Below are 115,343 nucleotides of genomic sequence, written 5' to 3'. Positions count from 1 at the left end.
GTGCTCGCCAACGCCTACCACCTGTACCTGCAGCCGGGGCCCGACATCGTCGACGAGGCCGGCGGGCTCGGGAAGTTCATGAACTGGGACGGCCCCACGTTCACCGACAGCGGCGGCTTCCAGGTGATGTCCCTGGGCGTCGGGTTCAAGAAGGTGCTGGCGATGGAGGCTGTCGGTGTGCAGTCCGACGACGTCATCGCGGCCGGCAAGGAGCGTCTGGCGCACGTCGACGACGACGGGGTGACGTTCAAGTCGCACCTGGACGGCTCGGCGCATCGGTTCACCCCCGAGGTGTCGATGCAGATCCAGCACCAGCTGGGCGCCGACATCATGTTCGCGTTCGACGAGCTGACGACGCTGCTGAACACCCGCGGCTACCAGGAACAGTCCGTCGAGCGTACGCAGGCGTGGGCGGTGCGGTGCATCGCCGAGCACGAGAAGCTCACCGCGGAGCGCGCGCACCGGCCCTACCAGGCGCTGTTCGGTGTGGTGCAGGGCGCGCAGTACGAGGACCTGCGCCGTCAGGCGGCCCGCGGGCTCGAATCGATCACCGGCGTGAGCGGCCGCGGGTTCGACGGCTACGGCATCGGCGGCGCGCTCGAGAAGCAGAATCTCGGCACCATCGTGCGCTGGGTCAACGAGGAGCTGCCCGAGCACAAGCCGCGGCACATGCTCGGCATCAGCGAGCCCGACGACATGTTCGTCGCGATCGAGAACGGCGCCGACACGTTCGACTGCGTCAACCCGTCCCGCGTCGCCCGCAACGCCGCGATCTACCACTCTGACGGCCGCTTCAACATCAACACGGCGCGGTTCCGTCGGGACTTCACTCCGATCGACGACGAGTGCGACTGCTACACGTGCGCCAACTACACCCGCGCATACATCCACCACCTGTTCAAGGCGAAGGAGATGCTGGCCTCGACGCTCTGCACCATCCACAACGAGCGGTTCACCGTGCGTCTGGTGGACCGGATCCGGGAGAGCATCGAGGGCGGCTACTTCGAGGAGTACAAGCGCGAGATGTTGGGCCGGTTCTACGGCAGCAAGCCGTCCTCCACCGGCGCGTAGGTCGGTTCGCGCTTCTTCACGAACGCGATCACCCGGTACGTCACGGGCATCACGACGATCTCGACGAGGGTCTTCCACACGAAGCCGACGATCACGTAGTTGATGAAGTCGTCCCACGTGGAGATGCCGATCGCGCCCGCCGCGATGGAGCAGAAGATGACGGTGTCGGCGAACTCGCCGACGACCGTCGAGCCGATCAGCCGGGCCCACAGGTGCTTCTCCCGGGTGCGTTCCTTGATCAGCACGAGGACCGCGGAGTTGAGCAACTGGCCGACCAGGTAGCCGGCGAGTCCGGCGATCAGCAGTCGCGGCACCACGCCGACGACGGCGTCGAATGCGGCCTGGTTCTCGTAGAAGTCGGCCGGCGGTAGCTGCTGGGTGATCCAGAAGCTCAGCGCCGCCAGCAGCAGGGCGCCGAAGCCCATGTAGATCGCGCGGCGGGTGGCCTTGAAGCCGTACACCTCGCTGAGGACGTCGCCGAGGACGTACGCGAGCGGGAACAGGAAGAAGCCGCCGTCGGTGATGATCGGCAGGACCTGGAACGGGCCGAACGTGACGTCCTGATCGACGAAGAACGCGACCCCCTTGGTCGCGCAGATATTGGAGATCAACAGAGTCATCGTGAACAACGCCACGATGGTGGCGTAGTAACCGCGGCTGACGTGCGCGAATGCCGCTGGTTCGGAAACGGTGGATCGGGACTGCACTGGCTCTGTCACCGCGCCATCCAAACATTAGGTGCGGTGTGACGGCGATCCGCACCCCGTGTCCGCCCGTTTTGCGCACTTACCGCTGCCGCCCGGGTCGGGCGACAGCGGTAAGTGCGGTGCGCGTGGAGCTACCGGGCTACGGGGCCACCGGGCCACGGACTGTGACGCGGTACGCGTACGTGGAGGCGATGATCGTGACGGGGACGGTCACGAGGAGGCCGACCAGGCACAGCAGTGCGCCCAGGACGTTCAGGAAGAACAGCGTGATCGCCAGCAGCAGCACCGGGCCCCAGTTCGACGAGATCGCCCGGAAGCTGGACTTGATCGCGGTGATCGCGTCCTGCTCCTGATCGATGACGAACTCGAGCGTCCACCACGACAGGAACGCGAGGATCAGGCCGGGAATGACCAGCAGGACCAGACCGAGGCTGGTCATCAGGCCGACGAGGAAGCTCGCGATGATGATCGCGCCGATGTTCTTGAACTCGAAGAACGATCCGAACGCCGGGGGACGGCCGTCGACCTCGTGCAGCGCGCCGCGGATGAGGGCGGCCGAGATCAGGTAGCCGACGATCGCGGTGACGATGTTGCCGATGATCTGCCACACGCTGAACGACGACGACGCCAGGTCGCTGAAGTTGTCGAACTCACGATCGCCACCGAAACTGAACGGCAGCGACACGAGGATCGAGATCACGAACGCGACGACCAGGATCCCGATCCACACGCCGGGATTGGCCTTGAACTTGTTCCAGCCGTACGAGAGCGCCGCACCGACACTCACTTCGCTGGGCGGCGGTCCCGCCGGGCGCTGTCCGTAGCCGGAGTCGAACGCCGGGGGCGGCGGGGGATAGCTGCCGGGCGGCGGCGGATACCCACCGCCGGGACCGGGCGGTGGCGGGTAGCCGCCCTGGGGCGGCGGGTAGTTCCCGGGCGGCGGTGGGTAGCCACCGCCGGGACCCGGCGGGGGCGGGTAGCTGCCGGGAGGAGGCGGGTAGCTGCCGGGCGGCGGGGGAGGCGTGGCACCGGGCGGGGGCGGGTAGTTCCCCGGAGGCGGCGGCGTGCCACCCTGCTGCGGCTCGTTGTTGCCGCCCTCCGGGTTCTGATTCGGGTCCTGTCCACCACTGGTCATGTGTGCACCTGGTTCTCGTCGTCGGGGTACTGCTCACGGCGAAGATGAATTTTCTCGTCCGTGACCCTACGTCGCGAGTGGTCGGTTTGGGTGGTGCGTCGGCGGAGATTCACATGCCGTAAACCCAGGGATCGAGCGGAAGGGACTTCGGATCCCACCGATCGAGAAGCTGTTGCAGGGTCACCGACTCATCGTCGTCGGCCATTCCCAACGACCGGGCGAGCATGCCGAGCACGTCCTGCGGGGTGTGCCCGAGGGCCGCCTGGTCGGCGAGGGTGACGGCGCCGTCCCGCTTGGCCAGCCGCTTTCCCTCCGCGTTCAGCGCCAGCGGCACGTGGGCGTACTCGGGTGTCGGCAGGCCCAACAGACCCGCGAGGTACGCCTGGCGCGGCGCCGACGACAGCAGGTCGTCGCCGCGCACCACCTGGTCGATGCCTTGTGCGGCGTCGTCGACCACGACCGCGAGGTTGTAGGCCGGGATGCCGTCGCCGCGCCGCAGGACGAGGTCGTCGACCGTCCCGGTGTAGGGGCCGCGGAGGACGTCCTGCACCGTGAACGATTCGGTGCCCGCCCGCAGCCGCAGCGCGGGCGGTCGTCCGGTCGCCCGCCGCTCGTCGCGTTCGGCCGCGCCCAGCTCGCGGCAGGTTCCCGGGTAGGCGCCGGCGGGCGCGTGCGGCGCCGAGGCTGCCTTCAGGATCTCCTTGCGCGTGCAGAAACACTCGTAGGTGAGTCCGGCGCGCTGCAGTCGAGCGATCGCGGCGTCGTACAGCGGCAGGCGGGAGGACTGGTGGACGACGGTGCCGTCCCAGTCCAGGCCCAGCGCCGCGAGATCGGCGAGTTGGCGTTCCTCGGCACCGGGCCGCACCCGGTCCAGGTCCTCGACCCGGACGAGGAAGCGCCGCTCCGACGCCCGAGCGAACAGCCAGGACAGCACCGCGGTGCGCAGGTTGCCCAGATGCAGGTCGCCGGAGGGGGAGGGGGCGAATCGTCCCGCATGTGCTGATCCGTCGACCTCGTTCGGCATTGCTGCAGCTTATCGAGGTGGGTGGGGCCGTTCGGGACGCGGTCCGGGGCCACCGGGATCCGTAGCCAAGCGCGGACGGAAGGCGTAGCGTCCACAGTGCTGAGCTTGTGCCGGTTGCCGCCTGCCAATCAGATGTCGAGCAGACCGCGACCGGTCACGCTTCGACGAGGAGTGCGCCTCGATTGCGGGGCCCGCGGTCAGGAGGAGCGGTGGCAACCGTCGCGTCGAAACCTGTTGCCGTCAGGCCGTATCCGGCCAGGTTCGCCCGCAAGGGTTCGATCATCTATCGCGTGATCACCACGACGGACCCCAAGGTGCTCGGGATCATGTACCTGATCACGTCGTTCGCGTTCTTCATGTTCGGTGGGCTGCTGGCACTGCTGATGCGTGCCGAGCTCGCCGTGCCGGGACTGCAGTTCCTGTCGAACGAGCAGTACAACCAGCTGTTCACGATGCACGGCACGATCATGCTGTTGCTGTACGCGACACCGATCGTGTTCGGGTTCGCGAACTACATTCTGCCGCTGCAGATCGGTGCGCCCGACGTCGCGTTCCCGCGGCTCAACGCGTTCAGTTACTGGGCGTACCTGTTCGGCGGGATCATCGCGTCGGCCGGGTTCATCACCCCCGGCGGCGCGGCCGATTTCGGCTGGACCGCCTACACGCCGCTGAGCGATGTCCTCCATTCGCCGGGGCTGGGCGGCAACCTGTGGATCATGGGCCTGGCCCTCAGCGGCCTGGGCACGATCCTCGGTGCGGTCAACATGATCACCACGGTGATCTGTCTGCGTGCCCCCGGCATGACGATGTTCCGGATGCCGATCTTCACGTGGAACATCTTCATCACCAGCATCCTCATCCTGGTGGCGTTCCCGATCCTCACCTCGGCACTGATGGGACTGTTCGCCGATCGCGTCGTGGGAGCCAACGTCTACGACCCCGGGACCGGCGGAGTTCTGTTGTGGCAGCATCTGTTCTGGTTCTTCGGCCACCCCGAGGTGTACATCGTGGCGCTGCCGTTCTTCGGCATCGTCTCGGAGATCTTCCCGGTGTTCTCCCGTAAACCGATCTTCGGATACACGGGCCTGGTGTACGCGACGATCGCGATCTCGGCGCTGTCGATCGCGGTGTGGGCGCACCACATGTACGCCACGGGAGCTGTTCTGCTGCCGTTCTTCTCGTTCATGACGTTCCTCATCGCGGTGCCGACGGGCGTGAAGTTCTTCAACTGGATCGGCACGATGTGGCGGGGGCAGTTGACGTTCGAGACGCCGATGCTGTTCTCGCTCGGGTTCCTCGTCACGTTCCTCTTCGGTGGGTTGTCCGGTGTGCTGCTGGCCAGCCCGCCGATCGACTTCCACGTCACCGACACGTACTTCGTGGTCGCGCACTTCCACTACGTGCTGTTCGGCACCATCGTGTTCGCGACCTACGCGGGCATCTACTTCTGGTTCCCGAAGATGACCGGACGTTTCCTCGACGAGCGGCTCGGGAAGTGGCACTTCTGGTTGACGTTCATCGGTTTCCACTCCACGTTCCTCGTGCAGCACTGGCTCGGTGCCGAGGGCATGCCGCGCCGGTACGCCGATTATCTGCCGTCCGACGGCTTCACGGTGCTGAACTCCGTGTCGACGGTCGGCTCGTTCATCCTGGGTGCATCGACCCTGCCGTTCCTGTGGAACGTCTTCAAGAGTTTCCGGTACGGCACCGTCGTCACGGCCGACGACCCGTGGGGCTACGGCAACTCCCTGGAGTGGGCCACGACGTGCCCGCCGCCGCGGCACAACTTCACCGAACTGCCCCGGATCCGTTCGGAGCGACCCGCATTCGAGTTGCATTACCCGCACATGGTGGAACGGCTCCGGGCCGAGGCGCACGTGGGTCCGGGCAGTGCCGGGCGTGCGGTCACGGCGGTGATCGAGAGCAGCGACCGGGAGGCGGACTCCGATCGCGAGCCGCCGCCGGAGGAGGAACGGCACGGCCCCGGCCGGCACCGCGACGACGCATGACGCCGCGGTGCCGGACGGTGCGTTCAGGCCCTGCGCCCCAGGGTCGCGAGGGTGCGGGTCTGCCGATCCGCGTCGGCGGACACCTCGACGGCCGGGCCGCACACGCCGTCCATCCGGAGCGATTCGCCGAGTTGCGCGACGACGGCGTCCACCATGTCGAGGTCCCGCGCCGGAATCGTCGCGTCCAACCCTGCCGCGCGGGCGATGTCCCAGCCGTGGACGACGAGGTCGAAGCAGTAGAAGGTGCGGATCGTCGAGGCCAGATCGGTGCGCCCGAAATGACCGTCGTACTCGAGCGCCGCTTTCGCGGGATCGTCGAGGATCGCCTGAACCGCGTCCCGGGTGTGCTGCCAGGCGCCGACGGGATCGGTGGTGGCGGAGGGGCCCGGCGGGACGGACAGTCCCACCACGCCCATCATCTGCGCCTGTGTCCCGACGACGTGGTCGACCACATCCCGGGCGGTCCAACCGTCGCACGGGGAGGGGCTGTCCCAGCGGTCGCCGGGCACCGCGTCGATCCGCTGGGTGAGTGCGGCGGCGAGACGCCGGTACAGGTCGGGTGTGGTTTCGGTGATTGTCATGCGGCAAATTCTCCGTTCTCGCGGACGGTGCGGTCTTGCACCGATCGGACATCGAGGACCGACGCCTCGCCGTGCCAGTCGGGGGCCTCGCCGGCGAGTAGACCGGTGGGCGTGAGCGACGCGATGCGCCGGCACTCGCGCGACAGGTGTGCCTGGTCGCTGTATCCGGATTCGGTCGCGAGCGTTGCCAGTCCCCGCCGACGATCGGCCCGGGCCAACGCCATGAACCGTTGCAGCCGGAGGATCGACCGCAGCGTCGACGGTCCGTATCCGAAGGCCGCGTTGCAGCGGCGGTGCAGTTGGCGGCTCGTCATCGACGACGCGTCCGCCAGCGCCTCCACACTCCACGAGTGGGTGGCGAGCGCGGACGTGATCCGGGCCGCGAGGGGGTCGGGCTCCGGCTGCGCCGCGAGCCATCGCCGACCGGCGTCCTGCAGGATCGTCAGCCGCTCGGTGGTCTCGCCCGCGTGCTCGAGTCGATCGACGAGCACGCGTTCGGATGCCGACCCGAGCACGTCTTCGAGCGAGACCCGGATGTCGCGGATGTGTGCGGCGGAGGTGCGCAGCACGTGTGGGGCCGTGCCCGGCCGGAATCGGATTCCGAACGACGTGCTGCCCGGCGGCAACGTGAACGACCACGCCGATGTCTCAGGCCCGCACACCCGGATGCCGACTCCGGCGATCCACAGCACGTCGATGCAGCCGTCCGGCACCAGCAGGTGTTGTCCCTCGGCGCGCGCGGACCATGCGCACACCAGCGCGTCGGCCAGGTCCGGTGCCACGGGCGCCGGTGTGTACCACCCCATGTCGCCCAGCCTAGGAGCGGCCACCGACATCCCGCGCCCGGAACGGGTCGGGCCGAACAACAGAAGAGGAGTTTCGGCATGAGAAGAGCCCTGCTGATCTCACTCGCCGCGGTGGCGGCGGGCGCGACGTTGGTCGGCTGCTCCGACAACGACGATTCCGGCCCGACACCCGGCACGACCCCGATGCCGACGACGGTGCCCGCGGCGGGCCCGACGCTGTCGACGGGCGAGTCGAGCATCGGTCAGATCGTGGTGAACGTCGACGACATGACCGTGTACGCGTACGACCGCGACGAGCCGGGCACCAACGCCAGCGCGTGCGACGCGGTCTGTCTGCAGATGTGGCCGCCCGTGACCAGCGATACCCCCAAACCCGAGGTGGTGGGCGTCGCCGGCGTCATCGGCACCATCCCCGGGCCGGAGGGCGGCAACCAGGTCACCGTCGACGGCATGCCGCTGTACCTGTTCGCGGGCGACCCGCGGCCCGGCTCGGTGGCCGGTCAGGGCATGGACAACCTGTGGTGGGCGCTCAACCCCGCGGGCGAGAAGATCACCGACGCGCCGGGTGGGTGAGCGTCACTCGCCGGGCGGAAGCGCCTGGCCGGCGCCGAACACCTCGACGTTCACCCGGGCGCCGACCGCCGGTGTGCGGGTGCTCGCCTGCCGGACCCGGATCTCGGTGCCGGCGTCGAGCGTGATGTCGAGCATCGACGGCGCGCCGAGGAACTCGGTGCGGGTCACCGTGCCGGCCCCGACCCGGGAGCTGTCCGTCGGCTCCGTCGCCACGATCTGCTCGGGCCGCAGCATGAGACGCGCAGGACCGTGGACGCCCTTGTCGCGCACCGGTATCCGTCCCAGGGCGCACGACGCGACACCGTCGGCGACCTCCGCGGGTAGCAGCACACACTCGCCCAGGAATCGGGCGGTGAAGTCGTCGACGGGGGAGTGGTAGAGCTGCTCGGGCGTGCCGACCTGGGTGAAGCGTCCGGTCCGCATCACCGCGACCTGGCCGGCGAAGGTCAGTGCCTCCTCTTGGTCGTGGGTGACGAGCAGGGTCGTCACGCCGGCCGCCCCGAGGGTGGCCGCCACCGATTTGCGGGTCGTCACGCGCAGGCCGGCGTCGAGGGCGCTGAACGGCTCGTCGAGCAGCATCACCGCCGGATCGCGGGCCAGCGCCCGCGCCAGGGCGACACGCTGCTGCTGGCCACCGGACAGCTCGTGTGGGCGCCGTCGCCCGTACGACTCGTCCAGCGAGACCATCTCGAGCAGTTCGGCGACGCGACGACCGGATGCCCGGCGGTTCCCGAGCCGGGAGCCGGGGATCCCGTACGCGATGTTTCCGGCGACGGTCAGGTGAGGGAACAGCGCACCGTCCTGCGCGACGTATCCGACGCGTCGGCGGTGCGCGGGCACCATCTGCTCGCGGCCGGCGACGACGGAACCGCCGATCGACACCGTCCCGTCGTCGGGGCGCTCGAATCCGGCGATGATCCGGAGCAGGGTGGTCTTGCCGCAACCCGACGACCCGACGACCGCCGTGATCGAGCCGTGCTCCACGCCCAGGCTCACGCCGCGCAGCACGTCCGTCGGTCCGAACGACTTCGACACCTGGTCGATCACGATTTCGCTCATGCGCCGGCCGCCTTCCGGGATTGACTGAACAACAGGTAGGTCATCGGCAACGCGAGGGCGATCATCAGCAGCGCGTACGGCGCCGCGGCCGCGTAGTCGAGTTCGCTGGTGAGCGACCAGAATCGGGTTGACAGCGTGCGGGTGCCGTTGGGGGCCAGCAGCAGGGTCGCGGTCAGTTCGGTCGCGACCGCCATGAACACCAACGCGGCGCCGACTGCGGCGGACGGCGCGGTGAGCCGCAGTGTCACGCGCGTGAACGTCTGCCACGGCGGCTTGCCGAGGGTCGCCGACGCCTCCTCCAGCCCCACCGGTACCTGTGCGAGACCGGCGCGCAGCGACACGAGCGCGCGCGGCAGGAACATCAGCACGTACGCGACGATCACCATGATCGTGGTCTGGTACAGCGGATTCGCGTACCGGATGGTGACGGTGATCAGCGCCAGCGCGGTGACGATGCCCGGCAGCGAACTCGTCACGTAGTTGGTGCCTTCGACGATCTTGCTGAACACGCCGGGCCAGCGGATCGCCAGCCACGCGACGGGGAACGCGAGTGCCGTCGCGGCCAGTGCGCCGATCAGACCGAACGTGAGGGTCTGAGACAGCGCCGGCCACAGCGCCGCCGACTGCCACACCTCGCTGCCGCCGATCCGCAGCCACCGCACGATGGTCCACAGCGGGACGCCCAGCGCCAGGATCGTCAACGCGACGAGTGCCAGCGTCGCGGGCACGGCGCTCCACCGGAGTCGGACCCGGGGTGCGCTCCGCGGTGCGCCGGAGCCGATGCGTGCGTAGCGGGCGGATCCGCGGGCCGCGGCCTCCGAGACGAGCAGCACCAGACAGCACACCACCAGCACGCTGGCGAGCATGCTGCCGGCGACACCGTTGAACGTGGACTGGAACTGCTCGAGGATCGCGGTGGTGAACGTGTCGAACCGCAGCATCGCGAAGGCACCGTACTCGGCGAGCAGATGCAGTCCGATCAGCAGCGCCCCACCGAGAATGGGCAGCCGCAGCTGTGGCACGACCACCCGGAAGAACACTGCCCAGGGGCTGGACCCGAGCGCGCGGGCCGATTCTTCGACCGCGGGGTCGAGTCGGCGCAGCGTCGCAGCCACGGGCAGCGCGACCAGCGGAAAGTAGGAGAGGGAGGCGACGAGGACACCCGACCACAGACCGTGCAGCGACGGAATCACCGTCACCCACGCGTAGCTGTTGACGAAAGCAGGGACGGCCAGTGGGGCGGCGAGAACCGGACCCCACCAACGGAATCCGAACACCGTGGTGCGTTCGACGAGCCAGGCTGCGCCGACACCCAGCACGACACAGGTCGGGACGGTGACGACCACGAGGGAGACCGTGTTGACCAGTAGTTCGCCGACGCGGGGGCGGAAGATCAGGGCGGACGCCGTTTCCCACCCGGTCGAGATGGTGGTGGTGACGACGTACCCGAGGGGAATCAGGGTGACGGCCACGAGGGCCGCCACGATCAGAACGAGAACCAGCGGGGGGCGGGGCCGTGCCCGCCCCCCGATCCGGTCAGAGAAGTCCGGCATCCGTCATCAGCTGGGTTACCTTCTCGCTGTTGAGCTTCGAGGGATCCACGGCGGGTGCCTGCAGGTCGGCAAGCGGCACCAGCTTCGGGCTGGCGGCGACATCGCTGCCCACCGGGTACTCGAACGAGGTACCGGTCTGCAGGATCTCCTGGCCCGCCTTGCCGGTGATGTACTTCAGGAAGGCCTGCGCGGCGTCGGTGTTCTTGCTGGACTCCAGCACGCCGCCACCCGAGATGCTGACGAACGCGCCCGGATCCTCGTTCTTGAAGTAGTGCAACTCGGTGTTCTTGCTGTTTTCACCGGTCTTCGCCTGGTCGCCGAACCAGTAGTACTGGTAGATGATGCCGCCGTCGATCTCACCGGCGTTGACGGCCTTCATCACCGTGGAGTTGCCCTTGTAGGGAACCGAGTTCTCCTTCATCCCGGCCAGCCACTGCTTGGTGACGTCCTCGCCCTTCAGCTCGAGTAGGGCGCTGACGATGGCCTGGAAGTCGGCGCCGGACGGCGACGCGCCCCAGCGACCCTTCCACTCCGGGTTCTGCAGGTCGAGCAGCGACTTGGGCAGCTGATCGGCAGCGAGCTTGTCCTTGTTGTAGACGAACACCGTCGAGCGGGCGGCGATGCCGGTCCACTTGCCGGTGGACGGCCGGAACTGCGCAGGAACCTGCTCGACGGTGGCCGCGTCGATGTCGGCGAACTGTCCGGCGTTCTCGACGAGCGCCATCGCCGGTGAGTTCTCGGTGAGGAACACGTCCGCCGGCGACGCCGAACCCTCGGCGACGATCTGGTTGGCGAGCTCGGTGTCCTTGCCGTTGCGGAGGGTGACCTTGACGCCGGTCTCCGCGGTGAATCCGTCGACCCACTCCTGGGTGAGCGACTCGTGCTGCGCGTTGTAGACGGTGATCTCGCCGGACGGCGCGCCGGAGGCGGCGGTGTTCGAGCTGTTCGAGGTGCCCGAGTCCGAGTCGTTCGAGCATGCGGTGATTCCCACCAGTGTCGATGCGAGGAACGCCGCACCCACGATCCGCTTCCACGTTCTTGCCATGTCGAACCTCTCGTTGCTCTCACCGGCGCCTCCGATGAGGTATGGCTAAGCAACTTACACCGCAGGTGGTGGCAGTCACACCCGCCGCCGGCCGGCCGGGACGGAGCGCCCTGCATGCGGTCGTCGCCGTGGGGCGAGGGGTGGGGCGAGGTGATGAGAAAAGCCCCCGGCGACTGAGTCACCGGGGGCTTCCCGTGGCGGAGGATAGGGGATTTGAACCCCTGAGGGCGTTAACCCAACCCGCGTTCCAGGCGAGCGCCATAGGCCACTAGGCGAATCCTCCGTTGGGGAGCATACCGGTTCGAGGGGCCGGAATGCCAAACGGCCCCGGGAGGAGGGGTCCGTCACTACGCGATCGGTGGATCTGGTTACACTCGTAGACGGATCCCGCGCGGCGCGCATCCTGTGAACTCCCCCAGGGCCGGAAGGCAGCAAGGGTCAACGGGCTCTGCCGGGTGCGCGGGGTCCCCTATCTCTTCCCGTCCCCGACCGGTCGTGTCGGTGAAAGGCCGCCCAGATGCCTGTGCAAACCCAAATCGGGTTGATGAGCCATGAGGAACTTCGCGCCGAACTCGAGCGTCAGAACGCGAAGTACGAGCAGCTCAAGGCGGAGAAGCTGAAGCTCGACCTCACGCGCGGCAAGCCTGCACCGGAACAGCTGGACCTGTCGGAGCGTCTGCTCTCCCTGCCGGGTGACGGTGATTTTCGCGACGGTGACGGCACCGATTGCCGCAATTACGGCGGCCTGACGGGCCTGCCGCAGCTGCGTGCGATCTTCGGCGACCTGCTCGGCATCCCGACGGCGAACCTCATCGCCGGCAACAATGCGAGCCTCGAGATCATGCACGACACGATCGTGTTCTCGCTGCTGCACGGCACCCCCGATTCCCCGCGGCCGTGGTCGCAGGAGTCGGTGGTCAAGTTCCTGTGTCCCGCACCGGGTTACGACCGCCACTTCGCGATCACCGAGTCGTACGGCATCGAGATGATCGCGATCCCGATGCGCGACGACGGCCCCGATGTGGCGAAGGTCACCGAACTGGTGGCCGCCGACCCGCAGATCAAGGGCATCTGGTGCGTTCCCACGTACTCCAACCCGACCGGCACGGTGTACTCCGAGGACGTGGCCCGTGCGCTGGCGTCGATGCCGGCCGCGGCCCCCGACTTCCGCATCTACTGGGACAACGCGTACGCCGTGCACCCGCTGGTCGAGGAATGCGCCCCGGCGCTCGACATCCTCGGCATGGCGGCCGCTGCCGGTCACCCGAACCGTCCGCTCGTGTTCGCGTCCACGTCGAAGATCACCTTCGCCGGTGCGGGTGTGAGCTTCTTCGGTGGCTCCGACGCCAACCTGGCCTGGTACCAGCAGCACCTGGGCAGGAAGAGCATCGGCCCGGACAAGATCAACCAGCTGCGCCACCTGCGTTTCTTCGGCGATGCCGACGGCGTCCGCGCGCACATGGACAAGCACCGCGAGATCCTGGCCCCGAAGTTCGCGAAGGTCCTCGAGATTCTCGAGGACCGGTTGGGGGCGTCGAAGGTCGCGTCGTGGACCGAGCCCAAGGGCGGCTACTTCATCAGCCTCGACGTCGTCGACGGCACCGCGAAGCGGGTCATCGCGCTCGCGAAGGAGGCCGGCATCGCGCTCACCGCGGCCGGTTCCGCCTTCCCGTACAAGCAGGACCCCGAGGACAAGAACATCCGCCTGGCCCCGAGCTTCCCGTCGATGGACGAGCTCGCGAAGGCGATGGACGGGGTCGCGACCTGCGTTCTGCTGGCGGCCGCGGAGCACGCGCTCACCAAGCAGTAATCCCTCGAACACGACAGTGGCCGGGCACCTCCGATGGTGCCCGGCCACTGCTGTTCCCAGGCCCTTGAACTCCCGTTCAGGGGTTCGCAGGGCTAGGAGAGCGCGGCGACGATCCGGTCGACGACGTTGTTGGCGCTGTAGTAGTCCAGACGGAAGCTGTCGTAGTCGAGGGGGTAGACGGCGCCGCGCTGCACCGACGGGACGGCGGCGAGTGTCGGGTCGGCCTTCAGCTTGTCGGCGCCCGGCTGCTGCGCATTGATGATGAACGTCGTCGCCCCGGTCAGTGCGCGCGGCAGGTTCTCCATGTTGACGCTGACGATGTCGGACCGGCCGGCCGTGGCGCCTTCGCCCGCGATCTCGGCGGGCAGCTCGGCGATCGTCAGGCCGAGTCGCGTCGCGAGGCGGCCCTGCGCCGATTCGGCGGTGAAGATCTTGGAATCCTCCGGCGAGTTGTAGGTGAGAATGTTCACCGGCGCGGCGCCGCTCTGCAATGCCGGCGCGATGGTGCTCTTCGCCGCGTCGACCTTGGCGTCGAACTCGGCGAGCAGTTCCTTCGCCCGGTCCTCCTTGCCGACGGCGGCGGCCAGTTGGGTGGTGAGCTCCTGCCACGACTTGTCGGAGTAGTCGAACAGCAGGGTAGGTGCGATCTTGGACAGCGTCTCCACCTGCTGTGCGGCCGAGTCGGCGCCACTGGTGGAGACCACGATGAGGTCGGGCGCCGCGGCGGTGATCCTCTCGGCGTTGGGCTGGCCCTGATAGAGCACCTCGACGTCACGTTCAGCCGCGACGTCGGCCCACTGCGTGAACAGGCCCTGATCGTTGGTGACGGTGCTCTTGGGCTGCGCGCCGGTGCCGATCAGTGGCGCGTCGAGCGCCAGCAGCGATCCGGTGAGGGTGACGCTCGTGGACACGATCCGTTGCGGCTGGGCGTCGAGCGTGACAGCGCCCGCGGCGGTATCGACGGTGCGGGGCCACTGCCCGGACTGTGAGCTGGTGGGCGCGGCGGCGGCGGTCGAATCGTCGTCGGACGAGCACGCGGCGGTGGTGACACCGATCGCGAGGGCACCGAGGGCGACCGCGATCCGGGTGCCGACGGACCGACGGCGCAACGTGGTTGCGGACAAGGGTTCCTCCTGAGGGGTGGGTACCATGAGACCCTACTTTTAGGCCAGCATCACCTAACTAAGGGGTACCTATGTCGGACGTCACATCCGCCGACGTCCTGGAGCGGCGACTGCGGTCCGAGGGCGGGCCGCTGATCGACCCCGGTCCGCCGGGGCGTGTGACGGCCACGTTCGTCTGGCGGGCGCCGATCGGGTCGCCGGTCACGCACGTCTACCTCGAGGCCAACGGCATCACGGACCGGCGGCAGCCCGAATGCAATGCGCTCCGGCGGATTCCGGGGAGCGACCTGTGGGTGCACTCGCTCGAGGTTCCCGAGGCGTGGCGCGGCGGCTACGGATTCCTGCCCCGGGAGGAGTCGATCACCGGCCCCGCCGACGGGCAGACGGAATGGCAGTGGTGGCGTGGCGTGCTCGCCGGGCTCGTCACCGACGGTGAGAATCCACTCCCGCCGGTCTCCTCGATGGGGCTGTCGGCGCGGTCGGAGGCGGTGATGCCGAACGCCCCCGGGCAACGCTGGTGGACGTCCGACGTGCCCGCGAGTGGCGCCATGACGGAGGAGTCGAGGGTCCTCGCCGGGGTGCGTCGCAGCATCTGGATCTACGAGCCCCCGGGGATCGACGACCGCGACCGGCCGGTGCTGGTGCTGTTCGACGGCCGGGTGACCGCCGTGGAAATTCCGATCGCCCCCGCCCTCGACCGAATGGGGGAGCGCGGCTACCGGGTGCCGTTGGTGGTGATGATCGACAGCGTCGAGCCCGGACTGCGATCCGAGGAACTCCCTTGCAGCACAAAATTTCTCGATGCTCTCACCGGCGATCTGCTACCGTACCTGCGCGAGCGGTGGCGGGCGACGGGTGATCCCGAGTCGGTGTTGGTCGGCGGTTCGAGCTACGGCGGACTGGCGGCCACGTTCGCGACGCTGAACGCTCCGGACCATTTCGGTGGCGCGATCAGCCTGTCCGGGTCGTTCTGGTGGCCGCGACCGGATATGCCGGGACGCTCGGTGCAGGCGCAACTCGCGGATCTGAGTGTGGGCAAGTCGCGGTTCTGGATGGCGGCCGGAGTGCTCGAGCCCCGACTGATCGACGAGAATCGCGAGGTTCGGGACCTGCTGCAGGACAAAGGATTCGAGGTGGACTACCGGGAGTTCTGCGGCGGTCACGACTACATCCAGTGGCGGGACCTGCTGGTGGCGGGGGCGGCGGCGCTGCTCGGCCCCGCCACCCCCTGACCGTCACCCGCCGACGCGTCCGCCGGCGTGTGCCGATCCCAGCCACGTGTGCGGGTTGCCGTTCCAGCACCAGCCCAGCTTCGGTTTGCGGTCGCTGATCCACAGCGCCGGAACCCGCTTGTCGCCGCAGCGCGACGCCAGCAGCGAGAAGCACTTGTTCTTCCGCAGCATGTCGGGGCGCGCGGTGACGAGTGCGATGCCCTCGTCGATGGTGAGCGGGCTGCGCCCGTCGGCGGTGATCTTCGCCAGCGCGTCCTGCGGTGTGACGTCGAGGAACTCGGTTCCGGTGTCGATGTCGAACAGCAGGTAACCGGGTCCGTCGGGCACCTCGACGCCCTCGATCGGACGGAACGTGGTGAGCTCACCGGCCTCGAGGACGGTGAATCCCTGCTGCTTGCCGAGCGCGGTGCGGGCCATCGTCTCCTCACGGGGAAGCCCGGTCGGGACGAGCACGAACGGGATGTGGTCCTCGCCGCGCTCGACGTCGGCATCGGGGCGGGTGGCGACGACGTCGCGCAGCGGGGCGAACCCGTCCCGGAAGGACGCCTCGGACGTTCCGGCGAGCGCGGGGTAACCGAGGGAAACGAGGTGGTCGAGTTGACGGTCGAACTCGGTGAGGGCGTCGGACATGGGCGGATCCTTTCGACGACGACGGAGGGTTCAACGCGGCTGCAGCGTGCATGGTTCCCCGTCGGCAGGAAAGCTGCCATACTCCGGCCAGGGTCGCCGCGCCGGACGCGGCGGGTTCGAAAGTGGTGAGTGTGATGGCCGCGCCGGCTGCAATCGACGGACTCGGATCACCGGCGGCATCGCCGCCGCGGACCGGGGTCCTCGACATCTTCCTTCTGGCCCTGAACATTCCGGGCCTCCTGGACATTTCGGTTGCCGACTCGGCCCGTGATCCTGGCCCGCGCGGCACGTTCGCACCCTTCCTGCCCGCATCGGATCCCACGTCGGGCGACACCCTGCCGGTGGTGCCGGCCGCGACCCGGATGACGGCCGACCGCACCGGCGGCGGGGTAGCGCTCGCGACGGGTTCGACGGCGATCCACGTCGGTGACCCGGCCACCTGCCTCTCGCTGTGGATCGTCCCCGGCCACGGGGCGGTGCTCGCATGCGAGGCGCTGACGGCCGGTCCCGGCGGGGACTTCGTCGACTGGCGTGCCGGTGAGATCGACCAGGTCCTCGCGCGGTTCCTGGCGCCGTCCGGACTCGCCGTCGACGACCGGCTGCGCGACATCTTCCCGGACCTCGACACCGGCCTGCCGAACCTCCCACTGGCCGATGTCATTGCGGCCGACGGCCACGAGCGGGCGTCGGCTGCCCTGGCGATCGAGGTGCCCGGCGACGGCGGTGACCGGGTCCGCCGCCGGGTCGACGGCCGCGGCACCGACGCGGCGGGGTGGAGCTGGGAGCGGATCGCCCTGGTGGAGCGCCCGGTGCGGGCCGACGCGGCCATCGCCGTCCGCGAGGACGCCGGGGCGATCCTGTTCGACCTGGGGGCGACCGCCGACGACCACGATCACGACGTGTTCGGCGTGAGCGAGATGGTCCGCGCCCTCGTCCCGTGGGTCGCCGTCCGGGCCCGGCACGCCGCGGACTACCGGCTGGTGCTCGACCATCTGCGTGACCATGACGAACTCGAGGACGGTCGGTTGCTGGCCGCGCTCGACGACCTCGCCGCGGTGCAGGCGCGGCGCATGGAACGCGTCCTGCTGGCGACCGAGGCGCGGCACGACGGCGCGTCGCTGCCCCGGATGTCGCCCGCGCAGTTGCGGACGATGCTGGTGCGACGGCTGTCGGCGGAGATGGCGGCGCTCGACGCCGAACTCGGTGAAGCGACCCGGGTGATCGAGCGAGCGTTGTTGCGCAGCGCCGAGCGTCGGGGGAGCCGACATTCGCGGATCGCGCAGGCCTGGTCCGTCGCCGCCGGTGCCATCGCGGTGGTTGCGGTGTTCGCCGCGCTGGCCGCGGTGCCCGCGGTGGACCAGCCGACGCTGTTCGGGCACTGGCTCGAGGCACTGGCGGCGACGATCGCGATCACGGCCGGCGTCGTCGCGATCGCGATCCTGTGGCGGCGCCCGTCGTGACCGGTCCCGGCAGACGGCTCGTACGGCGCTCGGCCGGATGGCAGGATCGGGGGCATGGCACTCACGCTGAATCTCGTCGGTGACCCCGAGGCGGACGCGCTGCTGGCGTCGGATCCGCTCGCGCTGCTGATCGGCATGCTGCTCGACCAGCAGGTGCCGATGGAGACGGCGTTCGCCGGACCGAAGAAGCTCGACGACCGACTCGGCGGCCTGGACGTGCACAGGATCGCGGAGATGAACCCGGACGACTTCATCGCGGTGTGCGCGCAGCCGCCCGCGGTGCACCGGTTCCCGAAGTCGATGGGCGAGCGTATCCAGTCGCTGTGCGGCTACATCGTCGAACACTACGACGGTGACACCGCCGCGATCTGGACGTCGGGCGACCCGGACGGCAAGGAAGTGCTGAAGCGGCTCAAGGCGCTGCCCGGGTACGGCGACCAGAAGGCGCGAATCTTCCTGGCGCTGCTCGGCAAGCAGCTCGGTGTCGAGCCCAAGGGTTGGCGGGAGGCGGCCGGCGCCTACGGTGACGACGGAGCCCGCCGCTCGATCGCCGACGTCGTCGACCGGCAGACGCTCCTCGAGGTGCGCGAGTTCAAGCAGGCCGCCAAGGCCGCGGCGAAAGCGGCGAAGGAGAAGTAGGCCGGTCAGCCGGGCGACGCGGGGAACGGTCGCCCATGACGTGGGCGGTACTTTCTCTGCGCCTTGACCTGCGGTGATGGCAGTGGCGGGGGCGAAAATGGGTGCGTCTGGACGCCGGTCGTGTGGTACATACCGGGGACCGTGAACCGTTGAGAGGACCCGCCATGCACATCGCCGACGCCATCGCCGCCAACCGTGCGAACTGGAACGAGCGGGCGGACGTCCACGCCCGCTCGCAGATGTACGACGTCGAAGGTTTCCTCGCCGATCCGGACACCATCTCGACGGTTGTCCGCAACGACCTATCGGTTCTCGAACCGCATCTGTCAGAGGCCGGCATTCGCGGCCGCAGTCTCCTTCACCTGCAGTGTCACATCGGGACCGACACAATCTCGTGGGCACGACTCGGAGCGGTGGACGTGCACGGCGTCGATCTGTCGCCGAACTCGTTGAGACACGCGAGCCGGATCGCAAGCGCGGACGGACGCGAAATTCGTTGGGTGGAAGGCGATGTGCGCTTCGCGTCGACGCTCGTCGACCGGCGCTTCGATGTCGTCGTCACGAGTGCGGGCACGATCGTGTGGCTGCCGGAGCTCGGCGAGTGGGCACAGTCGATCCACGATCTCCTCGTACCGGGCGGGGTGTTCATGATCCGCGACGACCACCCGATCCTGGGGGCGATGGCTCATGAACCCTGGTCGATCAGCGACGACTATCTCGGGGGCGACGGGTACCGCAGCTATGACGATTCAGGCTCGTACACCGAGAACTCGGCCGGTCAGATCAGTCAGGTCAGGAACTACGAATGGCGGCACGACCTCGGCGAGGTCGTCGGTGCCCTGCTCGATGCCGGTCTCGTGCTCGAGGCTCTGTCCGAGCTGCCGTACATGGACTGGCCGGCGTTCGACGATCTTGTGCCCTGTCGGCAAGGCTGGGCGCTGGGGCCGGGTGCGCCCCGGATTCCGCTCAACTTCGCTGTCGTCGCGAGACGTCCGTCAGCGTGAGTGCATCACTTCACCCAGGCCCCGGATCGGCAAGAATGGATGCCATGGCACACGTGCAACGTTTCGACCACGTCGGCATCACCGTCGTGGACCTCGACGCGGCAACCGCGTTCTTCATCGGGCTGGGGCTCGAGCTGGAGGGCACCGGATCCGTGGAGGGTGAGTTCGTGGAGACCGTGTGCGGCATCCCGGGCGCGCACTGCAACATCGTGATGCTGCGGCCGCCCGGAGGCGGGTCCCGGCTGGAACTCTCGGCCTTCGTCAGGCCCGATCACGTGCCCGGATCGCCGACAGCGATGGCCAACGAGCTCGGGCTGCGCAACGTGTCCTTCGAGGTCGGCGACCTCCAGGCGGCCGTCGACGCGGTCGCTGCGGACGGGTACGGGCTGGTCGGCGGCATCGGCGAGTACGAGAACAGCGTGCGGATGGCCTACGTGCGTGGGCCCGAAGGGATCATCGTGTCCCTGTTCGAGCAGCTCGGCTGACCCTGTTGCGGTGACCGTCGTGTGTTGCCGCATCGTCGACGCCCCAACGGTTTTGCCGTCTCAGGTACCGTCGCGGCGTGACGGGCATGACCGAGGCCGCCGAGGCCGAGAAGGCCGTGCGGTTCGGGCGGGGCAGGCCCGGTGGTGTCCCGGAGGAGTATCCGACGTCCGGGGGAACGCCGCGCCCGTTGTTGCCGTTACTGCGTGCGCGTTTCCGGCTGGCGGGAACAATGAACGATCTTGCGTGGATTTTCCCGTCAGCCGCACGGGTGGGCTCGGTGCGCATCAGGCGTGACAACGGTTCAGCCGGGCGGTGCGAAGAACTCGAGCGCGATGTTGTCGGGGTCGCGGAAGGACAACCCGGAGCCGTAGGCGGCGGTCTTGATTCCGCCGTGCGCGATGCCGAGTTCGTCGAGACGGTCGCGCCAGAACCCGAGTTCGTCGGTGGTACAGGCGAATGCGACGTGGTCGAGGCCGATACGCCGTTCGTCGAATCTCGCGTCCGGTGTCGAACCGGTGTGGGTGTGCAGGCCGAACATCGTGCCGCCGCCGAGCACGAAGACGGCGTGGTGAAAAGCTCCTGATTCTTCGTCCTCGTCGAGCACCGGCGGCGACCCGAACAGTCGCGTGTACCACTCGGTGCTGACGGCCATGTCGGACACCGTGACCGCGATGTGGGTGAGAGCTGGGAACGGCGCCACGGCGGACCTCTTCCTCCGGATGCACTGACGCCGCCAAGCCTATCGCCGCCGGGCGTGTGCCGGGGCGGTGTTTCGCATCCACCAACCCTCGAGTTAGGTTAGCGTCAGTTAACCTCCTGGGAAGGTCTTTGTTGTGACTGTTCGTCGGCGTTCGCTCGCGCTCTCCCTCGTCGCCCTGGCCGGGACGTTCTCCCTGGCCGCCTGCAGTTCGGACGCTGCGACCGATGACGGTGCCGCATCCTCGGCGGACGGGGCCTTCCCGGTGACGATCGAGCATGCCTACGGATCGACGACCGTCGAGAATGCACCGTCCCGGATCGTCACGGTCGGCTTCAACGATCTCGACTTCGTCCTGGCGCTCGGCGAGACCCCGGTCGCGACCCGCGCCTACTCGGGTTACGCCTACAAGGACCGGCCGTGGGCGACGCAGTACGCACACGACATCCCCGAGGTCGGCGAGATGGAGCTGCAGTACGAGAAGATTGCGGAGGCGAATCCGGATCTCATCGTCGGCACCTACTCGCTGACCGAGAAGTCGGGCTACGACACCCTGGCGGCGCTCGCGCCGACGATCGGCGACCTGAAGGGTGCGAACGGTGGTTCCGGCTCGTGGGAGGACCAGCTCCAAACGATCGGCCGGGCGCTCGGCAAGGAGGGGGAGGCACGCGAACTGCGCCAGTCCGTCGAGTCGGAGTTCGCGGACGCGAAGAGTTCGAACCCACAGTTCCAGGGGCGCACCGCCGCGGTCGCGATGTACATGGACGGCGACTTCTACATCTTCGAGGCCGGCGATCCGCGCGGCGACTTCTTCACCAACCTCGGGTTCACGACGCCGGCGCAGACGGGCGCGATCAGCGCGGAACAGCTGAGCCTGCTCGACCAGGACAATCTGATCGTGCTGGGCGCGACCGAGGAACAGCTCGCGTCGAACCCGGTCTTCGCACAGCTCGGCGTCGTAAAGGAGGACCGCACCGTCTACCTCGGCGAGTTCGGTTCAGACGTGCCCGCGGCGCTGGGCTTCGCCAGCCCGCTGAGCCTGCCGTACCTGATCGACGCCACGGTGCCGGCCCTCGCGGCGGCATCCGACGACGACCCGGCAACCGCTGTTCCGGCCGTCGGCTAGATTCGGCGACGTGTCCGTCGTCTCCACCGTTGCCGCCCTGGAAGAGGTCTACGGCGAGCAGCCGCCCCTCACCCTCGCGAAGTCGATCGCGGTGCTCGACGAGCACTGCGACGCCTTCCTGACGCATGCGCCGTTCGCGGTGCTCGGGGTGCAGGGGCGTTCGGGCGCTCAGCACTCGATCGTCGTCGGGGGTGCCCTCGGTGTCCTGTCGGGAGAGGACGCGACGACGCTGCGAATCCGGGTCGCCGCCGCCACCGTGCCCGCGGACGTCGAGGACGGTGCGCCGGCCGGCCTGGTGGTGCTGGTGCCCGGCTACGGCGAGACGCTCCGGATCAACGGCCGGCTGCGGCTCGGGCGGGGGCCGGGAGTGGCACTCGACGTCGAGGAGGCGTACCTGCACTGCGCGCGGTGCATCGTGCGCTCGAAGCTGTGGCGGGACCACGAGCCGTCCGATATGCCGTCGATCACGTTGTCGGACAGCGATTTCGACCATCCGTCCGTGCGGGCGTTCCTGGCCCGGTCGCCGTTTCTCACACTGTCGACGACGGACGGTGGCGGCTTCGGTGACATCAGCCCGAAGGGCGACGACGCCGGCTTCCTCCTGCCGTTGGGTGCGCGCCGGATCGCGCTGCCGGACCGCCCCGGGAACCGTCGGACCGACAGCCTCCGCAATGTCCTCGAGAATCCCGCCGTGTCGGTGCTCGCGATGGTTCCCGGAGACGAACGCGTTCTCGAGGTTCGCGGCACCGCGCACCTGAGCGCCGATCCAGACCTCCGTGCCGTGCTGCGGGGCGGGGGCGCGGTCCCGGATCTCGCGCTGGTGATCGACGCCGAGCGCGTCGACCTGCGATACGACCTCGCGCTGCAGGAGTCGGGCCTGTGGCGTCCGGACCGTCGGATCGCCAAGGGCGCGTTGCCGACCGCCGGCCAGATCTGGTCGGATCATGTGGGCGCCCCCTGACAAACGGTCATTGACTACAGGTCAGGTTCTCTGTCCGTCTTCGAGTAGTTCGAGCCACAACGTCAGCGCGCGATCCTGAAACTCCTTCATCTGTTCGATCAGTTCGACGAGCGGCGTCACGGGCGCGAGTTCCTCCGGCAGCAGCGGATCATGCACGATGGTGCTGATTACTGCGCTGCCGAGCAGGAGCGATGTGCGGGCGTTCTCTGCAATCGTCCGACGCTCGCTGGTGCGGGCCGCGTCCGCGAGTGCTCGCGACGCTTCCTGCAGGTGTTGTGTCCGCGATGCGGTGTCCCACAGGCGACGAATGGACTCAGCGTCTTCAGCGTTCAACTCGTCGATTCGGTACACGTGGCACTCGGGAGCGGCGCCGAGTCTGGACAAGGTGGTGCGAAGCCCGTCGGTTCCGTGATCGAGATTGTTCGGGCGTAGTGCTACCGCGGGAGTCCACTCGGCCATCCCGGCCAGCGACAGCGCGTTGTTGTGTGCGCGTAGTGCCGCGCGGTCGCTGCGTTTGACGCGGGAGTGCTCGACGGCATTCCACGTGCCGTCCCACGGCACCATGCGCTCGATTCGGGTTCTCCAGCTGCTGACCTCGGTGTAGGCGGGCAGCGCTTCGGCACGAAGTGTGTATGAGCCGCGTGTGGTGCGGGTGATCCGTCCCTCTGCGCACATCCTGGCCGCAGACACTCTCATGTTCGCCGCGGTCAATCCCATGATCTCGCCGGCGAGGGTGAGCATGTCCAGTCCGAACTCGACCTCCGGACTTGCCGTCAGGAGGTCGAGGATGACCCGGGCGGCAGTGGGTCGACTATCGACTTGAAACACAATTTAATCCTACTCTGTTCAAAGTTGTTACAAGCGGCTACGCTCGGCGCAACCGCCAACCGACCGTAAGGAGGCCGGCCGTGTCATCCAACTCTTCCCCCCCTTCCCCTGAACAGACTGCGGCAGATGTTCTCGTCGAGCGTGACGGTGGTGTCACCACCATCGTGCTCAATCGACCCGATCGGCGTAATGCCGTCGACGGGCCGATGGCGGCACAGCTACGTGAGGCGTTCGAGCAGTTCGAAGCCGACGACACCCAGCGTGTGGCCATCCTGTGGGGGGCCGGCGGAACATTTTGCGCCGGTGCAGACCTCACCGCGGTAGGAGACCCCGCACGTCGCCACGAGCTCGATCCCCACGGCGGCGGTACCGGGCCGATGGGGCCGAGTCGGATGGCGCTCGGCAAGCCTCTGATCGCCGCGGTGAGCGGATATGCCGTGGCAGGCGGACTCGAACTTGCGCTTCTTGCTGACCTGCGGGTTTGTGAGCGGGATTCAACCTTCGGAGTCTTCTGTCGTCGATGGGGGGTGCCCCTCATCGATGGCGGGACCGTGCGGCTTCCACGCATCGTCGGCCAGGGGCGCGCGCTGGACATGATCCTCACCGGCCGCCCAGTCGGGGCCGACGAGGCGCTTTCCTTCGGGCTGGTGAATCGAGTGGTCGAGACGGGCACCTCGTTGGAAGCGGCGCGAGAGATTGCGAACCAGCTGTTGCAGTTCCCGCAGGAGTGCATGTTGGTCGACCGGACCTCCATGTACCGGTCTTTCGATCTGACACTCGATGCCGCGCTCCGGGCCGAAGGAGCCGACGGCACACCGATCGTCGACCGCGAGGGCGTCGCTGGTGCCGCACGATTCGCATCCGGAGCCGGGCGTCACGGCAGCTTTACGAACATTCGAACCAACTGAGACACAAGAGATTCCGAGACACGCAGAAGGATCCTTCATCATGAGCCCATTGACCCGAGACCTGATCGTTCGCGGCGCCCTCCAGCACAGCGAGCGGACGGCAGTGATCTGCGGAGACCGACGGATGACGTTCCGTGAGGTCGACGAACTCAGCAGTCGGCTGGCACATGCCATGCTTCAGCAAGGATGCGAACACCGCGCACGTGTCGCACTGCTGGTCAACAACAGCATCTACACCGTCCCGACGGACTTCGCATGCGTCAAGGCCGGCATCAACCGCGTTCCACTCAATTCCAGGCTCTCCGTCGAAGAGCATGGCCGGATGATCGCCGAGACCGGCTGTACCGTCCTGTTCTACGGCCCGGACCTGGCCGATCGAGCGCAACAACTGGCAGAGCGGTTCCCGGAGCTGCGATGTGTGGGCCTCGCGTCGTCGTTCGACAACACCCGCCCCCTCTTCGATCTCGCGGCCGCCATGCCCACCACGCTCCCCGACATCGCGGTCGAGCCGGACGACGTGATCTTGACTCTCTTCACCTCCGGTACCACGGGTGTCCTCAAGGCCGCGCAGCACACCCAGCGCACGTACGCGGGGATCGCACGCAACGTGCTCCTGAACCTCCTGCCGGTTGCGCCCGACGACGTGATGGCGCATTCGGCGTCGCTGATCCACGCCAGTGGGGTGTTCGTCCTCCCGTTCTGGTTGCGCGGTGCCACCACCCTGGTTCTTCCCGGATTCGATCCCGACACCTTCGTCGAACAGATCGCCACACACCGGGTCACCGCGACCATCCTGGTTCCGACGATGGTCCAGATGCTGTTGCAGCGCGCCAGTTTCGACCCCGAGCTCGTCTCGTCGATGCGATACCTGATCTATGGTGCGTCGCCCATGCCGCTCGTCACGATCAAGGAAGCGATGGCCGCCCTGCCCCGCGTGCAGTTCCTGCAGTACTACGGGCAGACCGAGGCGCCCTTGTGCCTGACGGTCCTACGTCACGAGGATCACCAGGGCGAACGCCTTCACTCCTGCGGGCAGCCCGCCCTGGATGTCGAGATCAGGATCCTCGACGAACACGGAAACGACGTCGAGCCAGGAACACCCGGCGAGATCGTGGTGCGCTCACCGTCCGCAGTCGCCGGCTATTTCAACGCGCCTGAGCTCAACGAGGCCACTTTCACCGAAGGTGGTTGGGTACACACCCGCGACGTAGGCGTCTTCGACGATCACGGCTTCCTCTACCTCAAAGACCGGCTCTCCGACATGATCGTCTCCGGTGGATACAACGTCTATCCCCGGGAGGTCGAGGAGCGACTGCTCGCGCACCCGGCTGTCGCCGAAACGATAGTCGTCGGAGCACCCGACCCGGTCTGGGTCGAGGCCGTGACGGCCGTTGTCGTGCTTGCTCCCGGCTACGACGAATCCGAACAGCTCCGCAGCGAACTGGTCGCCTTCGTCGTGGAAGGCCTTGCTTCCTACAAGAAGCCCCGCAATCTCGTGTTCCGCTCGTCCGTTCCCAAGACGGCAGTCGGCAAGCTCGACAGGAAGTCCGTCCGTCAGGAGCTGCGGGACCAGAGCGAAACGACTGCCTGACCGATCCGGACAGGGGCGTAACGCCTCGACCCGGCGCCGAGGAACGTCAGCGTCTCCCGCGGACTCGGGATGGTCCGTATGGCCGTCCCGAGACCGCACCCTGTACGCGGCGCGTGCGCCCGACACGAGCGTAGTCTCACGCGGGTGCCGCGTCCTGCACGAACGGATATTTCGACATGAGTTCCAACACAACCGATCCCGCACAGATCTCGAGTCCCCCCGGGATCGACCTCGACAAACTTCGAGCGTGGCTGTCCGAGGCGACGCCGGTCGACGGCACCCTCCACGCCGAACTGATCGCCGGTGGTCGATCGAATCTGACTTACCGTGTCCGAGACTCGAATTCGACGTGGATCGTCAGGCGGCCCCCGTTGGGGCACGTGCTGTCCACTGCGCACGACATGGGCCGCGAGGTCACCGTCATGCGGGCTCTCGCGAACACCGACGTGCCGGTGCCGGCAATCGTCGCCGACTGCCGCGACGATTCCGTGCTCGGCGCACCGTTCTACGTCATGAGTGAAGTCACCGGCACGCCCTACCGGACGGCTGCGGAACTCGCCGCATTGGGCCCCGACCGCACCGCCGCGATCAGCGCCAGGATGGTCCGGACACTGGCGGCACTGCATCAGGTGGACCACACCGCGGTGGGACTGGGGGACTTCGGCCGATCCGAAGGATTCCTCGACCGGCAGGTACGCCGGTGGACCCGGCAGCTCGAGGCCTCCCGCTCACGTGAACTCGACGGAGTCGACGACCTGATTCGGATGCTCACCGAAACCGAAGCTCCCGAGTCGGTTTCGGGAATCGTGCACGGCGACTACCGTCTCGACAACCTGCTCGTCGATGATGACGACGAGATCCGCGCAGTGATCGACTGGGAGATGTCCACGCTCGGTGACCCCATCACCGACGTGGCGTTGCTGTTGGTCTACAACAGACTCGCCGAGATCACCGACTCCGAGGTCGTCGCCGACGCCTCCAACGCGGCAGGCTTCCTCGACCGCCACGACACCCTCGAACTGTATGTCGGCTCCGGTGGGCACGAACCGCCGAACGGATTCGGATTCCATCTCGGTCTCGCCTACTTCAAGCTCGCGGTCATCCTCGAAGGCATCCACTACAGGTTCGTCAACGGGCACACCGTAGGAGACGGCTACGCCGCAATCGGCGACGTGGTCGAACCCCTCGTCCGTGCAGGCATCGACGAGATGACCGATTACCTCGGGTTCCGATAGCACTGCCCTGGCCCCATCCCTGCCACCCTCCCGTCAGGAGCTTGTCATGTCCTTGTTCGCCTTGTCCGACCACGCCCTGCAGTTGCAGAACGAGCTGCGGGACTTCATGGACTCACACGTCTACCCGGCTGAGGCCGTGTACGACGAACAGATGCGGAAAGCCGGCGACCCGCACTTCCACCCGCCGATACTCGAGGATCTGAAGGCCGAGGCGAAGCGGCGTGGCCTGTGGAATCTCTTCCACCCACATCCCGGTACGGGCGCCGGACTGACCAACCTCGAATACGCGCCGCTCGCGGAGATCATGGGCCGCAGCCACCTCGCGCCGGAAGCCTGCAACTGCAGTGCCCCCGATACCGGCAACATGGAGGTACTCGAGCTTTTCGGCACCGACGAGCACCGGGAGAAGTACCTCGAACCGCTACTGGACGGCACGATGCGGTCAGCGTTCGCGATGACTGAGCCTGCCGTGGCCAGCTCCGACGCCACCAACGTGGAGCTGTCGATGGTGGAGGACGGCGACGGCTACGTGCTCAATGGGCGTAAGTGGTTTGTGTCCAACGCTCTTCACCGGAACTGCAAGGTGCTGATCGTGATGGGAAAGACAGATCCGAGTGCGCCGACTCATCGACAGCAATCGATGATGGTGGTCCCGATCGACGCGCCCGGCGTCACCGTCATGCGCAACCTCCCGGTATTCGGCTACCACGACCGCGAGGGTCACGGCGAAGTCGACTTCGAGAACGTGCGGGTTCCGGCGAAGGACGTCCTCAAGGGCGAGGGAGAGGGCTTCGCCATCAGTCAAGCCCGGCTCGGTCCTGGCCGCATCCACCACTGCATGCGCGCTATCGGTATGGCCGAGCGTGCCCTGGAACTGATGTGCCGGCGTGCGCAGTCGCGGGCCACATTCGGCAAGCCGATCGCCGACAACGCCAACATCCAGGACTGGATCGCGGAGGCGCGCATCGACATCGAAATGATCCGCCTCCTCACCCTCGAGGCTGCATCCCTGATGGATACAGTCGGCAACAAGGAAGCGCAGACGGAGATCGCGGCGATCAAGGTCGCAGCCCCGACAATCGCGTTGAAGATCGTCGACCGCGCCATCCAGGTGCACGGCGGGGCCGGCGTCACCGACGACTTCCCACTCGCGCTGGCCTACGCGCACCTGCGCTCGATGCGTCTGGCCGACGGGCCCGACGAGGTCCACAAGCGTGCCATCGCCCGACGCGAACTGCGTCGGTACCGTGATCTACGACCGGAGGGTCTCTGACCACCTTCATTCCGGGCTGACGATCCGGCCGTCGGCAGTGGCCCCGGGGTTCGACCTATGGGATTCGAGTAGGCGAATCATCGAGTCCCGCAAGGCGAGGCGACTTATCGGATCGCCCGGTCGGGCGATCTCGTGCAACGTGAAACCGTCTATCAGGGCGACGAACTGGCGAGCGGGTATCCGGGGATTCTCGACGCCGAACATCTCCAGGGCGCGTTCGGTGGCTTCCTCGATCACGCCCATGATGCGATGTACCGGCGCGGCGAGCTCGGGTCGCCGCCGCGCCGCGAGGTATGCCTCGAACTGTGCGACGGAGTCGTCGTTGTCCTGCCCGGTGACGAGATCCGCCAGGGCTTCGGTCAGTTCGTCCAGTCCAACCGTGTCGGACCGTGCTTCGGCGAGAAGCTTGCCGACTTTGTCGGTGACCGTGTCTGCAATCTGTGTGATGGCCGCATCGATCACATCGGGGACCGAGTTGAAGAAGTAGCTGGTCGTGGAGGCGGGAAATCCCGCGCGATCGGCGACAGCTCGGAAGGTGACCCGCTCGAGTCCCTTCTCGGCGATCACGGCGATGGCTGCCGCGACGAGTTCTGTGCGTCGTTCGCGCCCGCGTGCGTTGTGCGACCGACTTGAGGCTTTCATGGGTCGAGAATACCGATCGTCAAAGTCTGGCCATTTGGCCAAACTGTGTTCTATCGTGTCTCTGCGCGACCGTCGGTCGGTGAGGGCATCGGTCCTGGTCCGGCCCCGGTGGGCGTGGCGGCGGGGTCGTGCGCCGAGGATTCGCGCACAGATCAATTCACAGCTGAGGACCGGGGGAATGACCGTGGTATCGAAGGCCGATGTGATCGTTGTCGGCGCAGGGTTGGCGGGGCTGACGGCGGCCCGCCGACTCGTGGACGCAGGACTGACCGTGCAGGTAGTCGAAGCTCGTGACCGGGTCGGTGGTCGCACGCTCAATCACGACCTGGGGGACGGCCGGATCGTCGACTCCGGCGGCCAGTTCGTCGGCCCGACGCAGGACCGGGTCCTGGCCCTGGCCAAGGAACTCGGGGTCGAGACCTTCTCGACCTACGATCAGGGGCTGAGTACCTACGTCAAGAACGGCAGTGCCAGGACGTTCTCCGGTGACGTCCCGCCGGACGTGGCTGCGCTGGCCGACGTGGGTGCAGTGATGCTGCGGGCGAACCGGACGGCCAGGTCGATCCCGGTCGACGAGCCCTGGAATGCGGCCGGTGCCAGGGCTCTCGACTCTCAGTCGTTGACGACGTGGGTTCGGCGCGGAGCGGTCACCGATGGGGGGCTGGATCTTCTCAACATCTTGCTGGGCTCGGCATTCGGTGGTTCCGCGACAGACGTGTCCGCGCTCTTCGGCCTGTGGTACATCGCGGGTGCGGGCAACGAGTACACCACCGGCACCGTCGACCGGATGATCGGAGTACGTGGGGGCGCGCAGGATTCGAGATTCCACGGTGGCGCCCAGATGCTCTCGTTGCGGCTCGCCGAAGAGCTCGCAGATGCGGTGGCGCTCGGTGAACCGGTGCGAAGAATCGAACAGGACGACCACGGCGTGCGCGTCATCAGCGACAACGCGCAGTGGAACGCGAAGCGCGTCATCGTTGCCGTCCCGCCGGCCCTCGCCTGCAGAATCTCGTGGGATCCGCTGCTCCCGGCCCAGCAGGACGCGCTCTTCTCCCGCATGGCACTCGGCACGCTCTGCAAGATCGAGGCCGTCTATCCGGAACCGTTCTGGCGCAAGGAAGGACTGTCCGGGCAGGGTGTCTTTCGCGATCCGACCTCGCCGGTGTGCTCGATGTTCGACAACTCCCCACCGGACGGTGGCCCCGGCATTCTGATGGGCTTCGTCGGTGGTGCTCAATGGCGGCGGTGGGTTTCGTTGCCTGCCAGTCAGCGCCGTGGCGCGGTGCTCCGGGCGTTCGCCACGGTCGTCGGGAAGGGGGCGCTCGCACCCGTCGACTGGATCGAACAGGACTGGACGAAGGAAGAGTGGACGCGCGGCGGCCCGACGTCGGTGCTCGCTCCCGGTGTCGTCACCGAACTGGGGATGTGGCGCGACGTGCCCTTCCATCGAGTGCACTGGGCCGGTGCGGAGCACTCGCCGTACTGGAACGGGTACCTCGACGGTGCCGTCCGCTCCGGTGAATCAGCTGCAGCCGAAGTTATTGCAGCCGAAGGAAAGATGTGATCATGTCCAACCGATTTGTGATCAGAGCGCAGCGCAATCTCGCCGTCACGCTCGACGAGGTGTGGGAACTGACGTCGGACACCGGTCGCTACGGCGACTGGGTGGTGAGCGTCCGGGAGGTAACCGAACACCACGGCCCCGCGACCGTCGGCAAGTCGTACCGTGAGCGGGTCACGTCGGTCGGTCCGCTGACGTCGCGAGCCGAGTGGACCGTCCGGACCCTCGAGCCCAAGAGGCGGCGAATCGACTCCGGGGTCGGCCTCGCACCGCTGCGCGATGTCGTCAACGTCTTCCGGTTCGAGCCGATCGGCGACGCCGCTACCTCGATGACCTACGAGTTCCACTTCACGCTGGGGCCGGCCCCGCTCGGCGCGCTCGTCCACAAGATCCTCGGTTCCTCGATGGCCGCTGCGTTCGACGAGTCGATGCACACACTCGAGACGGTCATCCTGTCCGAACGTCCGACACGGCAGGAGCTACGGGAAGGGGACGAAGTCCGATGACAGCAACGAAGACGGCAGATTCCGTGCAGGCGATGATGTTGGGCGTACATGTGCTCGACACACTGGTGCGCCCGGTGGAGAGCATTCCCGAGGGACAGGACGGTGCCCTCGTCGAACAGATCGCCATCTCGCCGGCCGGAACGGCGGGTGGGACGGGCCTGGTCCTGTCGCGTCTGGGGGCGCAGGTGCGCGCCGCGGGCGCGATCGGGGACGACGTGGTGGGCGAAATGCTCACCCTGCTGCTCGAACGCGAGGGTGTCGACACGTCGCTGCTGCACAAGATTGCCGGTGCCCAGACGTCCGCCTCGGTTCTTCCCATCCGCCCGGACGGCTCGCGGCCGGCACTGCACGTGGTCGGCGCGAATCAGTTCCTCGGCGAGCATGTTCCGTGGGACGAGCTGGCGGGTGCCGACGTCGTGCACCTGGGGGCGGTGGAGTTCTACGGCGGCGACCTCGGTGCGCAGATCCTCGAGCGGGCACACGAGCACGGTGCGATCACCTCGGCGGACAGCCTGGCGCAGGGCCTGCCCGGAGTGCTCGACTACATCCGAGCGGCGCTGCCGCACATCGACTACCTCCTGCCCAACGACGAGCAGGTGATCGGGTGGACCGCGGCGTCGTCTTTGCGTGAGGGCTGCGAGCGCCTGCTGGAACTGGGCGCGCGGTGCGTGGTCGCCACCGCGGGAGCGGAGCCGACGGTGGTCGCCACCGCGGGCGGCATCACGGAGGTGCCGGCTTTCCCGGTCGACGTCGTCGACACCAGCGGTTGCGGCGACGCGTTCTCGGCCGGATTCCTGCGGGGCATCAGCCTCGGACTCGACGTCGTCGGTGCCGCCGAGTTCGGCAACGCCACTGCCGCGCAGACCGCGCAGGGGCTCGGCAGCGCCTACGGGACGTACGACGCCGACACGGTGCGCGCGTTCATCGCGGCACGTCGCCCAGCGCAGGATCTCGTGTGACGAGCGCCGGTGCGTTGACCGAACTGCGCGCGTCGGTCGCCGAGACCGCCCGTCAGGTCGGCGCGCGGGGGTTGGTGCTCGGGAGCGCCGGCAACGTCAGCGCCCGCGACGGCGACGCGGTCGCGGTCACCGCGAGCGGCGTGCACCTGATCGACGCGACCGTCGACGACATCACCGTGGTGGACCTGGACGGCCGGCGGATCGAGGGCGCGTTGCGCCCGACCACCGAGCTCCAGATGCACCTCGGCATCTACCGGTCGACCGCGAACAGCAGTGTGGTCCATGCTCACTCGACGTCGACCGTCGCGCTGTCGTTGGTGGCCGACGAGCTACCTCCGGTGCACTATCAGCAGCTTCTGCTCGGTGGTGCCATTCCGGTGGTCCCGTTCGCGGCGTTCGGGAGCGAGCAACTCGCCACGTCGACGGTCGACGCCCTGGCACACCGCAACGCGGCGATCCTCGCGCATCACGGCTCCGTGGCGGTGGGCCACTCGTCGACCGAAGCGCTCGACCGGATCGTGCTGTTGGAGTGGCTGTGCGAGGTCTATCTCCGCGCCGCGGCGGTGCAGCAACCGCGCGCGCTCACGCCGGCCGACCTGCAGTCGGTGATCGAGATGGCGATCGCGACGCAGTACGGGGAGAAGCGCCGCATGTGAACGCTGGGGCGGTTCCTGACGCCGGTCAGACCGCGTCGGACTCCGGCTCCGGACGCTGCCGCGGCCGCTCGTGCTCCCGGGCGAACGGTCCGGTGGGCGCGCCGTGCGCGAGGACGGCGTGCTCGTAGGCCGACTCGGCGTGCAGCGCGAGGTCGATGCCCGACGTCTCCTGTTCGGCGGTGACGCGGAAGCCGACGAGTCGGTCGATCAGCTTGCCGAGGCCGTACGTGACACCGAACGCGTAGAGGCCGACGACGGCGACCGCGAGCACCTGCTTGCCGAGCTGGGCGAACCCGCCGCCGTAGAAGAGGCCCTCGACGCCGCCGGTCATGACCTCCGAGGCGAGCAGGCCGATGAGCACGGTGCCGACGAGGCCGCCGACCAGGTGGACGCCGACGACGTCGAGGGAGTCGTCGTAGCCGAGGCGGAACTTCCAGCCGACCGCGAACGAGCAGACGGCACCGGCCACGACACCGATGATCGCGGCGCCGACCATGCCGACCCAGCCGCACGACGGGGTGATCGCGACGAGTCCGGCGACGACGCCCGACGCGGCACCGAACGTGGTGGGGTGGCCGTCGCGCTTCTGCTCGACGAACAGCCAGCCCAGCAGGCCGGTGCAGCCGGCGACGAGGGTGTTGAGGAACACCGCGGCGGCGGTGCCGTCGGCGGCCATCGCGGAACCGGCGTTGAAGCCGAACCAGCCGAACCACAGCAGGCCGACGCCGAGCAGGACCATCGGCAGGTTGTGCGGGCGCATCGGCTCGTTGCGGAACCCGAGACGCGGGCCGAGCACCAGCGCCAGGGCCAGGGCGGACGCGCCGGAGACGATCTCGACGACCAGTCCGCCCGCGTAGTCGAGCACACCGAGCTTCGAGATCCAGCCGTCCGGTCCCCACACCCAGTGCGCGACGGGCACGTAGACCAGCAGTGCCCACACCGGGACGAAGACCATCCACGACGAGAACTTGGCCCGGTCGGCGATCGCGCCGCTGATCAGAGCCGCGGTGAGGATCGCGAACGTCAGCTGGAACGTCGCGAACAGGAACTCGGGCACGCCGGACCGCGCGGTGTCCGGGGTGATGCCGGCCATGCCGAAGTGTTCGAGCCCGCCGATCAGTCCGCCGCCGACGTCGTCGCCGAACGCCAGGCTGTAGCCGGCGACCAGCCACACCACCGTGACCAGCGCGATCGAGATGAAACTCATCATGATCATGTTGAGGACGCCCTTGGAGCGGACCATGCCGCCGTAGAAGAGGGCGAGGCCGGGCGTCATCAGCAGAACCAGCGCGGTGCTGATCAGCAGCCACGCGGTCGTCGCGGGATCGATCGTCTCGGGCATGTGAACTTCTCCTCACCGGCGGGGTGTCACCGCACGCGAGAATCGACGATCGCGTCCTGCAGTTTCGGCGGAGGGGCGGGCGTGTTGCTTCTGTGTTTCGGAAATCTCTCCGTGTCCGGTGTGCGGGATTCGGGTGGGGTGTCACTCCTGCGCCGCACTGTCGGCGATCGCCGGTACTCTTTCGCCGTGGCCCTGTACCGGAAATATCGACCAGCTTCGTTCGCGGAGGTGGTGGGTCAGGAGCACGTCACCGAGCCCCTGAGCACCGCACTCGACGCCGGACGCATCAACCACGCCTACCTGTTCTCGGGTCCGCGCGGCTGCGGTAAGACGTCGTCGGCCCGGATCCTGGCGCGCTCGCTCAACTGCGTGCAGGGGCCCACGTCCACGCCGTGCGGCGAGTGCTCGTCGTGCATCGCGCTCGGCCCCGGTGGGCCCGGCAATCTCGACGTCATCGAGCTCGACGCCGCCAGCCACGGCGGTGTGGAGGACACCCGAGAGCTGCGCGACCGCGCGTTCTACGCGCCCGCCGAGTCGCGGTACCGGGTGTTCATCGTCGACGAGGCCCACATGGTCACCACTGCGGGCTTCAACGCGCTGCTCAAGATCGTCGAGGAGCCGCCGGAGCACCTCATCTTCATCTTTGCGACCACCGAGCCGGAGAAGGTGCTGCCGACCATCCGGTCCCGCACGCACCACTACCCGTTCCGGCTGCTCGCGCCGTCCACGATGCGCGGACTGCTCGAGAAGATCTGCGCGCAGGAGCACGTTCCGGTCGAGGACGCGGTGTACCCGCTCGTCATCCGCGCCGGCGGCGGCTCGCCCCGTGACTCGCTCAGCGTGCTCGACCAGCTGCTCGCCGGCGCCGGCGACGAGGGCGTCCGGTATTCGCGGGCGCTCGCACTGCTCGGTGTCACCGATGTCGCGCTCATCGACGAGGCCGTCGACGCGCTGGCCGCGAACGACGGCGCGGCTCTGTTCGGCACCGTCGACAAGGTGATGGACGCCGGGCACGACCCGCGCCGTTTCGCCGTCGACCTGCTCGAACGGCTGCGGGACCTCATCCTCATGCGGGCCGTGCCCGACGCCGCCGAACGCGGGCTCGTCGATGCCCCCGGCGACGTACTCGACCGGATGCGCGAGGAGGCCGAGCGGATCGGCCCCGCCACCCTGGCCCGCTACGCGGAGTTGGTGCACGACGGGCTCGGCGAGATGCGCGGTGCGACGGCGCCGCGTCTGCTGCTCGAGGTGATGTGCGCCCGGATGCTGTTGCCGTCCGCCACGGACGCAGAATCGGCTGTGCTGCAACGTCTCGAGCGGATCGAACAGGGTGTGGCGATCCCCGCCGCCGGTGCCGCCGCGGCACCCGCCCCGGCTGCCGCGCCGCGCCCGGCCGCTGTCGAGCCGCCGCCGTCGGGCCCGGTCTACCAGCGTCCGTCGCAGCGCCGTGAGGCCGAGGCCGCGCCGGCCCCCGAGCCGCAGCGCCCGCCCGAGCCCGTCCGTCAGCCCGAGCCCGTCCGTGAGCCCGAGCCTGCGCGACAGCCCGAGCCTGCGCGACAGCAGGCGCCCGTTCGGCCGCCGGAACCCGCGCCCGTGCCTGCTCCCGCACCGGAAGCTCTACCTACGCCGGAACCCGTTCGTGCGCAGGAACCCCCGCGTCGGCCCGAACCGGCCGCCGCACCCGTGGCTGCCGTCGCGCCCGCCCCGGAGCCCGTTGTGGCCGTCCCGGAGCCCGAGTCGGCCCCGCAACCTGCTCCGGCTCGAGCGGGGGCGTCCGGTCGACCGGACGCCGCCGCAGTCCGAGCGGTGTGGTCCGAGGTGCGGGCCAAGGTGCGCGACCGCAGCCGCACCGTCGAGGTGATGCTGTCCGGCGCCACCGTCCGGTCGGTGGACGGTCCGCGCCTGGTCCTCACGCACGACTCGGCTCCGCTGGCCAAGCGCCTCGTCGAACCCCGCAACACCGACGTGATCGGTGCCGCGATGAGTGATGTATTCGGCGGCGACTGGGAGGTCACGTGCGAGCACGGCACCGCTCCGGCGCCGCAGACGGCCCCCGCCAGGTCTGCGCAACAAGCGAAAGCTCCTGCCGCTCCGCGCTTCTCCCGGCCCAGCCAGGGCCGGGCGGCCGTGGCGCCCCCGCCGTCGGCGCCCCGGTCGTCCTCGTCGGACCTCGACGACATCCCACCGCCCGAGGCCCCGGACTACCCGGACGATCCCGGGCCACCGCCCGTCGACTACGAGGCCACCCCTCCTCCCACCACCCCGGAGGACGAGGAGGAGATGATGGCCGAGGCGGCCGTGCCGGTGGACCAGGCGAGCCGCCGCGACCCGGACGACGTCGCCGAGGAGTTCCTCGGCGAGATTCTCGGCGCGCGCAGGATCGACGGCTAGTCGCCGGATTCCCGGTCGCCTCCGCCGGAGATCCGGCTAGGCGGGTGCGGCCGACGGGCGCCGGATCGGGTCCGTCGGTACCGACGACTCCTCCAGTGTGAAGTCGACTGTGGCGCGGTTGATTCCGCCGATTCCGGGACGGGGATCGATGACGGACGTCGCCGGGGCGTCGTGCCGGATCCAGTCGTCGCGCTGGAAGTACAGGCGGGTAGTCACGGTGCGCCTACCCGGCGCCTTGACCGTGACGTGCAGGTGAGCCGGCCGCCAGGGGTTCCAGCCCTCGTTCGCGATGAACCAACCGGTCGGGCCGTCGGTCGGAATCTGATAGGGCGCCGGCGTGATCGTCGCGACGGTGAAACACCCGTCGCTGTCGGTCGTGGCCGTGTCCGTCGGCGTGCCCGAGTGGACCGTTCCGGCGTTGGTGCTGCGGCGGACCTGGATGGAGGCGCCGCGCACGGCCCGACCCGAGCCGTCGTGGATACGCCCCGTCAGCACCAGTGGGCCGCCGACTGGATGCCGTGAAGGTGCGAGGGCGGTGGTGTCGGGAGTGGGCGAGCGGAAGCGGGCCGGCACGAACGTCGAGAAGAACACGGAAGATCCCTTCGGCTGGACTACGTTGGCGGACAGACGGTCAGATCGTGCGGAGCGACGATGACGGGGACACCCCGAATCGGCTGCGGTAGGTCGCCGCGAAGCGGCCGGTGTGGGGGAAGCCCCAGCGCAGGGCCACCGCGGTGACCGTGTCACCCGGTTCTGCGGCGAGGAGATCGTCGTGCGCGCGGACGAGTCGGATGTCGTTGAGATACTCGGTCGGACTCCTGCCCACGTACTGCCGGAACCCTTCCTGCAGTCGGCGCACGCTCACGCCGGCCTGCTCGGCCATCTCGCCGGCCGTCCACCGATGCGCGGGGTCGCCGTGCAGGGCGTCGATGACCCTCTTGACGATTCGTGGCCGCATCGCGCCGGTGCTCGCCGTGCCCGCCGAGGCTTCAGCGTCATCCGGTACGGCCGCGAGTACGAACGCGGTGGTCACGGCGCTGAGCAGTTGGTTCGCGACCAGATCGTTCTGCAGCAGACAGTTCGGTCCTGCCATCTGCTCGGAGAGCGATTCGACGAACCGCATCCACGTCGCTCCGGCCGGGGTCGTCAGGTCCAGCTGGCCGGGGAGTCGGCGATCGGGCCGCGCGAGAATCCGGTGCATCTCCCGTTCGAGGTACTCGTGATCGAAACGGACACCGATGATTTCGCATGAGGCGGCCCAGTGGGGCATCCGGGTCGCGGTGTCGGGTGGGCATACCGTCGCGCTGCCCGGCAGCGACGACACCTCACGCCCGCCGACGATCGAGTCGAGTCGACCCGACACCGGAATGTTCACACCGTACGCGCCGGGGTGATCGGACCGGATCGACACGTCCGCACCCCACGCGAGCCGCGCGATACGGACCGGTCCGGTACCGGTGTTGCGCAGGTACGCGCCGCCCGTGGGTCCGCTCGAGCGAGGCGTGAGGGTGTGTGGAAAGTAGGCGTCCGCGACCACCTGAGAGATCTCGTCCCAGTCTCGTGACTCGATCCTGCCCGGCGGCATCGACATCGTTCCGACCTCCCGACTCGCGGTCGGTCCGCGTGCCTCAGGTGTATGAATCAATTGAACGCCGACGGCGCGAGTGCCGCCAGGGGTGCCGGACCGCCGGTGGAAGGTTCCCGCGTGATCCGGATCGGTTCCGCGCCGTTCGGACAATTCAAACGAACACTCAATCGAGTCACGCGGGGGCGTCGCCTGGCAATGATCGAGACATTGTCTCACCTGTTGTCTAGCCTGATCGGCATGCTTGTTGTGACGACGAACGACATTCCTGGCTGGGAGATCCAGCGCGTGATCGGCGAGGTCTTCGGACTGACCGTCCGGTCCCGCAACATCGGCTCCCAGATCGGTGCCGGCCTCAAGTCGCTGGTCGGCGGGGAACTCCAGGGCATGACGAAGAACCTCACCGAGAGCCGCAACGAGGCGATGAGTCGACTGGTCAACGAGGCGGCCCAGCGGGGCGGGAACGTGATCGTCGCGATGCGATTCGAGACGTCCGACCTCGGCGGCAACTGGTCGGAGATCTGCGCCTACGGCACTGCGGCCTACGCGGTACCGATCACCGATGCGGCGAGGCAGACCGCCGCGGAACCGGGTTACGGCGGTCAGTAGTCCCGGGAAGTCGGGACCGGTGTCCCTGGTGCTCGGGACGACGGGCCGCGGAGGCTGACCGTCGAACGCGGTGTGCGCGTTCCGGCAGACGCCGCCCGGCCGGGCGGTGCGCCGCGACCCGAAGGAGCACCCGTGAGTGCAGTGAAATCGTCGGAGTTGTCGGCGGACGACGCGGCCGTCGAATCGAAGCGCCGGCCCCGGACGTGGGCGTATTGCGGGGTGCTGGCCGGTCTCGCCGGAGTGGTCGGTATCCAGGCCAGCGGTGTGGTCGACGCGGTGTACACCGAGAGCGTCGCCGGCGATGCGGTGGCGATCGCGGAGCGGCTCGCCGACCAGCGAACCGGGATGGTCGTGATGCACGTGGCCCTGATGATCGCGGCGCTGCTGATGCTGGTGTTCGCGGCGGGTTTGGCCCGGCGCCTGGCCGACCGGCTGCCGGGGGGCACGCTGCTGCCCGCGGTTGCCGCCGGCGGGCTGGTGCTCACCAGCGCGGCCTGCCTGCTCGGCACGGGGTTCACCACCGAACTGGTCTTCGGTCTCGGCCACCTCGACGAACTGGTGCCCGAGTACGCCGTGGTGGGCGCGCACTGGATGGGCACGATCCCATGGTTGTGGGCGGGGGTCGGTGTGAGCGCGCTGGCGGTGGCGGCGGCGCTGCTGCGGCACGGTGCGGGACCGCGGTGGATCGGCTGGGCGTCGCTGGTCCTCGGCGGTCTCACTGCCCTGTTCGGAGTGTCGCCGCTGCAGTACATGGCCGGCTTCACCGGTCCGGTCTGGCTTCTGGTCGCGGCAGCCGGTTTCGCGTTCGGTGACGCGGCGCGCCGATAACGGCTCATACTGCTCCACGGGCTCGCACGACACGGAGGGGGAGCATGGCCGAGCGAATCGCCGGTGGGGGCGCGCCCGTGGCCGCCGCGGCGGTGGCGGTGACCTGTTGGACACTCGTCGTGCTGTCCGTCGTGGCCCTTCTCGCCGCGGATCCGACCATCGACTCCAATCAGCTGTTCTTCCTCGTCGACATAGTCGGGGCGGCGGTGTACGGGACGGTGGCGGGTGTCGTGCTGGCCCGACGGGTGCACCCCGTCCCGATCATCCTGGGGGCCGCGGCAATCGGGATCGGACTCGCCGCGCTGGGGTACAGCTACTCGCAATGGGGGATGGTCCGGCCCGGCCTGCCGTGGGTGGACGTGTTGTCGCCGCTGCAGAACACCGCGTGGATCCCGGGCACACTCGCGCTGTTCCTGGTCATCCCGTGGCTCGTCCGTGATCACCGTCTGGATGCGGTGGGGCGGATCGGGCTCGTGGCCGGATCGGTGGTCACCGCGTGGTTCTTCTGGGCTCGCACGTTCGCCGATGTGCCGCCTGTCGCGCTCGTGACCCCCGTCGTGGTCGTCGGCCTGCTCGCCGCCGCGGACGTGACCCGGCGGTGGCGTCGCGGTCCCGTCGACGAGAGGATCGGTCTGGGGTGGCTGGCGTCGGGGACCACGCTCATGGCGTTGTCGTTCGTCCCGTTGATGCTGCCGTCGACCTGGCCGGGACTGTGGATGTTCACGCCGGCGATGCACCTGGTGGTGCAGCCGTTCTTCCTCGCCGCGATCTTCGTCTCGGTTCTGCGGCAACGCATGTGGGGACTGGATCTGGCGGTGAGCCGGGCCGTGCTGGCGGGCAGTCTGACCGCGCTGCTGATCGGATTGTACGTCGTCGTCGCGACGGTGCTGGCGAAGCTGCTGCCCGCGGGAGACTCGACCGGCGCGCAGGTGGCGGCCGCTGCCGCCGTCGCGGTCGCGGTGCAACCCGCACGAATCTGGTTGCAGCGCAGAGTTCACCGGCTCGTCTACGGTTCGGGAACGGAGCCGGGACACGCGGTGCGCGAGTTGGGTCGGCACTTCGGCCGCGCCGAAACCCCGACCGAGTTGCTCGAGGGACTGGCCGCTGGTGTGGGTCTGGGGCTGCGGCTCGAATCGGTGACCGTCCACCGTTCGGGCGGCGCGGTGGTGGCGCAGTGGGGGATCGCGACCGGCGCGGTGGAGTCGGTCGAGTTGGTGCACCGCGGTGCCCCGGTCGGGTGTCTGTCGGTGACCGCTCCGCCGGGCGAGTTGCTCGGTATCCGTTCCCGGAAGTCGCTGTCGGAGTTGGCCTCCGTCGTCACCGCCGGACTCGTGGTGTTGCAGTCCTCGGAGGATCTCGCGACGGCACGCCGCCGGCTGGCCTCGGTGCGGGTCGAGGAGCGCCGGATGATCCGGCGCGAGTTGCACGACGGACTCGGGCCGTCGCTCGCCGGAATCCGGCTGGGACTCCAAGGCGTTCGCAACCTCATGCCGGTCGATCCGGCCGCCGCGAGCGGTCTCCTTGACTCGCTCCAGGAGCAGCTCGACCACCAGGTCGACGGCGTCCGTTCACTGGCCCGCAGCCTGTTCCCTCCCGTGCTCGACGAACTCGGACTCGCCGCGGCACTCGACGAACTCGCGGCCGGATACGCCCGCAGCGGATTCGACCTCGACGTCGTGGCCGATGTGTCGGACGAGTCGCCGGGATTGAGCCGACAGGTCAGTGCGGCCGCGTACGGCATCGCGGTGGAGGCGGTCACCAACGCGCGTCGGCACAGCGGGGCGTCGGGTTGCCGGGTCGAGGCGTCGTGCGACCTCGACGACGCGGGATCCGCGGTCCTCACCGTCGTCGTCCGGGATGGTGGACGGGGCTTCGAGCCCGCCGGATCGTCCGGTGTCGGCACGCGGTCGATGCGCGAGCGTGCGGACGAGCTCGGCGGCACGGTCACCATCGAATCCGCCTGTCCCACCGGTACCGTCGTCACCGCCCGCCTGCCGTTGGCGGCATCGTGAGCGGCATCGCCGTCGCCGTCGTCGACGACCACCCCGTCTTCCGTTTGGGCATGGTTGCGTTGCTGTCCACCCTCGACGGAATCGACGTGGTGGCGCAGGCCAGCTCCGCGGTCCAGGCACTCGAGGTCGTCACCGCCGACGTCGACGTCGTGCTGATGGACCTGGAGCTGGGGGACAGTTCCGGGATCGACGCCACCCGCTCGCTGTGTGCCCGGTTCCCCGGCGTGCGGGTCCTGGTGGTGACGATGCACGAGGACGAGGATTCGCTGCTCGCCTCCATCCGTGCCGGTGCCCGTGGCTACCTGGTGAAGGGTGCGGACCCGGACGAGGTGGAGAGGGCGATCCGGGCCGTTGCACACGGTGACTTGATCGTCGGCGCCGCCGTGGCGGCCAAGGCAATGGCGGCGGTCGCGGCACCGCGGCCGCGGTCGGGTGTGTTCCCGGGGCTCACCGATCGCGAACACGAGGTCCTGGACCTGATCGCCCGCGGCCACGACAATGCCGCCATCTCGCGGCGACTCGTGCTCAGTCCCAAGACCGTTCGCAACCACGTCTCGAACGTGCTGGCCAAACTGGGGCTGCCGGACCGGTCCGCGGCGATAGTGCGGGCGCGGGAGGCCGGGCTCGGCGCGTGAGGAACGGTGTGCGTCGTCCCGAATCCCGGCGCGTGTTTCAGAAGGCGGGCGGGCGGACTTCGACTGCGGGCCAGAACGTTTCGAACAGGCGTTGACGCCAGTCGTCCACATTTCCGAGGCGCGCCTGCTCCGCGACGTAGGCGCCGACGATACCGTCGACGAGTGCGTCGTTGTCCAGGTCGACGCGGAACTCGCCGGCGTCCTTCGCTTCGTCGATCACCTCGGAGACCTGCCGGCGGTAACTCGCGAGGATCGACCGGAACGACCGACTGAACTCGACGTCTTCGTCGGTGAGGAGGGCGGCCATGCCGCCGAAACCGATGCCGTGTTCGACTGAGGCTACGGCTCGTTCGATGACCCAGTGCAGCCGCTGCCGGGCGTCGAGGGTGGCGTCGACCTGGATCGGTGTGGCCAGTGGGGCCAGCGCGGCCGCGAGCATCTCGCGGCGATCGGCATACCGACGGTAGATCGTCGTCTTGGCGACCCCGGACAGGGCCGCAACCGATTCGACCGTGACTGCCCCCGGACCTCGGGAGCGCAGGAGGTGCAGTACGGCCGCGACGATCCGGGCATCGGCGTTTCCGGAAAGGGGCATCGCTCTCCTCGTGGGCCGTCGATTCTGTGGTTCGGGGGCACGATTCTTCCAGGTGCTACGGTGGCTGTTGCGATACGATTCGCGTAGCGTATCGAGGAGGGTGTGACGTGCAGAGTGTTCGTCGAGTCGTCCGTGCTATCCCGTTTCCGTTCGTGGGATACGTGCTGGGACTGCTCGGATTCGTGAGCCTCGGTGGCTTCGTGGCCGCCCTCGCCGGAGGCCAATCGTTCGCGCCCGTGCTGGGTGTCGTAGTCGTCGTTGCCTTCGTCGCGATGGTCCTGTGCTTCAGGGTCCGGTCCTTCGCAATCGCGCAACCGGACGGCGACGGAGCCGAACTCAGCTCGGATCTGATGGTTGCCGCCGCGGAGTCGGACGCGGCTGAGCGCTACCTGGCGAGGTACCGCCCGACGGAATGATCGGCGGACTCCGGGTATCAGATCTCCGCGGTCGACAGGGTCGGCAGGAAGTGGAAGCCGAATCCGACGTTGGTGGTGTTGGTCGGATCGGGGCCCGGGCCGGGAGTGGTGGGCCGGACCTGCGGGATCTGCCGCGGTGCCGGAGCCACCTGGGGCGCCTCGGTCCAATCCGGCCGCGCCGCCTGTAGTTCCAGCGCGATCTCGATCAGCGCGGTCTCGTCCCACGGGCGCCCGCCGATCTGCACCCCGAACGGCATCCCGGTCGCCGCGGAACGCCCGGCCGGCGTGCACACCACGGGGGCGCCGGTGTGATTGGCCCACCCCACGTCCCCGGTGGTGCCGCCGAACACCGAGACGCCCGCGATCTCGAGTCGCTTGGCCCCGTCCACCTTCGAACCGGGCACCAGGACGGCATCGAGGTCGTGGTGGGCGAACATCCGGTTGTACTCGTGCTGGTACACCAGGCGGTTTCGTGCGGCGGTCATGTAGTCGATCGACGGCACCGCCAGCGCCGCGACCGCGCCGGCCACCGTCGCATTGTTGTCGAGACGGTACGAACCCAGCTTGTCGGCGAACTGTGTGTGGTAACTACCCATCTCGGCGGAGTCGCCGGTCAACATATCGGGAGCGGCGATCGGAAGCGAGACGTCCACGATGCTGCCGCCGAGACGCCGGATGAGATCGAGATACTCCGCGAAGAGCGTGCCGAGGGCCGCGGGTAGCACGTCGACGCTGCGACGGGCCACGCCGAACCGCTTGCCCGACAGTGGTGTCGGGCCACCCTTCGCGGCGAGGGGGTAGCCGCCGCCCGGCACGTCGGGGCCGACGGTCGTCGTCGGATCGTCGGGATCGGCCCCCGCCATGACGCCGAGGAGCAGCGCGGCGTCGGCGACACTGCGGCCCATCGGTCCGGCGTGGTCGCGGGTCCACGTCAACGGAATGACGCCGCGCGTGCTGCACCGGCCGAATGTCGGCTTGATCGACGTGATCCCGCACGCGCTCGCCGGCAGGCGCAGCGAACCGCCCGTGTCGGTGCCGGTCGCGAGTGGAACGAACCGCGCGGCGAGGACGGCCGCGCTGCCGCCCGACGAACCGCCGGGGGAGTACTTCGTGTTCCACGGATTGCCCACCTGTTCGGTGGCGACACCGATCGCGAACTCGTCGGTGTGCGCGTGACCCATCAACACCATGCCCGCGTCGCGCAGCCTCTTCCATACCGTGGAGTCACCGGCCGCGATGTTGCCCTCGAGAACCCGGCTCGAGGCCGTCAGCGGCAGGCCGGCGACCGCGAACAGGTCCTTGAGCGCCAACGGCAGTCCGCACACCAGCGGGGCGTCGCCGGCGGCGGCGCGGCCCTTGCCCGACAGTCGCTGCCCCGCCGCCTCGGCGGCCTCGTAGGCCATCTCGGGGTAGATCCGCACCCAGCCCCCGGTCTCGCCGTCGAAGGCGGCACTGCGGGCGAGGCAGGCATCCAGCAACTCTCGCGGATGCAGCGTGCCGGACTGCAGGAGGCTGGCGGCCTCCACGGCGCTGAGCAGGGCGGGATCGGTCGCAGTGATGGATCCGGGCGCGGGCAGACCCTGCGCGGCGGTGTTGCGGTGGACGGTGGACCGCGCCGTGGACACGCCGGGTGCGCCCACCGCGGCCGCGCTCGCCGCACCGAGCGCGGCCGCGGCGCCCAGGAAACCTCGCCGCGTCAGCCCGGACAGCGATCCGTCCCCCACCACACTCATTGTTTCGATCCCTCCGCGCTGCTCGACTCCCGAGAAGGTTAACGGTCGAATCGACCAAAGGCTCGATCATGACGTTCGCGGCGATTGCCGGTGATCGCCTCGGTCACAGACCGGGATCGCTTGGGTCCTTCCCGCTAACTGGAACACGTTCTAAGGTGAAGGCAGCCGAGGTCTGTGCCTCGTATCGGGCGGTCGCTGCGGCGGCACGCAGACGTGAACAGGAAGGAACACCTCACAGTGACCACAGAGGCATTCATCTATGAAGCCATCCGAACCCCGCGTGGTCGGGGCAAGAGCACCGGCTCGCTGCATTCGGTCAAGCCGATCTCGCTGGTCACCGGCCTGATCGACGAGCTGCGGACCCGTTTCCCGGACCTCGACGAGGACCGGATCTCCGACGTGATCCTGGGTGTCGTGTCGCCGCTCGGCGACCAGGGCGCCGACATCGCCCGGACCGCGGTGACGGTGGCCGGCCTGCCCGAGACCGTCGGCGGTGTGCAGATCAACCGCTTCTGCGCGTCCGGCCTCGAGGCCGTGAACATGGCCGCGCAGAAGGTCCGCTCCGGCTGGGACGAACTGGTCATCGCCGGCGGCGTCGAGTCGATGTCCCGCGTGAAGATGGGCTCCGACGGTGGCGCCTGGATGCTGGATCCGGCCACCAACTACGACACCTACCTGGTACCGCAGGGCATCGGCGCCGACCTGATCGCGACGATGGAGGGCTTCTCCCGCGAGGACGTCGACGCCTACGCGGCCCGCTCGCAGGACCTTGCGGCGAAGGCCTGGGCGGGTGGCTACTTCGCCAAGTCCGTCGTCCCGGTCAAGGACGTCAACGGCATCACCGTCCTCGACAACGACGAGCACATGCGTCCGGGCACCACGGTGGAGGCGCTCGGCAAGCTGGCGCCGTCGTTCGCGGGCATCGGCGAGATGGGCGGCTTCGACGCCGTCGCGCTGCAGAAGTACCACTGGGTCGAGAAGATCAACCACGTCCACCACGGCGGCAACAGCTCCGGCATCGTCGACGGTGCCGCGCTGGTGCTCGTGGGTAGTGAAAGCGCAGGGCGGGCTATGGGTCTGACCCCGCGTGCCCGCGTCGTGGCGACCGCCACGTCCGGCGCCGACTCGACGATCATGCTCACCGGCCCCACCCCGGCGGCGCACAAGGTGCTCGCACAGGCCGGGCTCACCGTCGACGACATCGACCTGTTCGAGATCAACGAGGCGTTCGCGTCGGTCGCGATGAAGTTCCAGAAGGACCTGAAGATCCCGGACGAGAAGCTCAACGTCAACGGTGGCGCCATCGCCATGGGTCACCCGCTCGGCGCGACCGGCGCCATGATCACCGGAACCATGGTCGACGAGCTCGAGCGCCGCGGCGCCAAGCGCGCCCTCGTCACGCTGTGCATCGGCGGCGGCATGGGCGTGGCCACCATCATCGAGCGCGTCTGACGCTCACGGACCTAGCAGGAGACACGAAACAGTGAGCGATCAGAACATCATCAACTGGGAGCAGGACGCCGACGGCATCGTCGTGCTCACCATCGACGACCCCAACCAGGGCGCGAACACCATGAACGACCGCTACATCTCGTCGATGAAGGAAACGGTCGACCGGCTGTACACGGAGAAGGACTCGGTCACCGGCGTCGTGCTGACGTCGGGCAAGAAGACGTTCTTCGCGGGCGGCGACCTGAAGAACATGATCAAGGTCGGCCCCGAGGACGCCGAGCAGATCTTCAACCACAGCCGCACCCTCAAGGCCGACCTGCGTCGCCTCGAGACCCTCGGCAAGCCCGTCGTCACCTGCATCAACGGTGCAGCCCTGGGCGGCGGCCTGGAGATCGCGCTCGCGACGCACCACCGCATCGCCGCCGACGTCAAGGGCGTCAAGATCGGCCTGCCCGAGGTCACCCTCGGCCTGCTGCCCGGTGGTGGCGGCATCGTCCGCACCGTCCGTATGTTCGGCATCATGACCGCCCTGACCCAGATGCTGCTGCAGGGCCAGCAGCGCGGCCCGCAGCAGGCCAAGGAGGTCGGCCTCGTCGACGAGGTGGTCTCCTCGGTCGAGGAACTGGTGCCCGCGGCGAAGGCGTGGATCAAGGCCAACCCCGAGTCCGGCGTGCAGCCGTGGGATGTCAAGGGCTACAAGATCCCCGGCGGCACCCCCGCCACTCCGGCGTTCGCCGCGAACCTGCCGGCCATCCCGGCGAACCTGCGTAAGCAGCTCAAGGGCTCGCCGATGGAGGCGCCGCGCGCGATCATGGCCGCGGCCGTCGAGGGTAGCCAGGTCGACGTCGACAACGCGCTGCTCATCGAGTCGCGCTACTTCACCAACCTGGTCACCGGCCGCGTCGCGAAGAACATGATCCAGGCGTTCTTCTTCGACATGCAGGCGATCGGTTCGGGTGCCTCGCGCCCCAAGGACATCCCCAAGCGCGAGATCAAGAAGGTGGGCGTCCTCGGCGCCGGCATGATGGGCGCCGGCATCGCGTACGTGTGCGCCAAGGCCGGAATCCCGGTGGTGCTCAAGGATGTCACCATCGAAGCCGCCGAGAAGGGCAAGGCGTACTCCGAGAAGATCGAGGCCAAGGCGCTCTCGCGCGGCAAGACCACGGAGGAGAAGTCCAAGGCGCTCCTCGCGCTGATCACGCCCACCGCGGACCCGGCCGACTTCGCGGGCGTCGACTTCGTCGTCGAGGCCGTCTTCGAGTCGCCCGACCTGAAGAAGAAGGTGTTCCAGGAGATCGAGGACATCGTCGAGCCCGACGCACTCCTCGGCTCCAACACCTCGACGCTGCCGATCACCGACCTCGCGACCGGCGTCAAGCGGGCCGAGGACTTCATCGGCATTCACTTCTTCTCGCCCGTCGACAAGATGCCGCTGGTGGAGATCATCCGCGGCGAGAAGACCTCGGACGAGTCGCTGGCTCGGGTGTTCGACTTCGTGCAGGCGATCCGCAAGACCCCGATCGTCGTCAACGACTCGCGTGGCTTCTTCACCTCGCGTGTGATCGGCACGTTCGTCAACGAGGCCATCGGCATGGTCGCCGAGGGCATCGAGCCCGCGACGATCGAGCAGGCGGGCATGCAGGCCGGCTACCCGGCGGCGCCGCTGCAGCTGTCGGACGAGCTGAACCTGACGCTGATGCAGAAGATCCGCGCCGAGTCGAAGGCGGCCGCGCTCGCGGAAGGCAAGGAACTGCCCGCCGATCCGGCCGGCGATGTCATCAACTATCTCGTCGAGGGCAACGACCGCAAGGGCCGCCTCGGGGGCGCGGGCTTCTACGACTACGCGGACGGCAAGCGTGTCGGCCTGTGGCAGGGCCTGCGCGAGCACTTCAACTCCGGTTCGGTCACCCCGCCGATCCAGGACCTGATCGACCGCATGCTGTTCATCGAGGCCATCGAGACCCAGAAGTGCTTCGACGAGGGCGTCATCACGTCCACCGCCGACGCCAACATCGGCTCGATCATGGGCATCGGCTACCCCGCGTGGACCGGTGGCGTGAGCCAGTTCGTGGCCGGCTACGAGGGCGGGACCGCCGGCTTCGTCAAGCGCGCCGAGGAACTCGCCGCCAAGTACGGCGAGCGCTTCACCCCTCCGGCGTCGCTGCAGGGCTAGGCACGTAGATCCACCCACGACACCCCCGTCCGGTTCTCCGGGCGGGGGTGTCGTGCTCTGCTGCCACCGCTAGCCGAGGAACCGTTCGGTGTAGTCCGAGGCCCGGTCCTCGAGCTGTACGACCCGTTGGTCCGGGGTGACCCGGGTGGTGCCGGCGGGAAGTACCGAATCGAGATCGGCGACATCGACCAGCCGTGCGGACCGAACCGTCCGCGACAGGTCGACGTCCGCGGGTGCGGACTGCCAGCGGATCGCGTACATGCCGGAGTCGATCCCGTTGGTGTCCAGCCAATTCCAGGCACCGGGGTCCACGGCGGCGATCACGTAGGTGATGGTGCCGTCGGCGTTCGGCTTCGCCTGAGCCTGGTTGAGGCTGCCCGGCCGATCGACGTACTCACGCGCGACGCCCCACGGATCGGTCAGCTGGAATCCGAGGTAGCGGGCCCCGACCGGATCGAGCGTGACCACCAGCGCCTCGTTCGGGCCGAGAGCGAAATGGCCACTTGTCGCGAACCCGAAGCCGGAGCTGCGTCCGGTCGGGGTCTGAACATCGTTGGCGGCCTTCGAGAAGATGAATGTGTTGTCCCAGTCGAGCCAGTACCGTCCGATGGTGCGGACCAGGTCGGCGGTTTGTGTGGCCAGTTGCTCGCGGGTGCGAGGTGTGGGCGCTGCGGGTCCGGCCGTGCGCTCGATCTCCAGGTGCGAGGGCCGCTCCTCGGCCCAGTTGTTCAGCGAGTCCCGTGCGATGAGGAGTCGGGCCGACGCCGTCGTGCGGATGTGGTTGGGGCGGCCGTCGGCGGGCTCCGGATCGACGGTGATCGTGAACGATCCGTCGGGATCGATCTGCATCCGATCCGAGGTGAGCGACGCCAGGACCGGTGCGCCCTCTCGCGTCACCGCCCCGGTTCCGGGTAGTTCACCGTAGAGGACGAAGGACAGCTGTGCGGGTCGCTGTTCCGGCATGCGCCCTTGGATGACGAACGACGACTGACCGTCGACGGCGGTGTGTCGATACACGTTGTCGGGGTTGTCGATTCCGTATCCCGATCGAGCCGCCTCGAAACCGTGCCAGCAGTGCGGAGCCGTCACCATCCACGAGAACTGGGGGTCGGTCGGGTCGTCGGTGACCACCGTTTGCGTTGCCGCCATGGTGATCGAGTCGACGGCCGTGTCCAGGGTGACCTGACCTGCTCGGGTGGCACCCTGCCGATCGGCCCGGTACATCGCCGCGACCTCGGCCTTCGCCGCTCGTACCAGGGGATGCGCGGCCACCGCCGTCACCGTCTTCTCGAAGTCCAACTGGGCTCGGGAATCGAGTGCGCCGCCGGGGGCGAAGGCGCGGTCACACCCGCCGTCGGAGCTTCCCCCGGACAGGCTTCCCGTCGAAAGGATCCCCGTCGGTGAGGAACTCACTGGACCCGCGCCCGACATCGTGGGTAAGAGGACGGTGACGGCGGTGGCCATCAGTCCGGCGGTCAGGAAACGTCTACGGACAGACACAGGCTCTCCTCGGATCGCCCACCTCGCGGTGAGTCGGAAATGAATTGGTCTCGGATGCAGCGGGATCGACTACGGCAGCATCGCTGCCCGGTCGCCGACGAGTGAATCGCGCTTCGCGATGTTGTCCTGAACTTCGGCTCGCCACTTGGTGTTCGGAGCCGTGGTGTCGATCTCGAACTCGAACCGGTTCGTCATCTCGGGGCGAACGTCCACGGCGTCGACGTAGAACTGTTCGTACCAGCGTCGCAGCTGGTAGACCGGACCGTCCTCCTCGCACAGGAGCGGATTGTCGATTCGAGTCTTGTTCTTCCAGATCACCACGTCCTGCTCGAACCCGAGGCGCACGAAGTCGCCGATCTTCCGGGCCAGCGCCGTGGATTCGGCGTCGTCCCGGCCCGGGAACTTCTTGACGATGACCCCGTACTGCAGCTCGAACGAGTTGGCGTCGATCGGGTAGTGACAGTTGATCAGCACGATCGGCAGGTCTGCCTCGTCGTAGTGGTACACGAGGTCGTCGATCATGAAGGACGGCCCGTGGTACGCCGCGACGGAGGTGTTTCCGCGGGAGACCGGAACTCCCGGAACGGGTTTGCGGGGAGCGACGTCCTCACGTCCGACACCCGTCATGAACTGTGTCGCGGTGTGGCCCTCGAAGATCGTCTTGAAGAACGTCGGGAAGGCGAGATGAATGTAGTAGAAGTGGGCCATGTCGACGACGTTGTCGATGACCTCACGGCAGTTGACCCCCTCGATCGTCGTCGAGTACCAGATCCAGTCGGTGTACTCGGGGTCTCCGTAGCCGGCGATGCGCGGAATCGTCACGTCCGCGGGTGGCGGGTTGCCCTCGGGGTCGTTCCACACGAACAACAGCCCGTCTTGCACCATCGTCGGCCACGTGGCGGTGCGTGCGATCGGCGGGACACGGCGGGCGTAAGGGATGCTCTTGCAGCGCCCGTCGCCGCCCCACCGCCAATCGTGGAACGGGCAGGCGATCTCGTTCCCCTTGACAGTTCCCTGCGAGAGGTCGCCGCCCATGTGCCGGCAATACGCGTCGAGTACGTTGATGCGCTCGTCCTGTCCGGCGAAGACGACGAGCTTCCTGCCGAATGCGTTGATCTGATGCGGTTTTTCGTCGCGGAACGTGGCCTCGAGGCCGAGGCAGTGCCATCCGCGCGCGAACCGTGTCGGTGGCGCCTGAGCCGTGATCTCACGGATCGGCGCGTCGTGGTCGTTCATCGTTTCCTCCGTGCTGCGGGTGTCCTCGGGTACCTGTGTGTCGGGTACCGCGGAAAATGGGGGAGCAGGCTGTGTGCGAACGGGTTCGGGCCGCCCGGGCAGATCTGCAGCCGGTGGCGGTCCGGGCGGGGGATCCACGCCGTGTTGTGGTTGATTTCACAGTAGACGACCGTCTACTGTCAAGGGGTGAGTGAAGCTGGTTCTTCTGGCAAGGCCTGGGGCAGAGACGAAGTGCGGAGAGTGGTACTCCTCGCGGCGCGTAGGAGACTCGCCGAGAAGGGGTTGTCCTTCAGCATGCGCGAGCTCGCGTCCGATGCCGGCGTCAACCTCGGCCTGATCCACAAGCACGTCGGCAACAAGGACGACATCGTGCGGGCGGTGCTCGCGCGGAGCCACGAGAAGTCGGCGGCGATCGTCCAGGGTGTCGCCTCGCTGCCCGACGCCGTCCGAGAGTTGTTCATGGTCGGGGTCGCGGATCCCGAGTACGTGCGGATCGTGGCGTGGCTGAATCTGCACGGGCGCTCGGATCTGATACCGAACGAGGACATGGACGCGTTCGAGGCGATCACCCGGTCGTCGGACGTGACCGTCGATGATCGAGTCCGGCAGATGACCGTGCTCGCGGCGATCTCGGGGTGGTCGTTGTTCGGAAGCGGAATCCTGCAGTCGTCGGAGATTCCCGACGACGAACGCGAGGAGTACGAGGCCCGGATCGCGGATCTGCTGGCGGCCACCGCAAAGGGGGACGAGCCCCGGTCCTGAACTGCGCCTTCTCGTGAGGCGGGAAGGACTCTGGGCCTGTTCCGGGTTCGGCGTTAGGTTCTCCACGGTGTGGCCCGGGGCACGGGAGATCCCGGGCTCCGCCGTGCCCGCGGTCCGCGGGACGCGGCTCCTCGGGAGAATGGAAATCACGATGCTGACGTTGAGCTTTCCGGAAGGTGCGGCGCTGATCTTCGGGGGCAGCGGCGGTATCGGCCGCGGCGTCGCGCGCGAGTTCGCGCGCGCCGGAACAGCGGTCGCGGTCTGCTACAACTCCAAACGCGAGGTCGCCGAGGAGACGGTGGCCGAGTTGCGGGCGCTCGGGGTGAAGGCGAGCGCCCACCAGGTCGACGTCCGGGACGAGGCGTCCGTGACGCAGGTCCTCGCCGACGTCGTCGCCGAGCACGGTCGGATCCACACGCTCGTGTGGGGAGCCGGACCGGTGGTCGAGCAGATCACCGTCGCCGAGACCACGCCGGCGCAGTACCGTCGGTCGATCGAGATCGAGACGCTGGGCATGTACACCGCCGTGCACACCGTGCTCCCGCACTTCCGCGAGCACGGTGGTGGGTCGATCGTGCACCTCGGCTCCGCCGGCGACCACTGGTTCCCGGCGCTGGACGGACTGTCGGTGATTCCCAAGGCTGCGAACGAGGCACTGCTCAGGGGCATCGCGAAGGAGGAGGGCGCCCACAACATCCGGGCGAACTCGGTGCTGGTCGGGGTGATCGAGGCGGGAATGTTCCTCGAACTCCGGGAGCGGGGCGTGTTCGACGAGGAGTGGACCCGGGAGGTGCAGAAGCTGGTTCCGCTGAAGCGTTGGGGCAAGCCCGCGGACATCGGTGCCGCAGCCGCATTCCTCGCGTCGGAGCAGGCCAACTATATTACGGGGCAGCAGATCTCGGTGTCAGGTGGATTCGGTGTCTGACCTGCTCTAGCAGAGAGGACACGGCCGTGTCGGATGACCGTGAACAGGCCCCCGCCACGTCGATGCTCGACCGGATCGAGTTGGTGCTCGAGGCGCTCGACGACAACGGTTATCTGACGCTGAGCGAGACGACCCGGCTCACCGGGATCCCCAGCTCGTCGGCGCATCGCCTGCTCGAGAAGATGGTGTCGATGCGCTGGCTCAACCGCGACGGATCGCGGTACGAGCTGGGGGTTCGCCTGTTCGAACTGGGATCGCGGGCCGTGCGCAACCACTGGTTCCATCGGACGTCGTTGCCGATCCTGCAGGATCTGCACCGGTCCACCGGCGCGGTCGTCCACCTCGCGATCCTCGACGGTGCCGACACCATCTACTGGGAGAAACTCTCGGGCAGCTTCGGCGCGAATGTCCCGTCGCGCCTCGGTGGACGGTATCCGGCGCACCGCTCGGCGGTCGGGAAGGCACTGCTCATGAGGCTGCCGCGCGAGCAGTTCGACCTGCCGGTGTTCGCGCACCTCGACGCCGGTGTCGTCGGCGGGCGGAAGGCGCTGGAGGCCGAACTGGATCTCGCCCTCGCCGAGGGCGTCACCTACGACCGGGGGACGGCGGTTTCGGATCTCGGTTGTATCGGTGCGCCGATCTGGCGGGGCATCCCCAAGCCCGCCGCGATCTCGATCTGTGGGCCGCTCGATCGCATCGTGAGCGACCGCCGGATGGCTGAGGCCGTGCAGCGTGCGGCCGCCGCGATCGAGCGCGCGGCACGGCAGGTGGATGCGGCGGCGCGCACGTCGTGAGGTGCCCTTCGCTCCTCGAACAGAGATGAAGGGCGCCTTCGAGTTTCGAGGTGACGGCGGGTGGCTGCGCGCAACGGGGCCGGGATCGTCCGACCACCGGACTGGTCGGCTGAAGGTCCATGGCGGTTCGGAGGGGCAGAATTGCGGGGCTCCCGCGGGATAGCGTCACCTGACGTGACCACCGACCAGGCCCCGCCGGAAGACCCCGTCGTGTCCGCGCGCCCACCGGAGATCCGGCTGTGGGGTGCACCGACCTTCCGCAGTCCGCCGTGGCGCGAGTACGTCGCTCCAGCGGGTCGATTGGTCGCGGCTCCGTGGTCGCTGGTGACCATCGTCTTCGAACCCGGTGGGCGGCGCGAGTGGTCGGGCGAGGTGCACCACGAGCACGAGTTGCTCTGGTGCGAGGGGCGTCCGTTGACGGTCGAGGCTGCCGGGCAGGTCTGGTTCGTCCCGCCCTCGCTGGCCGTCTGGCTACCGGCGGGCACGGTGCACTGCGTCGGGGCGAGCCCGGAGGCGACGGTCTACGCCACCTATGTCGCACCCGAGGCCTTCGGGGTCGGGTGGGCGGAGGTCGTAGGCGTGCCGATCCGGCCTCTGCTGCGTGAACTGTTGCTTCACGACCGGGCTGCGAGCATGCCCGACGCGAGCCGACGTGCGTTGCAGGCCCTCGCGATCGAACAGATGGTTCCGGTCGGCGCCGCGAGCATCGATTTGCGACTGCCGCAGGATCCGGCGTTGAGAGAGGTTGCGCGCCGGGTGTTGGCCACGCCCGGCGACGACCGTTCGCTCGATGACTGGGCGTCGAGCATCGGGGTCAGTTCGCGCACCTTCATGCGGCGGTTCGTCGAGGAGACCGGATCATCGTTTGCGCAGTGGCGCATCCTCGCGCGCGTGGGTGCGGCTCTCGAACTGCTGGCGCAGGGGAGGACGATCACCCATGTGGCCCGAACTGTCGGCTACTCGAACAGCGGAGCGTTCGCGGCGCTCTTCAAGAGGACCACCGGCATGACCCCGGCGGCCTACTCGCGGATCCAGGAGGGCGGCGGGCGCTGATCGGCCGCGGTGGGCGTGCCGTCTCGTGCCGGTGGCGTGATTGCGATGAAGTTTGGCGAGATTTCGCAATCCCGCCCGGGTTAGGTTCGAGTTAGGCAAGCCTATCCGTGTCGTGGGCTCGGCTGCACGTCAACTCATCCCGAAGGACCTCCATGTCTGTTCTCCCTGCTCGTCGGCGCGCCCGTGGCGCCATGCTCACCGCAATCGCTCTGTCGGTTGCGTTAGTCGGTGCGTGTTCGTCCCCGTTCGGGGGACAAGCTCCGGATGGCGCCGTCGGGATGCAACTCGCCGAACCCGATGCCTACCCGGTGACGATCGACCACGCCTACGGCTCGACGACGGTGACTGCCGAGCCGCAGCGCATCGTGACGCTCGGTTGGAGTGGTCAGGATGCGGTTCTGGCGCTCGGCAAGGTGCCGGTGGCCGTCGAGCGCTTCACGGGTTCCGGCATCGTCGATGGCCTGCTCCCGTGGGACGCGCCCTTCTTCTCGGCGGGAGCGCCCGCTCTGTTGACGTCCAACCCCGAGGTTCCGTACGAGCAGATCCTGGATCTCGATCCGGACCTGATTCTCGCGGTCTATTCCGGAATCACCGAGTCCGCTTACTCACGGCTCGCTGCGATCGCTCCGACGGTGGCGTTCCCCGAAGCTCCGTGGGCCACATCCTGGCAGGACCAGACGGCCATGATCGGGGCAGCCCTCGGGCAACCGGCGCGGGCAGCCGAACTCGTCGAGGGCGTCGGCGCGAAGCTGGCGGCGACCGCGGAGGACTCGCCCGCGCTCGTCGGAAAGACCTTCACGTATGCGATGTCCGGCGAAGATGTCATCGTCTTCTGCCCCGGTGACCCACGGATCGACATGCTCACGGGGATCGGTATGACTGTGTCCGCGGGAACGGTCACGGCGTGTGCGACGGACGCCGGTGCGTCCTCGGTGACAGTCGGTCCCGAACGCGTCTCCGATCTCGACGCGGACGTCTTCATCCTCGTCGATGTCGACGGTGTGGTCTACGACAAGCTGCTGGGGAATCCGCTCTTCGCCAACCTTCCGTCCGTCGTCGACGGTCGGATCATCCGGGTACTCGGGATGGACTACGCGATGGCGACGTCCGCGCCCTCCGTGCTCGCCATCCCGTATGCGCTCGACAAGTTCGTCGGCCAACTCACGACGGCGCTCTCCTGACCTCCACTCCGCCGAGCGCAACGGGCGGTTACTGCGACAACGGTCGAGAGCCGATCGCAGTAACCGCCCGTACGTGTGCGCCGCTCAGCGACTCGTCAGGCGGTCAGCCCTTCCACCACGGACGGAGTGGGACGTTCGCCTCGCCGTCCGGGCCGAGCTTGACGGCCAGCACCTGGTGCAGCTGAACGACGTTGCGTTCGAAGCCCAGTCGCGATCCGGCCATGTACAGGCCCCACACCTTCGCGGTGCCCTCGCCGACCTCGGCGACGCAGGCGTCCCAGTTCTCGACCAGGTTCCGGCACCAGCCGGCGAGGGTCAGCGCGTAGTGCTCGCGCAGGTTCTCCTCGTGGCGCACCTCGAGCCCGACGTTCTGGATCTCGCTGATGATCCGGCCCGAACCGGTGAGCTCGCCGTCCGGGAAGATGTACCGGTCGATGAAGTAACCGGCCTTGGCGCCACTGCGGTTGTCGGGCCGGGTGATGCAGTGGTTCAGCAGGCGTCCGCCCTCACGCAGCTTCTCCTTCATGAAGCTGAAGTACGCCGGGTAGTTGTGGACCCCGATGTGCTCGGTGAGGCCGATCGACGAGATGGCGTCGAACCCGGTCTCGTGGACGTCCCGGTAGTCCGAGAACCGCACCTCGGCGAGCTCGGACAGCCCCTCCTCGGCGATCGCCTTCTGCGCCCACTCGGCCTGCTCCCGGGAGAGCGTCGCACCGATGACCTTGACGCCGCGACGGGCGGCGTAGCGGACCATTCCGCCCCAGCCGCAGCCGATGTCGAGCAGGCGGTCGCCTTCCTGCAGGCCCAGCTTCTCGAAGACCAGTCGATACTTGTTCTCCTGCGCGTCCTCGAGGCTCTGGTCCGCGGACTCGTACGCGGCGCACGTGTAGGTCATCGAGGGCCCCAGCACGTGCTCGTAGAAGGCGTTCGAGACGTCGTAGTGGTGGTGGATGACCTCGGCGTCGCGGGCCTTGGAGTGGCGCAGGCCCTCCGCGAACCGGCGCCACCGCGGCAGGTGCTCCTGCGGTGGGGGAGCGATCGGGCGCAACTTGTCCCAGCCGATGGACCGGGTGATGGTCGCGAGTTCCTTTGCCGACGGGCGGTGGAAGTGCAGGTCGGTCATCGCCTTCAGGATCGCGTACGGATCACCGGGGTGGACGCCGACGGCCTCGAGGTCGCCGGAGACGTACGCGCGGGCCATGCCCAGGTCGCCCGGGGCGGTGGCCAGGTAGGTGGTGCCGCGCGTCGACTTCAGGTGGAGGCCGTACGGCGCGTCCTCCGGCCCGGTCGCACTGCCGTCGTACGCGGTGAAGCGCAGCGGGATCCGGCCGTCGGAGACGGTTTCGATGATCTCCGCGATGCTGAGCTTCTGCGCCGTGTCGGGGTTCGTTCTGAGAGTCGTCACTTTCGTTGCACCGCCTTCGAATAGAGGTCCAGGAGACGTGAATCGGGGTCGTACCGCTTCTTGATCTGCGTGTAGTGCTGGCCGCCGTAGAGCAGCGCGAACTCGTCCTCGTCGTAGAACGAGTCGGAGTACAGGGACTTGTGGCCGTCGAGGGTGCTGACCTTCTTCTCGATCAGCCGGTTCGCCGCGCCCTCGGGTGCGCCGGGGTCGATCGGCACCGAGGACCAGAACCCGACGTTGACGTAGGTGCGTCGGGGCTCGAGCGGGTACAGGGGCCACGGCCGCGTGGCGTCCGCCGCGGGATGTGCGGGATCGCGAAGGCGCAACGGGCACAGCCACAGTGGCTCGATCGGGATCTCGTCGAGGAACCAGTGCAGGAAGTCCGCCGTGTTCTCGAGCGGGACCTCGATGTCCTGCACGACCCGTTCGCGGGGCGGCAAGCCCTTGCGGGCCTCGAGGCGGTCTCCGATGTCGTACTTCTGGTCCAGGCCGATGAGCTTCCAGTAGAAGCTGCTGCGGCGGTAGCGCTTCGGCCAGAACCGGCGGATCTTCGGGTTCTGGGTGCCGAACGCGCGTGAGCACCAGAACCAGTCGGTGTCCCAGCGCCACAGGTAGTCGTGGATCGTGAGCCGGTCGGTCTTGGGGTGGTTGATCGACTCGTGCTGGATGGACCGGTAGTAGATGTCCATGTCGGTGTAGTCGCTCACCGGGCCCGGCTCGTCGGTCTGAACCCCGAGCGTCAGGTAGGCCTCCGTCGCGGTGAACACGACGCCGTCGAGGTAGTCGACCGCGATCCCGTCCCAGCTGCGTTCCTCGACGATCCGGTCCATGGTGGTCTCGAGCTGCTTCAGGTCGGTGAAGCGCAGGTGCCGCAGCGCGACATAGGGTTTCACCGGTTCGAGCTCGATCCGGATCCGTGTGGAATAGCCGAGGGTCCCGTACGAGTTGGGAAACGACCGGAACAGGTCGGAGTGCTCCCCGTCCGGCGTGGCGGTGATGATGTCCCCGCTCCCGGTGAGGACGTCGATCTCGAGCACCGACTCGTGCGGCAGTCCGTTGCGGAACGACGTCGACTCGATGCCGAGTCCGGTCACGGCGCCGCCGAGGGTGATGGTCTTGAGCTGCGGAACCACAAGCGGCGCCAGCCCGTACGGCAGGGTGGCGGCCACGAGGTGCTCGTACGTGCACATGCCGGCGACGTCGGCGGTGCGGGCCTGCGGGTCCACCGAGATGACGCCGTCGAGGCCCGAGACGTCCAGTCCGGGGGCGGTGCTCTTCGCTCGAGCTCGGAACAGGTTCGACGTCTTCTTCGCCAGTCGTACGTTCGCATCCGGGGGAATAGCCCGGTAGCTGCTCAGCAGACGATCGACCCCTGCGCGATGCGCGGCGAGTCCGGATACGCGGATACCACTCGTAGAGTCGGCCACACCCTGACGCTATCGCTAGTCGGATCGACGGGCCACGGATATCCCGGTGCGTCGTCATTCTGTAGCCATGCTAACGACTTGGTCGTCGCTCCGGGATGCGCCCGCGCGAGCGGCGCTATCGCGAGTGAACATGCAGGATGGAGGGGTACACCCCGAGCAAGGAGACAGTTAGTGGCACAGGTCAGCGCCAGCAGTTCGATCACCACCACCGCGGCCCCCGAGCAGGTGCTCGCCGCCCTGACGGACTACGAAACCGTCCGCCCGCGGATCCTGCCGTCGCAGTATCTCGACTATCGGGTGCTCGAAGGAGGCCAGGGCGCGGGCACGGTTGCCGAGTGGACGCTGCAGGCCACCGAGAAGCGCTCGCGTGACATCAAGGCGTCGGTCACGGTCGCCGGCAACACCGTCACCGAGCGGGATGCGAACTCCTCACTCGTCACGACCTGGGAGGTCGCGCCCTCCGGGACGGGCTCCACGGTCACCACGACGACGGAATGGAAGGGCGCCGGCGGTATCGGCGGCTTCTTCGAGCGCACCTTCGCGCCCCTCGGGCTTCGCAAGATCCAGGAGAAGACGCTGTCGAATCTCGTGCGTGAGCTGGGCTGATCCTTCGGGAGGGATTGCCCGGTGACACCGTCGCCCCCGGTGCGTGTGCACCCGGGGCGACGGTGTCCGGGCGGCCCGCCGACGGGCCGCCCGCCTCAACGCTCGGTCGTCACCCGACCCACGCGTCGTCGAGCAGCATGATGTTGTCCGCGTTGCGCTTGACGCCGTGGACGTTGCTGTCCCAGAGGACGAGAACCTTGCTCGGGCCCCACACCGCGTACGGGATGGTCTCGTTGGCGCGCAGCTGCACCTTGGCAATGGCCTCCATCTTGGCCTCGTCGGTGGTGGCGTTCTGCACTGCGCCCAACAGCTGGTCCATCTCCGCGTCGGAGTAGCCGGACGCGTTGTTCCGCGAGTCGCTCCCCATGCCTCCGTAGAGCCGCAGGAACGGTGCTTCGTCCATGAACGCGTACGCGGCGCGGGTCATGTCGAAGTCGTGCTCCACGTAGAGCTTGCGCACGAGGTCGGACACGCTGTTGACGTACTCGATCGTCACGTCGAAACCGATCGAGTTGAGCGATGCCTGCGTGGTGAGCGCGGCCGCCTCGGCGGTCTGCTCGCTGGGGGTCAGGTAGGTCAGCTTGCCGTCGTAGCCGTCGGCCTTCGCCTCGTTCAGCAACGCCCGGGCCTTGTCGGGATCGAACGGCACGCCCTCCTCGTCGGTGTTCCAGCGCGAGCTCTCCGGAACGATGGTGGAACTGGCGATGCCCAGACCGTTGTTGGCCCGCTGGTTGATCGCTTCGGGGTCGACGCCGTGCGCGATGGCCTTGCGGACCCGCAGGTCGGAGCCGGGGCGGCCCTCACGGGTGTTCACCAAACCGAGGCCGCCGAGGCCCTGGATGTCGAGGTAGCCCGGGTACGCGGCATCCATCGCATCCTTGATGACCGACTCGTCCCGCAGGACGTACGTCATGTCGAGCTGGCCGCTCCTGAGCGACTCGTACTGTGCGCGCGCGCCGTTCGTGGGCACGAAACGGACCGTGTCGAGATGGGGACGCCCGTTCCAGTAGTCGTCGCGGGCCGTGAGCACGATCTCCTCGTTCGGTGCGATCCTGGTCATCGTGAAGGGTCCGGCACCGATCGGGGTGAAGGATCCGCCGGCCTCCGAATTCTTCGAGACGATCATGCCCGGCCCCATCGCCAGCAGCACCGGGAATCGATCCCACGGGGTGCCGAGCGTGAACGTCACGGTGCGGGTGTCGGGGGTGGCGATCGAGGACACCGCGTTGGACCACACCTGGGAGACGTCCGCGCCGGCTGCGACGAAGCGGTCGATGCTCCACTTGACGGCCTCGGCGTCGACAGGGGACCCGTCACTGAAGGTCGCGTCGTCACGCAGCTTCAACGTGAACTCGGTGAACTCGTCGTTGTGGGTCAGCGATTCCGCCAACTGCGGTTCGAAATCTCCGGTCTCGGGATTGGACCGCACCAGTGTGTCGTAGACGGCCGCCATCTCGGTACCGCCCGTCGATCCGGCGGCCTGGGTCTTCGTCGGATCGAGTACGGCCGGGAAGGAATAGGAACCGAATGTCACGGTTCCGCCGTCGACCGGGTCTCCGGCGTCCTGCGTGACGTTCACCAGTCCGGTGGTGACCGTTGCGTTCCCGCTGCTGCTGTTGCTGTCGGCGTTCGCGGAGCATGCCCCGACGAGTAGCGCGGCGGCCGCGCCGAGCGCTGCCAACCGGATGCCGGGCCGGTACGAAGATCTTCTCAAATCAACCTCGTGGTTTCGCCCCCGCGAGCGGGGTCTGTTGCTGGACAACCGCGGACGGTAGCCAGAAATGTCCGACTTCAGTGACGGGGATCTCACTCTGCAGGACCTGTTTCGTGGGTCACGTTCGACGGGTTCGCCGGATCCGTCGACAGGGCCCGTCGGCGGGCGTCCTCCGTCGCCGTCACGGACTACGCTGACGAGGCGACCCGACGAAAGGACCAGCGCAGTGCAACCAGGTGGACAGCCCGACATGCAGCAACTGCTCGCGCAGGCGCAGCAGATGCAGCAGCAGTTGATGGCCGCGCAGGCGGAGATGGCGCAGGCCGAGGTGACCGGTCAGGCCGGCGGCGGCCTGGTGACCGCGACGGTCAAGGGCACCGGTGAGGTCGTCGGCCTCACGATCGACCCCAAGGTGGTGGATCCGGACGACGTCGAGACCCTGCAGGATCTCGTGATCGGTGCGATCGCCGACGCGTCGAACAAGGCGCAGGAGTTCGCGGCAAGCAAGCTCGGCCCGCTGGCCGGCGGCTTCGGTGGGGGCGGTCTGCCCGGACTGCCCGGTTTCTAGGGCCGCGCGTTGTACGAAGGTCCCGTCCAGGACTTGATCGACGAGCTGGGCAAGCTGCCCGGTATCGGACCCAAGAGCGCCCAGCGCATCGCGTTCCACCTGCTGACGGTCGAGCCGCCGGAGATCGACCGGCTGCAGGCCGTCCTGCAGCGGGTGCGCGACGGCGTCCAGTTCTGCATCGTGTGCGGCACCGTCTCCGAGGAGGAGAAGTGCCGCATCTGCTCCGACCCGCGCCGGGACCGGACCATGGTGTGCGTCGTCGAGGAGCCCAAGGATGTGCAGGCGATCGAGCGCACTCGTGAGTTCCGGGGTCGCTACCACGTTCTCGGTGGCGCACTCGATCCGCTCAGCGGCATCGGGCCGGACCAGCTGCGGATCCGGGAGTTGTTGGCCCGCATCGGCAATCAGGAGGACGGCGTCGACGTCGCCGAGGTCATCATCGCGACCGACCCCAACACCGAGGGGGAGGCGACCGCGACGTATCTGGTGCGGATGCTGCGGGACTTCCCCGGGCTGACGGTGTCCCGGTTGGCGTCGGGGCTGCCGATGGGCGGCGACCTCGAATTCGCCGACGAGCTCACACTCGGCCGCGCCCTGTCGGGGCGTCGGACGCTGTAGCCGCGGCTACCGAGCCTGCGGTGTGCCCCCGAGTCCGTGCCCCGGATTCGGGGGCACACTGCTCTGTTCGGTCACCGTCGTCCGCAGTGATGCGACCAGGTCGGCCAGGCCGGGGGCGGCGGCGGCGCCCGTGCGGACGATCCCGCTGACGGGCACGCGCAGGCGGTTGCGGGCCTCGCGCATGACGCACAAGCCGGTGCGGGGCGCCTCGGCGACGGTGCTCGCGTAGAGGACCGTCCAGGCCCGGGGGTTGGTGATGACATCGAGGATCGCGGTGTGGTCGCGCGCGATCGGCGGGCCCAGTTGCACCCGCCGGCCGACCTCACGGAACGCGTCCTCGACAACCGCGTGGATCAGGACCTGACTGGACCGCGGCGGCAGCAGCAGGGGATAGGGCGCGAGTTCTCCCAGCTCGACGGTCGAGAACGCGGACACCGGGTGCTGGCTCGACGTCGCGATCATCAGATCCTCGACACCCAGTTCCAACGTCTCCAGGCCGGGACGGTCCACCTCCCCGCGGATCAGCGCGATGTCGGCGTCCCCCGAGGACACCGCGTCGACACGGTCGGTGAAGTTCTTGATCACGAATTCGATGTCCAGATCCGGGTGCCGCGCGCGGACGCGGGCGATGGCGTCCAGGCTCTGCGTCGCGAAGCTCATGCTCGCGGTGATCCGGATGCGGTCGCGCGGTCCCTTCGCGACGGCGAGGGCCTTGGTCTCGAGGCTCAGTACTTCCTGCGCGATCGGCACGAGCCGGGTTCCGGCCGGGCTGAGACGCACGACGCGGGTCGATCGTTCGAACAGCGGCGCGCCGAGTTCCTGCTCGAGCTTGGTGATCTGGTGGCTGATGGCAGACTGCGAAATGAAGCAGCGCTCGGCTGCCCGGCTGAAGCTGAGCTCCTCGCTCACGGCGAGGAAGTAGCGCAGCTGACGGAAGTCCATGGCGCCATACTACTTATGAGCAATCCAGATAACTGTTTTCCGAATATCCCTGATTACTGGCGTAAACGTCGTTAGCGCTCCTACGGTGTTCCTCATACATCTCGACGAGGAGGTACCCGTGAGCGAAGCAGCAGTCGACCGGACCGAAGTAGTCATCGTTGGTTCCGGATTCGGTGCCCTCGCCGCGGCGAAGAAGCTGGCCAAGGCCGGCAAGCCCTTCGTCCTCATCTCGGAGACCACCGAGCATCTCTTCCAGCCGCTGCTCTACCAGGTGGCGACCGGTGTCCTGGCCGCCGGGGAGATCGCACCGTCGGTGCGAGCGATTCTCGCCAAGTACCCCAACGCCGACGTCCGGCTCGGCCGCGTCGTGGACGTGCACCCGGACGAGCAGGAGCTGGTCTACGAGGCTGCCGGCCAGCGGCACACCCTGGGCTACAGCTCGCTGATCGCCGCCACCGGCGCCCGGCAGTCGTACTTCGGTCGCGACGAGTTCGCGAAGGTCACCTACGCCCTCAAGACCGTCGACGACGCCGAGCGCCTGCGCGCCCAGATCGTGCGCTGCTTCGAGGAAGCCCACACCACCACCGACCTCGAGCGCCGCAAGAACCTGCTCAGCTTCATCGTCATCGGTGCCGGTGCCACCGGTGTCGAGCTGGCCGGGCAGATCAAGGAGCTCGCGGGTCGTTACTTCGAGCAGTCGATTCGCGGCGTCACCGCCGAGGATGTCACCGTCACCCTGGTCGAGGGCGCCGGTGTCGCGATGCCCGCGTACGGCGGCAAGCTCAGCGAGTACACCAAGGAATCGCTCGAGAAGTCGGGTGTCGAGGTCGTCCTCAACACTCTCGTCACCGACATCGACGAGCACGGCGCGACCTTCAAGGCGCACGGCAGCGAGACCGGTGAGCGACGCACCGCCGAGACCATCATCTGGTCGGCCGGCGTGCAGGCCAACGACTTCGCGGCGGCGCTCGCCGAGCGCACCGGCTGCGCGACGGACCGTGCCGGACGCCTGCTCGTCAACCCCGACCTCACCGTCGGTGGCCGCGCCGACATCTTCGCCGTCGGCGACATGACGTCGCTGAACAACCTGCCCGGCCAGTCGCCCGTCGCCATGCAGGGCGGGCGCCACGTCGCAGCCACCATCCTCGGAAAGACCAAGCGCGGCACGCCCTTCAAGTTCCGTGACAAGGGTTCGATGGCGATCATCAACCGCTTCCGCGCCGTCACCAAGGTCAAGAGCATCGAACTCACCGGCTTCATTGCGTGGGTGCTGTGGCTCGCCGTTCACATGGTGTACCTGGTGGGCTTCCGCAACCGGTACGTCGCGGTGATGTCGTGGTTCGGATCGTTCCTCGGCCACCGGCGGCCGCACTTCCACTACGCGCAGGAGATCGGGCCGATCGAGGCCCCGGACACCCGCCTCACCGACGACGAACCCGTGAAGGCCGCCGCCTAGCTCATCGACACCGGGCGGTTACTGCGATATCGGACGAGAGCCGAGTGCAGTAACCGCCCGTTCGACGTTCTAGGCGAGCGCGCGCAGCGCCAGGTCGCGCAGCTCGTGCTTGCGTACCTTGCCCGTCGCCAGGCGCGGCAGCCGGTCGCAGAACTCGATGGTCCTCGGAACCTTGTAGCCCGCCAGATGGGTGCGGACGTACTCGCGCAGTCGCTCGGAGGTCGCGTCGTCGGCGGGGATACCGGGATCGAGTTCGACCACCGCGTGGACGTATTCGCCCATCTCGGGGTCGGGCAGGCCGAATACCGCGACGTCGGACACCTCGGGGTGCGCCGACAGGCACGACTCGATCTCGGCCGGGTAGATGTTCACGCCGCCGGAGATGATCATGAAGGACTTGCGGTCGGTGAGGAACAGGTAGCCGTCCGCGTCCAGGTAGCCGACGTCGCCGACGGTGGACCACTGCGCGTGGTCGGGGTGCCGGGAGTCGGCCGTCTTGTCGGTGTCGTTGTGGTACTCGAACGGCACGACGTCACGCTCGAAGTAGACGGTGCCGATCTCCCCGGCCGGGAGCGGACTGCCGGACTCGTCGCAGATGTGCGGGACGCCGAGCACGGCGCGACCCACCGATCCGGGACGCTCGAGCCACTCCGGGGCGGTGATGAACGTGATGCCCATTCCCTCGGTGCCCGAGTACAATTCGCACACAATCGGTCCCACCCAGTCGATCATCTGCTGCTTCACCGCGGGAGGGCAGGGGGCGGCGGCGTGCAGGACGTTCTGCAGCGTCGACAGGTCGAAGCTCTCCCTTTCCTCGGTAGGCAGCTTCAGCAGGCGGACGAACATCGTCGGCACCACCTGCGTGTGTGTGACGGAGTACTTCTCGATCGCGGCGAGGAAGTCCCGGGCGTCGAAGCGCTCCATGAGGACCACCGTCGCGCCCAGGGCCTGCGCGCCGACCGACCACTGCAGCGCCGCCGAGTGGTACATCGGGGCCGGCACCAGGTAGGTGGACGTCTCGCCCATCCCCAGCAGGCTGCTGGCGAAGTGACCGGCGCCCATTCCGCGCGGGTCGTCGATGTCCATGCCCGTCAGTGGCCGCCGAATACCCTTGGGGCGGCCGGTGGTTCCCGACGAGTAGAGCATCATGTCACCGCGCGGCTGCTCCGCGAGCGGAACCGGATCGTGCTGCGCCATCGTGGATTCGTACGCCTCGAACCCGTCGACGGTGCCGTCCATCATGAACCGATGCCGCGTGTCGGTCAGCGCGGGGAGGACGGCGACAGCCAGGTCGACCATCCGCGCCGTCGTGACGAGCAGCTTCGCTCGGCAATCGTTGACGATGTAGGCGGCCTCGTCCGGTGTGAGATGCCGGTTCACGGCCGTGATGTAGAGCCCGGATCGGACGGCCGCCCAGTACACCTCGAAGTACCGCGGGTGGTTTTCGGCGAGGATCGCGACGTGGTCGCCCTTGCGGAGTCCGAGCGCAAACCACTGCTGCGCCAGTCGGTTCGAGCGGTCCTTGAGCTCGCGATACGTCACCGTCTCTCCGGTGGCGGCCATGACGACCGCCGGTCGGTCGGGTGAGGTAGCCGCGTAGACGCCGGGGTACATGAAGTCGAGCCTCCTAGCCGTTGCGGCCCGGGGGGAGGTCCCGGGCCCGATGTGTCTTGTCCGCCGCGACGGCGGAACCGGGGGATGCGCTGGACGCACCATTGTCGCCTACGTCACTGTCGCGTCTGCCGAATCTCGTTCAGTGGGACCGCTTTCCCTGAGACGCCCGGTTGTGCCGAGACGAACCACGCCGCCCCGATCACCATCGTGCAGCCGACGAGCTGCAGGGCGGTCGGGCGCTCGCCGAGCACGATCATCGCGGCGGCGATCGCGAGAACAGGTTGGAGCAGCAGGAGGGTGGCGCCGACTTCCGGTGCCAGGCGGGGCAGTGACCGGCCGAGCAGGATCCAGCCGAGGAACTGCGCCGACAGCGCCAGGGCGAGCAGCCAACCGAACGCGGTCCAGCCCGGTGCGAGATCCACGGGACCCCAGAGCGATCCGACGGCGGAGCCTGCCACGCCCGCCGCGGCCGTCGAGACGAGGACCTGGGCGGCGGCGGTCTCGGTGGAGCCGGATCGGCCGACGATGAAGATGTAGCCCGCGTACGCGACACCGGACAGCAGCGCGAGGAGAGCCCCCCACACCAGGTCGGGGCCCGTGGACGTGTCGTCGCTCAACCCGGCGGCGAGTGCGATGCCGGCGAACAGGACCGGGACGGACGCGACGAATCGCACCGGAATCCGGGTGCGGACGATCAGGAACGAGAGCAGTGGGACCACGACCACCTGGACGTTCACGAGCACGGTGGAGATGCCGGCCCCGATGAGCAGGATGGACTGCGACCACAGCGCGAAGTCGACACCGAGCAGTGTGCCGGCGACGGCGTAGCGGGCCACATCGCGGCCGGACAGCCCGTGTCCGGCGCGGTGCTCGCGCACCGCGAGGTAGGCGAGTGGGGGCAGTGCCAGCAGGCATCGGTAGAACACGGCCGTCGAGGGGGCCGTGTCGGCGAGTCGGATGAACACGGCCGTCAACGAGATGCACAGCGCTCCCCAGACTGCGACCGCGCGGGGGTCGCGGAACCCGCCGAGCGCGGGGCCCGCGGTCCGGTGGGCGGTGTTGAATCGAACGGTACGCACTTCAGAAATTCTGGGCACTACCTGCGGAAACGACAAGTAAGAAGTTGTTCTTACGATTCGGTAGTGTTTCTACCGTGTTGAACCTCGATCGAGTACGTGCGCTGTGCACAGTGGCGCAGGCGGGGTCGGTGGCGGCGGCCGCTCGAATCCTGCATGTCACGCCCTCCGGGGTGTCCCAGCAGCTTGCCAAGCTCGAACGCGAAGTGGGTGCGGCCCTCCTCGAGTCGGCGGGACGTGGGGTGCGACTGACCCCGGCCGGTGAACTCCTGGCCCGTCGCGGCGACCAGTTGCTCTCCCACGCGTCCGGGATCGAGGCCGAGATCGCGGCGATGCGCAGCGAGGTCGTCGGCCCGATCCGGTTCGGTGCCTTCGTGACCGCGTCACGGCTCGTGCTTCCGGGTGCGATCACGTCCCTGCTGTCCCGGTATCCCGTCCACGTGACGGTGACCGAGGCCGAAACCGAGGTGACGCTCGAGTCCGTCAGCCGGGGCCGGATCGACATCGGTGTCGTCGACAGTTGGGAATCGGCGCCTGTCGAGATCCCGACGGAGCTGGAATCGCGACTGATCCACCGTGACACCGCCGACGTCGCCCTCCCCGCGGATCATCCGTTCGCGCACAGCACGGTGGTTCCGTTGTCCGCGCTGTCGGCAATGCCGTGGGTGGCGTGGGGATCGGGGACCGCGTTCCATGGGTGGCTCGTGCGGACGCTGCGGCAGCAGGGATTCGAGCCGCGGGTCGACTTCGAGGCATCCGACATCTCGACGCACCTGGCCTTCGCCGCCGCCGGACTCGCGGCGGCGCTGGTGCCTCGTCTGGCGGTGGATCGATCGCCGGACGGCGTGGCACTGGTGCCCACCGAACCCCGCCTCCACCGCGACATCTACGCGGTGTGGCGGGCCGACACCGCCGGACCGGCGGTGCGCGCCGGTGTCGATGCGGTGGAGGCGGCGTTCGGAAGCCGGGGGACTCAGGACTCGCGCGGCGAGTGATCCTGCGCCACCCCCAGATCCCGCGGGCAGTAGCCCGCCGGATATCCGGGGTAGGTGCGGTTCCGCGGATCACGTGCCGATACCGACGTTCGCCGCTTCGGCAGCAGTCGCACCACCGCAGACCGGGACCGCAGCCCCGCCTCGGCGACGGCCCGTATCCGGGGTGAGCCCTTCGGGAACCCGAACGCGGTGCTCATGCGGTCGTCGATCAACGCGTAGACGGCCGACGCGACGGGGCGGGCCAGGGCCTTCGGATACCACGACTGGAACAGGCCGAGGGTGTACGTGCCGATCCGGTGGTTGTCCTCGCTGTAGACGAAGTGTTCGCGCTCGTAGTCCATCTTGAAGCGCTGGAAGTCCTGGTACGAGTCGGGAATGTCCTTGATTCCCATTCGGATTCCTACCTGACGATAGAAATGGAACGATGCCAGGCGCTCGTGCGGATGCAGCCGGCGCCAGCCGTACCGGTCGATCCAGTCGATCGGGTCGTACACGAACGTCGACAGCACGTACCGCATGTCGTCGTTCGAGATCGTGTAGCGGCCGTGCATGCGGTTGATGTTGCGCAGCGATTCGCGCCCGCGCGGCGAGTCGTAGCCGTGCTCGATGAGTTCGGCCATCAGCAGCGCGGTGTCGTCGTACCGTTTCTGCGGCCGCTTCTCGAATTCACCGGTGCGGGCAAGGAGTTCGGAGATCGTCGGCACGCAGTACGTCCGGAACAGGGCGAACTCGAGGGAACGCTGGTAGTCCCACGGGAATTCGTAGCCCGCGGTGATCCGCAGGATGTCCTGGTGCCGGGTCACGGGGTCGAGTTGCTCGATCATCTCCACCCAACCCCGTCGGCCCGGACGGGGTCGCGGGTCGCGGTCGGGCGGTGGGAACGTGCCGGCACGGCGCGAGTTGGTGAGTGTCATCCGGGTCACCGGCCGTGCCGGGCCTTGAGCATCCACGCGGAGATCTTCATGTCCCGCGCGGATCGCTCGAGGGTGAGCAGGTTCAGTGGGGCCGAGAACTTCTGGACGGTGACTGCCTTGGGGCGGCTGAACTCGCGGAGACCGTCGGCGCCGTGGATGCGGCCGAACCCGGACTCGCCGATGCCGCCGAACGGCAGTGACGGGATGCCCGCGAATCCGAGGACCGAGTTCACCGACACCATGCCGGTGCGCAGGCGGTCCGCGATGTCCTTGCCCCGGGACCGGTTCCCGGTGAACACCGATGCGCCGAGGCCGTAGGACGTGGCGTTGGCGCGCTCGATACCCTCTTCGATATCGCGCACCCTGTTGACCACGACGGTGGGCCCGAACGTCTCCTCGCAGACGGCCGACGAGGACTCTGGGACGTCGGTGAGGATCACCGGATCGACGAATCGTTCGTGTACGGAGTCGATTCCGCCGATCACGGCGCGGGCGCCCTTGTCGAGGGCGTCCGCGATGTGGCCGCGCACGACGTCGACCTGGCGGGGCAGGGTCATCGGACCGTAGGTGTCCGCGTCCGTGCTTCCCGGTCGGACGCGCTCGACCGCGGCGGTGAACTTGTCGAGGAACTGCCGATACACCGGTTCGGCGACGTAGATGCGTTCGACGCCCGCGCACGTCTGGCCGGCGTTACCGAAGGCGCCGAAGGCGGCGAACTCGACGGCCTTGTCCAGGTCGGCGTCCTCCGCAACCAGCATCGCGTCCTTGCCGCCGCACTCGGCGACCAAGGGGGTCAACGTCTCCGCGCACACCGCCATGACCTTGCGGGCGGTCGGCCCGGAGCCGGTGAACGCGATCTTGTCGACGCCCGCCCGGCACAGGTCCGCGCCGGTGGCACCCAGTCCCGTGATCACCTGCAGCACCGGTTGGGTCGGGGCGAGCGAGTTCCACTTGGCCTCGAGCCACTTGCCGACGCCCGGGGTGAGCTCGCTGGGTTTGAACACGATCGCGTTGCCGGCGGCGAGGGCGTACGAGATCGAGCCCATCGGCGTGTAGACGGGGTAGTTCCACGGGCCGATGACTCCGACCACGCCCATCGGCTTGTAGCCGAGGGTCGCCGACTGGTTGGCGCTGACCAGGCCGGACGGTACGCGCCGCGGTTTGAGGACCTTCTTGGCGTTGCGGGCGGCCCAGTCGAGGTGTTCGACCGCGAGCATCACCTCGAGCAGGGCGTCGTCGTGCGGCTTGCCGGTCTCGGCGGACACGACGGCCGCGAGGCCGTCGGCGTCCGAGGCGATCGCCTTCTTGAACTCGAGGAGCCAGTCGCGGCGTCCGCGGAAGCCCTGCGCTTCCCACCAGCGGGCCGCGCCGCGGGCCCGTTCGACCGCCGCCGTCACGTCGGCCGCCGTTGCGATCGGGTACTCGGCGATAACACCGCCCGTACGGGGGTCGAGGCTCGCGAAGGTGGTGCCGCCGTCGGGGGTCGGTGAGGTGGGTAAGCCGGGTGCCGCGTCGCTCGGAGACAGTTCTCGGGTCATGTCGGGCTTCCTCCATGGGATCGCATCAAATATATTTGATGTGATTTACTGTGGTGACGCTCACACTATTAGGCCCGACGGGTGTGGACAACCCCCACACGCCGTGGTCGACGCCGATCCCGGCCGCCACGACGGCGGCCGCTCGATTCCTCGCAGGCAGGAGCACCTTTCATGACGATCGACTTCACCCCCGAACAGCAGGACTTCGCGCAGGCGGTGGCGGCCTTCTGTCGCAAGGAATGCGGTACCCGCGAGCAGCGCGACGCCCTCACCGGCCGTGGCGAGCACAGCCACAATCAGGACCTGTACCTGAAGATGGCGGCGCTGGGGTGGCTCGGGGTCACGGTCCCGGAGGCGTACGGCGGGTCCGCCGGGACCGCTGTCGACATGTGCATCCTGCTCGAGCAGGCCGCCCGCGGTATGGCACCGATCGGCGGCATCGGACCCACCCTCATCACCGGCGCGGCGTACGAGAAGTTCGGCACGCCCGCGCAGAAGGAGACGGTGCTCGGCGGGATCGTGCGCGGCGCGACCGAGTCGATCTCGATGTCCGAGCCCGAGGCCGGCTCCGACGTCGGCAACCTGAGTTGCCGGGCCGAGAAGGTGTCCGACGGCTGGCTGATCAACGGACAGAAGACCTGGTGTTCCAACGCGCACTTCGCCGAGAACATCCTGCTGGTTGCACGTACCGATCGCAGCGGCTCCAAGCATGAGGGGCTCACGATGTTCCACCTGCCTACGGACACTCCGGGACTGAAGATCAGCGGCATCGAGACGATGGGCGGCAGGGAGGTCAACGACCTCTACCTCACCGATGTCCTGCTCCCCGACGACGCGGTGGTGGGCGAGGTGGGCCACGGGTGGACGCAGCTGATTACCGGGCTCAACATCGAACGGCTCATCCTCGGTGCCATGATGCTCGGAACCGCGCAGCGGGCGTTCGACGACGCGCTCGAATTCATCACGCAGCGAAAGCAGTTCGGCCGTCCGGTGGGTACCTTCCAGGCCCTGCGGCACCGCGTCGCCGACCTCGCCACCGAGATCGAGTGCACCCGCCTGCTGGTGTACAGCACGGCGCAACTGATCGACGCCAACCCGACGAAGTTGTTCCCGCGGGAGGCGTCGATGGTCAAGCTCAAGGCCACGGAGACCGCGAAGAAGGTGGCGCTCGAGGGCATGCAGATGATGGGCGGCTACGGGTACGCCACCGAGTTCGACATGGAGGGTCACGTTCGCAAGACGCTCGTGTCTTCGATCTACGGCGGCACCAACGAGATTCAGCGCGACATCATCGGCAAGAGCTTCGGGTTGTAGGAGCCGATCGTGGTTGCACCGGTACGGCCCGCGCGTCCGCTGCGTCGGACGCAACTCTCCGACGACGTGGCGGCACACCTGCGTGGCGCCGTGATGTCGGGGCGATTGCGGCCCGGTGAGTTCGTCCGTCTCGACGAGACCGCGGCCGACCTCGGGGTGAGCGTCACGCCCGTGCGCGAGGCCCTGCTGACCCTGCGCGGGGAGGGCATGGTCGAGTCGGTGCCCAACCGTGGCTACGTCGTCTCACGGCTCTCTCGCGGGGACGTGCACGACATCTTCTGGCTGCAGGGTCAGATCACGGTGGAACTCGCGGTGCGGGCATCCAGGTCTGCGACTGCCGCGGATCTGACCCGGCTCGCGGAACTCAACGGCGTGCTGCGAGCCGCGGCCGCGGTCGCCGATCCGGACCGGATCGCGGACGCGGAGTACGAGTTCCATCGCGAGCTGTGCCGCATCGCGGGCGGGCCGAAGCTGGCATGGTTCCTGCTCAACGCCGCGCGGTACACACCCTATCGGCTGTACGCGGCCGATCCGGCCTGGAGCGAACTGGCGGTGCGATCCCACACGAGTCTGATCGAGGCGATCCGCGCGCACGATCGGGCTGCGGTGGTGTGCCACACCCGCATCCAGTTCGATGATGCGGCCGAACGGCTGATCGCGCACCTGGAGGGGGCCGGGATATGGACCTGACGGGACGATCGAATCCGATTGTCGTGGAGAGTGTCTCACCTGGAAAGGAAGATCGGACAATGGCCACCGAGACGGTGATGTACCCGAGTGGGACACAGCCGGCGGAACCGCCGGCCGGCACGGTCGACCTGGCCGACTTCGTCGGGGAGTCGATGCTGCTGATCGGGGCGGGAGCGACGGTCCTGCTGCAGCTGGCTCTGCCGGGTGTCGGGCGCGGCGTCGCCGAGCACAGCACCACACTCGAACGGCCGCTGGATCGTCTGCGCACCACCATGACGTACGTGTACGCCGTCACGCTCGGAACGCCGGAGGAGAAGCAGGCGGTGGTGCGGTTGGTGAACCGGGCGCACGTCCCGGTGCGGTCGGAGCGGTACAACGCGTTCGACCCGGAACTGCAACTGTGGGTCGCGGCGACGCTGTACCGCAACGGCTTCGACATGTACCGACGGTTCTTCGGTGCGCTGTCGGATTCCGACGCGGAGCGACTGTACCGGCAGTCCGCGGTGTACGGGACGGCGCTGCAGGTCGGCGACGACATGTGGCCGGCCACCCGCGCCGAGTTCGATGCCTACTGGGACCGGATGATCGCAACCGCCGAAGTGGACGATCAGGTGCGCGCGTACGTGCGGGGCCTGCTCTCCGGTGGCCGGGCGCCGCTGCCGGTGCGGCTGGCGATGCCGCTGCAACGCTTCTTCACGATCGGACTGCTGCCGTCCCGGATCCGTGACCAGTTCGAGCTGCCGTGGAGCCCACGCGATCAGCGACGCTTCGACCGGTTCATGGCGGTCCTGCCCGTCGTCTACCGGCGAGTGCCGCGGCCGATCCGGCAGATCACCGCCACGTACTACCTGCGGGACATGCGCCGGCGCCTCGCGGCGCACCGGCATCTCATCTAGGGCGTTTCTCCTAAATGCGCGTAGTCGGTGCGCGACACTGTTCAGCGTGTCGCGCACCGAGTATCTGACCGATGAGCAGTGGTCGTTGATCGAACCCTTGCTTCCCTCGTCCGACGGATGTCGGGGCCGCCCGTTCCGGGACAATCGTCGGGTCGTGGAGGGCATCGACTACCGCTATCGGGCCGGGATCGCGTGGCGGGACGTGCCGACGGATTTTGGTCCCTGGCAGACAATCTGGAAGCGTCACCGCCGCTACGCCGGCGACGGGACCTGGGACACGGTCTTGACTGCGCTACTCGCACACGCTGATGCGAACGGGCTGGTCGACTGGACCGTGTCGGTGGGCTCGGCACGAAAGATCCACCAGCTCGCCGACGGCCACGGCCGCCCTCTTGTCCTGCTGATCGGGCCAGGTCAGGCTGGCGACTCGCCAATGTTCCCGATCATGATGAACGCGTTGTCGGCGCCCCGGATCGGTTCTGGTCGACCCCGAACCCGACCGGACGCGGTACTCGGCGACAGGCCTACTCGTCGAGAGCGATCCGTACTCACCTCCGGTCGAGGGGTATCGAAGCGGTTGTTGCCGAACCCGACGACCAGAAGCGCCACCGCCTCCGGCGGGGCAGCCGCGGTGGCCGCCCCGTCGGCTTTGACACCGAGAAATACAAGGGCCGCAACGTCGTCGAACGATCCTTCGCGGCCCTCGAGCAGTGGCGCGGACTATCCACACGCTACGACAAACTCGGACTTACCTACCGCGCGGGCGTGGTCCTATCAGCGGTTTGCATCTGGCTGAGATCCCTCACCAAATAGGAGACACGCTCTAGTGCGGCGCGCTGAAGTCTCCAGGCAGAGCTGTTTGGTTGGATTGATTTTGCGAGCGACATCAACGGCCTACCTACCGAGGACCGGTAATGTCATGCTGTCGGCGACACCATTACCGACACCGGCGGTAACGAGCTCGGCAAGATCCGCATCCACAACCTCGACCTCAACTGGCAGTCGGACTCCGCCGTCGTTGGGTTTGGCCGGCGGGATTCCTGAATCCCTTTGCGCCGAATATCGTTCGGGGCCGAACCGCCGCACGCCGGGGGCTCTCGATGGCCCATCGGTCGACCCCACCCGAGCGCGCCCGAGGGCAGTGCGGATCGCTCAGAGCGTGTCCGGCCAGCGCCTGTTCTCGAGACTGTGGATCCGTTCGGCGGCCTCCTGGAGGCGCTTCTTTCGCACCTTGGCTTCGGCGTCCTTCAACTCCTCGTACATCTCCTCGTCGGTGTCACTGAACTTGAGGATCATGCGGGGCACGCTGAGAGTGACTATCAGCGAAGGCCAAACAACCCATGCGTAATTCCATTCGACGATCAGTTGCAGCACAAGGAAAGTCACGAGGGTGACACCGAGGATCACCGAGTCGAGCGAATCGATCAATCCCCCGCGTCTGTGCAGGGAGGAAAGCTCCGCATCCGTGTCCGGGGATGCGGTTGGCGCAGCGACGGTGCCGCCGGCATCGGTCGCGGGGATGATGCTGCCGACCGGAACCTTCCGAAGGTACCCGTCGACCAGCACCAGCGGTGGCCCGCCAGGTAGTCCTCGGAAGGCGTCGCGAATGCCCTCGAGCGTGCGCGCCGTCGCGATCACTTCCGAACGGCTGTGGAACTCGGTGAAATCCAACCGACCCGCGGTATAGTGCTCGCCGATGACGTTCAAGGCGTGCATGCGCTCGTCATCACTGAGCAGTAGATCTTCGCTGGCGGGTTGGTCTGTCACGATTCGGCGCTTTCCGTGGGCGGTGTGAGACTCGTTCACCCGGGATTCTAGTTGCACCCGGCGGTCAGGCTGGTGACCACATTTAGGAGACACGCCCTAGGCCCGCGGACTGGTAGGCCCGCGGACTAGCCCCAGAAATCGGCCTTCGTGTAGTCGGAGAGCGGCGAGAATCCCATGCCGCGCAGCCCCGCCGCCTCGCAGGCGCGCTTGAACTCGTCGGTGCAGACAAGCTCATGGCCGACGTCGGTGCAGATGAAGGCTGCCGCCTCGGGAACGCGCGCCTCCGCGATCTCGAACCTGGCGACGGATTCGAACCCCGGCGCATCCGGGATGTTGCGATCGCGGGACGGCTCGCCGAGGGCAGGGTCGAACTCGAGCTCGACGTCGGATGCCGCTACGTCGATCACCGACGCCCACTCTCCCCAGCGCAGGTAGCTGTACCGCTTCGCCGTCGGCGCCCCGCCGGACTGCAGCACTCGCACGGGCACCGCCACGAGTCGGAGCCCGAAGCCGCGGCAGATCCGCACGAACTCCTCCGAGGCGAGCCAGTTCATGCCCCAGTAGTCGACGTCGATCCGCCGATTCGTGGTGACGAGCTCGTAGTCCGACTCGGCCGGAGACTCGGCGGGCTCGGGATCGAACGCATCCCAGTCCCACGGCCGGTTGAGTTTCCCCTTGAGGACCGGCGGGCAACCCGGATCCCCCGCAACGTACTCGACGATCCACAGCACCATGTCCTCATTCTGTACCAATGCCCGCGGCCGCTGTGGGTCGGAAACGGTGGAGATCGAAGGTCACAGCGCGACGTCGCGCTCGAGCCCGAGCCAGAAGTGCTCGTCGCCGTCGAAGACGAGCTTGCCCTTGTCACCACATGGAGTCGAGCCGGGCACGGAGCGACAGGAGGTTCCGTGCCCGCTGCAGGGCCGGCAGGTCGCTCCCGTTCTCGATGCCGCTTCCGGATGCCCCCAGCCGCGCGACGACCTGCTCGGCCCACGTGACCTCGTCGTCGGTGGGGCTGAGCGCGTCGTTCGTGATCGACGCCTGTTCGGGGCGCAGACACAGCTTTCCGGTCATGCCCATCTCGGCGGTGATTGCGGCGTCGGCGAGGATGCGTGTGGGTTCGGTGGACAGACACGGTCCGTCGATCGGTGCGGCGATGTCTGCGACCCGGCTCGCGATCACCAGTTGGGACCGGGCGTGTGATAGCGCGAGTGGGGTGTCGGCGATGCCGGTGTCCCGACGAAAGTCGCCGCGTCCGAAGGCGAGACGGACGACATTCGGGGCGGCCGCGATCTCTGCGGCGCTGGCGATACCGCGCGCGGATTCGACGAGCGCGATCAGGGGAACGGCGTTGCCGAGCGTGTCTGCCGTAGCCGCCGTCTCGTCGGGGGATTCGGCTTTGGCGAGCACGACACCCTCGACGCCGTCGAGATCGCGCAGCGCATGCATATCATCGCGCCAGTACGGCGACGTTCGGCTGTTGATCCGGATCCATCCGTGTCGGTGCCGAAGCCATTCGCGCGCGACGGCTCGTGCCGCATCCTTCTCGGACGGGGGCACGCCGTCCTCCAGGTCGAGGACGACGATGTCCGCGGAGGACTCGGCAGCGCGGTCCAGCGCCACGCTGCTCTTGGCCGGGACGAGCAGCCACGAGCGTGCAATCGTGGCACGGGTGAGAGAGGAGGTCGGGTTCACGGGTTCCTTCGGATGGTTGGCGGAAAGTCTCGGTACCGCAGCGTCAGTACGTGGCACGGCCGCCGGAGATGTCGTACACGGCGCCGGTGGAATAGCTCACCTTGGGCGAGGCCAGCCACGCCACCAGCTCGGCGACCTCGTCGGGTGTCCCCATCCGCCGCATGGGGATCTTGCCGAGCGAGCGAGCGCGATTCTCGGGCGACATGTCGTCGACGATGGGTGTGGCGATCAGGGTGGGTACGACGACGTTGACGAGCACGCCGGTGGTGGCCAGTTCCTTGCCGACGGACTTCGTCAGGCTGATCACCGCACCCTTGCTGGCCGAGTAGGCGGATTGGTACTCGTTGCCTTCCTTGCCTGCCATACTTCCGAAGTTCACGATCCGACCCCACGCGTTGGCGACCATGCCCGGTGCGCACGCTCGAATCATGTTGAACGTCCCGAAGACGTTCACCGACATGGTTCGGTGCCAATCGTGGTCGGTGGTGTCGATCAGGGTCGTACTCGGACCGGCGATGCCGGCGCTATTGATCAGGATGTCGACGCCGCCCACCGATTCGATGGCCGCTGCGGCCTGTCCGGGATCGGTGACATCGAGCGTGATGTCCGGGTTGCCGCTGACGTCCGCGCCGACGACGTCGACACCGTCGTCGGCAAGCTTGTTGCAGACAGCCTCGCCCAGTCCGCTGCTGCTGCCCGTGACGAGCGCTCTCACTTCCGGGTTCCGAGGTTGCCCGTGGCCTTACCTATCCGCCAGTAGATTCCGCCGCCTATCATCCCGCCGTCGACGGGTAGATCGGCGGCGTTGACGAACGAGGAGTCCGGTCCGAGGAGGAAAAGTACTGCCGCGGCGAGTTCCGTGGGGTCGGCACCCCGATCGAGCGGCGTCGCGTCCTGATTTCCGTCGTGAAAGATACGAGCCGCGTCCGAGTCGTGAACAGCGTTCGCAGAGTTGATCATCGGTGTTTCGACGAGCCCGGGGCAGACGCAATTCACGCGGATGTTGCGCGGCGCGAGTTCGAGTGCACTCGCCTTGGTCAGTCCGCGAAGTCCCCACTTGCTGGCGGTGTACGCGGCGCTGAAGTATCCGGTGAGGCCTGCGGTGGAGGAGATGTTGACGATCGCTCCGCCGTCCTCCAGCAGGGGTGCCAGGGTTCTGATTCCGAGATAGGCGCCGGTGAGGTTGACGCCCATGACCCGATCCCACTCGGGAAGGGTCGTCTCCGAGACGGTCTTGCGGAGGGTGATGCCGGCGTTGTTGACGAGACCGGCGAGCGGTACCCCGGAATCACGTACCGCATCGGCGACGGTCTCCCATCCGCTCGCGGTGGCGACGTCGGCGACGATCGTAGTCAGGAGGTCGCGACCGTCGCCGGCCTGCTCGATCAGATCGACCCACCAGTGTGAGTCCTCCGGGTGTACGTCCACGGCGTGGACATGCGCGCCGGCCTCGAGCAGGGCCAACACCTCGGCGGCACCCTGACCGCGTGCTCCTCCGGTGACGACGACGGACTTACCGGTCCAGTAGCTCATCGAATTATCTCCTAGGCCTTGGTGATTCCGCCGTCGACCAGGAAGGTCTGGCCGGTGACGTACGACGAGGCGTTCGACGCGAGGTGCAGCATCATCTGTGCGATCTCCGCGGGTTCGCCCATCCGTCGCAGCGGGGTCCTGCCGACATAGGTCTCGTAGTTCTTACGATCCTCGTGCATCCACGAACTCATCGGAGTCCGGATGTAGCCGGGTGCGATCGCATTCACGCGGATACCGAGTGGGCCCCACTCGAGGGCCAGACACTCGGTCAGATGGGCCACGGCGGCCTTCGCCGAGGCGTAGTCGGTGCAGTTCGGCCGGGCCTTGAGTCCGGCGTAGCTCGAGAGATTCACGATGGACCCACCACCGTTGCCGGCCATGATGCGGCCGGCGGCCTGCGCGCCGAAGAAGGTTCCCGTCAGGTTGATCGCCATGGTCTTGTTCCACGACTCGAGGTCCATCTCGAACGCCGGCATCCGGGCCATGAATCCCGCATTGTTGATCCAGGCGTCGATTGTGCCGTGTTCGCGGGCGATCCGGTCCACCGCGTCGGCGATCCGACCGGTGTCGGCCATATCGACCGTCATGTGGTGGACGTCGGGCCGCTGCGGATGCGTCGGCGGCGAGGCGAGGTCCAGTCCGACTACGATGGCGCCTTGCGCCGCGAAGGCGTCGACGGCGGCGGTGCCGATTCCGCCGCGTGCGCCGGTGACGACGACGATCTTCCCCCGGAGGTCGGGATAGACCGCGATCGGAGCGTCCGTGTGAGAAATATCGAGGTTCATGCATTTTCCTTTTTGAAGATGTCGGTGCGGCCGATCTGCTGCAGCGGAACCTTCGCGGTCTCGCGGATGATCGCCGCCGCGGCGACGGCGAGCAGCCCGAGTGCCATAACGTAGACCGAGTAGATCCAGGATTTGTCGATCGAGGCCAACCACGTGTTCAGGTAGGGGGCGGTGCCACCGAAGAGCGCCACCGACAGTGACGACACCAGGCCGACACCTCGGGCGCGAGCGGCGGTGGGAACCTGCTCGGCGAGAAGGGCGGGGAACATCGCGGCGAGTAGTGACCAGACCAGCAGACCGAGGAGCTGAGACACGAACAGGGTCCACGGTGCGGAGCCGAGAATCAGGTTGACGGGGATCACGACGACGAACACGCCGATGCCGTAGATCGCGAGCATCGGGCGTCGACCCCAGCGGTCGGCCATGATGCCGCACAGCGGCAGCCAGAGAATGCAGATGATCTGTGCCAGCAGGCTGGCGACGTATGCCCCGTTCGGATCCATGCCCTTCGTTGCGATGGCGGTCGCGGGCGCGAAGGTCACCCAGGTGTAGTAGGTGGCGTTGGACGCTGCGGCGATCATGACGATCCTGGCGCCGATGCCGAGGAGCGCTCGGGTATCGAGCGCCTGCGCCCCGGTCGCCGGTTCCGATTCCTCGAAGACATCGGATTCGGCGGCGCTGCGGCGCAGGAACAGAGCGTAGATGCCGAGGATGCCGCCGACCGCGAATCCGATGCGCCAGCCCCAACTCTGCATGTCGTCCTTGCCGATCGCCGCCGTCAGGCCGGCCGCGAGCGCGGTGGCAGCCATGACGCCGATCGTCACACTGACGAAGACCGAACTCGACCACAGGCCACGGCGTTCCGGGGGCGCTATCTCGGCGACGTAGGTGTAGCTGACACCGCTCTCGCCACCGTGGGCGAGGCCCTGGGTGAGGCGCAGAACGAGCAGGAACAGCGATGCCAGGGGGCCGACCTGCTCGTAGGTGGGTACGAGTGCGATGAGGATACTGGTGAGTGCCAGCAGTGACATGGTGGTCACCAGCGTGAACTTGCGCCCCTTCCGATCGCCGATCAGGCCGAAGAGCCACCCGCCGACCGGCCTCGCCACGAACCCACCGGCGAAGACCGCGAGCGTCGACAGCAGTGCCGACGTCGGGTTCTCGGAGTTGAAGAGATTCGCGGCGAGGTACACCGAGAAGGTGCCGTAGAGGGTCCAGTCGAACCACTCCAGCGCGTTGCCGACGGCGGCCGCGCGCAGGGACTTGCGGCGCGCGCTCGCGCTGAGCGCGCCGGGCGGGTTATCGATGAGAGTCATGTGTGGAGTCCTTCGCGGACGACGGCTGCGGCCGGTGGCGGGTGGGTGCAAGATGCTGCAGGAACCAGTCGGCGGCGGCAGCGCTCGTCTGCTGGAAGTGGTCGGTGTACACCGAGTAGTGGCCGCCGGGGACGAGGAGCAGTTCCTTGGGTGGGTGGGCTCCGTTGAACGCGTCCAGCTGGAGATCGGTCGGGGTCAGGCCGTCCGCGTCGGCCACGATCATCAGCAATGGCGTGGTGCCGATCCTGCGGACGAACGTGCCCGGCTCGTAGGTGCGGGCGAGTTCGATCGAACGCAGCGTGACCTCGTTGCGCCAGGACGGGCAGCGGGCGGCCTCGGACGTCATGTACTCGTACGAGTCGCGCTGCGGATATGCGACCGGCGCGTCGGGGTCCGCGCTGACCGTCTGAATCGTCTCTGGTGGCGCGCCGGCGAACCGCGCCTCGCGATCGGCCTCCAGGCGATCCTGGAGTAGTGCGGCTTTCTCGTACGGCGCGCGCCGCAGGCCTGCCTCGTATCCACTGATCGTCGGCACCTGGGCGACGACGCACTTGACGCGTCGGTCGATGGCGGCGACGACGAGTGCGTGCCCACCGCTGTAGCTGCTTCCCCAGACGCCGATCCGGTCCCGGTCGACCTCGGGTCGGCTCCGGGTGAACGAGATCGCACACCGGAAGTCCTCGATCTGCCGGGCGGGATCGATCTCCTGGCGGGGTTCGCCCTCACTGAGGCCGAGGTTGCGGAAGTCGAACGTGAGCACAACGAAACCGCGACCGGCGACGACGGCGGCGTAGTCCTCCAGATCGCCGCCGGCGACCATCGACCACCCGTGCCCCATGATGACGGCGGGCAGGGGATCTGGGTAGCCCGCAGGCACGTACACCGTTCCCCGAACAAGATCACCTTGTACGGAAAACTCGATTGATTCGGCGAGCCCGTCGAAGGCGCTTCTTGGGGACGCACTGACAGCCACTGCATCTACCTCGTAATATTATCGGAGCTTCTGTCTGTATGCAGGACGCTATCGGTGGTCCGGCTCACGGATCAACGAGCAATATCCGATCGATCTATCGGCTGACCCGATTGAAGGTGGAGCACGGCGTGAACCTGCGATGGCTCGACTGCTTCTTTGCACTGTCGAAGGAACTGCACTTCGGCAGGGCGGCTGCCACCCTCTTCATCGGCCAGTCCACGCTCTCCGAGTCGATTCGGAATCTCGAGGACCATCTCGGCGGCAAACTCTTCGACAGGAGTAGTCGCAGGGTCGAGCTGACCGATTTCGGTCGCACCGCTCTCGAATCGCTCGAACCCGCCTACCTGGAACTGGTGTCAGCGGTCGATCGCTGCCGGGCCATGAACAGCGGTGACAAGATCCCCTTCACCATCGGGTTCCTCGGTGGCGGGCTGTACGAGCTGCATCAGCCGTTCGTCCGCGAGTTCGCGGACGAGTTCCCGGAGCTGGCGCTCTCGTTCGTCGAGCTGAACTACCGGACGCACTTCGCGGCGTTGGCCGACGGCGATGTCGATCTTGCCTTCTGTCGGCTGCCGGTCGGGCTCCCGGGGCTCACCAGCGGTCCCATCGTCCTCCGAGACCAGCGGGTCCTGTGCATCCCGTCCGGGCATCAACTCGCGGAGCGCACGCTGGTCGACCCGGAGCAACTCGCGGACCTCAGCATCTGCCGGATTCCGCCAGAGTCGACCGATGTCGGTTGGCAGGACTATCACTTCCCCCGGATGACGCCGAGCGGCACACCGATCGCCTCAGGTCCGACGATCACCACGATCCGCGAGGGGATCGCCGCGGTCAGCGCGGGGGAGGGCTGCCTGATGATCACGAAGCGTGCCGTCGACTATTACCGGACACCGAACGTCGAGTTCGTGGACATTGATCTGCCCTCGATGCCGTCGGCCCTGGTTCGCCGCACCAACGACCATCGACCGATCCTGGCGAAGGTGGACGCCCTGCTCTACAAGATCGCGCAGCGGTTCGGAACCGCGCCGGTGCCGGATCTCGGTGTCGGGTACGAGAGCGTGGGCGCGGTCTGACTTCGTCAGCTGCGCATGTCGTCGTACATCCGTGGAAGCGCGGCACCCGCGTCGAGGACGCCCAGGAGGCGAGCGAGGTCGCCCGACTCCTCACTGCCCAGATCGGCGAACATCTCGTGGCCGAGGGCTTCGAGAAGTGAATCGGCTTCCGCCAGTACTTCCCGCCCCTTCTCGGTCAGGGACACGAGGGACCGGCGCCGATCGGACTTGTCGCGGGTACGTGTGGCCAGCTCGTTCTCCTCCAAGTGGTCGACCGCCGCGACGACCGTGGTGGGGTCGATCCGACTACGACGGCTCAGATCCAACTGCGAGAGCGGGCCTTCTGCGCCCAGTACCGCCAGCGCGGTGTAGTGGCGGGTGCGCATGCCCAGCGGGGCCAAGCAGTGCTCCGTGAGCCGGAAGGCTACTTGTCCGAGCCTGATCAGCACACAGCCGGGATGTGCCGCGACCGGTTCCGGGACCAGGGGCTCGACCATTACGTAACTTCTCCTCCTCCTCGCGGTCTGCCGTCATCCACGGAAAACCTTGCGGACTTCATATCATCGGTAGTACAAATCATTTTTATGACGGGGGTCACTACGGGGCTACTGGCAACGATAAGGGGTGGGGCACGGTGCGGAATCGAACATCGAGAGGTAGCACACGGGTGCGTGTGCGATGGGCCTCCGCGCTCGCGGCAGTGCTCACCACAGTGTCGATGCTGACAGTCGGAGCCGAGGCGCCGGCCGCGGCTCAGCCCGGTACGGGCGCGGGCACTCAGTGGCTGTGCAACCCGGCCATGACCGCGGACCCCTGCGACATCCCGCAGGATTCGACCGATCTGCTCACGGGTGAGGTGGCGACACCCGAGCCGGTGCCGGAGTCGGACAAGCCTGTCGACTGCTTCTATGTGTATCCGACCGTCAGCAATCAAGTGTCGCTGAATGCGGACCCGGTCGCGTCGCCGGAGGTGCAGTCCATCGCGAGATTCCAGGCCGCCCGGTTCTCGAGCATCTGTCGGATGTTCGCACCGGTGTACCGACAGGTCCCACTGCCGGGCATGCCGATCGCACTCGGTGGCCTGGACGGGCCACTCGAGCTCGGCTACAGCGATGTCCTCGGCGCCTGGAACGACTACCTCGCGCACGAGAACAACGGGCGTGGTGTCATCTTCATCGGGCATTCGCAGGGAACAATGATGCTCCGCAAGCTCATTCGCGACCAGGTCGACCCGAATCCGGAACTCCGCAACCGGATGGTGGGTGCGTTCCTGATGGGCGGCAACGTCACGACTGCCCGGGGCAGCGCTACCGGGGGCGACTTCGCGAACATTCCACTCTGCACCCGACGCGGCGAGTCGGGTTGTGTGACAGCGTACTCCACCGAGCTGATCGGACTGCCCTCACTGTTCGGCAACAGTTCGCTCGATCTCCTATCGCTGCGGTCGGGTCTGCCGAACGGTCCCGGGTATCAGGTGGCGTGCACGGATCCCGCGGTTCTCAGCGGCGATGCGCAACCGGTCGGAGTCACCGTTCCGAGCGCGCCGTTCTCGTTCGGATTCATCTCGGTACTGATGGACTACACCACTCTCCCCGACAGGCAGCCCACCTCGGCGTCCACCTGGTCGACGAGCCGAGGCCGGGGTGTCGGGGCATGCGTCGAGACGAACGGGTTCCACCGCTACCGCATCGACATGATCGTTCCCCAGCCGATCAACGAATTGCCGCTGTTCGACACCCACCTCGTCGACATCAACTACGGGCTCGATCGACTCGTCGACATTGCAGGTCAGCAGACCGCTTCTTGGCTGGCCGCGCCACACTGACGGCGCGGGCGAGTCAGAGTGCCACGTCCCGTTCCAGCCCGAACCAGAAGTGCTCGCCGCCGTCGAAGACGAGCTTGCCCTTGCCGTTCATGACGCCGATGACGGTGTCGTCGTCGACCTTCTTGAAGTGATCGAACACCGGCATGCCGTCGTAGACCATGGTCGCGGTGACCTCGCCGCGGAAGCGCACCTCCCACAGGCTGGCCTCGCCGTGCCCGGTTCCGATGTCGGAGAACAGCTGTCCGTCGTCGCCGCGACACAGTAGGGGCTGGACGTCGGTCGCACTCGCGAAGGCCTTGCCGTACCAGTGGGCCCGCTCCAGGAGGCGGCTGGTGCGGTGCCCGGTATCGAATGCGAAACCGCGCCAGCGGAATCCGACGAGGTCGGCGGTCCGGCATGGTTCCAGCCGGGTCCACAGTGCGTCGAGTTCACGCGGATCGATTCGATCGGTGCGGGCTCGCAGCGCCGTGACGTCGTCGTGCACGCTCATGGTCGATCTCCTGTGTCGTCGGGTGTGAAGGTGAGTACCGCCTTGACCACCTCGCCGGATCGCGCCGCAGCCACGGCATCGTCGATCCTTTCGATCGGAAAGGTCCGCACGAGCTTCTCGACCGGGAATCTGCCCTGCCGCCACAGGTCCACGAGTGCCGGCAGGAACGTCAGTGGGTCGGCGTCGCCCTCGATGACGCCGGTGAGGGTGCGGCCCACGAGCAGGTGGCTCTGGTCGACCGTGATCGGGTTGCGGCCCGGCCGCAGGCCCAGCGTCGCGCACGTTCCCGGTGTGCCCAACGACGACAACGCCTGACGGACAACCGGCTCCGTTCCGACCGACTCCACCGCGAAGTCGACGCCGCCGCCCGCGGCGTGGCGCACCGCCCGGCCCACGTCGTCGTGGTCGGCGGGGGAGAGCGCCGTCGTGGCGCCCAGTTCGAGCGCCAGCGCCCGGCGCGTGGGGAGGGGATCGACCGCGACGACGTTGTCGCATCCGGTGATGCGTGCGGCCATGACCGCCGCCATTCCGACGGCACCGAGACCGAACACGGCGAGGGACGCCCCGGGGCCGGGGCGGAGCACGTGGAGGACGGTCCCGGCCCCGGTCTGCAGGCCGCAGCCGAGAGGGCCGGCGAGTGCGACGGGTACGTCATGCGGCAATCGCACCGTGTTGCGGGCGGAGGTCACGGCGTACGAACACATCGACGACTGCCCGAACCAGTTGCCGTGCAGAGCAGACCCGTCGGCATCGGTGAGGGTGGTACTGCCGTCGGCGCGCGTGCCGCCGTAGTTGAGAGCCGCGAAGTGCGTGCAGTAGGCGGGCCGCCCGCGCATGCAGTTGCGGCAGGTGCGACACGAGTCGAAGCCGAGGACCACCGGGTCGCCCGGCGCCAGGCCGGTCACGTCGTCACCTACGGCCTCGACCACCCCGGCCCCTTCGTGCCCCAGCACCGCAGGCAGTGGGATCGGAACGCCGCCCGCCGCGGCCGTGAGGTCGGTGTGGCAGATGCCCACGCCGTGGACGCGCACCAGCACCTCGTCGGCGCGGATGCGAGGCACCCGGACGGGCTCGAGTCCGAAGGGCTGTCCGTGCGTGCGCAGCACGGCAGCGGTCGCCGAGGTGCTCACGCTTCGGCCGTCTCGCCGAGCAGCGTCGCGAGCATGAGTGTGCGGACCCGCGCCTCGTTGGCTGCGGTCGGCTCGAAGCGCATCACCCGGCCGACGTCCAGTACCAGGCTCAGTGCCGCATGGACGAGGAACCGGCACTCGACCGTGGAGAGTTCGGTGCGGGTTTCCCCGAGCAGGAGGGCCCACTCCTCGACGTTGAGGCGCTGAGTGTTCCGCAGTTCGGTGCGTTGCGCGTCCGGCAGACTTCCGATCTCGGCGAAGTACACGCTCATCAGCTCGGATTGCGCGAACGAGAGACGCACGTAGACCTCCACGAGCGACTGCAGGGCCTGCCGTGGCGTGGTGGAATCGCCGAGCGCGGTGCTCACCGCGACCGCGAGACGGTCTGCGGCGCGGTGGAACGCCGCGGCCAACAGGTCTGCCTTGCTCGCGAAGTGGCGGTACACGCCGGACGCGTTGATGCCCGCAGCGTGACCTATCTCCTCGATGCTCACCTCGTGGTACCCATGGTCGTGGAACAACAGGATGGCCTCGTGGAGCAGGACTTCCCGCTTGTTGGACAACGGGATTCCACCCACCGTGGGGCCTAGCTGTGACGGTTCTTCGGCGGGGAGCGTGGTCGCGGCGACCGAGTGGCAGGCGTCGAGGAGTAGACGTTCCATCCGCTTCTGCGGGAGCGCCGAACGGTGGACGGTGATGCTGCCGATGACACTGAGTACGGCGACACAGATCTGAAGGTTGTCCCGCCGGTCGAGGCCCGGGCGGGTCTCCTCGAGTGTCGCGCCGATCCTCCGATTGACGGTCACGATGGTGCCGCGGATGCACTCGCGGTCGCGGGACTCGAGATAGCGGCTCTCCCAGCGGTAGAGGCCGGCGGTCCGCCTGTTGGCGACGGTGGTGCGGATGGCGGCCAGGATCTGCTGGTCGAGACGCTCGGCCGCGCTCGGCGCGATCACGTTCGCGTCCTCCACGATGGCGTCCTCGAGCGCCGTCGCCAGGCCGGTGGCGGCGTGCAGGAACAATGCGTACTTGTTGGGGAAGTGGCGGTAGAGCGCCGGTCCGGAAATGCCGACCGTCGAGGCGATCTCGTCGATACTGACACTGTGGTAGCCGCGCTCGCTGAATGCCTCCGCGGCCACCGCGGCGATCTGCGCCTTCCGGTTCTTCGGCCTGCGTCTGGTCTCCCCGGTAGCGTTGTGCTGCAGGTCGATTCGAATGCGCCCCGCGCGAGTCCCGGTCCTCGTCCTTTCCGCCACCGAACCTCCTCACGAGTGGGACTGGTGGCCGAAGCATAGCTCACAGGTGAGTCTCGATATCTGTAGATTCGAAACCGGATTTCCCGGTCCGTCAAGTTGATTCGCCAGTACGGGAGGGGTTGACAAAAGGGCTGGGCGTCGCGAAAGTTAGCGCCGATTCTTGCACCGCTCGGGTTCGGTCCACATGGCTGGATGCTTCACCGTTCGTGTCGGTACCCCCGTTTCCTCCGGGGCCGGCTCACGGATACGGCAGAGGAAGGGGTTCGGGTATGACCACGACGACGGGCAGCGGGCTGCAGCGGGAACTGCGCGATTCGGTCCTGGAACTGACCATCGCGCGGCCCGAACGGATGAACGCCGTCGACATGCCTACGATGCGCGACCTCGGTGCCGCCATCCGTGCCGCCGGCAGTGATCCCGGCGTCCGCTCGATTCTGATCACAGGTGCCGGTAGCGCGTTCTGCACGGGTGCGGATCTGGCTGCGACCGTGTCGGATCCGGCGGATCCCGCGATCGTCATGGATGTCGCCAACGAGGCGATCCGAGCCATCGTCGAGGTCCCGGTTCCGGTCGTCGCGGCGGTCAACGGGCCGGCCGCGGGGATCGGGGTCTCGATGGCGCTCGCCGCCGACCTCACGTACGCGGCGGACAGCGCGTACTTCCTGCTCTCGTTCGTCGGTATCGGGCTGATGCCGGACGGGGGATCGAGCGTGCTGGTCCCGGCCGCGATCGGCCGGGCGAAGGCCGCAGAGATGGCACTGCTCGGTGAGCGGGTGCCCGCAGCCGATGCCGACCGGTTGGGCCTGGTGTCGCGCACGCTGCCGGACGACGAGCTCGTGGCGCACGCCCGCGCTGTCGCAGCCCGGCTGGCGTCGGGGCCGCGCCGCGCGCTCGAACTCACCAAGAGAGCGCTCGCGGCGGGCACACTGGCCGCTTTGGACGGCGCACTCGAACGGGAGAAGGTCGGTCAGTCGGAGCTTCTCGCGTCGGCGGACTTCGCCGAGGGGGCTGCCGCGATGCTGCAGAAGCGACGTCCCCGGTTCCCCTGAAGAGTGGAATCTGCGTCCACTTCTCCACCGACTGTCCGGCTGTGGATGCTGGCGGACGATCGTCCGATCAATGCTGGTGAACGGCCATTCCAGATGGTTGTGCGGGCGCGACCGACCGCGCCGACACACTCCAGAGCAAACCGAGAATATCGATTAACAAAGTTGCTCACCGAAACCGCTCATAACATGTAATCTGCCTCACATCGAACCACGGGTCCGGTCAGGTCGGGAGGACCCGCCACGCACGAGAGGAACCCTCGATGGTCACTTCCGCTGCTGTGCCCGCCGCCTCGCTCGAGGCGCAACGGTCCCGTCGCACCAACTGGAACAACCAGGTTGCGCGCCACGCCCGCATGATCCCGGAGCGCGAGGCGCTGCGTTTCCAGGGCGCCTCGATCACGTGGTCGGCGCTGCACGATCGGGTCGAACGGCTCGCGGACGCGCTGTCGCGTCGTGGCGTCGGCTTCGGGGACAGGGTCCTGATCCTCATGCTGAATCGCCCGGAGTACCTCGAGGCGGTGCTCGCCACCAATGCGCTCGGCGCGATCGCGGTGCCGGTGAACTTCCGCATGACCGTCCCCGAGGTCGCGTACCTGGTCCGGGACAGCGGCGCCGATGCCGTGATCACCGATACGACGTTGGCGCCACTCGCCGCCGCGGTCCGGGCGGAGACCGGTGGGCTGCAGTTGGCCGTCACGGTCGGCGCCGGCTCGGAAGGAGGTGTGCTCGGGTACGAGGATCTCGTGACCGAGGGCGGGGAACATCGTGCCGTGCAGGATATTCCGGACGACACCCCGGCGCTCATCATGTACACGTCGGGCACCACTGGGCGTCCCAAGGGTGCAGTGCTCACGCACAGCAACATGGAGGCCCAGGCCCTCACCTGCATTCGCGCCTTCCAGTTGAACCGCGCCGACGACATCGGGTTCTGTGCGTCGCCGATGTTCCACATCGCGGCGCTGGGTTCGATGGCTCCGAGCCTCATGCTGGGCCTGACCACCGTGATCTACCCGGTCGGCGCGTTCGACCCCAACACGCTGCTCGACGTTCTCGAGGAGGAGCAGGTCACCACGCTGTTCCTGGTGCCGGTCCAGTGGCAGGCCGTGTGTGCGGTGCAGCAGGCGCAGCCGCGAAAGTTGAAGCTGCGCGGTATTTCCTGGGGTGCAGCCCCCGCATCGGACACCGTGCTCCGGGCGATGGCCGAAACCTTCCCGGATGCGTCGAACGTCGCGGTGTTCGGGCAGACCGAGATGTCGCCGATCACGTGCGTGCTCGACGGCGAGGACGCACTCCGCAAGCTGGGGTCGGTGGGGCGGGTGATCCCGACCGTCCAGGCCCGGGTCGTGGACGACGACATGAACGACGTCGCACCCGGTGCGGTCGGCGAGATCGTCTACCGGGGTCCGACGATGATGCTCGAGTACTGGCGGAACCCGGCCGCCACGGCGGATGCGTTCCACGGCGGGTGGTTCCACTCGGGAGATCTGGTGCGCATGGACGACGAGGGCTTCGTCTACGTGGTCGATCGCAAGAAGGACATGATCATCTCCGGCGGCGAGAACATCTACTGCGCCGAGGTGGAGAACGCGCTGTTCGCGCACCCGAAGATCCTGGAGGCGGCCGTGATCGGCCGGCCGGACCCCAAGTGGGGTGAGATTCCGGTGGCGGTGGTCGCGCTGCGTCCGGAAGCCGGCGGAAGTCTCACGCTCGCCGAACTGCAGCCGTTCCTCGACGAGCAGTTGGCCCGCTACAAGCATCCGAAGGCAGTGGTGTGCGTGGAAGCCCTGCCGCGCAATGCGAGTGGCAAGGTCGTCAAGGGCGATCTGCGGGGTGGGACGGCCGTCGTGCAGGGCTGACCGCGGAGGAGGCCGCAGGGGCCTCGGGTTCGACACGGAACTGGGGAGGGCCGGCGAATGAGCTACGAGTTACCCACCGCGAAGGGGCCGATGCAGGACGTCGCGCTCCAGGGCGGTTACCTCATCGGCTTCTCCGTGCAGGCCCTCGTCGCGCTGGCGCGGGCGGTGCTGCGGGGGAGGTTGTCGCTCGGTGAGACGGTGAGTCAGACACTGTTCATCGGTCGGGTGAGCACCGGTCCGTCGCTGCTGTTGATGATTCCGATCGGTGTGTTCGTCGCCGTGTCGGTCGGTGAACTGGCGGGGAGGATCGGTGCCGGCGGCTACTCCGGTGCGGTGGTGGCATTCATCATCGTGGGGCAGGCCTCGGCGCTGGTGTGCGCGCTCATGATGGCCGGGGTGGCCGGCTCGGCGATCTGTACCGACCTGGGCTCGAGGAAGATTCGCGAAGAGATCGACGCGATGGAGGTCATGGGGATCGACGTGCTCGAGCGACTCGTCGCGCCCCGCCTGATCGCGGCCGCCGTGGTGTCGCTCGCGCTGTGCGCGATGGTCACCTTCGGCGGCGTGATGGCCTGCTACCTCTATCACATCTACGTCCAGCACCTGCCGGCCGGAACGTTCATGGCGACCTTCAGCCAGTACGGCCGCATGTCGGACTTCGTGATGGCCCTCGTGAAGGCCGCCATCTTCGCGCTCACCTCGACACTGGTGGCCACCTTCAAGGGTTTGCACGCCAAGGGCGGGCCCCGGGGTGTGGCCGACGCCGTCAACGAGGCCGTGGTGATCGCCTTCGCGCTCGTGTTCATCGTGAACACCGCGCTGTCGGCGCTGTACACGGTGATCGTCCCGGCGGTAGGGGCGTACTGATGGTCGGCTTCGACACCAGAGTGCGATTACGCCGGGCGGCCCGGCCGGTATCCGCCGTCCTCGATGGTCTCGCCGACGTGGGCCGCCATGTCACGTTCTTCTACCGAACCCTCGTCTCGCTGCCGTACGCCGCGACGCGGTACCGCAAACACGTTCTCACGCAGATCAGCGAGGTCAGCTTCGGCACCAACTCGGTCCTGGCGGGCGGCGGGACCATCGGAATCGTGTTCGCGATGTCCCTCGCGGCCGCGATGATGCTGGGCGTCGAGACGCATCGCGGACTCGAACTGATCGGGATGACAACACTTTCGGGAATGCTCTCGGCCATCGCGAACACCCGCGAACTCGCGCCGGTAGTGGTCGCGATCGCCCTGGCCGCGAAGGTGGGAACCGGATTCACCGCGCAACTGGGCGCAATGCGGATCTCCGACGAGATCGACGCCCTCGACTCGATGGCGGTGCGGTCGATCCCGTTCCTCGCCGGCACCCGGGTGCTGGCCGCGATGGTGTGCGTCCTGCCGATCTTCATGATCGGACTGCTCGCCAGCTACCTGTCGACGCGACTGGTGATCGTGTTCTGGGGCGGGGCGTCGTCGGGCACCTACGACTACTTCTTCCATCTGGCGCTGTCGCCGACCGATCTCGTGTACTCGGCGGTCAAAGCCATCGTGTTCGCGGGCGTCGTCGCCCTCGTGCACTGCTCGTACGGTTACTTCGCGTCGGGTGGTCCCGCCGGGGTGGGGCAGGCCGCCGGGCGCGCCCTCCGGACCGCGATCCTCGCGATCGGCATCCTCGACGTGCTCATGACGTTCGCGCTGTGGGGCCTGGTACCCACGATCCCTGGAATGGGGGTCTGACGTGGACGTGTACAACCGCCGCCGGACGGCCTTCCTCGTGCGCGGCGTCATCGCCGTGCTGGTCGCGGTGGTCGCCGGCACGGCTATGGTGTTGCGGGGATCCGGTCAGCTGCAACGGGACCCGGAGGTGATGGTCGCGATTCCGGCGTCGGCGGGACTCGTCAACGGAGAGGCGCCGGTCCGTTACAGCGGGGTCAACATCGGCCGCATCTCGGGGATCGAGTCGGGCACCGAGTCGTCGATCGTCCGCCTGCAGATCGACGCCGGCGCCATCGGATCGATCCCCGCCACCGTCACGGCACGGGTGGTGCCCCGCACCTTCTTCGGGGACATCTACATCCAACTCGTCGACGATCCGGCGGCGACGCCGCCGGGGTCGGAGGCGAGCCTGTCCGACGGCGACGAACTGCGCCTCGACACCGGACCGGATGCGGTGGCGCTGTACGAGGTCTACACCCGGCTCGTGGACATCCTGGACCGGATGCAGCCGCAGAAGATGCAGGTGGCCTTGTCGGCGCTGGCGCAGGCACTGGACGGCCGCGGCGAGACGGTGGGGCGGATCGTCGACCGGTTGGACAATGCGTCGCGGACGCTCACCCCGGCCGTTGAGACCTTCCTCGATGCGACCCCCGAGTTCCGGACGGTGTTGCAGGCGTTGGACGTCGCGACCCCGGACGTGGTCGCGACGCTGGCGTCGGCGACGTCCGTGTCCGGCAGCCTGGTCGACAACGCGGATGCGCTGTCCGAGACCCTCGGAGCAGCAGCGAGTTTCGCTCCGGTCATGGCCGGATTCCTCGGCGAGCAGCGCGACCGGATCGTCACGGTGCTCGATTCGGCCGGAGTGATCATGGCGACCACCGCGGCGGATCCGTCCGGTCTGGTCGACACGCTGGAGGGGGCGCGGACCTTCGGTGCGGCCGGTGCCCGGGTGTTCTCCACCGGGCACTTCGACATCACCGCCGTGCCGACGTTCACCGATCCCATGCCCTACACGGCCGCGGACTGCCCCGCCTACGGCGCGCTGTCGGGGGCATGTGGGCCCGTCGGCGTCGACGGCGCCGTCGAGGAGCAGCAGGCGCTGCAGGTCCTACAGGACCGGTTACTCGGCGCGGCAGCGGATTCGGGGCCGGCGCCGAGTCCGGTGTCCACGCTGATGCTGGGGCCGCTGGTGCGGGGAACCGAGGTGCAGATCCGATGAAGGTGGCCTGGGTTCCGCTCGTGAAGGTGATCGGCTTCTGCGCGGTGGGTGTCGCGTGTGCCTCGTTGGTCGCGAACACGCTGTCGGTTCCGGTGCGCGGCGCCACCGAGAGATACACCGTCGAGTTCACCGATGTCGAGGGTCTGGGCGAGGGCAACGCCGTGACGATGTCCGGTGTGCGGGTAGGCCGGGTCGACTCCATCGAGTTCGCCGACGCGGGTGGTGGTACCAGCAAGGCCGTCGTCGGGATCGAGGTGTCGTCGGACCACCCGCTCGACCGGAACGTCACCGCGGCCGTGCGGTACGGCGACATGCTCGGTGCCCGGTACCTCGCGCTCACGCCACCCCCGAGTAACGCGGCCGCGGCGGGCGGGCCGCCGCAGGCACTGGAGCCCGGCGGCGTCGTCCCACTCGAACGGACCACTCCACCGGTCGACCTCACCGCGCTCATGAACGGATTCGCGCCGCTGTTCGACGCGCTCGAGCCCGCTGAGGTCAACACGCTGACCCGCGGATTCGTGGAGACCTTCGACGGCCGTGGATCGACCGTCGCGACGCTGCTCGACCGGATCGGCTCGCTCACTGCCGATCTCGCGAACCGCCGGGGAGTTTTCGAGGAACTGATGTCGAACATGACCACCCTGATGGGGTCGGTCGACGCGCGGCAACCGCAACTCGAGGAACTCGTCACCGGTCTGCGTGATCTCAGCACCTCGGTGGCCGGCAGCAACGACCGACTGGCAGCACTGCTGGACAACGGGAATCGGGCCGTGGCATCGCTCGCGGAGGCACTGTCTCGGTCGCAGGGCGCGTTCGGCAGTTCGATCACCGACCTGACGTCGGTCACCGATGCCTGGATCGCCGACACCGGTGCGTTCGAGCGGTTCGTCGCGCAGATGCCCCAGTTCGCGGACGGGGTGAACCGGATCAGCGGCTACGGCGGATTCGTCAGCCTCTACCTGTGCAACTTCGTCCTGAAGGTCGGCGACGTGGAGGCTGACATCTTCGGCACGACCCACTCGGAGGTGTGCCGATGATGTTCCTGGTCAGGATCATCGACGTCGTCGTCGGGATGTGGCTGTTCCTCTTCCGCGGCGAGCGCCGCCCGGGTGTGGGCAGTCCCCTGGCGCTGGGCACCGTCGGGATCGTGCTGTTGGTGGCCGGCCTCGCGGCGGCGATCGGCATCCCCAAGGTGTGGTATCTGGCCCGGACCAGCCCCTACACGGCCGAACTGGCCAACGCCAGCGGTCTGTCCGGCGGCGACCCGGTCTACGTCGCGGGCGTGCCCGCCGGACGTGTCGAGGGCATCGACCTCGCGGGCGATCATGTGCGTGTGGACTTCCGGCTCGACAACGGGCAACCACTCGGGAACCGGACCACCGCCACCGTGCGGCTGAAGACGGTCCTCGGCAAGCGGTATCTCGAGGTGGTGCCCGCAGGGATCGTCGACGAGGGCGTGTCCGACGCGACGGCGGCGAACGTCATCCCGCTTGCCCGGACCACCGTGCCGTACAGCCTCGACGACGTCAGCCGGGACGCCACCGAGGCGTCGGCGCAGATCGACGTGAAGGCGCTGGAAGCGATGCTGACGACGCTGTCCGACGTGATGCCGGACGATCCCGAGCAGCTCGGCAAGGCTCTCGCGGGCATCAGTGGAGCCTCCGCGGTGGTCTCACAGAACGCCGAGCAGATCGACCAACTGCTGGCGATGTCGCGGTCGCTGTCCGATCTCGCGGTCCGGCAGAGTGATTCGCTGACCACGACGGTGGCGAACGCACAGACCATCGTCCGCACGCTCGCGGTGCGCAAGGAGGTGCTCACCCGACTGGTGGAGAACCTGCGTTCCGTGCTCTCGACCCTGGCGACCACCTACGTCGAACACGAGGAGGAGTTCGGACAGATGACCACGAACCTGGTCGAGGTGACCGATACGTTGCAGCGCAACGCCGACCACATCGACCTGATCCTCACGCGGCTGCCGCGGGCACTGCGCGCGGCCACCGACGCGACGGGTAACGGATCGTGGACCGACGTCACAGCCCCCGCAGCCGTGGTCCCCGACAACATGCTGTGCGCGCTCGGCGTGATGCAGGGGTGCCGATGAGCAGCCCGACACATCTGAGGACCACCGGCCGCGTCGTGCTCGCCGCGGCCCTGGTGATCGCCGTCGCGGCCGGCGGCTGGTTCGTGTTCGCGGCGACCGATCGCACGAAGACCGTGTACGTCGACTTCGCGTACGTCAACGGCCTCTACCCGGGCAGCAACGTCACCGTGCTCGGGGTGCCGGTCGGCACGGTCACCGCGGTGGAACCACTGGGGACCCACGTCCGGGTGACGGCATCGGTGACCGACACCGTCGACCTGCCGGCGGACGCCCACGCCTACGTGCTGAACCCGTCGGTGATCAGCGATCGGCACCTCGAATTCGGCCCGGTCCATCGGGGCGGCCCGACCCTCGAGGACGGCGCGGAGATACCGCTCGAGCGCAGCCATGCGCCCATCGACTTCGACGGACTTATGGGCAGCCTCAGCACTCTCACCGACGCGCTGGGGCCGGACGGTGGCAACGCGGGCGCACTGCTGTCTCAGGCGGCGACCGGTCTGGACGGCCGCGGCGACGACTTCAACCGTGCCGTCCGGAACCTAGGCGCTGCAACGGGTGTCGTGGGTGCACGCAGCGAGGACATCGGGGCCGTGGTCGAGAACCTGAACACGCTCGTGGTCCAACTCGACGAACGGCAGGTGAGCCTCGACGCGCTGGTGTCCGACCTCGCAGCGCTCGGCGACGAATGGGCGGCGCAGGACCTCGACATCTCCCAGCCGTTGCAGGATCTGGCGACCGTCTTCGACCAGATCGATCGCTTCACCGCCGAACACGGCGACGACGTGGGTGCGATTTCGCAGAACATGTCGGCTCTCGGTGACGCGCTCGCCGCGAATCGGCCGGGTCTGGCCGAGTTCATGGACCTGGTTCCGCTGCTGATGCAGAATCTGTCGAACACCGTCGGACCCGACGACCGCGGCCGGATCCGGCTCAACATTTCCACTGCCCTCACCCAGTTCGCGGTGGCGCAACCCCTGTGCGAGCAGTACCCGATGCCGCTGTGCACGGGCGCCGGATTCACCAATCCGATCTCGTTTCCGATCAGCGCGTCCGACCCGTTGGGGCTGGCGACCCTGCTGTCGGGCGGGGCCGCGCCGGCCGGGGGGAACTGATGCGGCGCCGGGGAGTTCTGACGATCGCGCTCGCCGGAGCCCTGGCCACCGCCGGCTGCGGTGCCGGAATCCAGGATCTACCGTTGGGCCGGTCCGTGCCCGGCGACAACTACACAGTGAGCGTCCAGCTTGCACACGCCGACGGGTTGCTCCTCGGCGCCGACGTCCGTCACGGTCAGCGCGTGATCGGCCGGGTCGCGCACCTGTCCACCGACACCGTCGGGGCGGTCGTGGACCTGAGCCTGACGTCGTCGGTCGAGCTCCCCGACAACGTCGAGGTGGCGGTGGAGTTGCCGTCCGCGCTGGGCAGCCCGTTCGTCCGTCTCCGGGCGCCCGAGCAACCCTCCGGCGGCACCCTTTCCGACGGCGATGTGATCGTCCTGTCCCGCACCGAGATCGGGCCGCAGATCGAGACCGTGCTGGCCACCCTGGGTGCGGTCCTGACCGGTAGCGGGTTCGATCAGTTGCAGACCGTGATCGGTGAACTGAACGCCGCCTTCGACGGTCGCCCCCAGCAGGTGCGGAACCTGCTCGACACCGTCACCGCCCTCACCGGGTCGGCCACGGAGCACCAGCAGGAATTCGACGCCGCGACCGATCTCGCCGCGGACATCTCACGCGAGCTGGTGGCACAGCAGGACGTCATCGACGGGTTCCTCGACATCGCACCCGAGACGGTGAACATCCTGGCGGGACAGCGTGATCGCATCGCGTCCCTGCTCGATTCCAGCGCGCGACTGGCCGAACACGTGGACTTCGTGACATCTGGTTCGTCGACCGGTCTCGATGCCGTGATCGGCGACGCGGCGACGGTGGTGGCGTCGCTGCGTTCGTACAACTCCCGCATCGGCGAGACCCTCGCGAACATGAACAGCTTCCTCGGGAACTTCGACCGTGCCGCCAAGGGCGACTACCTGATGTTCGACGGCACCCTCGACATCCCGGCGAGCATCGAGAACCTGCTCACCGGCGGGACGGCTGCACTGCCGCCCGAGGCCGGGTCGCTGCAGTCGCTGCTGTCGGGAGGTATCGGATGAGGCGGGTCGTGCTGGTTCAGCTGATCCTGTTCGCACTCACTGCCGCGGTGGTCGTGCCGTTCGGCATCGCGTATGTGGCCGGGTCGCGCGCCTTCGGTGATCCGATCCGACTGCACGCGAACATGTCCGACGCGCTCGGGCTCACCGCGGGAACGAGCGTCACATACCGCGGCGTACAGATCGGGAAGGTCGCCTCGGTGGGACTCGACGACGAACATGGCGGTGCGCGTGTCGAATTCGACCTCGATCCGGGAACCCGGATCCCTAGGGACAGCATCGCGAAGGTCGGGATGGGGACCGTCGCCGGCATCCAGAACGTCGACATCTTCCCGAACACCGACGCCGGACCGTATCTGGAGGACGGCGACACCCTCGCCGCGCCGCAGGACCAGCAGCCGGTCCAGATGGATCGACTGATGGGTGACGCCGCGAGGCTCCTCGGCAGCATCGACCCCGAGTCAGTCAGCACGCTCGGCACCGAGTTGGGCGCCTCCTTCGAGGGACTCGGGCCGAGTCTGACGGGACTCATCGACGACGGCGATCGGCTCAGCGTGCTACTCGAGCGGCAGGCACCCGAATTGCGCTCGCTGCTCACGCGCACCGCCAGCCTGGTGGGGACGATGGCCGTGGGCTCCGACGCGTTCGTCCGCGGGATGGGTGCGGCCCGCACCTTCAGCGGGCAGCTCGACGCCAACCGGCCGGTCCTGGTGTACCTGGTCGACCGTTCGCCCGAGGCGCTCACCCGCACCCGGGAACTGTTCGACCGCTACCACGGCACCTTCGGTGACCTGCTGGCGAATCTCGCGACCGTCACCCCGGTCATCTCCGACAGACGGAACGCGCTGGCCGCCGGACTCGACGAGATTCCCCGGGGGCTCGGCAAGCTCGAGTCGATCGTCAAGGGCGACAGAGCGGAGTTCGCGCTCGTCGCGACGCAGGGCCCCGTGTGCAACTACGACACGACTCGGCGTGCCGTCGGCGATCTCACGCCCACCACGCCGAACCTCACGCTGTACTGCCCACCCGGACCCGACATCGCGCAGCGAGGATCGCGAACGGCGCCGCGCCCCGACGATCTCGGACTACTGAACGCGACCACACCGGGCACGGTCATCGGCCCGCCGATGGTGCAGGACCCGATCCTCGTCCCCACCGGGGTCGAGGCGCTCGACCAATGGAACCGACTGCTGGAGGAGCTCGGAGATGGCGAACGATGAGCCGGACAACGGCGACGACACCGGGACCGCCGGGGCGGTCACCACGATGCGTCAGCCGGCGCCGGATGCGGTCGCGGGGGTGAGCGAGTCGTCGTCCACCGACCGGCGCCGGTTCGGGATCGTCCCCGTCACGATCCTCGCGGCGCTGGCCGTCGTCCTCGGCGCGGTGGCGGGCTGGCAGTGGTGGGAGCAGCGGCAGCGCGATGCGATGCGCGCGGAGGCGGTCGACACCACCCGCGACTACGCGCAGACGATGGCGTCGTTCGACTATCAGAACCTGGACGCGAACCGCGACAAGATCGCGGGCATGTCGACGCCCGAGTTCACCGGCAAGTACGACGAGATGGTCGACGCGCTGCGGACACTCGTCACCGACGGTCAAGGGCAGGCGACGGCCACCGTCACGAACATCGGTGTCCAGAGTCTCGACGATTCGAACGCGGTGGTGCTGGCCTTCGTCGACCAGGAGGCGAAGAATGTGATTGCTCCCGAAGGCAAGTCGCAGAAGTACCGGATGGTCGTGATGCTCGAGCGGGACGGTGACCGCTGGATCGTCGACAACGTCGAGACCAGGTAGCGACGAGGAGCGGAGGAATCCCATGCCGATCAACTACCTCGACCTCGCGGGCACCGAGCCGCGGCTGACAAACGAGCGCACCCGGATCCGTATTGCGACGGCACCGCGCCGGCGAGGGCGCCCGGCCCGGATCTCCGACGCGCTCGACTTCTGGTCGTTCGCCGGCGGTGCCGCGAACGTCGTGATGCAGTTGTCGTGGCCGGAGGTGGGGCACGGTGTGGCGGAGAGCAAGGTCGAGTCCGGCAGCCTCGTCAAGCATCCGTGGAAGCGTGCCCGCACCACGTTCACGTATCTGTCGGTCGCGATCCTCGGCACCGAGAGCGAGCGTCGCGCCTACCGGGAGGCGGTGAACGGCGCGCACCGGTACGTACGATCCGACGAGACCAGTCCGGTGCCCTACAACGCCTTTCACCGGGAACTGCAGTTGTGGGTGGCGGCCTGCCTGTTCATCGGCTTCGAGGACACGCACCAGTTGCTGCACGGGCGGATGACGCCCGAACAGGCCGAGGAGTTCTATCGGTCGTCGGCGACCCTCGGCACCACGTTGCAGGTCACCGACGACATGTGGCCGGCCACCCGCGCCGACTTCGACCGGTACTGGAACATCGCCTGCGAGCGGGTTGCGATCGACGAGACCGTCCGCGCCTACCTCACCGATCTGATCGGACTGCGGATGGTGTCGTGGCCGCTGCGACTGGTGTTCGGCAACCTGCTGAAGTTCCTCACCACGGGCTTCCTGGCCCCGTTGTTCCGGGAGCAACTCGGTCTGGAATGGAGCGAGGACGATCGACGTCGGTTCGAGCATCTGTTCATCTTCGTCGCGTTCGTCAACCGCTTCGTCCCCCGGTTCGTGCGGCATCTGCCGAGCCGGGTCCTGATGCGTGACCTGCAGCGCCGAATCCGGTCCGGGAAGAGCCTCGTGTAAGTCGCCACACCGGGCCGGAATTGTCACCTTCTGGTGTTTCGCGTGGTGCGCGGCGCATTCGTCGGGTTTGATTCGAGGAGTCATGCCCGCAATACCGGAACAGAGGGTGAACGTTTGACCGAGACACAGTCACCGGCGAAGCCCAGCGGCGCCGCAACCGACTACTTCGAGCCCGACGATCGATGGGTTCCCGTCGATCGGCGATGGTTGGGCCTCGACCGCAGGACGATCGTTCCGACATTGGTCGTCCTTGCCTTCGTGATCATCATGGGCACGGTCCTGCCCGCCATCGACGACGCCGTCCCCTACGGCGACCGGGTCGCCGCGGGCGATGTGATGGAGGTCGATGGTGGCGTGACGTTCGTTCCCTCCGCTGACTGGGGCATCACGTCCGGCGTGCGGGTCGGGGACAAACCGGCTTCCGGGTCGTATCCTTCCGACGCGACAGTTGTGGACGGGGACGTCTCCTTCTCGGTTCGCACCGCGCCCTTCTCCGGGGATGCGGCGGGGCTCCTCGACCAGATCAGGCAGACTGCCGCGGCGCTGAACAGCGCCAACGGGTTCCAGGTCGCCGGCGACCCGGTCGACATCACCACCGCGGACGGCAGTCGCGGCGTGCTCGCGAGGTACTCGGGTACGGCGTCCGACGGCGTCATCGCGGCGTTCGTGTTCGACGGGCTCGGTGTCGAGGTCGTAGCCGTGGGGCCCGCAGAGGTCGAGTCCGATGCGTCCTCGGACATCGGACACATGATCTCCAGCATCAGTCACAGGCAGGGGGAAGGTGTATGAGCACCATCGAGACGACGATCGACGACCTGGAACAGGCTCGCGTCACGGCGATCGACAACTCCGGCTGGGGTCGGTCGTTCACGTTCTACCAGCCACGCAACGCGGCCTTCTGGGTGTACCTGCTGTTGGTCACCAGCGGAACCTTCACCTTCTTCTCGATGCTCGCCAGCGCATCCGGCGCTTACGGCCGGGCAATCGCCGTCGCGGTCGTCTCGTTCACCGTCTACGGGGCGGTGTTCTGGTGGTTCACCCGGCACATCGACAGGTACGCCCGCCAGCCGATCAAGCTGATCGTCGTCGCGTTCCTGTGGGGCGGATTCGCCGCGACGTGGGTGATGGCGGCCAACGCCAACGATGCCCTGCGATCCCTGTACGCCAAGGTCTTCGGGCAGGCCTGGTCCCTCGACTGGGGTGCCGGCCTCGCCGCGCCCTTCACCGAGGAGATCGCCAAGGGGATCGGTCTGCTACTGCTCATTTCGTTGGCGCCGCGTCTGGTGCGCACCGCCTTCGACGGGTTCATCCTCGGTGCGTTCCTGGGCCTGGGATTCCAGCTGATCGAAGATGTTGCCTACGCATTGAGCTCCGCCGGGTCGCAGTTCGGGGCCAACCAGGTGGAGGCCGCGATGTCGACCGTGTGGATGCGCATGGCCACCGGAGTCACCGCGCACATCCTCTACAGCGCGATCTTCTGCGCCGGACTGGTCTATCTGATGGGTCGTCCTGGCGAGCCGCGCCGGGCGGGGCGGGGACTGGCGTTGATGGCGTGCGCGATGGTGCTGCACGGTCTGTGGGATTCGTCCGGGGCGATCGCCCGAGGCAACGGTGTCCTGATACTGGCGATGATCGTGGTGATGATCCTCGTCGGGCTGTACATCGTCGTGCGGGTCTTCAGGATGACGGTTCCGCGTGAGCGTGAGTACCTGCGGCGCATCATGGCGCCCGAGGCGGCGAACGGTGTGATCACCGACGCCGAACTGGAGGCGATGTGCGGTGACGGGAAGGTGCGCAGGGCATTTCGGAAGTCCCCCGCGGGCCACCACGAACGGAGACGTGCCGGATTCGTGCTCGAGGCCGCGCGGGACCTCGCGGACGAACTGGCGGGTTCACGTGGAAATGACTCCGGGCGAGTCGAGTTCGCTCGGTCCGAGGTTCGGCGGATCCGGGCCGGCGCCCCTCCCTCGCGCCCGTAGTTCCGCTCCCGGAAACGGCCGTCACGGTCCCGCGTGCTCCCGACTGCAATCCAGGAGCGCGCGGGTCCGGACGGACTGCGGTCTCCGCGGATGACGGTCCGGTCACACAATCCGGGTAATAGTCACAATTGAGTTTTCCCAGTTCGGGGCATTGCGGAGGCCCCGTCCGCGCGTAGTATCAGTAGTGCGGATCGAGTAAGTAATCGGTAACGGTGAAAGTCTCGTGAAACAGAGATGCGGCCGAGGGTGTGAGAGCATTCCCGGCCACACCCCTGTTCGGGGCCTTTTCGGATCCGGCCGGTTCAGCGCACCCGCAACCGTTCACGGCGCAACTGATCCACCTCGGGCAGGTCCAGCGGCGCCAACTCGTCCACCCCGAGGGCGCGCTTCAGCAGCAGGTCGGCCAGCTCGGGGTTCCGCGCCAGCACCGGACCGTGCATGTACGTGCCGATCACCGAACCCTGCGTGACGCCTTCGAGTCCGTCGCCGACGCCGTTGCCCACGCCGTGCGTCACCCGTCCCACGGGCTTGGCGTCGGCTCCGAGAGTCGTTCCGCCGCGGTGGTTCTCGAATCCCGACAGGGGAGAGGTCAGACCCTCGATCAGCGGCGTGGTGATGACCTCGCCGATCGAGCGTGTGGCCTGGGGGGTGGTGGTGGCGTCGAGCATCGAGACGCCGTCGATGCGCTCGCCGGCCGACGTCTCGTACCAGTGCCCGAGCACCTGGATCGCCGCGCAGATCGCGAGCACGGGGGCGCCGCGGTCGGCGGCGCGCTGCAGACCCGGATAGGTGTTGAGGTGCCGGGTCGCGAGGCGCTGCGCCGAGTCCTCCGCGCCACCGAGGGTGTAGAGGTCCAGCGAGTCGGGCACCGGATCGCTGAGCGTGATGTCGACGATCTCGGCGTCGTACCCGCGCATGCGCAGGCGCTGCCGCAGGATCAGGGCGTTGCCGCCGTCGCCGTACGTGCCCATGACGTCGGGCAGGACCAGGCCGATGCGGACCGTCGACTCAGACATCGCGGCTGTTCTCCTTCGCGATCGCGGTGTTGAGGTCACGGAACGCCGTGTAGTTGGCCAGCACCTCGACCCGACCGGGCGGGCACGACGCGATCGCCTTCAACGGGTCCGGCTCGAGCGTGTGTTCCACGCCGGCATACGTCAGGCGGACCGCAAGGTCGGTACCGCGCTCACCGGCGGCCACCACCTGCACACCCTCGAAGTGCTCGAAACGCACGTCCCACAGCCACGACAGGTCCTCGCCGTCGGGCACCTGGCCGTTGACGGCGATGACGAGGCCGTCGACACTGTGGTCGATCATCGACAGCGCCTCCTGCCAACCGGCCGGGTTCTTCGCCAGCAGCATGTGCACGGAGTGCGCGCCCACCTGGACGGTGCTGTACCGGCCGGCGACCTCCTCGACGATCGACGCGGCGGCGACGGCGTCCTCGGCCTTCGCGCCCATCGCGACGGCCGCGGCCACGGCCTGCGCCGCGTTGCCCCGGTTCGCCCGGCCCGGCAGCGTCAGCTTCATCGGCAGCACCAGCCCGTCGGGGCCGTACAGGTTGTCGTCGTCGAGCCACCAGTCCGGCGTCGGACGCGCGAAGTCGGAGCCGGTGCTGCGCCAGTTCGGGCCGTCCCACACGATCGGCTCACCGGTGCGCGGGCAGCTGACCGAATCGCTGGCCCACCCGCTGCCGGCGGCCACCCAGATCACGTTCTTGCAGTCGTAGGCGACGGACGTGACCAGCACGTCGTCACAGTTCGCGACCACGATCGCGTCGGGATGCCGCTCGAGCCCGGCCCGCAGCTTCCGCTCGATCATGTTGATCTCGCCGACCCGGTCCAGCTGGTCGCGGCTCAGGTTGAGCAGCACCACGACCTCGGGGTTCACGGCGTCGGACACGTGCGGAACGTGCAGCTCGTCCACCTCGAGGGCAGCGAGCGGGGCGTTCACGCGGGCGGTCAGGGCGGCGACGATGCCGGCGTCCATGTTGGCGCCGTCGGCCTGTGTGGCGACCTCGTCGAGCGTCGCGAGCGCGGCGGCGGTCATCCGGGTGGTGGTGGACTTGCCGTTGGTGCCGGTGATCACCACGCTGCGGCGTCCGCGGCCCAGTTGCTCCATCAGGGTCGGGTCGATCTTCAGCGCGATCAGGCCGCCGATCATCGAGCCCTTGCCGCGTCCGGCCTTCTGCGACGCCCAGGCCGCAGCGGCCGCGGCACGCAGGGCGAGGCGTCCGCGCAGACTGATCCGAGTACTAGTTCCCACGTGCCGAGTTTTCCACAGGCCGATCGGGGACGCCGCCCGGTGCCGGGCCCGCCGCCCCGGAAACGGTGATGCCGCGCTCCCGATCGGGAGCGCGGCATCACCACAAGCCGAGCGAGGAGGACCCGCGAGAGCTCAGGTCAGCCGGCGAGAGCCTTGGCCTTGAGCGACTGGAACTCCTCCTGCGTGATGGTGCCGGAGTCGAGCAGCGCCTTGGCGTCGGCGATCTGCTCCGCGCCGGACTTGCCGGCGACCTGGCGGATGTAGGTGTCCTGCGCGTCCTTCATCTGCTGCGCGGCGGCGATGGAACGCTTCGTCATGTCGTCACCCTTGACGATCAGGTACACGAGAGCGGTGATGAACGGGAGGATGATCAGGAAGACCACCCAGATTGCCTTGACCCAGCCGGAACTCTTGTGATCCCGGAACAGGTCCGTGATGATCGAGAACAGCAGCATCAGGTACGCGATGAACGCGAAGCTGACGAGAATCACCCAGAGAAAATCCCAGAAAGAGTCCATGAGGACGGCTCCATTCACGTGTTCGGTCGAGAGTGCAACTGACTGTGACACAACGGACGCCACAATTGGTTCATTCGCCGCAGGTGAAATCCAAGTCACTCGGAAATCCCGCCGCGATTCGGACACTCATGCGCTTTCGGGCGGCCGGGAGTGGCGATTTGCGCACTTATCGCGGGGCCCGGGGTGGACGCGTCGCACCGGTATCCCAACCGCGACCGGGCACCTCGGTGCGCGGCGGGCCACCGACGTCCCGGCTGCGATAGACGATGTACGGCCGGAACAGGTACTTGACCGGCGCGCTGAAGGCGTGGACGAGGCGGGTGAACGGCCACAGGATGAACAGCACGATCCCGATCAGCGCGTGCACCTGGTACGTCAGCGGCGCCGACGCGATGAGATGGATCTCGGGCTGGAAAATGAACAGGCTGCGGAACCACGGGCCGATCGTCTCCCGGTAGTTGTAGCCGTCGTGCAGCGAGTTCGCGGCGACGGTGGTCCACAGTCCCGCGCAGATGGTGGCGACGAGCACCAGGTACATCATCTTGTCGTTGCGGGTCGTGGCCATGAACACCGGCCCCTTGGTGCGTCTGCGATACAACAGGATTCCGATCCCGACGAGGGTGCAGAAGCCGGCGATCCCGCCGAGGACGTACGCCACGTAGTGGTACCGCGTCTCGCTCACCCCGAGTGCGGCGGTCCACTCGTCGGGTATGACCAGTCCCAGCACGTGTCCGGCGATCACGAACACCAGGCCGAAGTGGAACAGTGGGCTGCCGATGCGGAGCAGCCGCGACTCGTACAGCTCGGACGAGCGTGTGGTCCAACCGAACTGGTCGTACCGATACCGCCACGCGGTGCCGGTCACGAAGACCGCCACCATGACGTAGGGCAGCACCGCCCACAACAGGATGTCGGTGAGGCTGCTGTCGGTCATCGCGCATCTCCGGTCGGAAACGGTTCCAGCCCCACTTCTTCCTGCGGCGGTCCGCTACGGGCGAGCGCCAGCACCGCGTCCCGATCCTTCGCCGTCGGACCGGGCAGCGTGGACAGCAGCGCGTCGAACACCGTCAGGTACGGGCTGCCGACCTCGACGAGACCCAGGCGGATCAGCTGCAGGCCCAGCACGTGTTTCGTGAGCAGGGAACGATCGCCGGTTGCCGCGGCGAACTCCAGGACTACGGGCAGGAAGTCCGGCAGGTCGGCGGCATCGAACTCGAATCCCGCCCGGCGGTAGGTCTGCTTGAGCCGGACCAGTGTCACCCCGCGCCGGCGGGTGTCGCCGTCGGCGTAGTACGTCAGGTACAGGCAGCTCCTGCGGCGCAGGTCGAACGTCTCGACGTAGTGCCGCTCGAGCTCCGGGAGCGATTGCGCGCGTATGTGTTCGGCGAACGAGATCAGCTGTGCCGCGGCGGTGCTGCGTGGCAACTCTGCCAGCGCGGCGGTGAGGACCGGCAGCCGGTTCACCAGGGTGGTCCGTGGGTAGTCCAACAGCAGGGAGGCGGCCTGGTCGACGACGCGCAGATCCGCGGCCTTCATCGGTGGTCGCCGTTCCGCTTCGGGAACATGCCGTCCACGGCGCCCTTGCCGTCCCAGTTCAGGAGATTGACACGGGCGGACCGGTCCTGCGGGTCGGCGACGGTGTCGGCGGACTGCCGATGCTTCAGTGCGTGGAACGTCTCCACCGCGACCGGCACGGGGCGGCCCGACGCCTCCCCGAACGGACCGCTGTCGAGCATGCCGGGCCCGCCCTCGAAGTCGAGGCTGCACCCGAGTTCCTCGAGTTGGTGCGCCTGCTCGGCGTGCGCGGTGGGGATCACGTACCGTTCGTCGTACTTCGCGATCGCGAGCAGTCGGTACATCTCGTAGATCTGCTCGCCGGTCATGCCGACCGCCGTCGCGATCGACTCGTCCGGTTCGTCCGCGAGGTTGAGGTCACGCATGTACGAGCGCATTGCCGCGAGCCGGTGCAGGACGGCGGTCACCGGTTCCGGATCGCCCGCGGTGAACAGCCCCGCGAGATACTCGATCGGGATGCGGAGGGTGTCGATCGCACCGAACAGGTTGTCCAGATCCTCACCGTCGTGGCCGGTTTCGGTGAGTACGTCCACCACCGGCGACAGCGGTGGGACGTACCAGACCATCGGCAGCGTCCGGAACTCCGGATGCAGCGGCAGCGCCACCCGGTACTTCTCGATGAGCGCGTACACCGGTGACCGTCGGGCCGCGTCCATCCAGTCCTCGGGGATTCCCGACGCCTTGGCCGCCTCGATCACCGTCGGGTCCTCGGGGTCGAGCAGCAGGCCGCGCTGGGCGTCGTACAGATCCTTCTCGTCGGGCGTGGACGCCACCTCGCCCACCCGGTCGAGGTCGTAGAGCACGATGCCGATGTACCGCAGTCGGCCGACGCACGTCTCCGAGCACACCGTGGGAAGGCCCACCTCGACGCGCGGGTAGCAGAACGTGCACTTCTCGGCCTTGCCGGTGCGATGGTTGAAATACACCTTCTTGTAGGGGCATCCGGTGACGCACATCCGCCAGCCGCGGCACTGGTCCTGGTCGACGAGGACGATGCCGTCCTCGGCGCGCTTGTACATCGCGCCCGAAGGGCACGACGCCACGCACGACGGGTTGAGGCAGTGCTCGCAGATCCGGGGCAGGAAGAACATGAATGTCTTCTCGTACTCGAGCTTGACCTTCTCGGTGGCCTGGTCACGCATCTGCGCGAGGATCGGATCGTGCGCCTCGGTGGCAGGCGTGCCACCGAGGTCGTCGTCCCAGTTGGCGCTCCACTCGATCGGGATCGGCTTGCCCGACAGCAGCGAGATCGGTTGCGCTACCGGGAAGTCGTCGCCGAGCGGGGCGGAGGTGAGGGTGTCGTAGTCGTAGGTCCACGGCTCGTAGTAGTCACGGATGTTCGGCAGCAGCGGGTTCGCGAAGATCGACAGCAGCTTCTTCACCCGACCTCCGGCGCGCAGAGTCAGCCGACCGCGCCGGTTCAACGTCCAGCCGCCCTTCCAAAGATCCTGGTCCTCGTACTTGCGCGGATAACCCTGTCCCGGTCGGGTTTCCACGTTGTTGAACCACACGTACTCGGTGCCGCTGCGGTTGGTCCACGTCTGCTTGCACGTCACCGAGCACGTGTGGCATCCGATGCACTTGTCGAGGTTCATCACCATCGCCATCTGCGCCGCCACCTGCATCAGAACTGCACCTCCTGGCCGCGGCGACGGATCACCGTGACTTCGTCGCGCTGGTTGCCGGTGGGGCCGAGATAGTTCCACGCGAAGGACAGCTGCGCGTATCCGCCGATCAGGTGCGTCGGCTTCACCAGCACCCGGGTGAGCGAGTTGTGGATGCCGCCGCGTCGGCCGTCGGTCTCCGACTTGGGCACGTTGATCAGGCGCTCCTGCGCGTGGTGGACGAAAACCGTGCCCGGTGGCATCCGGTGCGTGACGACAGCCCGGGCGACGAGGATGCCGTTGCGGTTGACGGCCTCCACCCAGTCGTTGTCGGCGACCCCGATCGAGGTGGCGTCGTCGACGTTCATCCACACGTTGGGCCCACCACGCGACAGCGAGAGCATCAACAGGTTGTCCTGGTACTCGGAGTGGATGGACCACTTGGAGTGCGGCGTCAGGTACCGCACCGACAGCGCCTTGCCGTCGGACTCGCCCAGTCGCGTCTCACCGAACAGACGCGTGATGTCGAGCGGGGGTCGGTAGATCGGCATCACCTCACCGAACTCGCGCATCCACTCGTGGTCGAGCACGAAGTGCATGCGGCCGGTCAGGGTGTGCCACGGCTTGAGTTCCTCGACGTTGATGCTGAACGGTGCGTAGCGCCGCCCGCCCGCCTCGGCCCCCGACCATTCGGGGCTGGCAAGCGAGGGCACCGGCTGCTGTTGCGTGTCGGCGAACCGGATCCTGCGGTCCTCGCTACCTGCCGCCAGATGGGTGAGGGGCTTGCCGACTCGTCGGGACAGTTCCTCGAAACCCGCGACGGCGAGCCGACCGTTGGTGGTTCCGGACAGCGCCAGGATCGTCTCGGCCATCTTCGCGTCGGTGTCCAGCGCGGGCCGGCCCGCCCCGACCCCGGACGACATCACCCCGCACCGCTGCGCCAGATCCGCGACCTCGGCGTCCGGGTGGAACGTCACGCCCTTCGTGTTCAGCCCCAGCTGCTCCACCAGCGGGCCGAGTGTCGCCATCTTCTCGGCGATCGCGGTGTAGTCGCGTTCGACCACCTTCAGGCCCGGCATCGTCTTGCCGGGAACCGGATCGACCTCCCCGGCGCGCCAGTCGCGCACCTCCCCGAGGGGTTGCGCGGTCTCCCCCGGGGTGTCGTGGCCGAGCGCGGTCGCGACCAGGTCGTGCCGGGTGCCGAGGTGCTTCTTCGCGAGTTCGCTGAACCGGCGGGCGATCTCGGTGAAAGCGTCGAAGTCGCTGCGAGCCTCCCACGGCGGGTCCACCGCCGGCGTGAACGCGTGCACGAACGGGTGCATGTCGGTGCTCGACAGGTCGTACTTCTCGTACCACGTCGCGGCGGGCAGCACGATGTCCGAGAGCAGCGTCGAGCTGGTCATCCGGAAGTCCAGCGACACCATCAGATCCAGCTTGCCGCGCGGCGCCTCGTCCCGCCAGCGGACGTCGACGGGTCGGCCCTCGGGTGGGGTCTCGGTGGCGCGCAGGCTCGAGCCGGCGCCGAGCAGGTGCTCGAGGAAGTACTCGTTGCCCTTCGACGACGCCCCCAGCAGGTTGGCCCGCCACAGCGTCAGCACCCGCGGCCAGTTCTCCTCAGCGTCCGGGTCTTCGACCGCGAACCGCAGTTTGCCGCTGCGCAGTTGGTCGACGACGTAGCCGCCTGCGTCGGTGCCCGACGCCGCGGCCTCGTCGGCCAGGTCGAGCGGATTGCGGTCGAACTGCGGGTACGACGGCATCCAGCCCATCCGTGCGGACTGCGCGATGGTGTCGGCGGTGTGCTGCCCGGCGAGACGGCCCTCGGCGAGTGGGGAGGTGAGGGCGTCGGCGCGGTAGCCGTCGTAGCGCCACTGGTCGGCGTGCATGTACCAGAACGCGGTGCCGATCGCCTGCCGCGGCGGCCGGGACCAGTCCGTCGCCATAGCCATCGTCGCCCACCCGGTGAACGGTCGCACCTTCTCCTGGCCCACGTAGTGTGCCCAGCCGCCGCCGTTCCTACCCATGCTGCCGGTGAGCATCAGCAGCGCCAGCACCGCGCGGTAGGTGGCGTCGCCGTGGAACCACTGGCAGATGCCGGCACCCATGATGATCATCGAGCGACCGCCGGATCTTTCTGCGGAGCGGGCGAATTCGCGGGCGATCCGAACGACGGCGCCGGCCGGAACCGACGTCAGAGACTCCTGCCACGCGGGCGTGTACGGCTCGTCGGGATCGTCGAAGCCGCCGGGCCAGGTTCCGGGCAGGCCGTCGCGCCACACCCCGTACTGCGCGAGCATCAGGTCCAGCGCCGTCGTGACGAGGTGTCCTCCGACCTCCCGGGCCGGGATGCCGCGGCGCATCACCTTGCCCTGCGCGCCGACGTCGAAGCGCGGCAGCAGGATCTCCACGTCGCAGTTCTCGCCGGGAGCATCGCGGACGCTCAGCGCGGGCCGTGTGTCGCAGAGGTCCAGGTTCCACTGCCCCACACCGGACTCGGTGTACCGGAATCCCAAGCTGCCCGGCGGGACCACCGGCTCGCCGTCGGCCGCGTCGAGCAGTACGGTCTTCCACTCGGCGCCCTCGCCGTCGTCGCCGAGGTCGGAGGCTCGCAGGAACCGTCCGGGCACGTACGCGCCGTCGCGCTCGGTGAGAGTGACGAGAAACGGCAGATCCGTGTAGCGGGACGCGAAGTCGGCGAACAGCGGCACCCGCCGGTCGACGTAGTTGTCCTGCAGGATCACGTGTCCCATCGCCATCGCGAGGGCGCCGTCGGTACCGGGCTGCGCGGGCAGCCACGCGTCGGCGAACTTGGTGGAGTCGGCGTAGTCGGGCGAGACCACCACCACCTTCTGGCCGCGGTAGCGGGCCTCGGCCATCCAGTGCGCGTCGGGGGTGCGCGTTACCGGGACGTTGGAGCCCCACATGATCAGGTACGCGGCGTCCCACCAGTCGCCCGACTCGGGGACGTCGGTCTGGTCACCGAACACCTGCGGCGACGCGACGGGCAGGTCGGCGTACCAGTCGTAGAACGACGCCATCACGCCGCCGAGCAGTTCGATGAACCGGGAACCCGCCGCGAACGACACCATCGAGAACGCCGGGATCGGCGAGAAACCGGCGACACGGTCCGGCCCGTACTTCGCGATGGTGTGCACGTGCGCGGCCGCGATCATCTCCACCGCGTCCTCCCACGACGCCCGCACCAGTCCGCCCTTGCCGCGGGCCCGCTGGTACCGGGTGCGTCGGTCCGGGTCGCCGACGACGTCCGCCCACGCGAGCACCGGATCCCCGAGCCGCTCCCGCGCCTCCTGGAACATCTCGAGCAGCAGGCCCCGCACGTACGGGTAGCGAACCCGGGTGGGGGAGTAGGTGTACCAGGAGAACGCGGCGCCGCGGGGGCAGCCGCGCGGCTCGTACTCGGGCCGGTCCGGTCCCACCGACGGATAGTCCGTCGCCTGCGTCTCCCACGTGATGACGCCGTCCTTGACGTACACCTTCCACGAGCACGATCCCGTGCAGTTCACGCCGTGCGTGGAGCGGACCACCTTGTCGTGGCTCCAGCGGTCCCGGTAGAACACATCGCCCTCGCGCCCACCCGCCCGGTACACCGCGCGCAGGTCCTTGGACACGGTGGAGCGAGTGAAGAAGCGACCCGTCTCGAGCAGGGCCGCGCCGAGCGGACTCTCGATCGGCGCGGGCGGTGTCGGGGCGGGGCGACCGGGCTTGTCGGTTGCACGCGACATGGCTGCCTCCCTGTGTCGAGGATGACCCAATCCGCGCGCGCCCGCAGCGGAACTCGACCGGAACCGTCGAATCCGGTCCGATCGCAACACCACTCGCGCATCATGAAGATGTGTCCCACGGACCGGGCGTGCAGGCAGGCCCCGGCCGCGCGCTGACCGCGATTCCGGCGGGGGCAGGCGCCGCGGCGATGTCGACGGGCATCGTGTCGGTGGCCCTGCACCTTGCCGGATTCGAGTGGTTCTCCCGTTTCTGGCTGATTGTCGGCGCGCTGATCTGGGTGCTGCTCGTGGTGGTCTTCGTCGGTCGTCTGTTCGACGATCGGGCCCGCTGGGTGAACGAGGCCGACACCCCACCCGCCCTCACCGGTGTTGCCGCGACGTGCGTGCTCGGTGCGCGGTGTGTGCTGCTCGACTGGAACCATGTGGGCTGGGTGGCGCTCGGCATCGCCCTCGTCGCCTGGGTGGTGCTGATCCCCGCCGTGGTGCGGCACTGGGCGTCGCCGACCGTCGGCGTGCACTTCCTGCTCTGCGTCTCCACGCAGGGGCTCGCGGTGCTGGGCGCCTCACTTGCGGTGTCGGCGTCGGCGCACTGGCTCGCCGGACCTGCCTTCGTGGCATTCCTGCTGGGGCTGTTCTTCTACCTGATGGTGCTGATCCGGTTCTCGTACGACCAGTTCCGTGTGGGTACCGGTGATCAGTGGGTGTTCGCCGGTGGTCTGGCGATCAGTGCGCTCGCGGCCGGCAAACTCGCGCCCGCGGCGGTCTCGTCGGGCTGGCCCGACGGTGTGCACATCTCGATCCAGGTATCCGGTGTGGCGATCGTGTGCCTCGCGATGACCGGCTACGTGGTCCTGGCGGTCTCGGAGATTCGTTGGCCTCGATTGCAGTACGACGTGCGCCGCTGGTCCACCGCGTTCCCGATGGGGATGACGTCGGCGGCATCGCTCACGGTGGCGACGTCGTCCGACGCCGACTGGCTGCGGCCGATCGGCGACGTCCTCGTGTGGCCCGCGGTGGTCGTGTGCCTGATCCTGCTCGTCGCGTCGGGGCGGCACCTGGCGGCGGCGTCCCGATCGGCCTGAGCGCCCACTTCTCGTCGCCCTCCGCGGGAACCCCGCTGCTCGGCTCGAGGAATGGATATTCAGGCCGAGGCTCCGAGGGCTGGACGGACAAGGGAGCCGCACCCGTGACGGATGCGGCTCCCTTGCAGTGAGTCGGAACTCAGTGCGCCCGGTTGACCGCCGAGACGACGGCGCGCAGCGACGCGGTGGTGATGGAGGTGGCGATGCCGACGCCCCACACGACCTTGCTGCTGCCGTCGGGCAGGGTGACCGCGCACTCGACGTAGGCCGCGGCCTGTGCGTCGTCACCGGCGGACATCGCGTGCTCGGAGTAGTCCAGGACGCGGACGTCGAAGCCGATGGTGCCCAGGGCGTCGACGAACGCGGCGAGCGGGCCGTTGCCGGAGCCGGAGATCTCCTGCTCCTTGCCGTCCACCTTCACCACCGCGGTGATGGCGTCGGTGCCGCCGTCCTCCTCGGCTGCCGTCACCTTCTGGCGCATGCGCTCGAGCGGGCTGACCGGGGCCAGGTACTCCTCGGAGAAGACGTCCCAGATCTCCTTCGGGGAGACCTCGCCGCCCTCGCCGTCGGTGATCCTCTGGACGGACTGCGAGAACTCGATCTGCAGGCGACGCGGCAGCTGCAGGCCGTGGTCGGCCTTCATGATGTAGGCGACGCCACCCTTGCCGGACTGCGAGTTCACGCGGATCACGGCCTCGTACGTGCGGCCCACGTCCTTGGGGTCGATCGGCAGGTAGGGGACCTCCCACACGATGTCGTCGACATCGGCGTTCTGGTCGTCGGCCGCGACCTTCATCGCGTCCAGTCCCTTGTTGATCGCGTCCTGGTGGCTGCCCGAGAACGCGGTGTAGACCAGGTCGCCGCCGTACGGGTGTCGCTCGTGGACGGGCAGCTGGTTGCAGTACTCGACCGTGCGACGGATCTCGTCGATGTTCGAGAAGTCGATCTGCGGGTCGACGCCGCGGGTGAACATGTTCAGGCCCAGCGTCACCAGGCACACGTTGCCGGTGCGCTCGCCGTTGCCGAACAGGCAGCCCTCGATGCGGTCCGCGCCGGCCTGGTAGCCCAGCTCGGCGGCCGCGACACCGGTGCCGCGGTCGTTGTGCGGGTGCAGCGACAGGATGATGCTCTCGCGCTGGGCCAGGTTGCGGTGCATCCACTCGATCGAGTCGGCGTACACGTTGGGCGTGGCCATCTCGACGGTGGCCGGCAGGTTGATGATCACCCGGTTGTCGGGGGTGGCACCCAGGGTCTCGACGACGGCGTCGCACACCTCCTTGGCATACGACAGCTCGGTTCCGGTGTACGACTCGGGCGAGTACTCCCAGCGCCAGTTGGTGTCGGGGTGGTTCTTCGCCTCTTCCAGGACCAGCGCGGCGGCGTCGGTGGCGATCTTCTTGATCGCCTCCTTGTCGGCGCGGAACACGACGCGACGCTGCAGGATCGACGTCGAGTTGTAGAAGTGCACGATCACGTTCTTCGCGCCGTCGCAGGCCTCGAAGGTGCGCTTGATCAGCTCGGGCCGCGACTGCGTCAGCACCTGGATGGTGACGTCGTCGGGGATCGCGTTGTCCTCGATGATCTCGCGGACGAAGTCGAAGTCCGTCTGGCTCGCGGACGGGAAGCCGACCTCGATCTCCTTGTAACCCATCCGCACCAGCAGCTCGAACATGCGGCGCTTGCGGGCGGGGCTCATCGGGTCGATCAGGGCCTGGTTGCCGTCACGCAGGTCCACGGCGCACCACTGCGGGGCGCGGTCGATGACCTTGTCGGGCCACGTGCGGTCCGGCAGCGATACGGTCTCGACCTCTTCGCCGAACGAGCGGTAGCGGAAGGTCGGCATCGACGAGTTCTTCTGGGTGTTCCAGGCCGGCTGGTCGGCGGGCGCCGGCTTGGACGGCGGCGTGATGGTGCGCGATCCGGAAGTAAAGGCGTCAGCGGGGGACATGGGAATCGATCTCCAGGTTTGTGTGTGGACTTTACGAGTCCGACAGCTGAGACGACCGGCGCACGGAGAGGACCCGCGACGGGAGGCCAGTCTGGATCAGACCCCGCCGCGGCACCCAAGAAGGA

General features: G+C 68.0%; 106 protein-coding genes, 1 tRNA gene, 1 other RNA gene and 2 pseudogenes (1 of these 110 cut by a window edge). 61 read left to right on the top strand and 49 right to left on the bottom strand.

All coding sequences use genetic code 11. The features are described 5' to 3' along the window. A protein-coding gene (gene tgt, locus AC1RIF_RS17345) for a tRNA guanosine(34) transglycosylase Tgt (protein ID WP_492602596.1) crosses the window boundary here: on the top strand, positions 1–1,071 show its 3' portion. Its footprint begins 195 nt before the window's first position; 1,071 of the gene's 1,266 nt are visible here — the last part of the coding sequence; its start codon lies beyond the left edge, outside the window; it ends in the stop codon at positions 1,069–1,071. Here the strand turns inward: tgt and AC1RIF_RS17340 are convergent. The 3 genes from AC1RIF_RS17340 to gluQRS all read right to left on the bottom strand — a co-directional run bounded on the left by AC1RIF_RS17340 (position 1,038) and on the right by gluQRS (position 3,937). After that, positions 1,038–1,790 (bottom strand): queuosine precursor transporter, encoded by a 753-nt coding sequence (locus AC1RIF_RS17340; RefSeq protein ID WP_492602595.1) that lies wholly within the window; start codon positions 1,788–1,790, stop codon positions 1,038–1,040. The genes tgt and AC1RIF_RS17340 overlap by 34 nt on opposite strands. A gap of 127 nt (positions 1,791–1,917) precedes the next feature. After that, a complete protein-coding gene (locus tag AC1RIF_RS17335) occupies positions 1,918–2,913 on the bottom strand; it encodes a DUF2189 domain-containing protein (RefSeq protein ID WP_492602594.1) in 996 nt (331 codons plus the stop codon). Between the two features lie 109 nt (positions 2,914–3,022). Next, complete coding sequence (gene gluQRS / locus AC1RIF_RS17330) at positions 3,023–3,937, bottom strand: tRNA glutamyl-Q(34) synthetase GluQRS (RefSeq protein WP_492602593.1); 915 nt, start codon at positions 3,935–3,937, stop codon at positions 3,023–3,025. 209 nt (positions 3,938–4,146) lie between these two features. Between gluQRS and ctaD the strand changes: the two genes are divergently transcribed. Further along, a complete protein-coding gene (ctaD, locus tag AC1RIF_RS17325; RefSeq protein ID WP_492602592.1) occupies positions 4,147–5,946 on the top strand; it encodes an aa3-type cytochrome oxidase subunit I in 1,800 nt (599 codons plus the stop codon). 23 nt (positions 5,947–5,969) lie between these two features. Here ctaD and AC1RIF_RS17320 read toward each other — a convergent pair whose 3' ends face one another. Then, on the bottom strand, positions 5,970–6,527 hold the full coding sequence (locus AC1RIF_RS17320) for a TIGR03086 family metal-binding protein (protein ID WP_492602591.1): 558 nt from the start codon (positions 6,525–6,527) through the stop codon (positions 5,970–5,972). Then, complete coding sequence (locus AC1RIF_RS17315) at positions 6,524–7,333, bottom strand: helix-turn-helix domain-containing protein (protein WP_492602590.1); 810 nt, start codon at positions 7,331–7,333, stop codon at positions 6,524–6,526. Before AC1RIF_RS17315 ends, AC1RIF_RS17320 begins: the two co-directional genes overlap by 4 nt. A 78-nt stretch (positions 7,334–7,411) precedes the next feature. Between AC1RIF_RS17315 and AC1RIF_RS17310 the strand changes: the two genes are divergently transcribed. Next, positions 7,412–7,906 carry a COG4315 family predicted lipoprotein gene (locus tag AC1RIF_RS17310; protein WP_492602589.1) on the top strand — a complete coding sequence of 165 codons (495 nt, stop codon included), beginning with the start codon at positions 7,412–7,414 and terminating at the stop codon, positions 7,904–7,906. 3 nt (positions 7,907–7,909) lie between these two features. On the opposite strand, the gene AC1RIF_RS17305 is transcribed toward AC1RIF_RS17310, so the two are convergent. The 4 genes from AC1RIF_RS17305 to AC1RIF_RS17290 all read right to left on the bottom strand — a co-directional run bounded on the left by AC1RIF_RS17305 (position 7,910) and on the right by AC1RIF_RS17290 (position 11,846). Further along, complete coding sequence (locus AC1RIF_RS17305; protein ID WP_492602588.1) at positions 7,910–8,965, bottom strand: ABC transporter ATP-binding protein; 1,056 nt, start codon at positions 8,963–8,965, stop codon at positions 7,910–7,912. Next, positions 8,962–10,518: an ABC transporter permease gene (locus AC1RIF_RS17300; protein WP_492602587.1), complete on the bottom strand. Its 1,557-nt coding sequence runs from the start codon at positions 10,516–10,518 to the stop codon at positions 8,962–8,964. Before AC1RIF_RS17300 ends, AC1RIF_RS17305 begins: the two co-directional genes overlap by 4 nt. Further along, positions 10,502–11,563 (bottom strand): iron ABC transporter substrate-binding protein, encoded by a 1,062-nt coding sequence (locus AC1RIF_RS17295; RefSeq protein WP_492602586.1) that lies wholly within the window; start codon positions 11,561–11,563, stop codon positions 10,502–10,504. The genes AC1RIF_RS17300 and AC1RIF_RS17295 overlap by 17 nt, the downstream gene beginning before the upstream one ends. Positions 11,564–11,758: 195 nt before the next feature. Further along, positions 11,759–11,846: transfer RNA gene (locus AC1RIF_RS17290), tRNA-Ser, on the bottom strand. Positions 11,847–11,942: 96 nt separating this feature from the next. Here AC1RIF_RS17290 and ffs point away from each other — a divergent pair. Beyond that, positions 11,943–12,037: signal recognition particle sRNA small type (ffs, locus tag AC1RIF_RS17285), an RNA gene on the top strand. A gap of 43 nt (positions 12,038–12,080) precedes the next feature. After that, positions 12,081–13,373 carry an aspartate aminotransferase type Ic gene (locus AC1RIF_RS17280; RefSeq protein WP_492602585.1) on the top strand — a complete coding sequence of 431 codons (1,293 nt, stop codon included), beginning with the start codon at positions 12,081–12,083 and terminating at the stop codon, positions 13,371–13,373. Between the two features lie 92 nt (positions 13,374–13,465). Here the strand turns inward: AC1RIF_RS17280 and fepB are convergent, their stop codons facing one another. Beyond that, positions 13,466–14,497, bottom strand: coding sequence for a Fe2+-enterobactin ABC transporter substrate-binding protein (fepB, locus tag AC1RIF_RS17275; RefSeq protein ID WP_492602584.1), 1,032 nt, complete (start codon positions 14,495–14,497; stop codon positions 13,466–13,468). Between the two features lie 71 nt (positions 14,498–14,568). On the opposite strand from fepB, the gene fes reads away from it, so the two are divergent. After that, positions 14,569–15,729 carry an enterochelin esterase gene (gene fes, locus AC1RIF_RS17270; protein WP_492602583.1) on the top strand — a complete coding sequence of 387 codons (1,161 nt, stop codon included), beginning with the start codon at positions 14,569–14,571 and terminating at the stop codon, positions 15,727–15,729. 3 nt (positions 15,730–15,732) lie between these two features. On the opposite strand, the gene AC1RIF_RS17265 is transcribed toward fes, so the two are convergent. Then, on the bottom strand, positions 15,733–16,359 hold the full coding sequence (locus tag AC1RIF_RS17265; protein ID WP_492602582.1) for a DUF5701 family protein: 627 nt from the start codon (positions 16,357–16,359) through the stop codon (positions 15,733–15,735). A gap of 134 nt (positions 16,360–16,493) precedes the next feature. Between AC1RIF_RS17265 and AC1RIF_RS17260 the strand changes: the two genes are divergently transcribed. The 4 genes from AC1RIF_RS17260 (at position 16,494) to AC1RIF_RS17245 (ending at position 19,947) form a co-directional block, all read left to right on the top strand. Then, positions 16,494–17,819 carry a hypothetical protein gene (locus AC1RIF_RS17260; protein WP_492602581.1) on the top strand — a complete coding sequence of 442 codons (1,326 nt, stop codon included), beginning with the start codon at positions 16,494–16,496 and terminating at the stop codon, positions 17,817–17,819. A gap of 54 nt (positions 17,820–17,873) precedes the next feature. Next, positions 17,874–18,458, top strand: a complete 585-nt coding sequence (locus tag AC1RIF_RS17255) for an HhH-GPD-type base excision DNA repair protein (protein WP_492602580.1) — start codon at positions 17,874–17,876, stop codon at positions 18,456–18,458. Positions 18,459–18,622: 164 nt separating this feature from the next. Further along, a complete protein-coding gene (locus tag AC1RIF_RS17250) occupies positions 18,623–19,462 on the top strand; it encodes a class I SAM-dependent methyltransferase (RefSeq protein WP_492602579.1) in 840 nt (279 codons plus the stop codon). Positions 19,463–19,506: 44 nt separating this feature from the next. Beyond that, entirely contained in the window at positions 19,507–19,947 is a 441-nt protein-coding gene (locus AC1RIF_RS17245; protein ID WP_492602578.1) for a VOC family protein, read from the top strand. 302 nt (positions 19,948–20,249) lie between these two features. Here the strand turns inward: AC1RIF_RS17245 and AC1RIF_RS17240 are convergent, their stop codons facing one another. Continuing rightward, entirely contained in the window at positions 20,250–20,648 is a 399-nt protein-coding gene (locus tag AC1RIF_RS17240; RefSeq protein WP_492602577.1) for a VOC family protein, read from the bottom strand. Between the two features lie 133 nt (positions 20,649–20,781). Between AC1RIF_RS17240 and AC1RIF_RS17235 the strand changes: the two genes are divergently transcribed. Continuing rightward, the gene (locus tag AC1RIF_RS17235) at positions 20,782–21,771 is read left to right on the top strand and encodes an iron-siderophore ABC transporter substrate-binding protein (protein WP_492602576.1); all 990 of its coding nucleotides are present in this window, start codon (positions 20,782–20,784) and stop codon (positions 21,769–21,771) included. Between the two features lie 10 nt (positions 21,772–21,781). Continuing rightward, positions 21,782–22,732 (top strand): pyridoxamine 5'-phosphate oxidase family protein, encoded by a 951-nt coding sequence (locus AC1RIF_RS17230; RefSeq protein ID WP_492602575.1) that lies wholly within the window; start codon positions 21,782–21,784, stop codon positions 22,730–22,732. A gap of 21 nt (positions 22,733–22,753) precedes the next feature. Here AC1RIF_RS17230 and AC1RIF_RS17225 read toward each other — a convergent pair whose 3' ends face one another. Beyond that, positions 22,754–23,560: a hypothetical protein gene (locus AC1RIF_RS17225; RefSeq protein ID WP_492602574.1), complete on the bottom strand. Its 807-nt coding sequence runs from the start codon at positions 23,558–23,560 to the stop codon at positions 22,754–22,756. Between the two features lie 80 nt (positions 23,561–23,640). Here AC1RIF_RS17225 and AC1RIF_RS17220 point away from each other — a divergent pair, with 80 nt between their 5' ends. From AC1RIF_RS17220 to AC1RIF_RS17205, 4 genes are all read left to right on the top strand, one after another. Next, positions 23,641–24,468 carry a crotonase/enoyl-CoA hydratase family protein gene (locus AC1RIF_RS17220; protein WP_492602573.1) on the top strand — a complete coding sequence of 276 codons (828 nt, stop codon included), beginning with the start codon at positions 23,641–23,643 and terminating at the stop codon, positions 24,466–24,468. 40 nt (positions 24,469–24,508) lie between these two features. After that, entirely contained in the window at positions 24,509–26,059 is a 1,551-nt protein-coding gene (locus AC1RIF_RS17215) for an AMP-binding protein (protein ID WP_492602572.1), read from the top strand. A 176-nt stretch (positions 26,060–26,235) separates the two neighbouring features. Then, on the top strand, positions 26,236–27,294 hold the full coding sequence (locus tag AC1RIF_RS17210; protein WP_492602571.1) for a phosphotransferase family protein: 1,059 nt from the start codon (positions 26,236–26,238) through the stop codon (positions 27,292–27,294). A gap of 46 nt (positions 27,295–27,340) precedes the next feature. Further along, complete coding sequence (locus AC1RIF_RS17205) at positions 27,341–28,567, top strand: acyl-CoA dehydrogenase family protein (protein ID WP_492602570.1); 1,227 nt, start codon at positions 27,341–27,343, stop codon at positions 28,565–28,567. Between the two features lie 6 nt (positions 28,568–28,573). Here the strand turns inward: AC1RIF_RS17205 and AC1RIF_RS17200 are convergent, their stop codons facing one another. Next, positions 28,574–29,209: a TetR/AcrR family transcriptional regulator gene (locus AC1RIF_RS17200; RefSeq protein WP_492602569.1), complete on the bottom strand. Its 636-nt coding sequence runs from the start codon at positions 29,207–29,209 to the stop codon at positions 28,574–28,576. A 178-nt stretch (positions 29,210–29,387) separates the two neighbouring features. Between AC1RIF_RS17200 and AC1RIF_RS17195 the strand changes: the two genes are divergently transcribed. The 4 genes from AC1RIF_RS17195 to AC1RIF_RS17180 are packed head-to-tail and all read left to right on the top strand — an operon-like array spanning position 29,388 to position 32,891. After that, positions 29,388–30,773, top strand: coding sequence for a flavin monoamine oxidase family protein (locus AC1RIF_RS17195; protein WP_492602568.1), 1,386 nt, complete (start codon positions 29,388–29,390; stop codon positions 30,771–30,773). A 2-nt stretch (positions 30,774–30,775) separates the two neighbouring features. Next, a complete protein-coding gene (locus tag AC1RIF_RS17190; RefSeq protein ID WP_492602567.1) occupies positions 30,776–31,276 on the top strand; it encodes an SRPBCC family protein in 501 nt (166 codons plus the stop codon). Next, a complete protein-coding gene (locus AC1RIF_RS17185) occupies positions 31,273–32,235 on the top strand; it encodes a carbohydrate kinase family protein (protein WP_492602566.1) in 963 nt (320 codons plus the stop codon). Before AC1RIF_RS17190 ends, AC1RIF_RS17185 begins: the two co-directional genes overlap by 4 nt. Continuing rightward, the gene (locus tag AC1RIF_RS17180; RefSeq protein ID WP_492602565.1) at positions 32,232–32,891 is read left to right on the top strand and encodes a class II aldolase/adducin family protein; all 660 of its coding nucleotides are present in this window, start codon (positions 32,232–32,234) and stop codon (positions 32,889–32,891) included. Before AC1RIF_RS17185 ends, AC1RIF_RS17180 begins: the two co-directional genes overlap by 4 nt. A 25-nt stretch (positions 32,892–32,916) precedes the next feature. On the opposite strand, the gene AC1RIF_RS17175 is transcribed toward AC1RIF_RS17180, so the two are convergent. Next, positions 32,917–34,233 (bottom strand): ammonium transporter, encoded by a 1,317-nt coding sequence (locus tag AC1RIF_RS17175; protein ID WP_492602564.1) that lies wholly within the window; start codon positions 34,231–34,233, stop codon positions 32,917–32,919. A 186-nt stretch (positions 34,234–34,419) separates the two neighbouring features. Here AC1RIF_RS17175 and AC1RIF_RS17170 point away from each other — a divergent pair, with 186 nt between their 5' ends. Beyond that, entirely contained in the window at positions 34,420–36,624 is a 2,205-nt protein-coding gene (locus tag AC1RIF_RS17170) for a DNA polymerase III subunit gamma and tau (protein WP_492602563.1), read from the top strand. 36 nt (positions 36,625–36,660) lie between these two features. Here the strand turns inward: AC1RIF_RS17170 and AC1RIF_RS17165 are convergent, their stop codons facing one another. Beyond that, positions 36,661–37,215 (bottom strand): dioxygenase family protein, encoded by a 555-nt coding sequence (locus AC1RIF_RS17165; protein WP_492602562.1) that lies wholly within the window; start codon positions 37,213–37,215, stop codon positions 36,661–36,663. A 40-nt stretch (positions 37,216–37,255) separates the two neighbouring features. Then, positions 37,256–38,215, bottom strand: a complete 960-nt coding sequence (locus tag AC1RIF_RS17160) for an AraC family transcriptional regulator (RefSeq protein ID WP_492602561.1) — start codon at positions 38,213–38,215, stop codon at positions 37,256–37,258. A 234-nt stretch (positions 38,216–38,449) separates the two neighbouring features. Between AC1RIF_RS17160 and AC1RIF_RS17155 the strand changes: the two genes are divergently transcribed. From AC1RIF_RS17155 to AC1RIF_RS17140, 4 genes are all read left to right on the top strand, one after another. Further along, entirely contained in the window at positions 38,450–38,818 is a 369-nt protein-coding gene (locus AC1RIF_RS17155) for a YbjQ family protein (RefSeq protein ID WP_492602560.1), read from the top strand. A gap of 141 nt (positions 38,819–38,959) precedes the next feature. After that, positions 38,960–39,646, top strand: coding sequence for a hypothetical protein (locus tag AC1RIF_RS17150; RefSeq protein WP_492602770.1), 687 nt, complete (start codon positions 38,960–38,962; stop codon positions 39,644–39,646). A 44-nt stretch (positions 39,647–39,690) separates the two neighbouring features. Continuing rightward, a complete protein-coding gene (locus AC1RIF_RS17145) occupies positions 39,691–41,658 on the top strand; it encodes a sensor histidine kinase (protein WP_492602559.1) in 1,968 nt (655 codons plus the stop codon). Next, positions 41,655–42,293: a response regulator transcription factor gene (locus tag AC1RIF_RS17140; RefSeq protein ID WP_492602558.1), complete on the top strand. Its 639-nt coding sequence runs from the start codon at positions 41,655–41,657 to the stop codon at positions 42,291–42,293. Before AC1RIF_RS17145 ends, AC1RIF_RS17140 begins: the two co-directional genes overlap by 4 nt. Positions 42,294–42,330: 37 nt before the next feature. Here AC1RIF_RS17140 and AC1RIF_RS17135 read toward each other — a convergent pair whose 3' ends face one another. After that, positions 42,331–42,888 carry a TetR/AcrR family transcriptional regulator gene (locus AC1RIF_RS17135; RefSeq protein WP_492602557.1) on the bottom strand — a complete coding sequence of 186 codons (558 nt, stop codon included), beginning with the start codon at positions 42,886–42,888 and terminating at the stop codon, positions 42,331–42,333. Between the two features lie 152 nt (positions 42,889–43,040). On the opposite strand from AC1RIF_RS17135, the gene AC1RIF_RS17130 reads away from it, so the two are divergent. Further along, on the top strand, positions 43,041–43,304 hold the full coding sequence (locus AC1RIF_RS17130; RefSeq protein WP_492602556.1) for a hypothetical protein: 264 nt from the start codon (positions 43,041–43,043) through the stop codon (positions 43,302–43,304). A gap of 17 nt (positions 43,305–43,321) precedes the next feature. On the opposite strand, the gene AC1RIF_RS17125 is transcribed toward AC1RIF_RS17130, so the two are convergent. Next, positions 43,322–45,037 carry an amidase gene (locus AC1RIF_RS17125; protein ID WP_492602555.1) on the bottom strand — a complete coding sequence of 572 codons (1,716 nt, stop codon included), beginning with the start codon at positions 45,035–45,037 and terminating at the stop codon, positions 43,322–43,324. 237 nt (positions 45,038–45,274) lie between these two features. Between AC1RIF_RS17125 and AC1RIF_RS17120 the strand changes: the two genes are divergently transcribed. Together AC1RIF_RS17120 and AC1RIF_RS17115 are read left to right on the top strand one after the other, a co-directional pair. Beyond that, on the top strand, positions 45,275–46,489 hold the full coding sequence (locus tag AC1RIF_RS17120) for an acetyl-CoA C-acetyltransferase (protein WP_492602554.1): 1,215 nt from the start codon (positions 45,275–45,277) through the stop codon (positions 46,487–46,489). 31 nt (positions 46,490–46,520) lie between these two features. After that, complete coding sequence (locus AC1RIF_RS17115; protein ID WP_492602553.1) at positions 46,521–48,662, top strand: 3-hydroxyacyl-CoA dehydrogenase NAD-binding domain-containing protein; 2,142 nt, start codon at positions 46,521–46,523, stop codon at positions 48,660–48,662. Between the two features lie 69 nt (positions 48,663–48,731). On the opposite strand, the gene AC1RIF_RS17110 is transcribed toward AC1RIF_RS17115, so the two are convergent. Next, complete coding sequence (locus AC1RIF_RS17110; RefSeq protein ID WP_492602552.1) at positions 48,732–50,162, bottom strand: hypothetical protein; 1,431 nt, start codon at positions 50,160–50,162, stop codon at positions 48,732–48,734. Positions 50,163–50,231: 69 nt separating this feature from the next. Further along, complete coding sequence (locus AC1RIF_RS17105) at positions 50,232–51,398, bottom strand: 3-ketosteroid-9-alpha-monooxygenase, oxygenase component (RefSeq protein WP_492602551.1); 1,167 nt, start codon at positions 51,396–51,398, stop codon at positions 50,232–50,234. 186 nt (positions 51,399–51,584) lie between these two features. On the opposite strand from AC1RIF_RS17105, the gene AC1RIF_RS17100 reads away from it, so the two are divergent. The 5 genes from AC1RIF_RS17100 (at position 51,585) to AC1RIF_RS17080 (ending at position 56,113) form a co-directional block, all read left to right on the top strand. Continuing rightward, a complete protein-coding gene (locus AC1RIF_RS17100) occupies positions 51,585–52,160 on the top strand; it encodes a TetR/AcrR family transcriptional regulator (RefSeq protein WP_492602550.1) in 576 nt (191 codons plus the stop codon). 151 nt (positions 52,161–52,311) lie between these two features. Next, the gene (locus tag AC1RIF_RS17095) at positions 52,312–53,085 is read left to right on the top strand and encodes an SDR family NAD(P)-dependent oxidoreductase (protein WP_492602549.1); all 774 of its coding nucleotides are present in this window, start codon (positions 52,312–52,314) and stop codon (positions 53,083–53,085) included. A gap of 26 nt (positions 53,086–53,111) precedes the next feature. Then, positions 53,112–53,879, top strand: coding sequence for an IclR family transcriptional regulator (locus AC1RIF_RS17090; protein ID WP_492602548.1), 768 nt, complete (start codon positions 53,112–53,114; stop codon positions 53,877–53,879). 174 nt (positions 53,880–54,053) lie between these two features. Further along, positions 54,054–54,932, top strand: coding sequence for a helix-turn-helix domain-containing protein (locus tag AC1RIF_RS17085; RefSeq protein ID WP_492602547.1), 879 nt, complete (start codon positions 54,054–54,056; stop codon positions 54,930–54,932). A gap of 278 nt (positions 54,933–55,210) precedes the next feature. Then, positions 55,211–56,113 carry an iron-siderophore ABC transporter substrate-binding protein gene (locus AC1RIF_RS17080; RefSeq protein WP_492602546.1) on the top strand — a complete coding sequence of 301 codons (903 nt, stop codon included), beginning with the start codon at positions 55,211–55,213 and terminating at the stop codon, positions 56,111–56,113. Between the two features lie 103 nt (positions 56,114–56,216). Here AC1RIF_RS17080 and AC1RIF_RS17075 read toward each other — a convergent pair whose 3' ends face one another. Together AC1RIF_RS17075 and AC1RIF_RS17070 are read right to left on the bottom strand one after the other, a co-directional pair. Then, positions 56,217–57,518 (bottom strand): class I SAM-dependent methyltransferase, encoded by a 1,302-nt coding sequence (locus AC1RIF_RS17075; protein WP_492602545.1) that lies wholly within the window; start codon positions 57,516–57,518, stop codon positions 56,217–56,219. Continuing rightward, on the bottom strand, positions 57,515–58,945 hold the full coding sequence (locus AC1RIF_RS17070) for an FAD-binding oxidoreductase (RefSeq protein WP_492602544.1): 1,431 nt from the start codon (positions 58,943–58,945) through the stop codon (positions 57,515–57,517). The genes AC1RIF_RS17075 and AC1RIF_RS17070 overlap by 4 nt, the downstream gene beginning before the upstream one ends. A 171-nt stretch (positions 58,946–59,116) precedes the next feature. Between AC1RIF_RS17070 and AC1RIF_RS17065 the strand changes: the two genes are divergently transcribed. After that, positions 59,117–59,551, top strand: a complete 435-nt coding sequence (locus AC1RIF_RS17065; protein WP_492602543.1) for an SRPBCC family protein — start codon at positions 59,117–59,119, stop codon at positions 59,549–59,551. 109 nt (positions 59,552–59,660) lie between these two features. Here the strand turns inward: AC1RIF_RS17065 and AC1RIF_RS17060 are convergent, their stop codons facing one another. Further along, a complete protein-coding gene (locus tag AC1RIF_RS17060; protein ID WP_492602542.1) occupies positions 59,661–61,265 on the bottom strand; it encodes an ABC transporter substrate-binding protein in 1,605 nt (534 codons plus the stop codon). A 250-nt stretch (positions 61,266–61,515) separates the two neighbouring features. Between AC1RIF_RS17060 and AC1RIF_RS17055 the strand changes: the two genes are divergently transcribed. Together AC1RIF_RS17055 and recR are read left to right on the top strand one after the other, a co-directional pair. Continuing rightward, positions 61,516–61,833, top strand: a complete 318-nt coding sequence (locus tag AC1RIF_RS17055) for a YbaB/EbfC family nucleoid-associated protein (protein ID WP_217487203.1) — start codon at positions 61,516–61,518, stop codon at positions 61,831–61,833. A 9-nt stretch (positions 61,834–61,842) separates the two neighbouring features. Beyond that, entirely contained in the window at positions 61,843–62,451 is a 609-nt protein-coding gene (gene recR / locus AC1RIF_RS17050; RefSeq protein WP_114721267.1) for a recombination mediator RecR, read from the top strand. Between the two features lie 6 nt (positions 62,452–62,457). Here the strand turns inward: recR and AC1RIF_RS17045 are convergent, their stop codons facing one another. Continuing rightward, positions 62,458–63,393, bottom strand: a complete 936-nt coding sequence (locus AC1RIF_RS17045) for a LysR family transcriptional regulator (protein ID WP_492602541.1) — start codon at positions 63,391–63,393, stop codon at positions 62,458–62,460. Positions 63,394–63,511: 118 nt separating this feature from the next. On the opposite strand from AC1RIF_RS17045, the gene AC1RIF_RS17040 reads away from it, so the two are divergent. Then, positions 63,512–64,849 (top strand): NAD(P)/FAD-dependent oxidoreductase, encoded by a 1,338-nt coding sequence (locus AC1RIF_RS17040; RefSeq protein WP_492602540.1) that lies wholly within the window; start codon positions 63,512–63,514, stop codon positions 64,847–64,849. A gap of 69 nt (positions 64,850–64,918) precedes the next feature. On the opposite strand, the gene AC1RIF_RS17035 is transcribed toward AC1RIF_RS17040, so the two are convergent. Together AC1RIF_RS17035 and AC1RIF_RS17030 are read right to left on the bottom strand one after the other, a co-directional pair. Beyond that, positions 64,919–66,463, bottom strand: a complete 1,545-nt coding sequence (locus tag AC1RIF_RS17035; protein ID WP_492602539.1) for an acyl-CoA synthetase — start codon at positions 66,461–66,463, stop codon at positions 64,919–64,921. A 113-nt stretch (positions 66,464–66,576) separates the two neighbouring features. Then, positions 66,577–67,542: a DMT family transporter gene (locus tag AC1RIF_RS17030; RefSeq protein WP_492602538.1), complete on the bottom strand. Its 966-nt coding sequence runs from the start codon at positions 67,540–67,542 to the stop codon at positions 66,577–66,579. A gap of 74 nt (positions 67,543–67,616) precedes the next feature. Between AC1RIF_RS17030 and AC1RIF_RS17025 the strand changes: the two genes are divergently transcribed. Then, the gene (locus tag AC1RIF_RS17025; protein ID WP_492602537.1) at positions 67,617–68,534 is read left to right on the top strand and encodes a LysR substrate-binding domain-containing protein; all 918 of its coding nucleotides are present in this window, start codon (positions 67,617–67,619) and stop codon (positions 68,532–68,534) included. On the opposite strand, the gene AC1RIF_RS17020 is transcribed toward AC1RIF_RS17025, so the two are convergent. Both AC1RIF_RS17020 and AC1RIF_RS17015 read right to left on the bottom strand, forming a co-directional pair. Beyond that, entirely contained in the window at positions 68,513–69,448 is a 936-nt protein-coding gene (locus AC1RIF_RS17020; protein ID WP_492602536.1) for an oxygenase MpaB family protein, read from the bottom strand. The genes AC1RIF_RS17025 and AC1RIF_RS17020 overlap by 22 nt on opposite strands. Before the next feature lie 5 nt (positions 69,449–69,453). Beyond that, complete coding sequence (locus AC1RIF_RS17015) at positions 69,454–70,986, bottom strand: aldehyde dehydrogenase family protein (RefSeq protein WP_492602535.1); 1,533 nt, start codon at positions 70,984–70,986, stop codon at positions 69,454–69,456. A gap of 171 nt (positions 70,987–71,157) precedes the next feature. Between AC1RIF_RS17015 and AC1RIF_RS17010 the strand changes: the two genes are divergently transcribed. The 6 genes and pseudogenes from AC1RIF_RS17010 to AC1RIF_RS16985 all read left to right on the top strand — a co-directional run. Then, the gene (locus AC1RIF_RS17010) at positions 71,158–72,300 is read left to right on the top strand and encodes an acyl-CoA dehydrogenase family protein (protein ID WP_492602534.1); all 1,143 of its coding nucleotides are present in this window, start codon (positions 71,158–71,160) and stop codon (positions 72,298–72,300) included. Between the two features lie 9 nt (positions 72,301–72,309). Continuing rightward, positions 72,310–72,990, top strand: coding sequence for a GntR family transcriptional regulator (locus tag AC1RIF_RS17005; RefSeq protein WP_492602533.1), 681 nt, complete (start codon positions 72,310–72,312; stop codon positions 72,988–72,990). Positions 72,991–73,049: 59 nt separating this feature from the next. Further along, entirely contained in the window at positions 73,050–73,886 is an 837-nt protein-coding gene (locus tag AC1RIF_RS17000) for an oxygenase MpaB family protein (RefSeq protein ID WP_492602532.1), read from the top strand. 46 nt (positions 73,887–73,932) lie between these two features. Then, a pseudogene (locus AC1RIF_RS16995) lies at positions 73,933–74,157 on the top strand (transposase); the annotation flags it as partial. Between the two features lie 56 nt (positions 74,158–74,213). After that, complete coding sequence (locus AC1RIF_RS16990) at positions 74,214–74,699, top strand: transposase (protein WP_492602769.1); 486 nt, start codon at positions 74,214–74,216, stop codon at positions 74,697–74,699. A 114-nt stretch (positions 74,700–74,813) separates the two neighbouring features. Beyond that, positions 74,814–74,930: pseudogene (locus AC1RIF_RS16985) on the top strand (CHAP domain-containing protein); the annotation flags it as partial. A 108-nt stretch (positions 74,931–75,038) separates the two neighbouring features. Here AC1RIF_RS16985 and AC1RIF_RS16980 read toward each other — a convergent pair. From AC1RIF_RS16980 to AC1RIF_RS16945, 8 genes are all read right to left on the bottom strand, one after another. Next, positions 75,039–75,692, bottom strand: a complete 654-nt coding sequence (locus AC1RIF_RS16980) for a DUF1707 SHOCT-like domain-containing protein (protein WP_492602531.1) — start codon at positions 75,690–75,692, stop codon at positions 75,039–75,041. A gap of 86 nt (positions 75,693–75,778) precedes the next feature. Beyond that, complete coding sequence (locus AC1RIF_RS16975) at positions 75,779–76,387, bottom strand: hypothetical protein (RefSeq protein ID WP_492602530.1); 609 nt, start codon at positions 76,385–76,387, stop codon at positions 75,779–75,781. 130 nt (positions 76,388–76,517) lie between these two features. Continuing rightward, positions 76,518–77,348: an HpcH/HpaI aldolase/citrate lyase family protein gene (locus tag AC1RIF_RS16970; RefSeq protein WP_492602529.1), complete on the bottom strand. Its 831-nt coding sequence runs from the start codon at positions 77,346–77,348 to the stop codon at positions 76,518–76,520. A gap of 43 nt (positions 77,349–77,391) precedes the next feature. Then, a complete protein-coding gene (locus tag AC1RIF_RS16965; RefSeq protein ID WP_492602528.1) occupies positions 77,392–78,063 on the bottom strand; it encodes an SDR family NAD(P)-dependent oxidoreductase in 672 nt (223 codons plus the stop codon). Beyond that, entirely contained in the window at positions 78,060–78,881 is an 822-nt protein-coding gene (locus AC1RIF_RS16960) for an SDR family NAD(P)-dependent oxidoreductase (RefSeq protein ID WP_492602527.1), read from the bottom strand. The genes AC1RIF_RS16965 and AC1RIF_RS16960 overlap by 4 nt, the downstream gene beginning before the upstream one ends. Positions 78,882–78,892: 11 nt before the next feature. Then, a complete protein-coding gene (locus AC1RIF_RS16955) occupies positions 78,893–79,666 on the bottom strand; it encodes an SDR family NAD(P)-dependent oxidoreductase (RefSeq protein WP_492602526.1) in 774 nt (257 codons plus the stop codon). Then, positions 79,663–80,982, bottom strand: coding sequence for an MFS transporter (locus tag AC1RIF_RS16950; protein ID WP_492602525.1), 1,320 nt, complete (start codon positions 80,980–80,982; stop codon positions 79,663–79,665). Before AC1RIF_RS16950 ends, AC1RIF_RS16955 begins: the two co-directional genes overlap by 4 nt. Further along, positions 80,966–81,955 (bottom strand): alpha/beta hydrolase, encoded by a 990-nt coding sequence (locus AC1RIF_RS16945; RefSeq protein WP_492602524.1) that lies wholly within the window; start codon positions 81,953–81,955, stop codon positions 80,966–80,968. The genes AC1RIF_RS16950 and AC1RIF_RS16945 overlap by 17 nt, the downstream gene beginning before the upstream one ends. Before the next feature lie 128 nt (positions 81,956–82,083). Here AC1RIF_RS16945 and AC1RIF_RS16940 point away from each other — a divergent pair, with 128 nt between their 5' ends. Beyond that, positions 82,084–83,028 carry a LysR family transcriptional regulator gene (locus AC1RIF_RS16940; protein ID WP_492602523.1) on the top strand — a complete coding sequence of 315 codons (945 nt, stop codon included), beginning with the start codon at positions 82,084–82,086 and terminating at the stop codon, positions 83,026–83,028. 5 nt (positions 83,029–83,033) lie between these two features. Here AC1RIF_RS16940 and AC1RIF_RS16935 read toward each other — a convergent pair whose 3' ends face one another. Continuing rightward, positions 83,034–83,504, bottom strand: coding sequence for a MarR family winged helix-turn-helix transcriptional regulator (locus AC1RIF_RS16935; RefSeq protein ID WP_492602522.1), 471 nt, complete (start codon positions 83,502–83,504; stop codon positions 83,034–83,036). Between the two features lie 221 nt (positions 83,505–83,725). On the opposite strand from AC1RIF_RS16935, the gene AC1RIF_RS16930 reads away from it, so the two are divergent. Continuing rightward, the gene (locus tag AC1RIF_RS16930) at positions 83,726–84,832 is read left to right on the top strand and encodes a DUF3089 domain-containing protein (protein WP_492602768.1); all 1,107 of its coding nucleotides are present in this window, start codon (positions 83,726–83,728) and stop codon (positions 84,830–84,832) included. Positions 84,833–84,845: 13 nt separating this feature from the next. Here AC1RIF_RS16930 and AC1RIF_RS16925 read toward each other — a convergent pair whose 3' ends face one another. The 3 genes from AC1RIF_RS16925 to AC1RIF_RS16915 are packed head-to-tail and all read right to left on the bottom strand — an operon-like array spanning position 84,846 to position 87,708. Then, positions 84,846–85,322 carry a DUF4334 domain-containing protein gene (locus tag AC1RIF_RS16925; RefSeq protein WP_492602521.1) on the bottom strand — a complete coding sequence of 159 codons (477 nt, stop codon included), beginning with the start codon at positions 85,320–85,322 and terminating at the stop codon, positions 84,846–84,848. After that, complete coding sequence (locus tag AC1RIF_RS16920; protein WP_492602520.1) at positions 85,319–86,452, bottom strand: NAD(P)-dependent alcohol dehydrogenase; 1,134 nt, start codon at positions 86,450–86,452, stop codon at positions 85,319–85,321. Before AC1RIF_RS16920 ends, AC1RIF_RS16925 begins: the two co-directional genes overlap by 4 nt. Further along, complete coding sequence (locus AC1RIF_RS16915) at positions 86,449–87,708, bottom strand: TetR/AcrR family transcriptional regulator (RefSeq protein ID WP_492602519.1); 1,260 nt, start codon at positions 87,706–87,708, stop codon at positions 86,449–86,451. Before AC1RIF_RS16915 ends, AC1RIF_RS16920 begins: the two co-directional genes overlap by 4 nt. A gap of 269 nt (positions 87,709–87,977) precedes the next feature. Here AC1RIF_RS16915 and AC1RIF_RS16910 point away from each other — a divergent pair, with 269 nt between their 5' ends. The 14 genes from AC1RIF_RS16910 (at position 87,978) to AC1RIF_RS16845 (ending at position 102,486) form a co-directional block, all read left to right on the top strand. After that, entirely contained in the window at positions 87,978–88,757 is a 780-nt protein-coding gene (locus AC1RIF_RS16910; protein ID WP_492602518.1) for an enoyl-CoA hydratase-related protein, read from the top strand. Between the two features lie 260 nt (positions 88,758–89,017). Beyond that, positions 89,018–90,613, top strand: a complete 1,596-nt coding sequence (gene fadD5, locus AC1RIF_RS16905; RefSeq protein WP_492602517.1) for a fatty-acid--CoA ligase FadD5 — start codon at positions 89,018–89,020, stop codon at positions 90,611–90,613. Between the two features lie 57 nt (positions 90,614–90,670). Next, positions 90,671–91,480 carry an MlaE family ABC transporter permease gene (locus tag AC1RIF_RS16900; RefSeq protein ID WP_492602516.1) on the top strand — a complete coding sequence of 270 codons (810 nt, stop codon included), beginning with the start codon at positions 90,671–90,673 and terminating at the stop codon, positions 91,478–91,480. Further along, positions 91,480–92,337, top strand: coding sequence for an MlaE family ABC transporter permease (locus AC1RIF_RS16895; RefSeq protein ID WP_492602515.1), 858 nt, complete (start codon positions 91,480–91,482; stop codon positions 92,335–92,337). The genes AC1RIF_RS16900 and AC1RIF_RS16895 overlap by 1 nt, the downstream gene beginning before the upstream one ends. A gap of 1 nt (position 92,338) precedes the next feature. Then, a complete protein-coding gene (locus tag AC1RIF_RS16890) occupies positions 92,339–93,535 on the top strand; it encodes an MCE family protein (protein ID WP_492602514.1) in 1,197 nt (398 codons plus the stop codon). After that, a complete protein-coding gene (locus AC1RIF_RS16885; RefSeq protein WP_492602513.1) occupies positions 93,532–94,572 on the top strand; it encodes an MCE family protein in 1,041 nt (346 codons plus the stop codon). The genes AC1RIF_RS16890 and AC1RIF_RS16885 overlap by 4 nt, the downstream gene beginning before the upstream one ends. Next, positions 94,572–95,639 (top strand): MCE family protein, encoded by a 1,068-nt coding sequence (locus AC1RIF_RS16880; protein WP_492602767.1) that lies wholly within the window; start codon positions 94,572–94,574, stop codon positions 95,637–95,639. The genes AC1RIF_RS16885 and AC1RIF_RS16880 overlap by 1 nt, the downstream gene beginning before the upstream one ends. Continuing rightward, on the top strand, positions 95,636–96,751 hold the full coding sequence (locus tag AC1RIF_RS16875; RefSeq protein WP_492602512.1) for an MCE family protein: 1,116 nt from the start codon (positions 95,636–95,638) through the stop codon (positions 96,749–96,751). Before AC1RIF_RS16880 ends, AC1RIF_RS16875 begins: the two co-directional genes overlap by 4 nt. After that, the gene (locus tag AC1RIF_RS16870) at positions 96,751–97,788 is read left to right on the top strand and encodes an MCE family protein (RefSeq protein ID WP_492602511.1); all 1,038 of its coding nucleotides are present in this window, start codon (positions 96,751–96,753) and stop codon (positions 97,786–97,788) included. Before AC1RIF_RS16875 ends, AC1RIF_RS16870 begins: the two co-directional genes overlap by 1 nt. Further along, entirely contained in the window at positions 97,785–99,005 is a 1,221-nt protein-coding gene (locus AC1RIF_RS16865) for an MlaD family protein (protein ID WP_492602510.1), read from the top strand. Before AC1RIF_RS16870 ends, AC1RIF_RS16865 begins: the two co-directional genes overlap by 4 nt. Continuing rightward, a complete protein-coding gene (locus tag AC1RIF_RS16860) occupies positions 98,992–99,582 on the top strand; it encodes an Rv1363c family protein (RefSeq protein ID WP_492602509.1) in 591 nt (196 codons plus the stop codon). The genes AC1RIF_RS16865 and AC1RIF_RS16860 overlap by 14 nt, the downstream gene beginning before the upstream one ends. A 22-nt stretch (positions 99,583–99,604) precedes the next feature. Further along, positions 99,605–100,507 carry an oxygenase MpaB family protein gene (locus AC1RIF_RS16855; RefSeq protein ID WP_492602508.1) on the top strand — a complete coding sequence of 301 codons (903 nt, stop codon included), beginning with the start codon at positions 99,605–99,607 and terminating at the stop codon, positions 100,505–100,507. A 114-nt stretch (positions 100,508–100,621) separates the two neighbouring features. After that, on the top strand, positions 100,622–101,296 hold the full coding sequence (locus AC1RIF_RS16850) for a hypothetical protein (protein WP_492602507.1): 675 nt from the start codon (positions 100,622–100,624) through the stop codon (positions 101,294–101,296). Further along, entirely contained in the window at positions 101,293–102,486 is a 1,194-nt protein-coding gene (locus AC1RIF_RS16845; protein ID WP_492602506.1) for a PrsW family intramembrane metalloprotease, read from the top strand. The genes AC1RIF_RS16850 and AC1RIF_RS16845 overlap by 4 nt, the downstream gene beginning before the upstream one ends. 302 nt (positions 102,487–102,788) lie before the next feature. On the opposite strand, the gene AC1RIF_RS16840 is transcribed toward AC1RIF_RS16845, so the two are convergent. The 7 genes from AC1RIF_RS16840 to AC1RIF_RS16810 all read right to left on the bottom strand — a co-directional run bounded on the left by AC1RIF_RS16840 (position 102,789) and on the right by AC1RIF_RS16810 (position 112,188). Then, a complete protein-coding gene (locus tag AC1RIF_RS16840; protein ID WP_492602505.1) occupies positions 102,789–103,502 on the bottom strand; it encodes a type 1 glutamine amidotransferase in 714 nt (237 codons plus the stop codon). Beyond that, complete coding sequence (locus AC1RIF_RS16835) at positions 103,495–104,751, bottom strand: Mur ligase family protein (RefSeq protein WP_492602504.1); 1,257 nt, start codon at positions 104,749–104,751, stop codon at positions 103,495–103,497. The genes AC1RIF_RS16840 and AC1RIF_RS16835 overlap by 8 nt, the downstream gene beginning before the upstream one ends. 137 nt (positions 104,752–104,888) lie before the next feature. Beyond that, the gene (locus AC1RIF_RS16830; RefSeq protein WP_492602503.1) at positions 104,889–105,269 is read right to left on the bottom strand and encodes an SHOCT domain-containing protein; all 381 of its coding nucleotides are present in this window, start codon (positions 105,267–105,269) and stop codon (positions 104,889–104,891) included. A 166-nt stretch (positions 105,270–105,435) separates the two neighbouring features. Then, entirely contained in the window at positions 105,436–106,203 is a 768-nt protein-coding gene (narI, locus tag AC1RIF_RS16825; RefSeq protein WP_492602502.1) for a respiratory nitrate reductase subunit gamma, read from the bottom strand. Next, positions 106,200–106,805 (bottom strand): nitrate reductase molybdenum cofactor assembly chaperone, encoded by a 606-nt coding sequence (gene narJ, locus AC1RIF_RS16820; protein WP_492602501.1) that lies wholly within the window; start codon positions 106,803–106,805, stop codon positions 106,200–106,202. Before narJ ends, narI begins: the two co-directional genes overlap by 4 nt. Further along, positions 106,802–108,469, bottom strand: a complete 1,668-nt coding sequence (gene narH, locus AC1RIF_RS16815; protein WP_492602500.1) for a nitrate reductase subunit beta — start codon at positions 108,467–108,469, stop codon at positions 106,802–106,804. Before narH ends, narJ begins: the two co-directional genes overlap by 4 nt. Beyond that, positions 108,469–112,188, bottom strand: coding sequence for a nitrate reductase subunit alpha (locus AC1RIF_RS16810; protein WP_492602499.1), 3,720 nt, complete (start codon positions 112,186–112,188; stop codon positions 108,469–108,471). Before AC1RIF_RS16810 ends, narH begins: the two co-directional genes overlap by 1 nt. Positions 112,189–112,298: 110 nt before the next feature. Between AC1RIF_RS16810 and AC1RIF_RS16805 the strand changes: the two genes are divergently transcribed. Then, a complete protein-coding gene (locus tag AC1RIF_RS16805) occupies positions 112,299–113,270 on the top strand; it encodes a tellurite resistance/C4-dicarboxylate transporter family protein (RefSeq protein WP_492602498.1) in 972 nt (323 codons plus the stop codon). A gap of 139 nt (positions 113,271–113,409) precedes the next feature. On the opposite strand, the gene leuA is transcribed toward AC1RIF_RS16805, so the two are convergent. After that, complete coding sequence (gene leuA / locus AC1RIF_RS16800) at positions 113,410–115,218, bottom strand: 2-isopropylmalate synthase (RefSeq protein ID WP_492602497.1); 1,809 nt, start codon at positions 115,216–115,218, stop codon at positions 113,410–113,412. Positions 115,219–115,343 lie beyond the last annotated feature (125 nt).

The sequence above is a fragment of the Prescottella sp. GW823-FHT02E09 genome (assembly GCF_058797375.1).
The sequence above is the reverse complement of the archived record's forward strand: the minus strand, read 5'-3'. Positions and strand labels throughout refer to the sequence as shown.

Coding starts and splice junctions, on each gene's coding strand:
- AC1RIF_RS17200 (WP_492602569.1), bottom strand. CDS start 29,209: ATGAAAGCCTCAAGTCGGTCGCACAACGCACGCGGGCGCGAACGACGC.
- AC1RIF_RS17010 (WP_492602534.1), top strand. CDS start 71,158: ATGACGATCGACTTCACCCCCGAACAGCAGGACTTCGCGCAGGCGGTG.
- AC1RIF_RS16960 (WP_492602527.1), bottom strand. CDS start 78,881: ATGAGCTACTGGACCGGTAAGTCCGTCGTCGTCACCGGAGGAGCACGC.
- AC1RIF_RS17315 (WP_492602590.1), bottom strand. CDS start 7,333: ATGGGGTGGTACACACCGGCGCCCGTGGCACCGGACCTGGCCGACGCG.
- AC1RIF_RS16870 (WP_492602511.1), top strand. CDS start 96,751: ATGCGGCGCCGGGGAGTTCTGACGATCGCGCTCGCCGGAGCCCTGGCC.
- AC1RIF_RS17320 (WP_492602591.1), bottom strand. CDS start 6,527: ATGACAATCACCGAAACCACACCCGACCTGTACCGGCGTCTCGCCGCC.
- narI (WP_492602502.1), bottom strand. CDS start 106,203: ATGACCGACAGCAGCCTCACCGACATCCTGTTGTGGGCGGTGCTGCCC.
- AC1RIF_RS17260 (WP_492602581.1), top strand. CDS start 16,494: ATGGCCGCGCCGGCTGCAATCGACGGACTCGGATCACCGGCGGCATCG.
- AC1RIF_RS17255 (WP_492602580.1), top strand. CDS start 17,874: ATGGCACTCACGCTGAATCTCGTCGGTGACCCCGAGGCGGACGCGCTG.
- AC1RIF_RS16855 (WP_492602508.1), top strand. CDS start 99,605: ATGCCGATCAACTACCTCGACCTCGCGGGCACCGAGCCGCGGCTGACA.
- AC1RIF_RS17245 (WP_492602578.1), top strand. CDS start 19,507: ATGGCACACGTGCAACGTTTCGACCACGTCGGCATCACCGTCGTGGAC.
- AC1RIF_RS16845 (WP_492602506.1), top strand. CDS start 101,293: ATGAGCACCATCGAGACGACGATCGACGACCTGGAACAGGCTCGCGTC.
- AC1RIF_RS17020 (WP_492602536.1), bottom strand. CDS start 69,448: ATGACACTCACCAACTCGCGCCGTGCCGGCACGTTCCCACCGCCCGAC.
- AC1RIF_RS17205 (WP_492602570.1), top strand. CDS start 27,341: ATGTCCTTGTTCGCCTTGTCCGACCACGCCCTGCAGTTGCAGAACGAG.
- AC1RIF_RS17045 (WP_492602541.1), bottom strand. CDS start 63,393: ATGGACTTCCGTCAGCTGCGCTACTTCCTCGCCGTGAGCGAGGAGCTC.
- AC1RIF_RS16925 (WP_492602521.1), bottom strand. CDS start 85,322: ATGAGCGTGCACGACGACGTCACGGCGCTGCGAGCCCGCACCGATCGA.
- gluQRS (WP_492602593.1), bottom strand. CDS start 3,937: ATGCCGAACGAGGTCGACGGATCAGCACATGCGGGACGATTCGCCCCC.
- AC1RIF_RS16860 (WP_492602509.1), top strand. CDS start 98,992: ATGGCGAACGATGAGCCGGACAACGGCGACGACACCGGGACCGCCGGG.
- AC1RIF_RS16875 (WP_492602512.1), top strand. CDS start 95,636: ATGAGCAGCCCGACACATCTGAGGACCACCGGCCGCGTCGTGCTCGCC.
- AC1RIF_RS17280 (WP_492602585.1), top strand. CDS start 12,081: ATGCCTGTGCAAACCCAAATCGGGTTGATGAGCCATGAGGAACTTCGC.
- AC1RIF_RS16840 (WP_492602505.1), bottom strand. CDS start 103,502: ATGTCTGAGTCGACGGTCCGCATCGGCCTGGTCCTGCCCGACGTCATG.
- AC1RIF_RS17190 (WP_492602567.1), top strand. CDS start 30,776: ATGTCCAACCGATTTGTGATCAGAGCGCAGCGCAATCTCGCCGTCACG.
- AC1RIF_RS17210 (WP_492602571.1), top strand. CDS start 26,236: ATGAGTTCCAACACAACCGATCCCGCACAGATCTCGAGTCCCCCCGGG.
- fadD5 (WP_492602517.1), top strand. CDS start 89,018: ATGGTCACTTCCGCTGCTGTGCCCGCCGCCTCGCTCGAGGCGCAACGG.
- AC1RIF_RS16910 (WP_492602518.1), top strand. CDS start 87,978: ATGACCACGACGACGGGCAGCGGGCTGCAGCGGGAACTGCGCGATTCG.
- AC1RIF_RS16955 (WP_492602526.1), bottom strand. CDS start 79,666: ATGAACCTCGATATTTCTCACACGGACGCTCCGATCGCGGTCTATCCC.
- AC1RIF_RS16885 (WP_492602513.1), top strand. CDS start 93,532: ATGAAGGTGGCCTGGGTTCCGCTCGTGAAGGTGATCGGCTTCTGCGCG.
- AC1RIF_RS17160 (WP_492602561.1), bottom strand. CDS start 38,215: ATGTCGATGCCGCCGGGCAGGATCGAGTCACGAGACTGGGACGAGATC.
- AC1RIF_RS17195 (WP_492602568.1), top strand. CDS start 29,388: ATGACCGTGGTATCGAAGGCCGATGTGATCGTTGTCGGCGCAGGGTTG.
- AC1RIF_RS16950 (WP_492602525.1), bottom strand. CDS start 80,982: ATGACTCTCATCGATAACCCGCCCGGCGCGCTCAGCGCGAGCGCGCGC.
- AC1RIF_RS16930 (WP_492602768.1), top strand. CDS start 83,726: ATGCTGACAGTCGGAGCCGAGGCGCCGGCCGCGGCTCAGCCCGGTACG.
- AC1RIF_RS17055 (WP_217487203.1), top strand. CDS start 61,516: ATGCAGCAACTGCTCGCGCAGGCGCAGCAGATGCAGCAGCAGTTGATG.
- AC1RIF_RS17250 (WP_492602579.1), top strand. CDS start 18,623: ATGCACATCGCCGACGCCATCGCCGCCAACCGTGCGAACTGGAACGAG.
- AC1RIF_RS16975 (WP_492602530.1), bottom strand. CDS start 76,387: ATGGTGCTGTGGATCGTCGAGTACGTTGCGGGGGATCCGGGTTGCCCG.
- AC1RIF_RS16810 (WP_492602499.1), bottom strand. CDS start 112,188: ATGTCGCGTGCAACCGACAAGCCCGGTCGCCCCGCCCCGACACCGCCC.
- AC1RIF_RS16900 (WP_492602516.1), top strand. CDS start 90,671: ATGAGCTACGAGTTACCCACCGCGAAGGGGCCGATGCAGGACGTCGCG.
- AC1RIF_RS17080 (WP_492602546.1), top strand. CDS start 55,211: ATGCAACTCGCCGAACCCGATGCCTACCCGGTGACGATCGACCACGCC.
- AC1RIF_RS17015 (WP_492602535.1), bottom strand. CDS start 70,986: ATGACCCGAGAACTGTCTCCGAGCGACGCGGCACCCGGCTTACCCACC.
- AC1RIF_RS17105 (WP_492602551.1), bottom strand. CDS start 51,398: ATGAACGACCACGACGCGCCGATCCGTGAGATCACGGCTCAGGCGCCA.
- AC1RIF_RS17175 (WP_492602564.1), bottom strand. CDS start 34,233: ATGCCCGAGACGATCGATCCCGCGACGACCGCGTGGCTGCTGATCAGC.
- AC1RIF_RS17155 (WP_492602560.1), top strand. CDS start 38,450: ATGCTTGTTGTGACGACGAACGACATTCCTGGCTGGGAGATCCAGCGC.
- AC1RIF_RS17000 (WP_492602532.1), top strand. CDS start 73,050: ATGGCCACCGAGACGGTGATGTACCCGAGTGGGACACAGCCGGCGGAA.
- fes (WP_492602583.1), top strand. CDS start 14,569: ATGTCGGACGTCACATCCGCCGACGTCCTGGAGCGGCGACTGCGGTCC.
- AC1RIF_RS16830 (WP_492602503.1), bottom strand. CDS start 105,269: ATGGACTCTTTCTGGGATTTTCTCTGGGTGATTCTCGTCAGCTTCGCG.
- narJ (WP_492602501.1), bottom strand. CDS start 106,805: ATGAAGGCCGCGGATCTGCGCGTCGTCGACCAGGCCGCCTCCCTGCTG.
- leuA (WP_492602497.1), bottom strand. CDS start 115,218: ATGTCCCCCGCTGACGCCTTTACTTCCGGATCGCGCACCATCACGCCG.
- AC1RIF_RS16895 (WP_492602515.1), top strand. CDS start 91,480: ATGGTCGGCTTCGACACCAGAGTGCGATTACGCCGGGCGGCCCGGCCG.
- AC1RIF_RS17265 (WP_492602582.1), bottom strand. CDS start 16,359: ATGTCCGACGCCCTCACCGAGTTCGACCGTCAACTCGACCACCTCGTT.
- AC1RIF_RS16880 (WP_492602767.1), top strand. CDS start 94,572: ATGTTCCTGGTCAGGATCATCGACGTCGTCGTCGGGATGTGGCTGTTC.
- AC1RIF_RS17310 (WP_492602589.1), top strand. CDS start 7,412: ATGAGAAGAGCCCTGCTGATCTCACTCGCCGCGGTGGCGGCGGGCGCG.
- AC1RIF_RS17095 (WP_492602549.1), top strand. CDS start 52,312: ATGCTGACGTTGAGCTTTCCGGAAGGTGCGGCGCTGATCTTCGGGGGC.
- AC1RIF_RS16865 (WP_492602510.1), top strand. CDS start 97,785: ATGAGGCGGGTCGTGCTGGTTCAGCTGATCCTGTTCGCACTCACTGCC.
- AC1RIF_RS17215 (WP_492602572.1), top strand. CDS start 24,509: ATGAGCCCATTGACCCGAGACCTGATCGTTCGCGGCGCCCTCCAGCAC.
- AC1RIF_RS17145 (WP_492602559.1), top strand. CDS start 39,691: ATGGCCGAGCGAATCGCCGGTGGGGGCGCGCCCGTGGCCGCCGCGGCG.
- narH (WP_492602500.1), bottom strand. CDS start 108,469: ATGCAGGTGGCGGCGCAGATGGCGATGGTGATGAACCTCGACAAGTGC.
- AC1RIF_RS17335 (WP_492602594.1), bottom strand. CDS start 2,913: ATGACCAGTGGTGGACAGGACCCGAATCAGAACCCGGAGGGCGGCAAC.
- AC1RIF_RS17300 (WP_492602587.1), bottom strand. CDS start 10,518: ATGCCGGACTTCTCTGACCGGATCGGGGGGCGGGCACGGCCCCGCCCC.
- AC1RIF_RS17305 (WP_492602588.1), bottom strand. CDS start 8,965: ATGAGCGAAATCGTGATCGACCAGGTGTCGAAGTCGTTCGGACCGACG.
- AC1RIF_RS16935 (WP_492602522.1), bottom strand. CDS start 83,504: ATGGTCGAGCCCCTGGTCCCGGAACCGGTCGCGGCACATCCCGGCTGT.
- AC1RIF_RS17035 (WP_492602539.1), bottom strand. CDS start 66,463: ATGTACCCCGGCGTCTACGCGGCTACCTCACCCGACCGACCGGCGGTC.
- AC1RIF_RS17185 (WP_492602566.1), top strand. CDS start 31,273: ATGACAGCAACGAAGACGGCAGATTCCGTGCAGGCGATGATGTTGGGC.
- AC1RIF_RS17135 (WP_492602557.1), bottom strand. CDS start 42,888: ATGCCCCTTTCCGGAAACGCCGATGCCCGGATCGTCGCGGCCGTACTG.
- AC1RIF_RS17295 (WP_492602586.1), bottom strand. CDS start 11,563: ATGGCAAGAACGTGGAAGCGGATCGTGGGTGCGGCGTTCCTCGCATCG.
- AC1RIF_RS17125 (WP_492602555.1), bottom strand. CDS start 45,037: ATGAGTGTGGTGGGGGACGGATCGCTGTCCGGGCTGACGCGGCGAGGT.